General features: G+C 69.8%; 104 protein-coding genes, 1 tRNA gene and 6 pseudogenes. 57 read left to right on the top strand and 54 right to left on the bottom strand.

The window, feature by feature from the left end; genetic code table 11:
• Positions 1–28: 28 nt before the first annotated feature.
• Positions 29–469, bottom strand: coding sequence for a hypothetical protein (locus ACZ562_RS05660; protein ID WP_471174355.1), 441 nt, complete (start codon positions 467–469; stop codon positions 29–31).
• 375 nt (positions 470–844) lie between these two features.
• Here ACZ562_RS05660 and ACZ562_RS05655 point away from each other — a divergent pair, with 375 nt between their 5' ends.
• Positions 845–2,038 carry a hypothetical protein gene (locus ACZ562_RS05655; protein ID WP_471174354.1) on the top strand — a complete coding sequence of 398 codons (1,194 nt, stop codon included), beginning with the start codon at positions 845–847 and terminating at the stop codon, positions 2,036–2,038.
• A 333-nt stretch (positions 2,039–2,371) separates the two neighbouring features.
• Here ACZ562_RS05655 and ACZ562_RS05650 read toward each other — a convergent pair whose 3' ends face one another.
• Positions 2,372–2,590: a hypothetical protein gene (locus ACZ562_RS05650; RefSeq protein ID WP_471174830.1), complete on the bottom strand. Its 219-nt coding sequence runs from the start codon at positions 2,588–2,590 to the stop codon at positions 2,372–2,374.
• Positions 2,591–2,707: 117 nt separating this feature from the next.
• Here ACZ562_RS05650 and ACZ562_RS05645 point away from each other — a divergent pair, with 117 nt between their 5' ends.
• The 3 genes from ACZ562_RS05645 to ACZ562_RS05635 all read left to right on the top strand — a co-directional run bounded on the left by ACZ562_RS05645 (position 2,708) and on the right by ACZ562_RS05635 (position 5,902).
• On the top strand, positions 2,708–4,051 hold the full coding sequence (locus ACZ562_RS05645; RefSeq protein WP_471174353.1) for a helix-turn-helix domain-containing protein: 1,344 nt from the start codon (positions 2,708–2,710) through the stop codon (positions 4,049–4,051).
• Positions 4,052–4,783: 732 nt separating this feature from the next.
• A complete protein-coding gene (locus ACZ562_RS05640; protein ID WP_471174352.1) occupies positions 4,784–5,602 on the top strand; it encodes a GAF and ANTAR domain-containing protein in 819 nt (272 codons plus the stop codon).
• A 24-nt stretch (positions 5,603–5,626) separates the two neighbouring features.
• Positions 5,627–5,902, top strand: coding sequence for a ribosomal protein L7/L12 (locus ACZ562_RS05635; RefSeq protein WP_471174351.1), 276 nt, complete (start codon positions 5,627–5,629; stop codon positions 5,900–5,902).
• Between the two features lie 3 nt (positions 5,903–5,905).
• Here ACZ562_RS05635 and ACZ562_RS05630 read toward each other — a convergent pair whose 3' ends face one another.
• Entirely contained in the window at positions 5,906–6,679 is a 774-nt protein-coding gene (locus ACZ562_RS05630; RefSeq protein WP_471174350.1) for a hypothetical protein, read from the bottom strand.
• 481 nt (positions 6,680–7,160) lie between these two features.
• Here ACZ562_RS05630 and ACZ562_RS05625 point away from each other — a divergent pair, with 481 nt between their 5' ends.
• Positions 7,161–8,123 (top strand): nucleoside hydrolase, encoded by a 963-nt coding sequence (locus tag ACZ562_RS05625; RefSeq protein ID WP_471174349.1) that lies wholly within the window; start codon positions 7,161–7,163, stop codon positions 8,121–8,123.
• Positions 8,124–8,134: 11 nt separating this feature from the next.
• Here ACZ562_RS05625 and ACZ562_RS05620 read toward each other — a convergent pair whose 3' ends face one another.
• The 3 genes from ACZ562_RS05620 to ACZ562_RS05610 form a co-directional block, all read right to left on the bottom strand.
• Positions 8,135–8,899 carry a DUF4142 domain-containing protein gene (locus ACZ562_RS05620; protein WP_471174348.1) on the bottom strand — a complete coding sequence of 255 codons (765 nt, stop codon included), beginning with the start codon at positions 8,897–8,899 and terminating at the stop codon, positions 8,135–8,137.
• Positions 8,900–9,052: 153 nt separating this feature from the next.
• Positions 9,053–10,177, bottom strand: coding sequence for a M24 family metallopeptidase (locus tag ACZ562_RS05615; protein ID WP_471174347.1), 1,125 nt, complete (start codon positions 10,175–10,177; stop codon positions 9,053–9,055).
• A 248-nt stretch (positions 10,178–10,425) separates the two neighbouring features.
• Positions 10,426–10,950: a hypothetical protein gene (locus ACZ562_RS05610; RefSeq protein ID WP_471174346.1), complete on the bottom strand. Its 525-nt coding sequence runs from the start codon at positions 10,948–10,950 to the stop codon at positions 10,426–10,428.
• A 247-nt stretch (positions 10,951–11,197) separates the two neighbouring features.
• Here ACZ562_RS05610 and ACZ562_RS05605 point away from each other — a divergent pair, with 247 nt between their 5' ends.
• A complete protein-coding gene (locus ACZ562_RS05605; protein WP_471174345.1) occupies positions 11,198–11,743 on the top strand; it encodes a DUF7144 family membrane protein in 546 nt (181 codons plus the stop codon).
• A 99-nt stretch (positions 11,744–11,842) separates the two neighbouring features.
• On the opposite strand, the gene ACZ562_RS05600 is transcribed toward ACZ562_RS05605, so the two are convergent.
• Both ACZ562_RS05600 and ACZ562_RS05595 read right to left on the bottom strand, forming a co-directional pair.
• Entirely contained in the window at positions 11,843–12,214 is a 372-nt protein-coding gene (locus tag ACZ562_RS05600; protein WP_471174344.1) for a DUF6479 family protein, read from the bottom strand.
• Positions 12,215–12,445: 231 nt separating this feature from the next.
• A complete protein-coding gene (locus ACZ562_RS05595; protein WP_471174343.1) occupies positions 12,446–12,655 on the bottom strand; it encodes a hypothetical protein in 210 nt (69 codons plus the stop codon).
• 195 nt (positions 12,656–12,850) lie between these two features.
• Between ACZ562_RS05595 and ACZ562_RS05590 the strand changes: the two are divergent.
• The 3 genes and pseudogenes from ACZ562_RS05590 (at position 12,851) to ACZ562_RS05580 (ending at position 15,256) form a co-directional block, all read left to right on the top strand.
• Positions 12,851–13,571 (top strand): annotated as a pseudogene (locus ACZ562_RS05590) (amino acid ABC transporter ATP-binding protein).
• Between the two features lie 12 nt (positions 13,572–13,583).
• Entirely contained in the window at positions 13,584–14,417 is an 834-nt protein-coding gene (locus ACZ562_RS05585) for a glutamate ABC transporter substrate-binding protein (protein ID WP_471174342.1), read from the top strand.
• Positions 14,418–14,656: 239 nt separating this feature from the next.
• Positions 14,657–15,256: a TIGR03086 family metal-binding protein gene (locus ACZ562_RS05580; protein ID WP_471174341.1), complete on the top strand. Its 600-nt coding sequence runs from the start codon at positions 14,657–14,659 to the stop codon at positions 15,254–15,256.
• 30 nt (positions 15,257–15,286) lie between these two features.
• On the opposite strand, the gene ACZ562_RS05575 is transcribed toward ACZ562_RS05580, so the two are convergent.
• Positions 15,287–15,685: a luciferase domain-containing protein gene (locus ACZ562_RS05575; protein ID WP_471174340.1), complete on the bottom strand. Its 399-nt coding sequence runs from the start codon at positions 15,683–15,685 to the stop codon at positions 15,287–15,289.
• 867 nt (positions 15,686–16,552) lie between these two features.
• Here ACZ562_RS05575 and ACZ562_RS05570 point away from each other — a divergent pair.
• The gene (locus ACZ562_RS05570) at positions 16,553–17,635 is read left to right on the top strand and encodes a class I SAM-dependent methyltransferase (RefSeq protein WP_471174339.1); all 1,083 of its coding nucleotides are present in this window, start codon (positions 16,553–16,555) and stop codon (positions 17,633–17,635) included.
• Positions 17,636–17,644: 9 nt separating this feature from the next.
• On the opposite strand, the gene ACZ562_RS05565 is transcribed toward ACZ562_RS05570, so the two are convergent.
• Positions 17,645–18,976: a hypothetical protein gene (locus ACZ562_RS05565; protein WP_471174338.1), complete on the bottom strand. Its 1,332-nt coding sequence runs from the start codon at positions 18,974–18,976 to the stop codon at positions 17,645–17,647.
• Between the two features lie 113 nt (positions 18,977–19,089).
• On the opposite strand from ACZ562_RS05565, the gene ACZ562_RS05560 reads away from it, so the two are divergent.
• Positions 19,090–20,334: a molybdopterin-dependent oxidoreductase gene (locus ACZ562_RS05560; protein WP_471174337.1), complete on the top strand. Its 1,245-nt coding sequence runs from the start codon at positions 19,090–19,092 to the stop codon at positions 20,332–20,334.
• 313 nt (positions 20,335–20,647) lie between these two features.
• Here the strand turns inward: ACZ562_RS05560 and ACZ562_RS05555 are convergent, their stop codons facing one another.
• The 3 genes and pseudogenes from ACZ562_RS05555 to ACZ562_RS05545 form a co-directional block, all read right to left on the bottom strand.
• Positions 20,648–21,421, bottom strand: a complete 774-nt coding sequence (locus tag ACZ562_RS05555; RefSeq protein ID WP_471174336.1) for a class I SAM-dependent methyltransferase — start codon at positions 21,419–21,421, stop codon at positions 20,648–20,650.
• Entirely contained in the window at positions 21,418–22,035 is a 618-nt protein-coding gene (locus ACZ562_RS05550) for a TIGR04282 family arsenosugar biosynthesis glycosyltransferase (RefSeq protein ID WP_471174335.1), read from the bottom strand. Before ACZ562_RS05550 ends, ACZ562_RS05555 begins: the two co-directional genes overlap by 4 nt.
• 188 nt (positions 22,036–22,223) lie before the next feature.
• Positions 22,224–22,889 (bottom strand): annotated as a pseudogene (locus ACZ562_RS05545) (glycosyltransferase family 2 protein); the annotation flags it as partial.
• 112 nt (positions 22,890–23,001) lie between these two features.
• Here ACZ562_RS05545 and ACZ562_RS05540 point away from each other — a divergent pair.
• Both ACZ562_RS05540 and ACZ562_RS05535 read left to right on the top strand, forming a co-directional pair.
• Complete coding sequence (locus ACZ562_RS05540; RefSeq protein WP_471174334.1) at positions 23,002–23,784, top strand: response regulator transcription factor; 783 nt, start codon at positions 23,002–23,004, stop codon at positions 23,782–23,784.
• Positions 23,785–23,786: 2 nt separating this feature from the next.
• On the top strand, positions 23,787–24,908 hold the full coding sequence (locus ACZ562_RS05535) for a sensor histidine kinase (protein WP_471174333.1): 1,122 nt from the start codon (positions 23,787–23,789) through the stop codon (positions 24,906–24,908).
• Between the two features lie 120 nt (positions 24,909–25,028).
• Here the strand turns inward: ACZ562_RS05535 and ACZ562_RS05530 are convergent, their stop codons facing one another.
• A complete protein-coding gene (locus tag ACZ562_RS05530) occupies positions 25,029–26,054 on the bottom strand; it encodes an NAD-dependent epimerase/dehydratase family protein (protein WP_471174332.1) in 1,026 nt (341 codons plus the stop codon).
• A 198-nt stretch (positions 26,055–26,252) separates the two neighbouring features.
• On the opposite strand from ACZ562_RS05530, the gene ACZ562_RS05525 reads away from it, so the two are divergent.
• Positions 26,253–26,972, top strand: coding sequence for a flavodoxin family protein (locus ACZ562_RS05525; RefSeq protein ID WP_471174331.1), 720 nt, complete (start codon positions 26,253–26,255; stop codon positions 26,970–26,972).
• A 147-nt stretch (positions 26,973–27,119) separates the two neighbouring features.
• Here ACZ562_RS05525 and ACZ562_RS05520 read toward each other — a convergent pair.
• Positions 27,120–27,372 (bottom strand): annotated as a pseudogene (locus ACZ562_RS05520) (helix-turn-helix domain-containing protein); the annotation flags it as partial.
• A 115-nt stretch (positions 27,373–27,487) separates the two neighbouring features.
• Positions 27,488–27,853 (bottom strand): hypothetical protein, encoded by a 366-nt coding sequence (locus ACZ562_RS05515; RefSeq protein WP_471174827.1) that lies wholly within the window; start codon positions 27,851–27,853, stop codon positions 27,488–27,490.
• A 230-nt stretch (positions 27,854–28,083) separates the two neighbouring features.
• Here ACZ562_RS05515 and ACZ562_RS05510 point away from each other — a divergent pair, with 230 nt between their 5' ends.
• From ACZ562_RS05510 to ACZ562_RS05485, 6 genes are all read left to right on the top strand, one after another.
• Positions 28,084–28,860 carry a calcium-binding protein gene (locus tag ACZ562_RS05510; RefSeq protein ID WP_471174330.1) on the top strand — a complete coding sequence of 259 codons (777 nt, stop codon included), beginning with the start codon at positions 28,084–28,086 and terminating at the stop codon, positions 28,858–28,860.
• Between the two features lie 380 nt (positions 28,861–29,240).
• Entirely contained in the window at positions 29,241–29,840 is a 600-nt protein-coding gene (locus ACZ562_RS05505) for a hypothetical protein (protein WP_471174329.1), read from the top strand.
• A gap of 176 nt (positions 29,841–30,016) precedes the next feature.
• Complete coding sequence (locus ACZ562_RS05500) at positions 30,017–30,361, top strand: MerR family transcriptional regulator (protein ID WP_471174790.1); 345 nt, start codon at positions 30,017–30,019, stop codon at positions 30,359–30,361.
• Between the two features lie 240 nt (positions 30,362–30,601).
• A complete protein-coding gene (locus ACZ562_RS05495; protein ID WP_010986199.1) occupies positions 30,602–30,805 on the top strand; it encodes a cold-shock protein in 204 nt (67 codons plus the stop codon).
• A gap of 161 nt (positions 30,806–30,966) precedes the next feature.
• On the top strand, positions 30,967–31,260 hold the full coding sequence (locus ACZ562_RS05490; protein ID WP_471174328.1) for an SCO5918 family protein: 294 nt from the start codon (positions 30,967–30,969) through the stop codon (positions 31,258–31,260).
• Positions 31,261–31,440: 180 nt separating this feature from the next.
• On the top strand, positions 31,441–32,217 hold the full coding sequence (locus ACZ562_RS05485; RefSeq protein WP_471174327.1) for an Fpg/Nei family DNA glycosylase: 777 nt from the start codon (positions 31,441–31,443) through the stop codon (positions 32,215–32,217).
• 124 nt (positions 32,218–32,341) lie between these two features.
• On the opposite strand, the gene ACZ562_RS05480 is transcribed toward ACZ562_RS05485, so the two are convergent.
• Both ACZ562_RS05480 and ACZ562_RS05475 read right to left on the bottom strand, forming a co-directional pair.
• Complete coding sequence (locus ACZ562_RS05480; protein WP_471174326.1) at positions 32,342–33,520, bottom strand: CU044_5270 family protein; 1,179 nt, start codon at positions 33,518–33,520, stop codon at positions 32,342–32,344.
• Positions 33,520–34,068, bottom strand: coding sequence for an RNA polymerase sigma factor (locus ACZ562_RS05475; RefSeq protein ID WP_471174325.1), 549 nt, complete (start codon positions 34,066–34,068; stop codon positions 33,520–33,522). The genes ACZ562_RS05480 and ACZ562_RS05475 overlap by 1 nt, the downstream gene beginning before the upstream one ends.
• A 242-nt stretch (positions 34,069–34,310) precedes the next feature.
• Between ACZ562_RS05475 and ACZ562_RS05470 the strand changes: the two genes are divergently transcribed.
• The 3 genes and pseudogenes from ACZ562_RS05470 to ACZ562_RS05460 all read left to right on the top strand — a co-directional run.
• Positions 34,311–34,727, top strand: coding sequence for an SRPBCC family protein (locus tag ACZ562_RS05470; RefSeq protein ID WP_471174324.1), 417 nt, complete (start codon positions 34,311–34,313; stop codon positions 34,725–34,727).
• Positions 34,727–35,155, top strand: coding sequence for a MarR family winged helix-turn-helix transcriptional regulator (locus ACZ562_RS05465; RefSeq protein WP_471174323.1), 429 nt, complete (start codon positions 34,727–34,729; stop codon positions 35,153–35,155). The genes ACZ562_RS05470 and ACZ562_RS05465 overlap by 1 nt, the downstream gene beginning before the upstream one ends.
• Positions 35,156–35,479: 324 nt before the next feature.
• Positions 35,480–36,655 (top strand): annotated as a pseudogene (locus ACZ562_RS05460) (acyltransferase family protein); the annotation flags it as partial.
• A gap of 395 nt (positions 36,656–37,050) precedes the next feature.
• Here the strand turns inward: ACZ562_RS05460 and ACZ562_RS05455 are convergent.
• Positions 37,051–38,427, bottom strand: a complete 1,377-nt coding sequence (locus ACZ562_RS05455; protein WP_471174788.1) for a helix-turn-helix domain-containing protein — start codon at positions 38,425–38,427, stop codon at positions 37,051–37,053.
• Between the two features lie 215 nt (positions 38,428–38,642).
• On the opposite strand from ACZ562_RS05455, the gene ACZ562_RS05450 reads away from it, so the two are divergent.
• Positions 38,643–39,368 (top strand): DUF4232 domain-containing protein, encoded by a 726-nt coding sequence (locus tag ACZ562_RS05450; RefSeq protein ID WP_471174322.1) that lies wholly within the window; start codon positions 38,643–38,645, stop codon positions 39,366–39,368.
• An 88-nt stretch (positions 39,369–39,456) separates the two neighbouring features.
• Here ACZ562_RS05450 and ACZ562_RS05445 read toward each other — a convergent pair whose 3' ends face one another.
• From ACZ562_RS05445 to ACZ562_RS05435, 3 genes are read right to left on the bottom strand one after another with little or no spacing between them, the layout of a single operon-like run.
• On the bottom strand, positions 39,457–39,879 hold the full coding sequence (locus ACZ562_RS05445) for a PIN domain-containing protein (RefSeq protein ID WP_471174321.1): 423 nt from the start codon (positions 39,877–39,879) through the stop codon (positions 39,457–39,459).
• Positions 39,876–40,001 (bottom strand): hypothetical protein, encoded by a 126-nt coding sequence (locus ACZ562_RS05440; protein WP_471174320.1) that lies wholly within the window; start codon positions 39,999–40,001, stop codon positions 39,876–39,878. Before ACZ562_RS05440 ends, ACZ562_RS05445 begins: the two co-directional genes overlap by 4 nt.
• Before the next feature lie 17 nt (positions 40,002–40,018).
• The gene (locus tag ACZ562_RS05435) at positions 40,019–41,278 is read right to left on the bottom strand and encodes an MFS transporter (protein WP_471174319.1); all 1,260 of its coding nucleotides are present in this window, start codon (positions 41,276–41,278) and stop codon (positions 40,019–40,021) included.
• A 243-nt stretch (positions 41,279–41,521) separates the two neighbouring features.
• On the opposite strand from ACZ562_RS05435, the gene ACZ562_RS05430 reads away from it, so the two are divergent.
• From ACZ562_RS05430 to ACZ562_RS05400, 7 genes are all read left to right on the top strand, one after another.
• The gene (locus ACZ562_RS05430; RefSeq protein ID WP_471174318.1) at positions 41,522–42,559 is read left to right on the top strand and encodes an ABC transporter substrate-binding protein; all 1,038 of its coding nucleotides are present in this window, start codon (positions 41,522–41,524) and stop codon (positions 42,557–42,559) included.
• Complete coding sequence (locus ACZ562_RS05425; RefSeq protein ID WP_471174317.1) at positions 42,549–43,682, top strand: FecCD family ABC transporter permease; 1,134 nt, start codon at positions 42,549–42,551, stop codon at positions 43,680–43,682. The genes ACZ562_RS05430 and ACZ562_RS05425 overlap by 11 nt, the downstream gene beginning before the upstream one ends.
• The gene (locus ACZ562_RS05420; protein WP_471174316.1) at positions 43,679–44,485 is read left to right on the top strand and encodes an ABC transporter ATP-binding protein; all 807 of its coding nucleotides are present in this window, start codon (positions 43,679–43,681) and stop codon (positions 44,483–44,485) included. The genes ACZ562_RS05425 and ACZ562_RS05420 overlap by 4 nt, the downstream gene beginning before the upstream one ends.
• Positions 44,482–45,336 (top strand): Rossmann-like domain-containing protein, encoded by an 855-nt coding sequence (locus tag ACZ562_RS05415; protein WP_471174315.1) that lies wholly within the window; start codon positions 44,482–44,484, stop codon positions 45,334–45,336. The genes ACZ562_RS05420 and ACZ562_RS05415 overlap by 4 nt, the downstream gene beginning before the upstream one ends.
• A complete protein-coding gene (locus tag ACZ562_RS05410) occupies positions 45,333–46,340 on the top strand; it encodes a GHMP family kinase ATP-binding protein (RefSeq protein WP_471174314.1) in 1,008 nt (335 codons plus the stop codon). The genes ACZ562_RS05415 and ACZ562_RS05410 overlap by 4 nt, the downstream gene beginning before the upstream one ends.
• The gene (locus ACZ562_RS05405) at positions 46,298–47,320 is read left to right on the top strand and encodes a pyridoxal-phosphate dependent enzyme (RefSeq protein WP_471174313.1); all 1,023 of its coding nucleotides are present in this window, start codon (positions 46,298–46,300) and stop codon (positions 47,318–47,320) included. Before ACZ562_RS05410 ends, ACZ562_RS05405 begins: the two co-directional genes overlap by 43 nt.
• Before the next feature lie 921 nt (positions 47,321–48,241).
• On the top strand, positions 48,242–48,460 hold the full coding sequence (locus ACZ562_RS05400) for a hypothetical protein (protein ID WP_471174312.1): 219 nt from the start codon (positions 48,242–48,244) through the stop codon (positions 48,458–48,460).
• 133 nt (positions 48,461–48,593) lie between these two features.
• On the opposite strand, the gene ACZ562_RS05395 is transcribed toward ACZ562_RS05400, so the two are convergent.
• Both ACZ562_RS05395 and ACZ562_RS05390 read right to left on the bottom strand, forming a co-directional pair.
• Complete coding sequence (locus ACZ562_RS05395; protein ID WP_471174311.1) at positions 48,594–48,827, bottom strand: hypothetical protein; 234 nt, start codon at positions 48,825–48,827, stop codon at positions 48,594–48,596.
• 69 nt (positions 48,828–48,896) lie between these two features.
• A complete protein-coding gene (locus ACZ562_RS05390; RefSeq protein WP_471174310.1) occupies positions 48,897–49,325 on the bottom strand; it encodes a hypothetical protein in 429 nt (142 codons plus the stop codon).
• A gap of 263 nt (positions 49,326–49,588) precedes the next feature.
• Here ACZ562_RS05390 and ACZ562_RS05385 point away from each other — a divergent pair.
• Together ACZ562_RS05385 and ACZ562_RS05380 are read left to right on the top strand one after the other, a co-directional pair.
• Positions 49,589–49,855 (top strand): annotated as a pseudogene (locus ACZ562_RS05385) (recombinase family protein); the annotation flags it as partial.
• 46 nt (positions 49,856–49,901) lie between these two features.
• Positions 49,902–50,195, top strand: a complete 294-nt coding sequence (locus tag ACZ562_RS05380) for a hypothetical protein (RefSeq protein WP_471174825.1) — start codon at positions 49,902–49,904, stop codon at positions 50,193–50,195.
• Here the strand turns inward: ACZ562_RS05380 and ACZ562_RS05375 are convergent.
• From ACZ562_RS05375 to ACZ562_RS05310, 14 genes are all read right to left on the bottom strand, one after another.
• A complete protein-coding gene (locus ACZ562_RS05375) occupies positions 50,118–50,630 on the bottom strand; it encodes an HNH endonuclease (protein WP_471174309.1) in 513 nt (170 codons plus the stop codon). The two genes, ACZ562_RS05380 and ACZ562_RS05375, sit on opposite strands and share 78 nt — an antisense overlap.
• A 1,507-nt stretch (positions 50,631–52,137) precedes the next feature.
• Positions 52,138–54,027 carry a UvrD-helicase domain-containing protein gene (locus tag ACZ562_RS05370; RefSeq protein ID WP_471174308.1) on the bottom strand — a complete coding sequence of 630 codons (1,890 nt, stop codon included), beginning with the start codon at positions 54,025–54,027 and terminating at the stop codon, positions 52,138–52,140.
• Positions 54,024–56,201 carry an ATP-dependent nuclease gene (locus tag ACZ562_RS05365; RefSeq protein ID WP_471174307.1) on the bottom strand — a complete coding sequence of 726 codons (2,178 nt, stop codon included), beginning with the start codon at positions 56,199–56,201 and terminating at the stop codon, positions 54,024–54,026. Before ACZ562_RS05365 ends, ACZ562_RS05370 begins: the two co-directional genes overlap by 4 nt.
• 783 nt (positions 56,202–56,984) lie before the next feature.
• Positions 56,985–58,364 (bottom strand): IS1380 family transposase, encoded by a 1,380-nt coding sequence (locus ACZ562_RS05360; protein ID WP_471174306.1) that lies wholly within the window; start codon positions 58,362–58,364, stop codon positions 56,985–56,987.
• 544 nt (positions 58,365–58,908) lie between these two features.
• Entirely contained in the window at positions 58,909–59,271 is a 363-nt protein-coding gene (locus tag ACZ562_RS05355; protein ID WP_471174305.1) for a glutamate ligase domain-containing protein, read from the bottom strand.
• Positions 59,271–59,795 (bottom strand): C39 family peptidase, encoded by a 525-nt coding sequence (locus ACZ562_RS05350; RefSeq protein ID WP_471174304.1) that lies wholly within the window; start codon positions 59,793–59,795, stop codon positions 59,271–59,273. Before ACZ562_RS05350 ends, ACZ562_RS05355 begins: the two co-directional genes overlap by 1 nt.
• A gap of 37 nt (positions 59,796–59,832) precedes the next feature.
• Positions 59,833–60,924 carry a D-alanine--D-alanine ligase family protein gene (locus ACZ562_RS05345; RefSeq protein ID WP_471174303.1) on the bottom strand — a complete coding sequence of 364 codons (1,092 nt, stop codon included), beginning with the start codon at positions 60,922–60,924 and terminating at the stop codon, positions 59,833–59,835.
• Entirely contained in the window at positions 60,921–61,721 is an 801-nt protein-coding gene (dapF, locus tag ACZ562_RS05340; RefSeq protein WP_471174302.1) for a diaminopimelate epimerase, read from the bottom strand. The genes ACZ562_RS05345 and dapF overlap by 4 nt, the downstream gene beginning before the upstream one ends.
• A 59-nt stretch (positions 61,722–61,780) precedes the next feature.
• Positions 61,781–61,969 carry a hypothetical protein gene (locus tag ACZ562_RS05335; RefSeq protein WP_471174301.1) on the bottom strand — a complete coding sequence of 63 codons (189 nt, stop codon included), beginning with the start codon at positions 61,967–61,969 and terminating at the stop codon, positions 61,781–61,783.
• 139 nt (positions 61,970–62,108) lie between these two features.
• Positions 62,109–62,651: an NUDIX hydrolase gene (locus ACZ562_RS05330; RefSeq protein ID WP_471174300.1), complete on the bottom strand. Its 543-nt coding sequence runs from the start codon at positions 62,649–62,651 to the stop codon at positions 62,109–62,111.
• Positions 62,648–63,034 (bottom strand): hypothetical protein, encoded by a 387-nt coding sequence (locus tag ACZ562_RS05325; RefSeq protein WP_471174299.1) that lies wholly within the window; start codon positions 63,032–63,034, stop codon positions 62,648–62,650. Before ACZ562_RS05325 ends, ACZ562_RS05330 begins: the two co-directional genes overlap by 4 nt.
• A 95-nt stretch (positions 63,035–63,129) precedes the next feature.
• Positions 63,130–63,975: a helix-turn-helix domain-containing protein gene (locus ACZ562_RS05320; protein ID WP_471174298.1), complete on the bottom strand. Its 846-nt coding sequence runs from the start codon at positions 63,973–63,975 to the stop codon at positions 63,130–63,132.
• A 27-nt stretch (positions 63,976–64,002) separates the two neighbouring features.
• The gene (locus tag ACZ562_RS05315) at positions 64,003–64,515 is read right to left on the bottom strand and encodes a DUF6879 family protein (RefSeq protein ID WP_471174297.1); all 513 of its coding nucleotides are present in this window, start codon (positions 64,513–64,515) and stop codon (positions 64,003–64,005) included.
• Positions 64,493–64,723 (bottom strand): hypothetical protein, encoded by a 231-nt coding sequence (locus ACZ562_RS05310; RefSeq protein WP_443304782.1) that lies wholly within the window; start codon positions 64,721–64,723, stop codon positions 64,493–64,495. Before ACZ562_RS05310 ends, ACZ562_RS05315 begins: the two co-directional genes overlap by 23 nt.
• A gap of 353 nt (positions 64,724–65,076) precedes the next feature.
• Here ACZ562_RS05310 and ACZ562_RS05305 point away from each other — a divergent pair.
• Positions 65,077–65,767: pseudogene (locus ACZ562_RS05305) on the top strand (SPDY domain-containing protein).
• 202 nt (positions 65,768–65,969) lie between these two features.
• On the opposite strand, the gene ACZ562_RS05300 reads toward ACZ562_RS05305, so the two are convergent.
• From ACZ562_RS05300 to ACZ562_RS05265, 8 genes are all read right to left on the bottom strand, one after another.
• Positions 65,970–66,365: a hypothetical protein gene (locus ACZ562_RS05300; protein WP_471174296.1), complete on the bottom strand. Its 396-nt coding sequence runs from the start codon at positions 66,363–66,365 to the stop codon at positions 65,970–65,972.
• A gap of 26 nt (positions 66,366–66,391) precedes the next feature.
• Positions 66,392–67,966, bottom strand: coding sequence for a hypothetical protein (locus ACZ562_RS05295; protein ID WP_471174295.1), 1,575 nt, complete (start codon positions 67,964–67,966; stop codon positions 66,392–66,394).
• A 240-nt stretch (positions 67,967–68,206) separates the two neighbouring features.
• The gene (locus tag ACZ562_RS05290; protein WP_471174294.1) at positions 68,207–68,497 is read right to left on the bottom strand and encodes a hypothetical protein; all 291 of its coding nucleotides are present in this window, start codon (positions 68,495–68,497) and stop codon (positions 68,207–68,209) included.
• A gap of 422 nt (positions 68,498–68,919) precedes the next feature.
• Complete coding sequence (locus ACZ562_RS05285) at positions 68,920–70,644, bottom strand: relaxase/mobilization nuclease domain-containing protein (RefSeq protein WP_471174293.1); 1,725 nt, start codon at positions 70,642–70,644, stop codon at positions 68,920–68,922.
• Positions 70,641–71,270 (bottom strand): mobilization protein, encoded by a 630-nt coding sequence (locus tag ACZ562_RS05280; RefSeq protein WP_471174292.1) that lies wholly within the window; start codon positions 71,268–71,270, stop codon positions 70,641–70,643. Before ACZ562_RS05280 ends, ACZ562_RS05285 begins: the two co-directional genes overlap by 4 nt.
• A gap of 124 nt (positions 71,271–71,394) precedes the next feature.
• A complete protein-coding gene (locus tag ACZ562_RS05275) occupies positions 71,395–72,336 on the bottom strand; it encodes a DUF2637 domain-containing protein (RefSeq protein WP_471174786.1) in 942 nt (313 codons plus the stop codon).
• 353 nt (positions 72,337–72,689) lie between these two features.
• Positions 72,690–73,379 carry a zinc finger domain-containing protein gene (locus tag ACZ562_RS05270; protein WP_471174784.1) on the bottom strand — a complete coding sequence of 230 codons (690 nt, stop codon included), beginning with the start codon at positions 73,377–73,379 and terminating at the stop codon, positions 72,690–72,692.
• Between the two features lie 9 nt (positions 73,380–73,388).
• A complete protein-coding gene (locus tag ACZ562_RS05265; RefSeq protein WP_471174291.1) occupies positions 73,389–74,207 on the bottom strand; it encodes a helix-turn-helix domain-containing protein in 819 nt (272 codons plus the stop codon).
• A gap of 477 nt (positions 74,208–74,684) precedes the next feature.
• Here ACZ562_RS05265 and ACZ562_RS05260 point away from each other — a divergent pair, with 477 nt between their 5' ends.
• The 5 genes from ACZ562_RS05260 to ACZ562_RS05240 all read left to right on the top strand — a co-directional run bounded on the left by ACZ562_RS05260 (position 74,685) and on the right by ACZ562_RS05240 (position 78,482).
• A complete protein-coding gene (locus ACZ562_RS05260; RefSeq protein WP_471174290.1) occupies positions 74,685–74,942 on the top strand; it encodes a helix-turn-helix domain-containing protein in 258 nt (85 codons plus the stop codon).
• Between the two features lie 140 nt (positions 74,943–75,082).
• A complete protein-coding gene (locus tag ACZ562_RS05255) occupies positions 75,083–75,295 on the top strand; it encodes a helix-turn-helix domain-containing protein (protein ID WP_443304769.1) in 213 nt (70 codons plus the stop codon).
• A complete protein-coding gene (locus ACZ562_RS05250; RefSeq protein ID WP_471174289.1) occupies positions 75,295–76,446 on the top strand; it encodes a tyrosine-type recombinase/integrase in 1,152 nt (383 codons plus the stop codon). The genes ACZ562_RS05255 and ACZ562_RS05250 overlap by 1 nt, the downstream gene beginning before the upstream one ends.
• Positions 76,447–76,644: 198 nt before the next feature.
• Complete coding sequence (locus tag ACZ562_RS05245) at positions 76,645–77,295, top strand: hypothetical protein (protein ID WP_471174288.1); 651 nt, start codon at positions 76,645–76,647, stop codon at positions 77,293–77,295.
• Between the two features lie 35 nt (positions 77,296–77,330).
• Complete coding sequence (locus ACZ562_RS05240; RefSeq protein ID WP_471174287.1) at positions 77,331–78,482, top strand: helix-turn-helix domain-containing protein; 1,152 nt, start codon at positions 77,331–77,333, stop codon at positions 78,480–78,482.
• A 6-nt stretch (positions 78,483–78,488) separates the two neighbouring features.
• On the opposite strand, the gene ACZ562_RS05235 is transcribed toward ACZ562_RS05240, so the two are convergent.
• Positions 78,489–80,327 carry an SIR2 family protein gene (locus ACZ562_RS05235; protein ID WP_471174286.1) on the bottom strand — a complete coding sequence of 613 codons (1,839 nt, stop codon included), beginning with the start codon at positions 80,325–80,327 and terminating at the stop codon, positions 78,489–78,491.
• 474 nt (positions 80,328–80,801) lie between these two features.
• Positions 80,802–80,875, bottom strand: a tRNA-Gly gene (locus tag ACZ562_RS05230).
• Positions 80,876–81,379: 504 nt separating this feature from the next.
• Between ACZ562_RS05230 and dcd the strand changes: the two genes are divergently transcribed.
• Together dcd and ACZ562_RS05220 are read left to right on the top strand one after the other, a co-directional pair.
• Positions 81,380–81,955, top strand: coding sequence for a dCTP deaminase (gene dcd, locus ACZ562_RS05225; RefSeq protein WP_060906645.1), 576 nt, complete (start codon positions 81,380–81,382; stop codon positions 81,953–81,955).
• 17 nt (positions 81,956–81,972) lie between these two features.
• Positions 81,973–82,461 (top strand): phosphoribosyltransferase, encoded by a 489-nt coding sequence (locus tag ACZ562_RS05220; protein WP_471174285.1) that lies wholly within the window; start codon positions 81,973–81,975, stop codon positions 82,459–82,461.
• A gap of 69 nt (positions 82,462–82,530) precedes the next feature.
• Here ACZ562_RS05220 and ACZ562_RS05215 read toward each other — a convergent pair whose 3' ends face one another.
• The 3 genes from ACZ562_RS05215 to ACZ562_RS05205 form a co-directional block, all read right to left on the bottom strand.
• A complete protein-coding gene (locus ACZ562_RS05215; protein ID WP_471174284.1) occupies positions 82,531–83,526 on the bottom strand; it encodes a Yip1 family protein in 996 nt (331 codons plus the stop codon).
• A gap of 299 nt (positions 83,527–83,825) precedes the next feature.
• Complete coding sequence (locus ACZ562_RS05210; RefSeq protein ID WP_471174283.1) at positions 83,826–85,265, bottom strand: FG-GAP and VCBS repeat-containing protein; 1,440 nt, start codon at positions 85,263–85,265, stop codon at positions 83,826–83,828.
• A gap of 433 nt (positions 85,266–85,698) precedes the next feature.
• Complete coding sequence (locus ACZ562_RS05205) at positions 85,699–87,201, bottom strand: VCBS repeat-containing protein (RefSeq protein ID WP_471174282.1); 1,503 nt, start codon at positions 87,199–87,201, stop codon at positions 85,699–85,701.
• Positions 87,202–87,526: 325 nt separating this feature from the next.
• Between ACZ562_RS05205 and ACZ562_RS05200 the strand changes: the two genes are divergently transcribed.
• From ACZ562_RS05200 to ACZ562_RS05180, 5 genes are read left to right on the top strand one after another with little or no spacing between them, the layout of a single operon-like run.
• Complete coding sequence (locus ACZ562_RS05200; RefSeq protein WP_471174281.1) at positions 87,527–87,898, top strand: response regulator; 372 nt, start codon at positions 87,527–87,529, stop codon at positions 87,896–87,898.
• Positions 87,899–88,273, top strand: a complete 375-nt coding sequence (locus ACZ562_RS05195) for a response regulator transcription factor (protein WP_471174280.1) — start codon at positions 87,899–87,901, stop codon at positions 88,271–88,273.
• The gene (locus ACZ562_RS05190) at positions 88,270–89,367 is read left to right on the top strand and encodes a HEAT repeat domain-containing protein (protein WP_471174279.1); all 1,098 of its coding nucleotides are present in this window, start codon (positions 88,270–88,272) and stop codon (positions 89,365–89,367) included. The genes ACZ562_RS05195 and ACZ562_RS05190 overlap by 4 nt, the downstream gene beginning before the upstream one ends.
• Before the next feature lie 5 nt (positions 89,368–89,372).
• Positions 89,373–90,851, top strand: coding sequence for a glycosyltransferase family 2 protein (locus ACZ562_RS05185; RefSeq protein WP_471174782.1), 1,479 nt, complete (start codon positions 89,373–89,375; stop codon positions 90,849–90,851).
• Positions 90,848–93,163, top strand: a complete 2,316-nt coding sequence (locus tag ACZ562_RS05180) for an ATP-binding protein (protein ID WP_471174278.1) — start codon at positions 90,848–90,850, stop codon at positions 93,161–93,163. The genes ACZ562_RS05185 and ACZ562_RS05180 overlap by 4 nt, the downstream gene beginning before the upstream one ends.
• A 12-nt stretch (positions 93,164–93,175) precedes the next feature.
• On the opposite strand, the gene ACZ562_RS05175 is transcribed toward ACZ562_RS05180, so the two are convergent.
• Both ACZ562_RS05175 and ACZ562_RS05170 read right to left on the bottom strand, forming a co-directional pair.
• Positions 93,176–94,102 (bottom strand): glycoside hydrolase family 16 protein, encoded by a 927-nt coding sequence (locus ACZ562_RS05175; RefSeq protein WP_471174277.1) that lies wholly within the window; start codon positions 94,100–94,102, stop codon positions 93,176–93,178.
• 193 nt (positions 94,103–94,295) lie between these two features.
• The gene (locus ACZ562_RS05170) at positions 94,296–96,587 is read right to left on the bottom strand and encodes a (Fe-S)-binding protein (RefSeq protein ID WP_471174276.1); all 2,292 of its coding nucleotides are present in this window, start codon (positions 96,585–96,587) and stop codon (positions 94,296–94,298) included.
• 224 nt (positions 96,588–96,811) lie between these two features.
• Here ACZ562_RS05170 and ACZ562_RS05165 point away from each other — a divergent pair, with 224 nt between their 5' ends.
• The 5 genes from ACZ562_RS05165 to ACZ562_RS05145 all read left to right on the top strand — a co-directional run bounded on the left by ACZ562_RS05165 (position 96,812) and on the right by ACZ562_RS05145 (position 102,164).
• Positions 96,812–97,843, top strand: a complete 1,032-nt coding sequence (locus ACZ562_RS05165; protein ID WP_471174275.1) for an MraY family glycosyltransferase — start codon at positions 96,812–96,814, stop codon at positions 97,841–97,843.
• A gap of 117 nt (positions 97,844–97,960) precedes the next feature.
• Positions 97,961–99,823: a molecular chaperone DnaK gene (gene dnaK, locus ACZ562_RS05160; protein ID WP_471174274.1), complete on the top strand. Its 1,863-nt coding sequence runs from the start codon at positions 97,961–97,963 to the stop codon at positions 99,821–99,823.
• Complete coding sequence (gene grpE, locus ACZ562_RS05155; RefSeq protein WP_471174273.1) at positions 99,820–100,494, top strand: nucleotide exchange factor GrpE; 675 nt, start codon at positions 99,820–99,822, stop codon at positions 100,492–100,494. Before dnaK ends, grpE begins: the two co-directional genes overlap by 4 nt.
• Positions 100,495–100,527: 33 nt before the next feature.
• Positions 100,528–101,706: a molecular chaperone DnaJ gene (gene dnaJ, locus ACZ562_RS05150; protein WP_471174272.1), complete on the top strand. Its 1,179-nt coding sequence runs from the start codon at positions 100,528–100,530 to the stop codon at positions 101,704–101,706.
• 5 nt (positions 101,707–101,711) lie between these two features.
• Positions 101,712–102,164, top strand: coding sequence for a heat shock protein transcriptional repressor HspR (locus ACZ562_RS05145; RefSeq protein ID WP_471174271.1), 453 nt, complete (start codon positions 101,712–101,714; stop codon positions 102,162–102,164).
• Between the two features lie 144 nt (positions 102,165–102,308).
• Here ACZ562_RS05145 and ACZ562_RS05140 read toward each other — a convergent pair whose 3' ends face one another.
• The gene (locus ACZ562_RS05140; RefSeq protein WP_471174270.1) at positions 102,309–103,517 is read right to left on the bottom strand and encodes a L,D-transpeptidase; all 1,209 of its coding nucleotides are present in this window, start codon (positions 103,515–103,517) and stop codon (positions 102,309–102,311) included.
• Positions 103,518–103,748: 231 nt separating this feature from the next.
• Between ACZ562_RS05140 and ACZ562_RS05135 the strand changes: the two genes are divergently transcribed.
• The 6 genes from ACZ562_RS05135 (at position 103,749) to ACZ562_RS05110 (ending at position 111,148) form a co-directional block, all read left to right on the top strand.
• A complete protein-coding gene (locus ACZ562_RS05135; protein ID WP_471174269.1) occupies positions 103,749–104,945 on the top strand; it encodes a lipid II:glycine glycyltransferase FemX in 1,197 nt (398 codons plus the stop codon).
• A gap of 263 nt (positions 104,946–105,208) precedes the next feature.
• Positions 105,209–106,747, top strand: a complete 1,539-nt coding sequence (gene murJ / locus ACZ562_RS05130) for a murein biosynthesis integral membrane protein MurJ (RefSeq protein WP_471174780.1) — start codon at positions 105,209–105,211, stop codon at positions 106,745–106,747.
• Between the two features lie 38 nt (positions 106,748–106,785).
• Positions 106,786–107,469: a response regulator gene (locus tag ACZ562_RS05125; protein ID WP_471174268.1), complete on the top strand. Its 684-nt coding sequence runs from the start codon at positions 106,786–106,788 to the stop codon at positions 107,467–107,469.
• Between the two features lie 236 nt (positions 107,470–107,705).
• A complete protein-coding gene (locus ACZ562_RS05120; protein ID WP_471174778.1) occupies positions 107,706–109,136 on the top strand; it encodes an ATP-binding protein in 1,431 nt (476 codons plus the stop codon).
• Positions 109,133–109,738: a hypothetical protein gene (locus ACZ562_RS05115; RefSeq protein ID WP_471174267.1), complete on the top strand. Its 606-nt coding sequence runs from the start codon at positions 109,133–109,135 to the stop codon at positions 109,736–109,738. Before ACZ562_RS05120 ends, ACZ562_RS05115 begins: the two co-directional genes overlap by 4 nt.
• A 303-nt stretch (positions 109,739–110,041) precedes the next feature.
• On the top strand, positions 110,042–111,148 hold the full coding sequence (locus tag ACZ562_RS05110; RefSeq protein ID WP_471174776.1) for a sugar ABC transporter substrate-binding protein: 1,107 nt from the start codon (positions 110,042–110,044) through the stop codon (positions 111,146–111,148).
• Positions 111,149–111,337 lie beyond the last annotated feature (189 nt).

Raw genomic sequence — 111,337 nt, 5'->3', positions numbered from 1 at the left:
CCCACACGCTGCCGCACCGGCCGCGCGGTCAGCGGATGCGGTTTCCCACCGCGTCCTCGCGCGTGTAGTAGCGGTAGAAGAACACGCCGAAGATGGCCACCGCGACCACCAGCCCGAGAGCCGCGGACCTGAGCACGCTCTCGCCGGTCTGGCTGTACAGGAAGCCGACGGCCGCGCCGGCGAAGGCGGACTTCACCAGCGAGTGGAGTTCGCGCTTGAGCAGCGGGGCCCACGTCGCCACGGCCAGGCAGAGCACGATGAACGCGATCGCCGTGACGAAGCCGAACAGGACGTTCCAGCCGGTGATGGGGCCGCCGCCGCGCCGGTTGGCCGCGGCCCAGTAGCCGTAGATGAGCCCGAGCACGACGGGTATCGCGACCCTCGCGATCCTGTGGACCCGCTCGTCGAAGATGTCGGGCGTGCGGGTCGGCCTGGTCACCCCGCGGGTCGCGGGTGCCGCATGAGCCATGAGAGCACTCCTCTCTCCTCGCCCCCGCCTACCAGAGCACACCTGGGAACAGGCCCTGGCAAGTCGGCGGGAACGCCCCGTTCCCGCCCGGGTGCGCGCCGCCCCCGCCCGCGATCCGCTGGGGCTCATGAAGCCCACCCGCGCAGCCGGACGCCGGTGGCGTTCCAAGGGCCTGAGGGGCTGAGGGGCTGAGGGCGGTGACGGCACGCTCCGGCACTGCGCCGGACACCTGGGCGACGACACCACGATCTTCGCGTACGACAGGAGGAGACCGGCGACGCGGTGCCCGGACGATTGTGGTCCTGACACCACCCTTTGCAGCCGCACCGGTTACGGTGCTGCCATACCTGATCGACGGGGGAAGGGGAGGGACCGATGCCCGGAACCGTGCTGCTGCTCGCCGCCTCACCGGCGGGCAAGGGGTGCCTGGTGGACGCGGCGTCCGTGCTTCCCGTCCTCGCGGCGGTCCCGCCCGCGGTGCTGTCCGGCACCGACACCGCGAACGTCGTCGAACTCGCCGACCCGCTGGAGCCGCAGGCCGTCCTGACCCGGCTGCGCGCGGCCGCGGCTGCCCCCGGACCCCTCACCGTGTTCGTCACCGGCCAGCTCCAGCTCGACCGCCGCCAGCACCTGCCCCACCTGGCGCTGGCCCGCACGACACCGGCCTCGGTCCGCTACACCGGCCTCCCTTGGCAGTGGATCCGGGAGGAACTGCGGCTGCGCGCCCCGGGCACCACGAACCTGCTCCTCGACCTGCACGCGGACCCGGAGACCTGGGAGTGGCTGCGCGCGCATCCGCTTGACTCGGGCCGCAACAGCGCGGTGTACGGGCGGATCGCGCCGCCGCCGGGCCGGCGTACGGTGGCCGCCCCCGCGTACATGAAGGCGGTCGCGACGATTCTGCGGAGCGGGTGGCGTCCGCCGGTGGAGCAGCTGCATCAGCAGGCGGTGGCGCGGCTGGGCAGCGAGGCTTGTGCGGACCTGGTGTTGTCGGCGGCCGGCGTCGGCGTGACCGTCCCTGGGGCCTCCGCCCCCAGACCCCCGTATCGGCCTGATCGGCCTCGTCCTCAAACTCCCCCGCTCTCGGCTTCGCCGGAGCGGGGGGACCCCCATGACGGGCTGAGTGATGCCGAGCGGCGCTTGGACGGTGACCCGCACGCTGTCATCTCCGCCTTGGTGGCCGCGGACCGGCACGCCGAGGCGGACGCGCTCGCCTCCCGGCACGAACAGGCCGCCGCCCATGGCCGCGGCCCCGGCTCCGAAGAGGCTCTGCACTGGACCGAAGTCCGGGCGGATCTCGCGATGTTCGCCGGGGACCCGGCCCGCAGCTGCCGCACCTGGCTGGCGGTGGCCGCCGCCCGGCTGTCTGCCGGCCAGGCACCGGACGCCCCCGGAGTGGAGGCGGCCGTGGACCGGGCCCACCACCAGTGGGGCCGGATCGCCGACCCGGCACTCGCACGTGAACTGGGGCGCGCGCTGGCCGAGTTGCGCGCCCGCGTGCCAGGGCGCCGGCAGGGCGCCCTGGACCACGTCCACCGGCAGCTGCGTCAGCTCCAGACGCAGAGCTGACGCGGGTCCGCCGTCAGCCGGTGACGTACGCCGGTCGGTGAGGTACGTCAGTTGGTGAAGTACGTCAGTTGGTGAAGCAGAAGTACTTCCAGGCCCCGTGCGTCGTCGAGTTCACGTTGTCGCCCGAGGTGGTGTCGTAGTACGAGGAGCGGACGCGGAAGCGCCAGCCGGTGTCGTGGTCGCCGGGGTGGGCGCCCCCGGCGCGACCGACGTGCGGAATCCGTGCGCCGCGTGTGGCGGGTGAGTGAAGATTAGGTCATGTCACTGACAACGACGCCGGCACCCCGACACGAGCGACCGCCCGCCCGGTGCGGGCAGAGGGAGGGGGAGGGGTCACGCGCGCGGCGTGCGTACGGCGGCCGCCGGCGAAGGGGAAGCCGATGGAGACCGGACGGCATCGGTCTGCCAGATCTGCTCCCCCTGCCGGGCCGGTCGCTCCTCCGTCGCCCTCGCCGGGCCCGCGTTCGCCGCCAGGACCAGGGCCGTGACGGCCACGACCGCGGCGGCGAAGCCCCTGGTGTAACGCCCGATGGTGCTGGTGCGTTCGAGCACGGCAACCTCGCAGTAACGGCAGCTACAACAGCGACGGTGTGTTAAGCACGTTTAACACGCCGTTTAACCTAGGGGCTATCGAACCCGAACGGCAAGAGCCCCAGGAGGAGTTGGCCCATGTCCGACCGTGACGACCCGGTGACCATCGGGCGCCGGGTGCAGCGGTTGCGGGTCGAACGGCGCTTGACACAGAAACAGTTGGCCGAACCCGCGTACACGCCCGCGTACATCTCCACACTGGAGTCCGGCCGGGTGCGGCCCTCCGACGACGCGCTGCGGCACCTCGCCGAGCGGCTGGGGGTGGCTTTCGAGGAGCTGGCGACCGGGCGGCCCGCCCACTTCGTCACCGAACTGCGGCTGCGCCTCACCGAGGCCCAGCGCACGCTCGCCACCGGTGAGGCCGAGGAGGCGGCGGAGCAGTACACCGCGCTGCTCGCCGAGGCGGAGGCGCACGCGCTCGTCGAGGTGCAGGCCACCGCGCTGCTCGGGCTCGGTGAGTGCGGACTGGACACGGGCGGGCTCGCGGCGGCCCGGCAGTACTTCGAGCGGGCCGAGCGGGCGCTCGCCGAGGCGCCGTTACCGGCCCGCGTCCCGGCCCTGCGCGGGCGTGCCGTCTCGCACTACCTGGCCGGTGAACTCCGCTACGCCGTCTACCTGTTGGAGTCCACGCTCGACGAGCTCAACCGCGGCGGCCTGCACGATCCCGACGCGCTGCTCCTGCTCTACGCCAGCGTCATCGGACCGTACATGGACATGGGCGCGCAGGCCCGGGCGGCGCAGGCCGCCGAGCTCGCCCTCGCGCTCGCGCCGCAGTCCGGTGACCCGGCGCTCGTCGCCCGCATGCACCGGTCCGTCGCCCGGACGCTGCTCGCGGAGGGCAGGGTGGCCGAGGCCGACGCCTCGCTCGCCAGGGCGGCCGAGCTGTACCGGCAGCTGCAGATCCGTACCGAGCTCGCCAACTGCCACTGGATGCGGGGGTACGTGTACGCGCAGAACGGTGAACTGGTGCGGGCGGAAGCCGCGTTGAGGGAAGCCCTGGCCATGCTGTCCGCCAAGCGGGCCGTCCTCTACTTCAGTCAGGTCGCCGTCGAGCTGGCCGACGTCCTGCACCGGCGCGGCAGGTCCGACGAGGCCGCCCAGTTGCTGCGCCAGGTGCTCAGCGACCTCAGCCCCGACCGCGGCGCCCTGCACTCCGCCGCCGCGCACCGACTCCTCGGCATCATCGCCGAGGCCGCCCGGGACACGGAGGCCGCCGAGGAGCACTACGTACGGGCGCTGAGCCTGCTCGAGCGGGCGGGCGCCGCCGGCGACCTGGCCGACCTGTGCCGGATGCTGGGGGACCTGCTGCGCCGTACCGGCCGGACGGAGGCGGCACTGGACGCGTACCGGACGGGGCTCGGACACCGTACGGCACCCGGAACGACCACGCTCGGGCCGGCGCCCGCGAAGCCTCCTCTCTGACGAATCCGGGCCGGCGCGCCCAGCGGCCCCGGCCGGCGTCCCCACGAGCCGACTGACGGGACGAGCCGGGACGAGCGTCGTGGGGCGGGCGAGGTCGCGGCCGGCCCCGCCTCGCCCGGCTGCTCGCCCCCGCCGCCCCGGCCCTGCGGTGTTCCCTTCGCCCGCGCTCGGTTGCTGCAGCGCGGAGCGCGAGGCCGCACCTCGCGCGCGGCGCTCGGGGCCGGCTCCTTCCGGGCGCTGCCGGCCGGGGAGCCCCTGGAGCTGGGATGGCCGAGTTCGGCTCCCGGGCGATCTACGACAGCGGGCGGTCGCTGAGGAGCCGTACGCTCCGTATGACCGGGTTCGTCACGCACGGTGACGGCGGCGCCCGGTACGTCACCCTGCTCCTTGTGACCCGCTGCGCCGCCCACGCCACGATGGGCAAGGTCGAGGCGAGGGGGCCGGCGCGCCGCCCGTCGACACCCGGGTCGCCGTCACCGGAACCTGGCACCCCGAGGGGGCTCCGCACCGACGCCGCCTGGCCGCAGGCGCTCGGACGCCCCCTCCGGGCGGCCGGTGAAGCAGCCGCCGGCTCCGTACGAGTCGCGGTGGGCGTGTCCCGAGCAGGCGCGGTTTCGCCGGGTGGGCCATGGGTAGTCGGGCGTCGTCCGGGGGCGGCGATCCCGAGCCGTGCCGAAGCCTGCCGGCCCGTCCCGGGCCCGGACGACCAGGCCGGCCCGAGCGAAGGAGGCGGTGGGCGTGCGGCCCAGGGACGACCGCCACGGCAGCCAGGGTGCCGGCCCGGGGCCGACCGGCGACGACCCGCGGAGGTCCGGCCGGTACATCGACGAGGAACCGGCCGACGCGCTCGCGGCCGAGGTGATCGCGCGGCGTGTGCGGGACGTCGGTCCCGGTGAGCTCCCGGGGCGGCTGTGCGCGGTGGCCGTGGAGTTGCTGCCGGTGAGCGGCGCGAGCGTGTCGCTGCACAGTGACGGGCTGCCGGTCCAGCTGGGGGCGAGCAGCGCGCAGGCCGCATACGTGACGGAGATCCAGGCCACGCTCGGTGACGGGCCCTGCCAGTGCGCGGCGCGAAGCCGTACGCCCGTGCTCGCCTGCGATCTGACGGGCGGCCGGGACGCCTCGCGCTGGCCGGTGTTCGCCCAGGAGGCGACGGCCGCCGGGGTGCGGGCGACGTACTCGATGCCACTGGGCAGCGACGAGGTGTGCGTGGGCACACTCGACCTCTACCGCGGGACCCCCGGCGAGCTCACCGGCCGCCAGCTGCGCACCGCGCAGATCATGGCCGGGGTCATGACGGTGGCCCTGACGGCGTTGCCTCACGACGACGAGAACGGCATGCGCGGAGAGGAACTCTGGCTGGCCGGTCTCGCCGCGGACCACGACGAGATCTACCAGGCCACCGGAATGATCATGGCTCAGCTCGGCATCGGCGCGGACGAGGCTCTGGTCCGGATGCGGGCCCACGCGTTCACCCACGGGCGAACGGCCCTCGACGTCGCCCGCGACGTGGTGACGCACCTGGTGCGTTTCGACCGGGACCCATCCGACTGACCTTGGACCCTATGCTCTTGGACCATGGAAATACTGGGGGCGTTCCTGGGCGTGGCGGTGCTCTTGGGTATCGGCGGCCTCGAGAGCAGAATCTCGCGTGCCAACCGCCGGGTTGAGCGCGTCGAACGCAAACTCGACCTGATCCTCGACCACTTGGGACTGGGTCTGCGGTACCCGCGGATGGACGAGGTGGCCGCGCTCGCGCGGGACGGCAGGAAGATCGAGGCGATCAAGGTGTACCGGGAGGTCACCGGGGCCGGTTTGAAGGAGGCCAAGAAGGCCGTCGACAAGCTGAGTTGACGGTCAGACCTCCACCCGGCCCTGCCTTCGGACCTCCTCCAGGCGCTCGGCCCCGAGTTGTACGACCGCCTGCGTGACGTCCGACGACACATAGCCGAGGCCGCCGTTGGTGAGGGCGATCGTGTCCTCGCCGACGCGGACCGCGGCGACGTCCACGGTGAGCTCCGTGGGCTCGCCGTCGGCGCTCTCGCCGGCCAGTGTGATCCGCAGGCCCTGCCGGGCGTCTCCCACGGACGGCAGCGGCGTCTCGCCGACCTCGACGGCCTGCACATAGCCCCCGGTGGCCGTGGCCGTGAACTGCCCGCACTTCTCTGGCAGCGTCTTCAGCCAGGCCAGCGTGCGGTCCACGGCCGCCGGGCCGGCGGTGAGGATCTGGTAGCGCAGCTGGGCCTCGTCCATGCCGTCGTCGAGGCCGGTCGCCGCGCGGGTCCGGGCGGCCCCGCCGAAGAGTTCCTCGGAGTAGACCGCGTCGAGCAGCCGTCGGCAGTCGGGGCTGTCCGAGGTCGCCTTGAGCAGGGAGTCCCGCCAGGTCGCGGCACCCTGCGTCGGCGCCCACGGGTCTCCGAGGTCGGCCGGGGTGATCAGGGCGGCCTGCGCCTGCGCCTCGGTCAGCGCGGCGGCGGCGGCCGGGGAGGCGTGAGGCCCGGACGGTTCGGCCGTGGGGGAGGCGGCGGGCGCGTGCCCGGCGAACGTGCCGAGCGAGCAGCCGGAGGCGGCCAGCAGTGCGGTGAGGGAGAGCGCCGAGGCGAGGACGGTGCGGGCCGGGGACGGGGTCAAGGGGGCCTCCCTGAAGAGACTGCTCAAGATCGAGTAGGTCCTCCAACGGCACCACCGGGCGGCGCGGTCCACCAGCGAGACGGGCCGTCCGGGTTACCGGCGCCCATGCCGACGGACGGAAATCCGGTCGCGAGTCCGTCCGTGCCGCTGTTGCGGTCCCCGCATGCAGCGCGCCCGTCCGTCCGCGACGACGCCGGAGAGTGTCGCGGCGCGCTGATATCTGACCCAGTCCGAAGCCCCGGGGTGAGTGCCCCGGGTTTCGCCGTTCCCGGTTCCTCGCCCCGTCATGTTTTTCGCGGTCCTGCGAGAGGGCCGCCGGCCTCCGCGCCCGGGGAGCCTGCCCGCCGCGGACCTCCCGCGGCGCATCGCGGCCGTTGCCGAGGCACGCGGAACCGAACTCTGGCCTGGTGCATAGGGTCGCCTGTGCAGCGCGTCGCTCTCACAGCGTGTGGAGAGCGCGGGTAGAGAGAGGAAGTCCGCCGTGAACGGTCAGCCCATCCCGGTGATCATCGACTGCGACACCGGTGTCGACGACGCACTGGCCCTGCTGTTCGCCGTCCGCCACCCCGCTCTCGACCTGCGCGCGGTGACCTGCGTGGCGGGCAACACCGACGTGGACGGGGTCGTCCGCAACACCCTGACCGTGCTGGAGCAGGCGGGTGCTCCGGGCGTCCCGGTCGCCCGGGGTGCGGAGCGCCCGCTGGTCGAGCCCGTGCGCACGGCCCGGCACGTGCACGGGCAGGACGGCATGGGCGACCTCGGTCTGCCCGCACCGACCCGCACGCCGGTCGCCGTGGACGCGGTGACGCTGCTGCGGCGCGAGATCCTCGCCTCCCCGAGTCCGGTCACGCTGATCCCCACCGCGCCGTTGACGAACATCGCGCTGCTGCTCAGGACCCACCCGGAGGTGGTGCGGAACATCGAGCGGATCGTGTTCATGGGCGGCGCGGTGGCGACCGGAAACGCCACGCCGGTCGCCGAGTTCAACGTGTGGCACGACCCGGAGGCGGCCGCGATCCTGCTCACGGCCGGGGTGCCGATCACGATGTACGGCCTCGACGTGTTCAAGCGGGTCCTCGTCCCGGCCGCGGACGTGCAGAGGCTGCGCGCGAGCGCGGAACCGCGCCTTCGGATGGCCGGCGAACTGCTCGCGCACCGGGACCCGGCCACCTCGGGGGACCCCACCCCGAGCGGCGGTCTGGGCGACGCCGGCGCGGTCTGCGCGGTCGTCGATCCGGAAGGGCTGACCACCGAACGCCTGCCGGTGGACGTCGCCCTGGCCCCGGGCCCGACCCGTGGCCAGACGGTCGTCGACCGCCGCCCGCGTCCCGGCGAGTCCGAGATCCACGGAGGAGGGCGTGAACAGACCCTTGTGGATGTGGGGTTGGACGTGGACGTGGAGCGGTACGTGAAGCTGTGGCTGGCGACGGTGGAGGGTCTGTGAGGAGCGGCCGCTCACCCCGCCGAAGGGGACGGGGTCGCCCCACCGGCCGCCGCGCCGTCGATGTCCACAGGGGTGGACGTGGCGGTCGGCGGCGGCGTGAGGACCACCATCGGCTGGCCAGCCGCCGGGGGCGGCGGAGTCAGTTCCGCCTTGGGCAGCTTCGGCGGGGTGGTCTGCTGGAACAGTGTCTGGTCGAAGTCGACCAGGCCGGTCTTCTCCATCACGGTGATGTGGTCGAGCACGGTGTTGTTGGCCTGGTCGGCCAGGGCACGCACCAGGGTGTTCTTGGTGGTTGAGCGGATCTTCGCGACCGTGTTGAAGATGGAACCGTGCGTCTGGCGAAGGATGTTGGCGAAGTCGACGTCGAACTGCTTGCCCTGGGACGCGCTCAGGGTGTTGACGAACCCCACCTGCTGAGGGCTGGCCACGTTGGGCAGTGTGATGTTCAGCATCGGCGCGATCTTGCGGCAGGTGGTGTCCAGGGCCGCGTGCCCGTCGATCAGATGCTCGCTGGCGGTTTTGACGGCCTTGCTCTGCCCCTTCTGCAGCCCGATCTGGCCCACGGGGTACTCCCACAGCCCGGCCGCGCGCACCTTGACCACGAAGTCCCGGTCCGATTCCGTGAGCGGTCCCCACTGGGTCTGGGCGATGATCCGGTCGGGGGAGCTCGTGGCGGTGTCGACGCCGAGCATCGACGGATAGACCAGCGCGACGAGAGTCAGGCTGAGGGCACCGCCAACGAAGAGAGTTCCCGTCGCGTTCCGCGAAAAGCGCACCGTGCCTCCTGCCCGGTCGGGGAGCCCGCCGGCAGGCGGGTCGGACGCACAGAAGTACGGACGCGGGGCCACCGGAAACCTTTTGATTTGGTAAAGAGTCAGCTGAGGGGTGCCTGTGCGAGGGGGAGAGCGAGCCCCGGCCGGGGCCGGGCCTCAGGTCACGATCGCCATCTCGTGCGGGGTGTTGTTGAGGCGGCGCCCCGCGTCCTCCGCGCACGTCACGATGTCCTCGATGCGCACCCCGAAGCGGTCCGGGAGGTAGATGCCGGGTTCGATGGAGAAGCACATGCCGGGCACCAGGGGCTGTTCCTCGCCCTCCACCAGGTACGGCGGTTCGTGCGTGGTGACTCCGATGCCGTGGCCGGTGCGGTGGACGAAGTACGCGGCGTACCCGGCGTCGCCGATCACCGTGCGGGCCACCCGGTCGATCTCCTGGCAGGTCACACCCGGGCGGACGGCCTCGAAGGCCGCCTGCTGGGCCTCGCGCACGATGTCGTGGACGGCGCGCTCCTCCTCGGTCGGTTCGCCGACGTGGACCGTGCGGGTGGTGCCGGAGCCGTAGCCGTCGCGCAGGCCGCCGAAGTCCAGGACCACCATGTCGCCGTCCCGGATGGTGCGCTCGCCCGCCTCGTGGTGCGGGTCGGCGCCGTTGGGCCCGGAGCCGACCACGGTGAAGTCGACCTGGCTGTGGCCGTGTTCGCGCAGCAGCCGGCCGAGGTCGGCGGCCACGTCCCGCTCGCGGCGCCCGGCGAACCGTACGGCGAGGATCTCCTCGTACACCGCGTCCGCCGCCGCGCCCGCGGCCGCCAGCCTCGCCACCTCGTGCTCGTCCTTGACCGCGCGCAGCATCGGCAGCGCGACGGTCAGCGGCCGGTACGTGGTCAGCGGCAGCGCCTCCTGCAGACCCAGCAGGTGCACCGCCCAGGTGGAGTCGGCGACGCCGTAGTGTCCGTGCGGGCGGAGCAGGCCCGCCGCGGCGGCGTACGGGTCCTGGCCGTCCCTCCAGATGGAGATGCGCAGGGCGTCCGCGCCCGGGGCGGCCTCCGCGTCCGGGCGTTCCAGCGCCGGTACCAGCAGGCGGGGTTCGGAGTCGGGGGCCAGGACCAGCAGGGTGAGGCGCTCGGTGATCGCCGTGGGCCGGTAGCCGCACAGCCGGACCATGTCGGGGCCGGGCGTGACCAGCAGCCCGGCGAGCCCGGCGGCGGCCGCGTCGCGGGCGGCGCGGGTCATACGGGCCGCGTAGTCCTGCTCGGTGAAGGCCGCGGGTGTGTCGGTCATGGTCCCGCCTCGTCTCGTCGCGTCAGGGCCCGGTCGTCCCGTGGCCCCGTCGGGTCGCCGTCCGCCGGTCGTCGCCCCCGCCCGCGTCGCCCTGTGCGCTCCGTCCGCCGGCGTGCGGTCTCCGGCCGCCCTGTCCGTTGCAGGGGGCGGGGTGCCCGTCCATACGCGACGCGGCTGTCCGGGTGGGGCGGGCGCTGTCGCCGGCCGGGTTCTTCGTGCGGCCGGACCGGCGGAAGGCCGATGCCGGGTCAGTACCGCACTGCCCGCTTGACCTCCGCCTTCACCGTGCCGGTCAGGTCGCGGTTGCTGCGGGCGGTGGCCTTGCCCGAGCCCTTCGCCGGTACGTCGGAGACGGTGACGACGACCACGTCGAGGACCTTGCCGCCTTGGTCGGTGAAGTCGATCTGGACCAGGAAGGACTTCGCCGAGTCGGTGGTGTTGTCGGCGGTGATCGGGACCGTCGTACGTCCGTCGCCGCCGGTGGCCGGGGCGCCGAGCGTGACGGCGTCCTTCGCGTCGACGCCGCCCTTGATGTCGTCGAACCTGCGGCCCGCCTCCGCGGTCGCCGACGCGATCGCCTCCCCGGCCTCGGACGCGAGCGAGGACGCGGCGGCCGTCGCCTCTCCGCCCACCGACCGGACCGCGGACTCGGCCTTGCTCACCACGCTCGACGGGCTCTCGTCGTCGGAACAGCCGGCCAGCGCGACGGCCGCGGTCGCCACGGCCGCCGTCAGTGCCGCGACCGTCGTCCGGCGCGGACGGTAACCGGTCATCTCGCCTCCAGGGTTCGTCTTCGTCCGGGGTGCTCCCCTTCCCGGTGTCCGGGAGGTGGTTCCCGGTGTCCGGGGGTGGATCCCCGGTCCCAGTGAAGATCGGCAGCCGTACGGCCGCATGCCGGGCGTCACCCGAACGGCCGCGCCCCCGTGGTGGCGGTACGCGACCGGCCGGATCGTCGAAGCACCGACGACACGCGGACGGACGGGGTACGCGGCCGCCCGCCCCGGGAGAATGAGGTACGGCATGACCCAGCAGCCGCACGCTACGCAGCCGCCGACCGGCGAAGGAAAGACGCCACCGGCCTGGAGCGAGAGCGAGGGCCGACGGCAGGCCGGCCAGGAGACCGAGGCCGACCGCTACGGCCCGGCGCCGGACACCGGCTGGGCCACGGGAGGCATCGTCTTCGCCGGTGTCCTGCTGCTGATGAACGGCATCCTGGCGATCTTCCAGGGCATCTCCGCGATCGCCGAGGACGATGTGTACGCCCGCATCGGCGACTACGTCTACGAGATCAACCTCACCGGCTGGGGTGTGATCCTCCTCGTTCTGGGAGTCGTGGCCGCCGCCGCCGGCGGGGGCATCCTCAGAGGCGCCGGCTGGGCCCGCGTCACCGGCATCTTCATGGCCTCCCTGAGCATGATCATCCAGTTCCTGTTCCTGCCGTACGCGCCCGTCTGGTCGGTCATCATGATCGCTGTCGACATCTTCGTGATCTGGGCGCTGTCGACACACCGGCCGGGAGGCATGCCGCCGAGCCCTCCGTCTCCGGGACGGGCCCACAGGGCCTGAGGCCGGCCAGGCCCTGTCGCACAGAGAGACCGCTCCACCAGCGGCGGCCGTGGGTCGGTGTCCCGGACGCGACCGACGCCGGGCACGCCTGCGGACGGGTTACGTGTGCCCGAGGCCGCCGCTGCCGAAGGATCCGCTGGATCCGGGCAGCCAGCGCCGTCGGTGCTGGTCCTTTCCTCGCCTGGTTCCGGCATGGCGGAGCTGGTACGGCATGAGCCGTTCCGACTCGTCCGCCGCGATCGGGACTTCTTCCGCTTCCCGCATCTCCCGGATCTCGTGGACCGCGCCGGTCGCGGGCAGCCTGGGCTGCTCCTCCGGCTCGGGACGCGGCAGTTCCTCGTCCCGGACCTTCATGCCCAGACTCACGGCCCAGATCAGTGCACCGGTGATGATCAGGCCACCGAGAAAGGCGCCTCCCACGTTGAGCACATCGCTCGCCGTGGCCGCCAGTTCAAGCGTCGCGGTACTCATGTTCCGATTATCGCCCGATTGAGTGGAATGGCGAGCATTCGCCGGATCCGTTTTTCGGGGCCCCGGACGAGCCCGGCCGCAAGGCAAATCGGTCGCTCCCGCTGCGGGAAGGCGGAACGGCCGGGGCCCGGGGGTGCCGTCAGGGAGGCAGACAAGCAGTACACCTGCAGGGCGGCCGCCCCCGCACCCACGCGGGAGGCGGCCGCCTCGGTTCGTTTGCCCCGGAGCGGCTCACGCCTTGGACCGGGGGGCCTTCTCGGCCTCGCTCCGTCCGGCGGGGCCGGAGGCGACCACCGTGGCCGCGGTGGCGGTCCGGCCGGGGATGGGGGAGGCGACGGCGAAGGCGAGCAGGGCCGCTCCGGCGCCGATGACCATGACGGTCTTGCAGCCGTTCTCCGAGGGCGGGACCTGGGCCCGCCACCCTAGTGCCGCGTCAGCCAAGGTTCGCCCCGTCGCGGCGTCCGGCACGCCCTCTCGCCGCACCGGCCGAAAGCCCAAGTACGTCCAGTACGAGGACTTCCGGCCGGCACGCCGAGAGCACGCACCGGACGCCGCTCCTTGACGGGCAAACCTTGGCTGACGCGGCACTAGTCGACCATGGACAGCAGGTCCTTGCTCAGATTCCGCTCAAATGTAATGACGATGGTCATGCAGGTCGTTACTCTCCTCCGCAACCGAGTAGGACAGAGTCATGGTGCGATGACCGAAGGATCGGTGGCCGGCGTGACGATCGCTCGCGGCGAGGTCGTCGTGGTGATCGGGCCCTCCGGGTCCGGGGAGTCCCCCCTGTGCCGCACGTCAACGGCCTGGAGGCGATTACTCCGGCACGATCGCGACGACGGCAGGGCCCTGCCCGAGGAGGGCAAGGCGCTGGCCCGGCCGCGTGCCGGCGTCGGAGGGTCTTCGCCTCCTTCAACCTGTTCGCGCACAGGACCGTGCTCGAGAACGTGATGCGGGGCCAGATCGATGCTGGGCCGGATCAAGGTCCGCGAGACTGACAGGACGAAGCAGGAAGAAGGCGGAGGAGAAGGCCCGCGCCCTGGCCGACCGGGTCGGCGCGGGACCCAGGCCGACGAGTACCCCGCCGGCTGTCCGGCGGTCAGCAGCAGCGCGTCGCCATCGCGCGGGCGCCGGCCATGGACCCTTGAGGTCATGTTCTTCGACGAGCCGACGTCGGCTCTCGACCCGGAGATGAGCAACAGGTCCTGGAGGTCATGCGGCAGCTCGCCCGCGACGGCATGACCATGATCGCCGTCACCCATGGGATGGGCTTCGCCCGGCTGCAAACCGCGTGGTGTTCATGGCCGAGGGCCGCATCGTCGAAGATCCAGCAACACGCCATCTCCTGAACACGTGAAGGAAGTTCACCATGAAGCTCCGCAAGGTCTCGGCCGCGGCCGCGGCTACGCTCGTCCTCTCCCTGACCGCTACGGCCTGTGGAGCGGGTGACGGCAAGGACGACGCCGGCAGCGGCGGCACCATCAAGATCGGCATCAAGTACGACCAGCCCGGCCTCGGCCTGAAGGAGCCCAACGGCTCCTTCGTCGGCTTCGACGTGGACGTCGCCACCTACATAGCCAAGGAGCTCGGCTACCACCCGGACCAGATCGAGTTCGTCGAGACCAAGAGCGCCGACCGTGAGAACGCCCTCTCGCGCGGCGACGTGAGGTTCATCGCGGCCACCTACTCGATCACCGACGAGCGCAAGCAGAAGGTCGACTTCGCCGGCCCGTACCTGCTGGCCCACCAGGATGTGCTGGTGAGATCGGACTCGGACATCAGCGAGGGAACCGACCTCAACGGCAAGAACCTGTGCTCGGTGACGGGCTCGACCTCGGCCCAGAACGTCAAGAACAAGATCGCTCCGAAGGCCCACCTCAAGGAGTACAGCTCCTACTTGGAGTGCATCGAGGGCCTGCAGAGCGGCGCCGTGGACGCGGTGACCACCGACGACTCGATCCTCGCCGGTTTCGCCGCCCAGGAGCAGTACAAGGGCCGGTTCAAGCTGGCCGGCCTCCAGCTGAGCAACGAGAACTACGGCATCGGCGTGAAGAAGGGCGACACCCGAACCGTCGACGAGATCAACAAGGCGCTTGAGAAAATGGTCAGTGACGGCGCCTGGGGCGGGGCTGTGATACGCCATTTCGGCCGGGCCCACTACCACTTCGAGCTTGCCCCGAAGATCGGCGACATCAAGAGCTGAGGCAACGGTCGGCGGCTCTCCGCCGGCCTGCACCCGGCCCGCACCGAGCGCCTGCACCGAGTACCTGCCCGACGGCAAGGCCGCGATCCGGCGGCGACGGACCCGAACCGGAGGTGTGGCCCGCTGCACCTCCGTGAGCAGCCGTTCGAGGGTGAGGGCGGCCCGATGTCGCGTTTCTTCAAGCGCCGTCACCGGCGTCCTGCCTACCGTGGCCTCACGAGCAGCGGGGAAGTGATGACATGGAGCTGAGATCCGTGATGGCCCGGGCCTCGGAAGCGGCCGTGGGCATCGTGCGCGCCGTCGGACCGCACGAGTTCGACGAGCCCACTCCGTGCCGGGAGATGACGGTCGGGGCACTCGTGAACCACCTGATCTTCCAGACCGGTGTACGGGGGTACGCCGCGGGACTCAAGCAGTCGCCGCAGGATCTGCCGGAGCAGGTGCCGGAAGGCCATGACTTCACCGCGGAGCCGGGCTGGGCCGAGGCGTACGCCGCCCGCTCGGCGGACGTCGCCGCCATCTGGAGCGAGCCGCGGGCATGGGAGGGCGAGACGTCGATGACCGGCGGCGAACGGACGATGCCCGCCCCCTTCATCGGCGGGATCGTCCTGGGGGAGTGGCTGCTGCACGGCTGGGACCTGGCGGTGGCCACCGGACGGACGCTGCACCTGGACGGCGAACTCGCCGCGGCACTGTACGAGGACGTCGCCGGCAGGGCGGAGATGGCCAGAAAGTACGGGGTGTACGGCCCCGAAGTCGCCGTTCCTCCCACCGCACCGCTGTTCCACCGCACGCTCGGCCTGGCGGGCCGCGACCCGTCGTGGCGGCGCCCGGTCTGACGCAGCGTCCCCCCGGGACGGGCGGCCTCCTCAGCCGCGGTCGTCCGCGTGGTCGCGCGGCATCACCGTGACGCGGCGGAAGTTGCACGCGGCGAGGGGCGGACCCTCATCGGGCCCCTGCGCCAGGTGCGCCTTGAGGGCGACGCTGACCAGGCTCATCAGCAGGTCGACGTCCGTGTCGCAGTCGAGGTGGATGGTGACCCACCGGGACCCCGGCACCACCCGCACCGCGGTCGACCCGAGGAGGTCGGCGTGGAAGCGCTCGATGGCCGGAACGGTGAGGTGCAGGTCGACGTCCCGACCGGAGTGGAAGTGGACGATCTCACTGTGGACGGAGCGAAGAGCCCGCCCGGCCCCGCAACTGGACTGGCCCGCACTGAGGTCGGGCCAGACTTCCAGTCGCTCCAGGGCGCGCTCGGCCAGAGTCATGGGACCCATAGTCACCTGCTCACCGCCCGGCAACCAGGGGTTGAGTGAAATGTAACCTGGGGTGTTCGGCCCGTCGCGATGCCGTGGGACCCGTGGCGGGCGGGCTCCGCGAAGTGAGCCGGCCGCGGCAGGCCGTCGTCGGAGCTCGCTCGACGGAGCCGACCGGTTCCTCACCTGTCTCGTCCGGGCTGACGACCATGGCTTCTCCCACCGGTCGCCCGTCCCGTCGGTGGCGTCTCCGTGCCCCGTCCGGAAGCCGCCGGGCGTCCCCCACGAAGCCTGGCCCGACCCGCCCGGTGATCCGGCTGCCGTCGTGGCCCTGTCCGTCACGCTCGCCGGATGCGGGGGGACGGGGCCGGCGTGCGGCCGGCCCGCGACGCCCGGTCGCCGGCCCTGGCGTCCGCCCACGCCGGTACGACACGGACCCGACCCCCTCAGACTCCCGCGGGCACCGCCACGTCCGCCGCGCCCCTGCCCGGCCGGCTGCCCGGACCGGGTCCGAAGACGCCGGCCGAAGTCCCCCGACGCACGCCAGGTCCTCCTGGTCACCGGTGAGGGAAAGGACTCCTCGTCGTCGCACGCGGTGCTGTACCGGCGCACGGGCAACGGCTGGGAGGCGGGGGCGACTTGGCCCGCCCGCAACGCCCGTGAGGGCTGGACCGGCGACCACCGCGCCGGCGATCTCCGCGAGCCCGTCGGAGCCCGTCCGCGTGATCATGCCACCGGGACCCCGGCCGAGGGCCGGCCGTCGCGGGAGCCGCTGTTCTTGTTCCGTAAGGACCCACGCCCCCTGTCGGGAATATCGTGGCATGACGGGCGCCTGCGAAGGTCGCCGGCGCCTCTCGGCCAACCAGTGGAGGAGCGGTCATGACGAGTCCCGAAGCGCAGCGGGCGGCAGTGGATCCGGCCGAGGCGGAGGCGTTCGCCGGTGAGGTCGCCGACGTACTGAACAAGGCGGCACTGGCCCTGCTGGTCGGCGTCGGCCACCAGTGCGGCCTGTTCGACACCCTGGCCGGCCTTCCCCCGTCGACCAGCGCCGACATCGCCAAGGCGGCGGACCTGGACGAGAGGTACGTGCGCGAGTGGCTCGGCGGCATGGTCGTCGGCGGATTCGTCGACTACGAGCCGGAGGGACGGACCTACACGCTGCCGCCGGCCCACGCCGCGTCCCTGACCACCGCGGCAGGGCCGGACAACCTCGCCGGCATGATGCCCTACATCGCCCTCATGGGCGAGGTCGAGCAGCAGGTCGTGCGCTGCTTCCGGGACGGCGGCGGGGTACCGCACTCGGCCTATCCGCGGTTCCAGGCGCTGCAGGCCGAGGAGAGCGCCCGGGTCTACGACGTGGCCCTGGTGGACGTCATGGTGCCGCTCGTGCCGGGACTTACCGAGCGTCTGAGGGACGGCATCGACGTCCTCGACGTGGGCACGGGGCAGGGGCATGCGCCCCTCGTGCTCGCGAAGGCCTTTCCGGGCAGTCGCTTCCACGGTCTGGACCGGTCGGAGGACGGGATCGCCGCCGCACGCGCCGCGGCGGCTGGCGCCGGGCTCGAAAACGTCCAGTACATCCTGGCGGACTCGACGGAGATCGACGGCGAGTACGACCTCGTCACCGCCTTCGACGTGATCCACGACCTGGCGCGGCCGGCCGAGACGCTCGCGGCGGTCGCACGCGCCCTGCGTGACGGAGGCACGTTCCTCATGGGCGACATCGCCGCGTCCAGCAGGCTGGAGAAGAACATCGGGCACCCCTTCGGGCCCGCGCTCTACGGGTTCTCCGTCTTCTACTGCATGACCACCTCCCTGAGCACCGGCGGGTCCGGCCTGGGCACGGTGTGGGGCCAGGAGACGGCACTGCGGATGCTCGAAGAGGCCGGGTTCAAGGACGTCGACGTCAAGTCCGTGGAGGGCGACCCGATCAACGTCTACTACGTCGCGACCAAGGGTTGATCCTGCGGCTCACCACCCGGTGCGCAGCAGATGGTTGAGGAGCAGTGCGAGCACAGCCTGGGCGGCCAGCCAGGCGCGGGGGCGGGTGAGGAACGCGCAGCACGGCAGGAGCCACAGCGCGAAGGGGAGCCAGATGCGTTCCGTCTCGGCCTTGCTCATGCCGGACAGGTCGGCGGTCAGGAGAGCGAGGAGGGCGGCGGCCACGAGGAGGGCGAGCCGGGCCTCGTCGCGCGGCTCGGTGCGCCGCCGGAACGCCACGGCACCCGTCCGCCGCAGCCCCGCCGCCGTCGCCAGACCCGTGATCAGCACCGCGCACGCCAGATTTGCCCACACCCAGTAGCCGTACGGGCGCACCCCGCCCGCGCCCTCGTGGTAGCGCGTGACGAGCAGCCGGTACGCCTCCCACCAGTCGAACCCGGCGAGCGTGAACGCCGTCGGCACGACGGCCAGACCGGCGAGCAGAAGCACGAGCAGCACGGGGCGGTCCCGGACGCGGCGCCGGCCGAGCCACAGCACCGCCGCGCCGACGAGCGCCATGAGCGTGAGGCCGTAGGAGAGGTAGCAGGTGAGCCCGGACAGCAGTCCGGACGCCGCCGCCCAGCGCACCGACCGCCCGGTGACGGCCAGTGCCAGCAGCGCCACCGCCCAGGCGGCGACCGCCGCGAAGTACGCGTCGGCCGACGTGCCCGTCCACACCGCCGCCGGGGCCAGGACCAGGAACGGCGCCGCCCGACGCGCGAGCCCCTCGCCCGCCAGTGCCCGCACCGCAACCAGCACGGCCACGCATGCCGTCGCGCCGACGGCGACGCACCACACCCCGGCCCAGCCCCCGCCCCGCAGCCCGGCCCGGTCGAGCAGGACGAAGGTGAGCGTGGCGGCCGGGGGGTGCCCGGCGACATGGGCGGGCCAGTTGTCGGGGGAGTCGAGAAGGATGTGGTGGGTGAAGTCCCGCAGGGTGGCCGGGATGTCGTCGAAGCGGCCGACGGCCCGGAGGTACTCGTGGCGGGAGGTGAGACGGCCCGCGACGCCCCGCTGCCAGCCGTCGACGAGGGCGAGGGAGAGGATCCAGGCCGTGGCCGTCCCCCACACCGCCGCCAGCAGGGCCCGCCAGGACAGACGGGCCGCGAGGACGGGACCGTACGTCACCACGGCCGCCGCCACCAGCAGGGCGGCCGGGGTGCCGGGGCCGGTGTGCGGTCCCCAGGTGCCCAGCAGCGGCGGCCAGTTCACGAACAGGGTGTGGTGGGTGTTCTGGATGTGGCGGCCGACGAGCACGGCCACGGTGACGAGCAGGGCGGCGGCCAGGGCGGCGCACAGGTCGCGGATCAGGGCGCGGGTCACACCGGCACGCTAGGCCGGGCGGCGGGCCACGGACCTCCGTCCGGGCCGGACGTCAGCGTTTCGTCATGGGTCGCGCTCCCCTCACCGGGGGTGTCCCGGCCTACGGTCGAGGCATGCGCGATGCCGACGCTCCTGTGCTTCCCACCTCACCCCGTTTCTGGCGCAGCCCCCTGCGAGGCCCCCGGTTCACCGCGGTGCTCGGCCTCGTCCTGCTCGCCGGCATCACCGTGCTGTTCGTGACGGGCCTGGTCTCGTACGCCGCCTACAACCCGGACCTGTCGCCGGTGAACGACAAGACACCGGACAAGGGCGTCCTCGGGTTCTATCTCTTCGCCTGGCCGACGAATCCGCACTGGCTGTACCGGCTCAACCAGGGCGTCCACGTCACCCTCGGCATCACCCTGATCCCCGTCCTGCTGGCCAAACTGTGGTCGGTCGTCCCGAGGCTCTTCACCCTGCCGCCGGCGCGCTCGCTCGCCCACGCGCTGGAGCGGATCTCGCTGCTGCTGCTGGTCGGCGGCGGGCTGTTCGAGTTCGTGACCGGCGTCCTCAACGTCCAGCTCGACTACGTCTTCCCCGGCTCCTTCTACCCCCTGCACTTCTACGGCGCCTGGGTGTTCTTCGCCGCGTTCCTCGCCCATGCCGCCCTGAAGACTCCGGCGGCCGTACGCAACCTGCGCCGCATCCGGGACAAGGAGGAACCGGACGACCTCGTCTCCCCGGACCCGGACCCCCCGACCGTCTCCCGGCGCGGTGCCCTGTGGTTCGTCGGGGGCGGCTCGCTGCTGCTGTTCGCGACGACGGCCGGCCAGAGCTTCGACGGCCCGCTGCGGCGCACGGCCCTGCTCGCCCCGCACGGCGGAGCCGACCCCGGCGGCGGCCCGAACGGCTTCCAGATCAACAAGACCGCGGCGTACGCCGGGATCGACGCGGCGGAGACGGGCGAGGACGCCTGGCGCCTCGTCGTCACGGGACGTGCGGGCACCGTCCGCCTCAGCCGTACCGAGCTGGCACAACTCCCCATGCACAGTTCGTCGTTGCCGATCGCCTGCGTCGAGGGCTGGTCGACGTCCGACCAGTGGTGGCGCGGAGTGCGGCTGCGGGACCTCGCCGCGCTCGTCGGATACGACGGCGACCCCCCGGACGTGTTCGTCGAGTCCCTCCAGCGGCACGGCGCCTTCCGCCGGGCCGCCCTGCGCGCCAATCAGGTCGCCGACCCGCGCTCCCTGCTCGCCCTGTATGTCAACGGCGAGGACCTGTCCCCCGACCACGGCCACCCGGCGCGCGTCATCGTGCCCGCCGCCCCCGGCGTGCTGAACACCAAGTGGGTGGCCCGGATGACGTTCGGAGACCTGTGATGCGACGACGGCTCGTCCTCGGCAGCCCCCTGCAACTCCTGCTGCTCGGCTGCTCGTTCGCGCTCGCCGGATACGCGGGCGTACGGCTCCTCGCGGGCGACTGGTTCGGTGTGGCCCTGTGGTTCGTGGGGGCGGCGCTGCTGCACGACCTCGTCCTGCTGCCCCTGTACGCGCTGGCGGACCGGGCGGCCGTACGAGGGCTCGGCGCGGCCGGCCACCGCGAGTGGGCGGTGTACGTGCGCGTGCCGGCCGCCCTCTCCGGCCTGCTCCTGCTCGTCTGGTTCCCGCTGATCACCGGGATGGTGGCCCGGCGCTACCGGTTGGGCACCGCACTGTCGCCGGACGGCTTCCTCACCCGCTGGCTGCTGATCACCGCGGTGCTCTTCGGTGGCTCGGCGCTGCTGCTGACGGTGCGGCTGCGCAGGGCGAGGAAGCAGCGCCCGCCGGTCGTCCACTGACCGACGGCCCTCCACCTCGCCCGGGCCGCGTACCGCAGCAGGGCCGGAGTGCCGAGCCGCGCCCAGGGAAAGGAGCCGCCGGACCCGCAGCTGCCGATGTCGTCGACGACGTCGACGACCTGCACCTCGACGCGTTCGTCGACATCCACCGGCGCGGTCTCGGCGATCAGCAGGCCGCCGGGGCGCAGCAGCCCGGCCGCACGGTCCAGCAGAGCGCGAGGATCACCGCCGATACCGACGTTGCCGTCCATGAGCAGCACGGTTCCCCAGCGGCCCTCGCCGGGCAGCGGCTCGAAGACCGAGCGCCGCAGCGCCTGGCCCCCGAGCCGCACGGTGTGATCGACGGCGGTCTCGCTGACGTCGATGCCGAGAACGGGCCGGCCCCGGGCGGAGAGTTCCGCCACCAGCCGCCCCGGTCCGCAGCCGACGTCCAGCACGGTGCCCTCGCACCGGTCCAGCACGTCCAGGTCGACCCGGTCGGCCCGCGCGCACCAGCGTTCCACCTCCAGCGGCAGGAGCCAGCCGTCGGCGCGGCGCAGGAACAGCGGGCCACGGCCGGCGCGCAGGGCGACGGCGTACGGGTCGGCGGCGGCCCAGGTGGCGGGAGGGGTGGCGGGCGGAGTGCTCATCGGCGCGCCGCCGCCGTGCACCGGGCCAGCCGGGCGGCGAAACCGCCGTGCGGGGCCAGCGCGGCGACGGCATGGGCGTCGGCGGCCGTGTCGACGTCCCGCAGCCGGGGCAGGTCGCGCACCAGCAGGCCCGCGGCGACGAGCCGCTGACGCTGCACGGCCCCCGTCGCCGGCGTCGACATGGGCACACCCCGCAGCAGAGCGGGATCGGGCCGGGCCAGCCCGAGGGCCCAGAAGCCGCCGTCCTCGGCAGGTCCGAAGTAAGCGTCGCCGTCCGCGAAGTCGACGGAGAGCAGCTCCGGCGTCACCTGGGGAGTGTCCATGCCGATCAGCAGGGCGGGCCCGGCGCAGTGGGCGAAGGCGTGCGCCAGGCGTGCGTCCAGACCGCCCCCGCACTGCGGTACGACGTCGAAGCCGGGCGGGAGCCAGGGGCCCGGGGCGCCCTCCAGCACGAGGAGGCGGCGGGAAGCGGGCGCGGCCCCCACGGCCCGAAGCGTGTCGGCCAGCGCCGCTTCCGCCAGTGCCGCCGCCTCCCATGGGGTGAACGGCGGGGTGAGCCTGGTCTTGACCCGGCCCGGCCGCGGCTCCTTGGCGATGACGAGCAACGTGGTCACCGTTCGCTCCCTTCGCGGGCGGTGGCGTCGCTGCGGTCACCGGCGGTGGCTTCGCTGAGGACGTCGGCGGTGGCTTCGCTGTGGTCACGGGCGGGGGGTGTGCCGAGGTTGTTGGCGGTGGTCTCGTCGAGGTCGCGGGTGGGGGGCTCGTGGCAGCCATGGGCGGTGGCTTCGGCGAGGACGTTGGTGGGGGCTTCGTTCAGGACGCGGCTCATGTCCCGTACCGCCTGCCAGGTGCCGCGCCAGGTGCCCGTCACCTTCGAGGCGCCGGCCCGGGGCAGGTAGGGGACGTCGTGCTCGGTGATCCGCCAGCCCGCGTCGGCGGCGCGGACCACCATCTGCAGCGGGTAGCCGCTGCGCCGGTCGGTGAGGCCGAGCGCGAGCAACGGCTCGCGGCGGGCGGCCCGCAGGGGGCCGAGATCGTGCAGACGCAGCCCGGTGCGGCGGCGCAGCAGCCGGGCGAGCGCGAGGTTGCCGGCGCGGGCGTGCGCGGGCCACGCGCCCCGGCCACGCGGCCGCCGACGGCCGAGCACCAGGTCGGCGCCGCCCGTGCGGATCTCCTGGACGAACGGCTCCAGCAAGCCCGGATCGAGGGAGGCGTCGCAGTCGCAGAAGCACACGACGTCGGCGGTGGCCGCGGTCAGCCCGGCGTGGCAGGCCGCACCGAAACCCCGGCGCGGCTCGTGCACGACGGTCGCGCCGAGCGCGCGGGCGATCCCCGCCGACCCGTCGGTGGAGCCGTTGTCCACGACGAGAGCGCGCCAGCGTTCCGGGATCCGGGCCAGCACCCAGGGAAGAGCCCCGGCTTCGTTCAGGCAGGGGAGGACGACATCTACATCCACGTCGAGGGTCACGGTCTTCACCCTACGAACGCGAATCGGGCATACCGGGCCCCGGCTCCTTACGAAACGCGGACGTCGGGGGCCAGGACGGCGCCCGGGGCCGGCACGGTGCGAGGCTGAAGACATGCAGCAGCCGTACGAGTCCCCGCAGGCGGAACCCGCCGCCGGGCCCCGGCCCGACGGGACCGGGCGTGTTCTGGTCGTCGACGACGATCCCACGGTCGCGGAGGTCGTCGCCGGATACCTGGTCCGGGCCGGCTACACCGTGGACCGGGCCGACGACGGCCCCACGGCCCTGACCCGGGCCGCCGCGCACCGGCCCGACCTGGTGGTGCTGGACCTGATGCTGCCCGGCATGGACGGCCTGGAGGTGTGCCGCAGGTTGCGCGACCGCGGTCCGGTGCCGGTCATCATGCTCACGGCCCGCGGCGACGAGGACGACCGCATCCTCGGCCTGGAGGTGGGCGCCGACGACTACGTCACCAAGCCGTTCAGCCCGCGCGAGCTCGTCCTGCGGGTGGAGTCGGTGCTGCGCCGCACCCTCCCCCACTCCCGGCTTCGCTCGAGCGGGGGCGCCCCCGCCACCGGCACCCGCTCCCTGAGCGCGGCCGGTCTGACCGTCGACACCGTCGCCCGCCGCGCCACCAAGAACGGCACCGAACTCGCCCTCACCCTCCGCGAGTTCGACCTCCTCGCCTTCTTCCTGCGGCACCCGGGACGGGCGTACGGCCGCGAGGACCTGATGCACGAGGTGTGGGGCTGGGACTTCGGCGACCTGTCCACCGTCACCGTCCACGTCCGCCGACTGCGCGGCAAGGTCGAGGACGACCCGGCCCGGCCCCGTCTGATCCAGACGGTGTGGGGCGTGGGCTACCGCTTCGAACCCGGCGGCGGGGAGGTCGACTGACCGTGCGCGACACCCTTCTCATCGCTCTGTACGCCTTCCTCGGCGCGGGCGCGGCGGGGCTGCTGGGGGCCGGGGCCCTGTGGCTGCTGCGCCGCCGCTCGCTCACCTCCTCGCTCACCGTGGTGGCCGCGGTCGCCGTGACCGCGATGCTCGCGGGCACGCTGGCCGTGGCGCAGGCGATGTTCCTGTCCGGTCACGACCTGAGCGTTGTCACCACGGTCGTCGCGATGGCCGCCGTGGTCTCCCTGGCCACGGCCCTCCTCCTCGGCCGCTGGGTGGTCGCCCGCAGCCGGGAACTCGCGCGCGCCGCCCGCTCGTTCGGCGACGGCGGCGCCTTCACGGCTCCCGACGGCCCGGCGACCGCCGAACTCGAGGCGTTGAGCCGCGAGTTGGCGGCGACCAGTGCCAAGCTCGCCGAATCCCGTGACCGCGAGCGCGCGTTGGAGACCTCACGGCGCGAGCTGGTCGCCTGGATCTCGCACGACCTGCGCACCCCGCTGGCCGGCCTGCGCGCCATGTCCGAGGCACTGGAGGACGGGGTGGCCACCGACCCCGGCCGGTACCTCCGGCAGATCCGCACCGAGGTGGAACGCCTCAACGACATGGTCGGCGACCTGTTCGAACTCTCCCGCATCCACGCCGGCACCCTGCCCCTGACCTACACCCGGATCTCGCTGTACGACCTGATCGGCGACGCCCTCGCGGGCGCGGACCCGCTCGCCCGCGAGCACGGCGTACGGCTGGTCGGCGACCGGGTGGAGGCGGTCCCGGTGGAGGTCGACGGCAGGGAGATGAGCAGGGTCCTCGGGAACCTCCTGGTCAACGCGATCCGGCGGACTCCCGCCGACGGCACGGTGGCGGTCGCCGCCGAGCGCTCGCCGGACGGTGTGGTGGTGTCGGTGACGGACGGCTGCGGCGGCATTCCCGAGGAGGATCTGCCGCGCGTCTTCGACACCGGCTGGCGCGGCACCCACGCCCGTACGCCCCCCGCCGGTGCGGGCCTGGGCCTCGCCATCGTGCGCGGGATCGTGGAGGCGCACCAGGGGCGGGCCACCGTGCACAACATCCCCGGGGGCTGCCGCTTCGAGGTGACGCTGCCGACGTCCGGCCCGTCCGGCGTCTGAGGACGAGGCGTTCAGGCCGAAGCGGGGGTCTGGGGGCGGCGCCCCCGGGAGGACGGGAACGTGCAGCAGCCCCCGGAGGACGGGAACGGCCAGGGGCGGCGGGGGCGCCTTCCCCGGCGGTCAGCCCGCCCGCAGCTCCGCGGCCGCGAACTCCCGCGGCTCCGCCCCCGCGAACTCCCGCATCCCCTCCTCGAATCCCACCTCCGCCTGCCACCCCAACTCGGCCCGCACCCGCGACGAGTCCGCGGTGACGTGCCGGACGTCGCCCAGCCGGTACTCACCGGTGACGACGGACTCGGGCCCGCCGTACGCGGCGGCAAGCGCCCGCGCCATCTCGCCGACGGTGTGCGGCTCACCGCTGCCGACGTTGTACGCCGTGAGGACACCCGAGCGGGACTCGGCCACCAGCGCGGCCACGTTGGCGGCGGCCACGTCCCGCACATGCACGAAGTCCCGCCGCTGCCGCCCGTCCTCGAAGACCCGCGGAGCCTCGCCCCGCGCGAGCGCGGAGCGGAAGAACGACGCCACACCGGCGTACGGGGTGTCGCGGGGCATCCGGGGCCCGTACACGTTGTGGTAGCGCAGCGACACCGCCGACCCGCCCGTCGACCGGGCCCAGGCGGCGGCGAGGTGTTCCTGCGCGAGTTTTGTCGCGGCGTACACGTTCCGCGGGTCGGCCGCAGCGTCCTCGCCGACCAGCCCGGGGCAGAGCTCCTCCCCGCACACCGGGCACGCGGGCTCGAACCGTCCCGCGTCCAGATCGGCGACGGCCCGAGGCCCGGGCCGCACCACACCGTGCCGGGGACACTCGTACCGTCCCTCCCCGTACACGACCATCGACCCGGCCAGCACGAGTCGCCGTACGCCCGCCGCGGCCATCGCGGCAAGCAGGACGGCGGTGCCGAAGTCGTTGCGGGAGACGTACTCCGGCGCGTCGAAGACCCCGTCGCCGAGCCCGACCATCGCCGCCTGGTGGCAGACGGCGTCGACCTGGCCGAGGGCACGGGCGACCGCGGCGGGGTCGCGCACGTCGGCGCCGGGATCCGCCCGGACGTCGTACACGACCGGCTCGTGCCCGCGCTCCCGCAGGGCGTCGACGACATGCGACCCGATGAACCCGGCACCGCCGGTGACCAGTACACGCATACGACCACGCTAGGTCCGCGGCGGCGCCGGGCCCCGTGACCCGCCGGGCACGTCACCACTTCGTAAGAGCCTGTGTCACATCCCCGGCCGGGCGCCCGCCGCCCGGACGCTGATCCGGCCAGGGATGTGACACAGGCTCCAGGACGTCGAAGCGCGTCGGACCGGGACAAACCGCCGCCCGCGCGAGACGCTCCCGTCATGGACGCCTCTTCTTCCTACCGCTTCGACGACCTCACCGCCCTCTTCGTCAACTGCACCCTCAAACCGTCCCCGCAGCTCAGCCACACGCAGGGCCTGATCGACAAGAGCCGGGCCGTCATGGACGGCGCGGGGGTGACCACGGACGTGATCCGTGCCGTCGACCACGACATCGCCCCCGGCGTCCAGCCGGACATGACCGAGCACGGTTTCGCCACGGACGCCTGGCCGGCGCTCTACGAGAAGGTGATGGCCGCCGACATCCTGGTGCTGGCCGGACCGATCTGGCTGGGAGACAACAGCTCGGTCACCAAGCAGGTCATCGAGCGCCTGTACAGCTGCTCCAGCCTGCTCAACCCCCAGGGACAGTACGCCTACTACGGACGGGTCGGAGGGTGTCTGATCACCGGCAACGAGGACGGTGTCAAGCACTGTGCCATGAACGTCCTCTACAGCCTGCAGCACCTCGGCTACACCGTCCCGCCGCAGGCGGACGCGGGCTGGATCGGCGCGGCCGGGCCCGGACCCTCGTACCTGGACCCCGGTTCGGGCGGCCCGGAGAACGACTTCACCAACCGCAACACCTCCTTCATGACCTGGAACCTGATGCACCTGGCAGCCATGCTCAAACGCGCCGGGGGCATCCCGGCCCACGGCAACCAGCGCTCGGAGTGGGACGCCGGCTGCCGCCCGGGGGCGGACAACCCCGAGCATCGCTAGGCCCTGTCGTCGTCGTGAGGTTCGGCGGCAACCAGGTGCCGCAGCCGAACCCGTCGCACGGATGCCGCCCCCGACCGGCACCCGGCCCCACAGCAGGCCGGCCTTCGGCCCGGGCCTCAGTCGTGGAGTCGCCCGGCCGGCGGTGTGTCAAGGGCGGGTCGGGAGCCAGCCCTGCTGAACGGCGCGTACGCCGGCATCGAAACGGCTGCGTGCGTCAAGGCGGTCCATCAGTTCGGAGGCGATCCGGCGGGCGGTGCGACACCCCGAGCCGCTTGGCGATCGCCTCGTCGGTGTGGCCCTCGGCCAGCAGGCGCAGCGCGGTGGCCTGCTGGCCGGTGAGCCCGTTCGGGTCGGTGGGGACGACCTCGCCGAGCGGCTGGGCGGCCTCACAGGTGGTCTCGACGACGCAAGCGTCCCTGGCCCGTTGCGTCCTGACGGGGCGTCGGCGTGCGCCGGTGGCGCCGGGCGTGGCCCAGCAGCGCCAGGCCGGTGGTGCCGGGCGTGGCCGAGCAGCGCTATCGCGTGGTACCGGCGAGTCGCTCGGCGTGCTGGGCCTCGTCGTCCCGGACGGGACTGGGCCGTGCGCTGCGGAACTGCCACCGTGTCGTGATGCCGTCCGGGCCGTCGAGGCAGGCGTGGGCCAGGGCGGCCTCGATCCGGCTGCGGACCTCGGCCTCGGCCGCGGGGCCGGTCGCGAACAGCACCCGCAGCCGTACCTCGTCGCCGGAACGCTCGGCGGTGGTGTGGTGTGGTGCCAGCGGGCACGGAGGCTCGTGGTCCCAGTGCCCGCACAGCGCGACCGTGATGGCGGCGCCGGGCGCCCGCAGGTCGGCGTCGGGTTCCATGAGGACGACCGCGTCATGGGCGAATACTTGGCGCACCCGCCCAGTATGGACACCGGATGGACACTGCCAGTGCCCGCTCGCCGCCGGGTCGTTGTTCGCTTCCTCTCGGCTTCTCCCTGGCTTTGCCTGGATATCCAGGGATGTCAGCAGAATACGGAGATCGCCGTCTGCTTGTGACCGGTCGGTTCGCTCATTACGGTGGGCCCCTTCATCCGCCCGCCGTGGGTCCGTCCGGCAGGCGCGTCTTCACCCTGCAAGGGAGATCCATGCGCAAGCGCGCAACCTTCGCCGTACTCACCGCCGTTACCGCGCTGGGCGGATTCACCGGCCCGGCCGCGTACGCGGACGAGGTCGTCGGCGATATCCAGATAACCGACGTCTCCGTCAACGGCGGCAAGGACATCGTGGTCGGCACCGCTGACAAGACGGTCACCGTTTCGGTGACCGCCACCGATCCGTCGGGCATCTGGGACGCGGACTTCTCCCTGTGGCGTGGGACCGACCCCGACAACCCCGACGGCTACATCACGCCGAACGAGGACACCACCCCCGCGGACTGCGTGGCCTCCGGCTCCACCACCTCCACCTGCTCGAAGACCTTCACCTTCGAACCGGACCTGTGGCTCACCAACGCCGACGCAGGAACCTGGAAGGTCCGCGTCGAGGCGTGGGCCGACGACGACAGCCGGATCCTGCGGGACGCCTACACCACGACCCGTCTGCAGCGGTACTCCAAACTGACCGCGAACGCCGGCCCGGAGCCGGTCGCCAAGGGCAAGACCCTCACGGTCACCGGCAGACTCAGCCGGGCCAACTGGGACACGCTCGACTACCGCGGCTACCCCAACCAGCCCGTCAAGCTGCAGTTCCGCACAGCGGGCACAACCGCCTACACCACCGTCAAGACCGTCCACACCTCCAGCACCGGCGGCCTGACGACCACGGTCACCGCATCCGAGGACGGCTACTGGCGCTGGTACTTCGCCGGCACCTCCACCACGCCGGCCGTCAAGGCCACCGGCGACTTCGTGGACGTTCAGTAGCCACGAGCCCGGACCGGCGGCCCTCCTGCCCGCACCCGTTCGGACGCCGACCCGCGGGGCGACGGCGAGGTGCGCCGCGACGATGCGGATCTCGGCGAGTTCGCCCGTGGGCGGGTGCCCTGCGGAGCGGACGGTGCCTGCGCGGGCGGGCGTAGGCTGAAAGGACCGAGGGTTCTTCGCGCGTCGGCCCCCACGCCGGTGCCGTTCTCGGCGAACGACGACGCCGGGCCGGACCAGTCCGTGCCCGGGGCAGGGCTCGTCCCATGACTGTGAACGTGCCGGACCGCACGGCGCCCGCGGACCCGGGTCGGAAGCTCCTCCCGGATCTGAGGCGTCCGCGGACGCCGGCGCCGTCGAGGCGTCTGCAGGGCCCGTCGCCCTTGACGGGCGAACGCCTCCGCCCGCTGACGCGCCGCCAGGTCGAGGACCGGACGCCGGAGATCGGCGATCTGTACGCGCAGACCTCCGGCGGCGAGCCGTGGGCTTGGAACCGGGCCCGCTCCGCCTTCCTGCGGCGGCTCGCGGCCGACCTGCGGCGACCGGGGTTCGCCCTGCTGATCGCGGAGACCACCGTTTCCTCGGGCACCACGGTGCTGACGGGATGCGCCCACGGCTTCCCCGTGCGCGGCGACGGGCCCTGGTGGCAGGGCCTCGACGGATACCTTCCGGAGAGCCTGCTCCGTGTCGCCGCGTCCGGGAGACTCTTCGCGATCTCCGAGATTCTCGTCGGGCGCCGTGTGCGCACACGGGACCAGCAGCGCGACTGGAACCTGGCCCGGCGCCTGCAGAAACGGCTGCTGACCGACCACGCCGCCGCGCTCGGCGTCATGCTGGTGAACCGCGGCGACGCCGAGATGCTCGAGGCGCTGCGGTCCTGGGGGTGGCGGCACGTCGCGGCAGACGCGGCAGACGCGGCGGACGCGGCTGACGCGAGGGGGGCGTCACCGTTCGCCCCCTGCCGAGTCCTGGTCCTCGGGTGACGGGGAGCTGATCGGCAGCCGATCGGCAGCCGATCGGCAGCTGACCGGCAGCTGAAAGGACCGCGGGTATCTAGGCCCGCGACGGCAGGAATTCCGCAACGGCGACTAGAGTTCCCGTACGGGGAGCAGTTCCCCTGATGCGGACCGCGACCTCGGTGGTCCGCGGGAAGGCGGACATGCCCTCGCAAGACCGGCCGTACTCCGCCGACCGGCTCGACGACGACCATCACCCGGCGTACACCATGGGCCGGGCCGCCGAGGTGATCGGTGCCACGCCGGGTTTCCTCCGGGCCCTCGGCGAGGCGGGACTGATCGCGCCGACGAGGTCGGGGGGCGGCCACCGCAGATACTCGCGCCATCAGCTGCGGCTTGCCGCCCGCGCCCGCGAGATGGTCGACCAAGGGACCCCGATCGAGGCCGTCTGCCGGATCATCGGCCTCGAGGACCGGCTGGAGGAGGCCCTGGACGCGAACGCGGAACTGCGCCGTCCGCAAGAGCGGGCCGACAGGGATGGCGAGTGAAAACCTGACAGCGCCGGAGCAGAAATTCGGCCGGTGTTGGAAGAGGCTTTTCCGCGTGTCCTGTCGGCGAGTTTCCGGGCCGCATTTCTCCTCTTCCTTGTGGTCGATACCTTCCGTGCTAGGGTGGACGCGAATTGCAGTTGTGGTTGCCGTTTTTCGGGATTCCCGGGCAGGTGATCATCGCAGCGATGAGGGAGCCCGCGAGGTGCGGGTCTCCAGCACTGCCTCAGGAGAATTGACATGGCCACCGGTACTGTTAAGTGGTTCAACGCTGAAAAGGGCTTCGGCTTCATCGAGCAGGACGGCGGCGGCGCCGACGTCTTCGCCCACTACTCGAACATCGCCACCCAGGGCTTCCGCGAGCTGCAGGAAGGCCAGAAGGTGACCTTCGACGTCACGCAGGGCCAGAAGGGCCCGCAGGCGGAGAACATCGTTCCCGCCTGATGTAGCGCTGATTTCGTACGCGCATACGCGAAACGGGGCCCGCACCTTGAGTGCGGGCCCTTTTCCGTTACCCGGACCCGGATCGTTCGATTTTTCCGGACCCGGATCCTCCGAGGACACCCGCCGCCATTCCACCCGACCCTGACTCTTGGTGAGGCACCATGCGCTGCGTGATCGCCCGTTACCCCTTCAACCTCTTCAAGCCAGAGGTGGAGGCATCGATGGAGGGTGTCGCACCCGAGCCCGTCACGGCGGTCTGCGTGGACATCGGCGGCCGCGTGTATCCGGTCAAGCAGGTGGGTGAGGTGATCACAGGCCAGGACCGCCGTGACTTCACCGTCGGGGAGATGACCAGGGCCCTGACGCGTCTCGGCTTCACCTGTCACGCCGCGCCCCCGCAGCTGCCGTCCGGCTCGGGCCCGGCGTACGGACCGCCCGCCCAGTGGGGCGGCTGACTCCGGTGGCCGGCTGAGTACGACGGACAAGCAGCGGCCCAGGTGTCCTACCTGGGACTCGCGCAGCGCCCGCCTCCTGTGCGGCTGCACCGTGGCTCGCGCAGGAGCCATCATGGCTTGGGGGAGGCTACGGCCCGCTCGCCGGGCGCGCGGATCTTCGCGTGAGGGAGGACGTGTCCCATGCCTGAGCTGCCGGACGTCGAGGGTTTCCGGCAGGTGCTCGAGTCCTGCGCGAAAGGCAGGGTCATCCAGCGCGTCGAGGTGCGCGACACGGGCGTCCTGCACGAGGTGAGCGTGCGGCGGCTGCGCGACGCGCTGGAAGGCCGCCGCTTCACCCGGCCGGAGCGGCACGGGAAGTGGCTGCTCGTCCGCACCGGCGGCCCCACCCTCATGCTGCACTTCGGCATGACCGGCCGGCTGCTCTGCAGCCATCCCGAGTCCGCGGTCGAGGCGCACGACCGCGTCCTGTTCACGGTGGCCCGCGACCGTCAGCTCCGCTACCGCGACCAGCGCAAGCTCCAGGGTCTCTGGCTGGCCGACGACGAGTCCGAGGTCGCACGGCTGCTGGACCGCCAGGGCCCCGACGCGCTGGCGGTGGACCGTGAGGAGTTCGAGGCCGCGCTCTCCTCGCGCCGCGGCAGCGTCAAGACCGTTCTCACCGACCAGACCGTCCTGGCCGGACTCGGCAATCTGCTGGCCGACGAGATTCTGTGGCGCGCGAGGCTGCGTCCCACCAGCAGGGCGAGCGATCTCACCGAGGCCGACCGACGGCACCTGTACACGCACATGCGCCGCACCCTGCGCTCCGCGGTCTCCGCCGGCTGCGTCCCGCCGCGGGACTCCTGGCTCACCGGTCACCGCGACGACCCCGTACCCGCCTGCCCGCGCTGCGGCAACTCCCTGCGCCGGTCCCGTATGGCAGGCCGCGGCACGGTGTGGTGCCCGCGGTGCCAGTAGCGAGCCGGCTGGGCGTGCGCGGCGGGACGACGAACCGCGGCCCCGCACAGGTGAAAGAGCCCTGTGCCACCGATCTCTCGGCGGCACAGGGCTCGCACAGGGCACCGTTATCCCAGCGGCCCGGTCAACGCTCGGCTCCCCCTGTGGGCAGGTCGGGCAGCTCCTCCGTGGGCCACTTCTCGGGCCCTTGGTCCGTCGAGACCGTGCGTACGACGGCCAAGGAGCTCTGGATGGTGCCCGGCTTGAAGCCCTTGGTCCACTTTCCGTCCGCCTTCACCACCACCGTCTCCCAGGCCAGTCCCGCGGAGGTGGACTCGTCGAAGACCAGCCGGTTCTCGACCAGCCCGCCGTCCTTTCCGGCCCTGATCCGCAGCGCCACGGCCGTGCCCGACCGGCCCTGCGCGTCCTTGACTCGGTCGATGACGGTGAGCCCCTTCAGCCCGCTGAGCATGCGGAAGGTGGCTGCCCGTACTTCGGGCGTGACCGGCAGATCCAGGATCAGGCGCTGAGCGGCGGAGAACAGCCACTCCTCCTTGGACTGCCCCTGCGCCGTCTCGCGGTCGTATCCCTTGAGCAGTTCGGCCTTGAGCCGCCGCGGGCCGGACGGCAGGGAGCGCAACTCCTCCAGGGACGCCTCGCGCCCGATGTCGTACGGCTTGTCGGTCTCCGGCGACGTGATGTCCGGGTGCCGGTTCGTGTCGGGGTCGGGCGCGCGCATCCGCAGGTCGGCCTTCCCGAAGGGAGCCCAGATGGTGATGCGCTTCGGCGACCCCGCTCGCTTCCACGCCGCCACGTCGGCCGGGCCGGTCGGCGTGAGACCGAGGTCGTAACCGGTGGAGCAGTGCCGGCCCGTCTCGTTGTCGGTCCATTGCGTGCTGCGGCTTCCGCCCTTGATGGTGTACGGGTCCTTCGCCACGGCCGCGGCCGTCAGGTGCCGTTCGAGGGTTTCGACCTTCCAGTAGCGGCCGGACAGGTCCGGCTGCCGGCTCGCCTGCTCGGCGGCGGCCAGCAGCAGGCGCGAAGCGTCGCTCGCCCGGGCCGGCACCCCGGGATCTCCGTCGCCGCCCGGGTGGATGGCCGTCGTGGCCACCACCAGAGCAGCGGCGGCAGCCGCGCCCACCAGTCCCAGCCTCCAGCCCGGCCTGGTGAATCGCCACGCCGCCCGCGACAGCGACCGTCGTCGGCGGGGCTGTGCCAGCGCGTGGGCCAGCTCCCTGCTCCGTGTGCTCTCGTCCACCAGCAGACCGGGGTCCAGGTGTACGGGCCGGGCGGCCGCGAGCAGCCGCATCACATCCTTGTCCATCAGGCTTCCTCTCCCACTGCCTTTACGGCGATCGACACCCGGGCGGCCGCGGGCGGCACGTGCCGGGTGATGTCAAGTGCCTGCGCGAGCCGTCTGCGCGCCCGGTGGAGCCGGACGCGCATCGTGGTCGCGGAGCAGCCGACCACCCTGGCGGCCTCCTGGGCGCGCAGCCCGTGCCAGGCGGTGAGGACGAGCGCCTCGCGGTCGTCCTCACCGAGTGAGGCCAGAGCACGCAGCACGAGGTTGCGGTCGGCCACCTCGTCGGCGAGGTCCTGCGCGGGGGGCTCGGCCCAGCCCTGCAACTCGGCCGTCAGCGCCTCTCGCCGGGCCTGCGCACGGGCACTGTCGCGCAGCACGTTGCGGGCCACGCCGAGCAGCCAGGGCAGCGGCGGCTCGGGAATGTCGGCGAACCTGCGCCATGCGATGACGAAGGTCTCGCTCACCACCTCGTCGGCGACCTGCCGGCCCGCGCGGCTTACGGCGTATGCCCATACGTGCTGTCGACAGGCGTCGTACAGCGCCGTGAAGCGCTCCGCTTCCTCGGCCACCGCCTGCACCTCCGTTGTCCCGGGTGTTGCTGTCGACAGGTAGTGGTCCGAGGAAGGTCCGGCGTTACAGCCGATCTCGAACGAGATCGCGTCCCGGAGTGCACCTGATGGCGCACCCCATCTTCACCGGAGACGTCTGACCCGGGTGGACAGATAGTCTTCGTGCAGATAGTCTCTGCATAGATAGTCTTTTCGAAGAGACTTCTCGAAGAGGATCTTCACCTGACCGGGAGGCCCCACCAATGTGGACGTACGAGCACAGCATCGAGACCAGCGCCGCGCCCGAGGAGGTCTGGCGCCTGTGGGCTGACGTCGAGAACTGGGGAGTCTGGAACGCCGACATCGCGAGTATCCAGATCAACGGCCCGTTCGAGGCCGGTACGGAGATCGTGATGAACCCGGACGGGCAGGACCCGGTGCACCTCCTCGTCGCCGAGGTCAGCGTCAACGAACTGTTCGTGGACGAGGCCCGGTTCGACGGACTGCTCCTGCGCACCGTCCACCGGCTCGGCCAGGGCGAGCAACTGCGCACTCGGGTGACCTACCAGATGGAGATCACCGGCACCGGCGCCGACGAGCTCGGCCCGCAGATCGGTCCGGCCGTCACCGCGGACTGGCCGCAGACCATGGCCGCCCTGGTCAAGCTGGCCCAGGACTGATGGCCCTCAGCCCCGGCGACAGCCCCGGCTTCCTGCTCTGGCACGCCACCCTGCGCTGGCAGCGCGACATCGCCGCGGCCCTCGGCCCCCTGGACCTCACCCACGTCCAGTTCGTTCTGCTCGCCTGCACCTGGTGGCTGAACACACACGGCGAACAGCCCAACCAGCTGGCCCTCGCCCGCCAGGCCGGCACCGACGTCAAAATGACCTCGCAGGTCCTGCGCGCCCTGGAAGCCAAGGGTCTGATCGAGCGCGAGGTCGACCCCGCCGACACCCGGGCCAAACGACTGCGCGTCACCGGCGCCGGCGCCGAACTGGCCCCGCGCGCGATCACCGCCGTCGAGGAAGCCGACGCGCGCTTCTTCCAGCCGGTGGCACGCGACGACGCCGTGGCCCTGCTCAGCCGCCTGGCCAACCCCGAACCCTGAGGCCCCCGACACCGTCGGCCCGAATCCTCGGCCGACGGTGTTCGCGTGACACCGCCCGGCCTGCCCGACCCGCCCGACCCGAAGGGCGGTGAGGTCGATCGGGCCCGGCACCAGCGCGTACGGTGAGGAATGGATTGCTCACCCTGCGCACAGGGTTGCGTGGTGCAGTTGGGTGCTCGGGAGCGAAAGGGGTAAACCAGAGAGCGAAGAGCAAGTCGGGCGATGAGTATGGAACCCCCACTTCCCGTTTCCCCGCCGCTGGAGCGGCCGGCCTCCGCGCCGCCACGACCGCACCCGCCGGGGGCGCCGGCCGGTCCGTCGCGGTTGGGATGGCTGGACGCCTTGCGCGGCATCGCGGCCCTCGTCGTGGTGTTCGATCACGCGTCGTACACCTTCGCGGCGGAGTTCCGGCGGGAGCTGATACCGGAGTTCAACGCCGGCCGGTACGGCATCTTGGTGTTCTTCCTCGTGAGCGGCTACATCATTCCCGCGTCACTGGAGCGCCGGGGCTGCGTACGGACTTTCTGGATCGGACGGGTATTCCGTATGTACCCGATGTGGGCGGCTGTCGTCATTCCGGTCCTCGCCCTCAACCTGGTGGGCATCGCGGAGCTCCGCGATGACTTTGGCCGACAGAACGCTGCCGTGGTGGGAGTCGCCCATGTCACCTTGCTTCAAGAGCTGCTGGGGACGCCCAATCTCCTGCTGGTCCTGTGGACGCTCTCGTATGAGATGGCGTTCTATCTGCTGGTGGTTGCTCTTTTCACGGTCCGACTGCACAGGCGGTCCGCCGCCGTCGCCGTAACCCTGGCCGTGCTCGCCGCCGTGAGCGTGGCGGTGGGGGCCGTGCTGCCGGCCCGCGCACTCTCTGGCGCCGTGGGCACCGGCCCTCTGGTCATGCTCGCCTCGATGTCGATGCTGGTCGCCATCTGCTGTGCGAGCGCAAGGCCAGCCGCGGTAAGGGTGTTCGGGGGCGTGCTGGGCGGGTTGCTGGCACTCGTCCTGGTGGCTTTCAACGGCACGGTCCCCATGTGGGAGGGACTGGTGATCCTCGCCGTGATGTTCCTCGGCACCGCCGTCTACCGAGCCGAACACGGTCAGACGACTTGGCGGTGGGCGGCCTGCACGGCCGTCCTGGTGGTCGTCTGCGCCGTGGGCAGTGCGTACTGGTACGGCGACGGGGCGCACGCCACGCGGCGCGCCTGGATCTCGGCGTTCCTGCTGGCCGCGCTCACCTTCGGTGTCGGCCTGGCGGTACGCCGTCGGCGGATACCGCGCTGGCTGACCGGGCTGGGGACGATCAGTTATTCGATCTACCTGGTGCATCCGGTGCTGCTGGCGGTGATCCACGGCACGCTCGGCCGGTGGCGGCGGGACGATCTCGTGCTCGAGGCGGCGTTCTTCGTCGTGCTACTGCCGCTGTGCGTGTTGACCTACCGATGCATCGAAGCGCCGAGCCAGGCGTGGGGCCGGAAACTGGCCCGTCACCTTCAGCCGCCGTCACCAGCGCCTTTGTCAGGCGAGTGCCGAAAGTCTCCTTGGAGCAGGTCACAACGCCCCGAACCGATGAAGGTCCGCACGCTCTCGCCTGCCGCCGCGGCCACCGCGCGGTTTCCTTCTTCTGCCCTCAGCCCCTACCGCCCCGCCTGCGGGTTCGCCGCCCGCGATGACAGAGTGGCGGTCCCGCCTTGGGGCGCGCGCGCTCCACCGTGCGCGCGCCTTGAACCGGTGACTCGACTCGACTCGACCCACCCGGAACATGGAGCGGCGAACGAAGCGATCATGTCCGTAGGGCTCCTGGTCATGTCCCCGCTGTGCCGACTTCCGGCCGTGAGACGGCAGCGCCTGGCCGGTGACGGCGGCGATGCGCTCGAAGCCCCGTGCCTGCCGGGCACTCAACCGGGAATGTCGGGGTTCCACTCGTCCCGCCCCCACTCGGAGGAACCGAGCGGATAGGTGTACGCGGGCCGTCCCACGTTCCCGCTCGTGCGGAAGGGCTTGCCGTTGTCGTCGATGCGTACGGTGCCCTGCTGGTCACCGCTGGACCACTCCAGCTCCAGGTACCAACTCACGTTGTGCGCCCGCGCGTCCGCGAAGATGTAGAAGACCTCGGGATCGGACTCACTCACCTTGTACGGGAAGTCGCCTTGACCGGCCTCGGGGGAGATCGTGGGCCGTCCGGCATCGAGGTCCACCCCGAACGCCGTCGTCTCCACGCCGCCACCGCACCCGACGCCCATCGCGAAGTCGTTCCAGGCGAGCGGCGCGCTCTTCTCCACCACCCGCACATGCAGGTCATCCAGGACGACGGTGGCTTTCCCGGTGCCCTGCACGGTCAGCGCGAGCATCTGCTGCCCGCCGGCGACCCCGCCGAGCGCGTTGACCCACCCGCGCGCGTCCGGCTCAGTCGGCGGTGGCGGCACCTGCTCGGGTTTCCGGTCGATCAGGTAGTGCGGGCTGCACGGGTCCTCCCACTTGTACGGATTGACGTCGACTATGGGCGCGGTGGCCCCGTCCTCGACACCGCCGCCCCGGGCCGCCCCGGCCACACCGCTCCGTGAGGCGGAAACGGAGGCGGGAGCCGTGGGACCGCCGCTGCGCGAGGCGGACGGCGAGGCCGACCTGCCCTTCGCGTCGGCCGACTCGGAGACGCCGGGGCTTTCGTCGACGGAGTCGACGGACTGGGAGGCAGCGCTCACGGACCGCTTCCCGCCCTGGTCGTCTTCGCCCTCGCCGGGCACAAGATTCACCACGAGCGCGGCCGACACGAGGGCGGCGGCCACGGTGGCCCCGGCGAGAACGAAAGTACGCCGCCGCGCCACGGGAGCCTCCGTCAGGGGCCGCCGCTCGACCTCGGGAACGGCCTCGGCGACCGCTTCGGACTCTGCCGTCCCGGACTCTGCCGTCCCGGACTCTGCCGTCCCGGACTCTGCCGTCCCGGCCCCGGCCCCGGCCTCCGCTGCCCCGGTCCCGGCCTGCGCCGTTGTCCGCGCCCCCGGTTCTTCCCCGGCGGCGGCCCCGCCCGCCTTCTGCCCCCGACGGGCATCCGCGAGAACCCACCGCCGATGCAGTTCCACCAGTTCCTCGGGCGTCGCCTTGCACACCCGCGCGAACCGTTCCACGGGCGCGTAGTCCGTCGGTACGGCGTCCCCGTTGACGTATCGGTGAAGCGTGGACGCACTCGTGTGCAGCCGCTTCCCGAGCACCCCGTAACTGAGCCCGGACCGCTCCTTCAACCGGCCCAACAGCTCCGAGAACTCGTCCCCCGCCACCATTCCTCCCTCACCCCACGTCCCGGACCCCCGTTCCAGGGGGCGGTCATTCCCCCAGGTCAGAGGCGTCGCAGGCGTTCCAGCGTCCCGGATACGCCGGCAGTCGTGGCCGTCGGGACGGATCACCGCACAAGCTTGGGCCATCCAAGCACGCCGCTCCCGGCACCCGGTCGAGCGGCCCATGCCAACACCCGTACCGCATCAGGGGGATTCACATGTCCACACGCACCCACCGCAGCCGCACCCACCGCAGCCGCACGCTCGTCGCCGCCGCGCTCACGGCCGCCACGCTGACGTTGACCGCATGCAACAGCGGAGAGGGCGTCCACGACGAGGGGGCATCGTCAGGATCCGCGTCCACGTCGGCGCCCACGGCCTCCACCACGTCCTCTCCCAAGGCGAGCGGCGGAACCTCCACCGGGGCGGGACAGACCGACCTGGCGGGCGGGACCTCCGAGGGCTCGACAGGCGGCGCGGCCGGTTCGAGCGGCACAACGGGTTCCACGGGCTCCCAGAACTCGGCATCCGCCTCGGCCCCCTGCTCCGGCGGCTCCACCCGGACGACCGCCACCAAGATCTCCCGCCCCCTGAACCACCTTCTCCTCACCGTCACCAACACCGGCTCGAAGAACTGCGACCTCACCGGCTATCCGGCGGTCAAATTCGACGAGGCCCAGTCCGTCCCGCCGGCCTTCGAGGACTCCAAGCCGCAGGCGGTGGTCACGCTGGCCCCTGGCGAGTCGGGTTATGCGAGCGTCCTTCTCTCGGCCGCGGACGGCAGCGGCTCCAACGGCTACACGGCCAAGTCCCTCACGGTCTACTTCGACAAGGGCGCGAGCGTCGCCGCCCACCCGTCACTCCCCGCGAAGGGCCTGTACGTCGACGACTCGATCGGAGTCTCGTACTGGCAGTCGACCATGGCCGACGCCCTGGCCTGGTGATGCCCCGGCTCACTGACGCCACGCTTCGAAAGGCCAGGGCCACGGCCGCGACGAGGGCGCCCGACAGGCCTCCTGGCACGGCCCTTGCTCACTTGCCCGCTTCTGGGCCGTACCACTGGAGCGCCTGGCCGGTGACGGCGGCGATGCACTCGAAGTCCCGGTCACGATGGAGGAGAGTCAGCCCCTGCAACTCGGCTGTGGCGGCCACCACGAGGTCGACTCCCCCGGCGCTGCGGTGTTGTCCGCCCTGGGTGAGGGTCTCCTGGACCTGCCAGGCGCGGTCGTAGACGCGATCGTCGACCGGTACCCGGCCGAAGAGCAGGCACACGTCCTCAATGCCCTGTGAACGGTCGGCAGCGGAGCGCGCGCTGTAGAAGAATTCCAGCTCGGTGGTGGGGCAGGTGGCGATGAGCCCGGCTGCCGCCGCCTGGTCCCATCCGAACTGCTCGGCATCGCCGCGCAGGAGGCGGGCAAGCGCGCTGGTGTCGATCAGGAATTGCGCGGCGTTCACCGGCGGTAGTTCCCCTTGTCCTCGAAGAGGTCCAGGTCGAAGGCGCCCTCCTCCGCTGCTGCCCGCAGGGCTGGCAGCGCGGCACCTGGTCTCGACCCGTCCCCGAGGCCCCGGCCGGGCATGACCGGGGCCTCACTGTTCAGTTGGCTGCGCCAGGCGTACGTGCGAACTGACGGGCGGTGGGTACCAGAGCCGCGGCGGCCGGTACGAGGAAGCAGGCCAGGGCGCATACGGCGAGTACGGGAGTGACGCCGAAGGTGCCGATGGCCGGGGCGATGAGCGCCAGCCCGACCGGGGCGAGTCCGTAGGACATGAGGAAGTCCAGCGAGGAGACCCGGGCCAGCTTGTCCGGTGCGACCTCGCGCTGAGTAGCCGTGAACCAGGGCACGTTGAACAGCTCGATCCCGATCCCGGCGACGGCGTAGGCGGCGATCACCACGGTGGGGTGCATGGGCAGCATGAGGCTGAGCGGAGCGAAGCCGTACGCGGCGAGCCCGGCGAGCGCAGCCCAGCCCTGCGCGCGGGGGCGCCAGCGGGCGATGACCAGGGCTCCGCCGAGCGCGCCCACGGTGTAAGCGGTCATCGCCACGGCCAGTACCCATTCCGTGCCGTACCGGTCGCGGCTGATCAAGGGCAGGGCGACGCTGGTGGCGGAGTAGCCCAGCGCGATGACCGCGGTCAGCGCGGCGAGCCCGGCGACGAACCAGGGGTGGCGGCGGGCCTCGCCTATGCCTTCCAGGAATTCCGTACGGAACGAGGCTCGTCGGCCCGGCTCGACGGACACGGGCGCGCGCCCGGCGCCCCGGCCGGGTATGAGCGCGGCGACCAGCCAGAGCAGGCCGATTCCCAGCAGCAGGATCCAGATGTCGAGGAATGCCGCCAGCAGCGCGGTCAGCGCGGGCCCGGCCAGGGTCGAGGTCCTGACCGCCAGGGTTGTCGCGGCGTTGGCCTGCTGCCTGCGCTCGGGCTCGACGATCTCGGCGGTGAGCGCCTGGAAGGCGGGGCGGCAGGCGCCTTGGCCTGCGCCGGCCAAGGCAGCGGCAGCGGTCATCAGGAGAAGGGAGCGGCCCAGGCCGGCGGCGAGCAGCGGGGCCGCGATCGCGGCCGCCAGGGCCGACCACAGGACGACCGCCCGGCGCGAGTGGCGGTCGGCGAGCACTCCACCGACCGCGACGGCCCCGAGGAAGCCCGCGGTGCGTGTGGCGAGGACCAGGCCGAGACCGGCCGGGCTGAGGTCCCGGTGAAGCACCGCCAGGCCCAGGACGAAGGGCAGTGCCCAGGTCGCGAGCCCGGAGGCGGTGGTGCCCGACCACAGGCGCAGGAACGCGGTATCGAGCAGCACGGAACGTGCGGGCGGCGGTTGGGTCTTGGCGGCGGCGGGCGCGGGTGAAGTCGCCACGGTGTGGTGCTCCTCAATCGTGGGTGAGCGCGGCTCGACCCAAGGGCGGCGGCCTCAACGGCCGCCGCTGTCAGGGCTGTTGACGCGGAGTGTCGGCAGGTTCCGGGGCGCGGCGCCAAACATCGGCACCCCCGGGGTAGCTTAATGAAAATGAATACCATTACAGTACTCGAGTGCGGCACTCCTTCCCGGTGCACGACAACGCGCACGCCCACGCCCACGCCATCCCAGACCGGAGAACCCATGCGCCACCCCGCTCGCCTCGGCATCGCCCTGGTCGTCGTTCTCGCGACCGCGACCACGGGCTGCTCGACGGCCACCGGCGGCTCCTCCTCGGCCGACAAGCCCGCCCGCGAGGCAGCGGCCAAGCCGACGACCTTCACCAGCTGCGGACAGAAGCTGTCGTTCGACAAACCGCCCGAGCGGGCCGTCGCGCTGGACCAGACCTCGACCGAGACCCTGCTGGAGCTCGGCCTCCAGGAGAGGATGGCCGGGACGGCCAACCTGAAGACGAAGATCCCCCCGCAGTACCAGGCCGCCTACGCCAAGGTCCCCGTCCTCGCCCCCAAGATCGCCACCAGCGAGCAGGTACGCGCCGCCACCCCCGACTTCGTCGTGGCGGGTTCCACGGACCTGTTCACCAAGGACCGGGCCGGCACCCGCGAGGAACTGGGCACGCTCAAGGTCCCCACCTTCGTCAGCGCAGTGGACTGCCCGCAGCAGAACGCGAGCGGCGAGACCTCCTTCGAACTGCTCTTCTCCGACTACGAGAACCTGGGCAAGGTCTTCGGCGCCGAGAAGCGCGCGACCAAGCTCGCCCAGGAGCAGCGCGCCGTCGTAGTCAAGGCCGGGGAGACCGCGTCCAAGGTCGCCAAGGGGCAGGACCAGCCGACGGTCGTCTACCTCTACTCCGTCTTCAACGGCATGCCGTACGTGGCGGGCAAGAGCAGCCTGCCGAGCGAAATGAGCCGAATCGTCGGCGCGAAGAACGCTTTCGACGACGTGAACGAGGACTGGCCGGAGGTCTCCTGGGAGGAAGTCGCCGAGCGCAACCCCGACTTCATCGTGATCGGCGACCTCTCCGAGCGCGGCCTGCCCGGCGACAGCGCCGCCGAGAAGCGCGAAACGATGGCCAAGCACCCGGTGATCTCCAAGCTGGCGGCGGTGCGCGACAACAAGATCATCGAGGTCCCGGGCATCGAGTTGGACCCGTCCGTGCGCTCCGTGCACGCGCTCAGCCTGCTGGCGGTCGGCATGAAGGACCTCGGGTATGCCCGCTGACCCGGGCGCCTGTCCGGGACCGGTGGATCTGCTCCATCCTGCGGCCCGCCGGGCGGGGGTGACAGCGCCCGTCCTCGCGCTGCCGCCCTCCCCCGGACCCCGGGCGGGCCGGTCCGCGCCGGCCCGCGCGGGCCTGTTCCTCATCGCGGCTGCCGTGCTGGTCGCATCCGTGGCGGCGTCGGTACGGATCGGCACCACGGACGTGGGATGGACCGATCTCGCCAGGGTGCTCGGCACCCATCTCGGCCTGGGCGCCGAGCCGTTGCCGCCGCTGGCGGACTCTCTCATCTGGGATCTGCGGCTCCCGCGTGTGCTGATGGCGGCCCTGGTCGGCGCGTCACTCGCAGTGTGTGGAACGGTGCTGCAGGCGGTCACCCGCAACGCGCTCGCCGACCCCTACCTCCTCGGTGTCTCCTCGGGGGCGTCGACCGGCGCGGTCACGGTCGTCGTGCTCGGGGTGGGCGCGGGCACGCTCGGACTCACCGGTGGCGCCCTGATCGGCGCGCTGCTGTCCTTCGGCCTGCTCCTCGTGCTGCTGCGCCGGACCGGTCTGGACTCGGTCCGGATCGTCCTCACGGGCGTGGTCGTGGGTCAGCTCTTCACGGCGCTGACTTCACTGACCCTGATGGCCTCGGCGGACGCGGACACCACGCGTGCGGTCACCCACTGGCTGCTCGGCTCGATGGCCCCGGCGCGCTGGGAGGCCGTCGTGGTCTGCGCGATCGTCACGCCGGTCGGGCTGGCAGCTGCCTGGCTCTGCTCGAATGCCCTCGACGGGCTCGCGTTCGGTGCCGACACCGCCGCGTCCCTGGGGATCGGCGTGCGCCGGACCCGGCTGCTGGTGCTCGTGGTGACGGCCGTGCTGACCTCGGTCGCGGTGGCAACGGTCGGCGCCATCGGGTTCGTCGGGCTGATCGTCCCCCATGGGGTGCGTTTCCTCATCGGGCCGTTGCACCGGGTGCTCCTGCCCTACGCGGCGCTCGCGGGCGCGGTGTTCCTGGTGTGGACGGACGCGCTGGCGCGAGTCGCCTTTGCACCCCGGGAGGTGCCGGTCGGCGTGATCACCGCCCTGCTCGGCGTACCGCTCTTCCTCCTGGTCCTGCGCAAGAGGGGGGAACTGTGAGAATCACCGCCGAAGCACTGAGCTGGTCGGTGTCGGGCACGCCCGTCGTCCGCGACGTCAGTCTGGACATCGCGCCGGGCGAGACAGTGGGGCTGCTCGGCCCCAACGGCTCGGGCAAGTCCTCGCTGCTGCGCTGCCTGGCGGGGCTGCGGGTCCCGGACAAGGGCACCGTCCGGTACGACGGCGAACCGATACAGGACTGGGGCGCGCGCCGGATCGCGCGGCAGGTCGCCTTCGTCGAGCAGGACGCGGGCGCCGACAGCGATCTGCGGGTCACCGACGTCGTCGGTCTTGGCCGGACCCCCTTCCGGGACCGCTGGCGCGGCCCGACTTCAGCCGACCGGGCCGTCATCGTCGCCGCGCTGCACCGCGTCGGGCTCACCGCACTCGCCGGCCGGTCCTGGAAATCACTGTCGGGCGGCGAACGGCAGCGCGCCCATATCGCCCGCGCCCTTGCCCAGCAGCCGTACTGCCTGCTGTTGGACGAGCCGACCAACCACCTTGACGTGAAGCATCAGCTGGAACTCATGGAGCTGCTGACCGGTACCAGCCAGACGGTCCTGGTCGCACTGCACGACCTGTCCCTCGCCGCGCGCTACTGCGACCGGCTGCTGCTCATGCACCTCGGGCGCCTGGTCGCCTCCGGCGCCCCCGACGACGTACTCACCGCCGAGCGGCTCGCCGAGGTCTTCGAGGTCGACGCCGAGCTCGCCACCGACGCCCTGGGCAACCTCGCCGTCGCCTACCGCCGGCCCGTTCACGCCTCTCCCAGACAACTCACCCTGCAGCAAGGAACCTTGTGACAACGACGCCACACACCGCCAACACCGCAGCCGCTCGGACGGTCGACGCGCTGACAGCCGCCGTACTCGCGGGAGAGTACGGCCCGCGCCCCTGCGAACTCGTCGCCACCAGCGTCTTCTGGATCCACCACGGCACCCGGCTGGCCGGCGGCAACACCACCTACCTCAACCAATACGTACTCGTACGCCTCGGTGGTTCCTTCGGCGGCTGCGCCTTCGAAGCCGGCGATATCGCCCCGGTCATCTGCCGCGACTCCTCCGGCATCCCCCTCGACGTCCTGCTGCGTGAGGCGCCCCGCCCTCTGAGGATCGCCGCTCTCGATGCCTACCTTGCCGAGGCGCATCCGCACCGGGCCGCTGCGGATGCGGCGGAGGCCGAACCGGTCACTCTCCCGGCCGGTCCGCCGGAGGTCCGCGCGAAGGCCCGAGACGCAGCCATCGCCGGGCTGCTGGACATCGAGCAGGGCGCGAAGGTGGGTCTGATCGGCGTCGTCAACCCGTTGGTTGCGGCGATCCGGGAGCACGGCGGCGTACCTCTGCCCTGCGACTTCAATCTGCGGACCACCCAGTGGGGGGACCCGGTCACCGAAGACATGCACGAGGTTCTGGACCGGGCGGAGGCCATCGTCGCCACCGGAATGACCCTCAGCAACGGCTCGTTCGACACGATCCTCGACCGGTGCCGCGCCCGTGGCATCCCCCTGATCGTCTACGCCCAGACCGGCAGCGCCGTGGCCCGGGCTTTCCTCAGGGAGGGCGTGACCGCGCTGTGCGCGGAACCTTTTCCGTTCTCCCAGTTCAGCGCCGAACCGACGACACTGTTCCGCTACCGGACGGTGAGCGGCACGTGATCCCGGCCGCCCGCCAGGCCGTACTCGGTGCCGGTGCCCTCCTCACCGGCACCGGGTACGCGCCCTGCCACCACGGCGAGATTCTGCAGGGCGTCTTCCTCGACGACGCGGGACGCAGGTGCGCCGGCCTGGTCACCCTCCCGATGAGCGGGCTGGGCAGCCACGCCGAGTTCATACGCCATCCCGGCACCTCTCCTGAAGAGCTCTCGGTCTTCCCCGAAAACCGTACGAAGGCCCGTCGTGCGGCGGCCCTCGCCGTGGAGGCATGCGCTCTGCGGCGCGGGGAAGCGCCGTGCGGTGGGGGGCTGCGGCTCACGGGCGACATCCCGCTGGGCCTCGGCATGGGCAGCTCCACCAGCGACGTCATCGCCGTCGTGCGCGCCGTTGCGGACTCCTACGGCCTGCGGCTGCCGCCCGACACGATCGCCCGCCTGGCGGTGCGGGCCGAGCTGGCCTGCGACCCGTTGATGCTCGACGGCCGGCCGGTGCTCTTCGCCCAGCGTGAGGGACGCGTCCTGGAAGTCCTGGGCCCGGCCCTGCCGGCGCTCGTCGTGGTGGGCTGCGTCCTCGGCGGCGGCACGTCCGTGGACACCCTGTCGCTGCCCGTCCGGGGCCACGACGACGAGGACGTACATGCCTACGAACGGCTGAGGGCGCTCCTGCGGCGGGCCGTCGCCACAGGAGACGCCGCGCTCCTCGGCGAGGTCGCCACCGCCAGCGCATGGCGCGGACAAAAGCTCCTGCACCACGCGGAGTTCGACGCACTCACGGACATCGCCAAAGCCATGGGGGCTGTGGGCGTGCAGATCGCCCACAGCGGGGCGGTCGCCGGACTGCTCCTCGACCCCGCCGCCCCCGGCCTCGGACACCGCGTGGGGACCTGCGTACGCGCTCTGGAGAGCAACGGCATTCCCGCCACCCGGACCTTCACGACCTTTCCCCACGACCAAGGAGTTCCCGAATGGACCAGCACATCGCGGAATCAATCGGCAGGCCGGATCTGATACGCCTCGACGACCGGCTGATCTGCCTGCGCTTTGAGACCATGAAGGTCGTCTCCGCCCTGGCCGCCGTCCGCCACCTGCTCGACACCGGGACCGCCCGCCGCGGGGACACCCTGCTGGACAGCTCCAGCGGCATCTACGCCTACGCCCTCGCTCTGGCCTGCCACCGCTACGGCATGCGCTGCCACATCGTCGGCTCCACGACCGTCGACCACACCCTGCGCACCCAGCTCGCCGTACTCGGCGCGACGCTCGAACAGATGGAACCGTGCAGCGACCTCAAACTCGACCAGAAGCACCGGGTCGAACGCATCCGCGAGATCCTCGCCGAGCACCCCAACTACCACTGGATGCGCCAATACCACGACGACATCCACTACCTCGGCTACCGTTCCATCGCCCGCCGCATCCGCGAGGCGACCCGTGACGAGGACCTGACCGTCGTCGGCGGGGTGGGGTCCGGGGCCTCCACCGGGGCACTGGCCCGCTACCTGCGGGAAGACTCGCCCGGCGTCGAACTCGTCGGCGTACAGCCGTACGGAAGCATCACCTTCGGCAGCGAGCATGTCGCCGACCCGGAGATCATCATCGCCGGAATCGGCAGCTCCATCCCCTTCGCCAACGTCAGCCACGAGCTGTACGACACCATCCACTGGATCGCCTTCGACGCGGCCCTCGCCGGCAGCGTGGACCTGCTACGACGCCACGCGGTCTTCGCCGGACTGTCCACCGGCGCCGGCTACCTCGCCGCCCGCTGGGAACGCGACCACTCCCCCCGCCGCACCGTCATCTTCATCGCCGCCGACACCGGCCACCGCTACGTGGACACCGTCTACGCCCGCCACCGCGAAGCCGTCCCTCTCACGGACCTCACGCCCACCCCGGCGACCACGCACGCCGAACTCGCCCTCCCCTGGTCCCGGATGCAGTGGAACCGCTCACCGGCACCCGCGTCAGCCACGACGCATTCCCCGGCCTGAACCGCCCTCGAGGTGCCCACCGCATCGCTTCAGCGGCGTCTCTCCCGACCACCGGCGAGCACGGTCCGGTGTAGGACCGGTGCACTTCGAGGTCCCGATGCCTCCCTGAAGCAAGCAGCGGCGCCCGCAGCGCCGGCCTGAGGGCCGCTCGTCGTCGTGGGCTTCGGCTCGCCGGCGCGCGGCACGGCCGCACACTTGAAGGGGTTCGTCGTGCGGAAGGCGCGGGCCGCTGCCGGGGAAAGGCAGCGCGAGAAGGAGCCCGACCAGCCTTCTGGCACGAATCTGGCACGCGACGACTGATCACCACGCACAGCAAAAAGGCCCGGGTCTCTGACCTGGGCCTTCATCATGGAGCGGGTGACGAGAATCGAACTCGCGCTCTCAGCTTGGGAAGCGACGGCGCTTGGGGGTCCGGATAGCCTCTGACCTGGGCATACGTACTCCGAGGTGACGCCCGGGAGAGCACGATCGCACCGTAGTTGACCGTGGTTTACCGGTCTTATGGGCACGCTATGGGCACGGAGCCGGATTAGAGGCGTGGAGAGCTCCTCCTGGCGACTAACGGACCACCGAGCTCTGGGAGCGAGCACTGGCTGGAAGGGCGCGGTTGCGGGAGCACACGGAGCAGGGCTCAGCGGCGGCCGAACAATTCGGGACGGAGGTGGCTCGGAGTGGCCCCTGCAACGCGGGCCTGCTCGGGGTGGACACCGCCGAGGCGATAGAGCGGGCCGACCTCGGGGAGAGGGCCTGCGAGGAGGTGTCGGTCATCCGACGGGAGGGCACGACGGGAGGGCACGGTGCGCGCCCTGGACCGTTGAGGAACATCGGCGTCAGATCGTGCGTCTGTACGTTCCGCGACGAACTACCTCAGCAGCTGGCTAGGATCACAGTCCACACAGGCCCCTGGGGAGGGACAACCAGATGGAACTGGTACCCGGCGAGTACGAGTTCACCTGCTACGAACGCGACGGCGACGGGTCTGTGCAAGGCATTCGGGGCACCGACGACGATGAACCCGAGCTCGTCTGGGATAGGTGCGACGACTGCCGCGGCGAAGGAACCTTCATCTACGACGAGAAGGAGGCGGCAGAAGCCATCGAGGCTGGCCGCACACCGCTGCGTACGCCCTCCGCTACGTAGCGCCTGGCGTACGTCCTCAACCTCCGTACCTGGGTCACCCGACCCATCCAACCGGCCGCGTCCGCGCGGAACGACCGCCGCGGCGGTTCCGCTCGGTAACGGCCGGCGGAACGGATCGGAGTTGCCGAGCCTGTCACCCGTCAGTGAACAAGCCGAGCTGCGCGGCGACCGGCGCGGCCTGGTCCTCGGGCTCTAACAGCACCGGCTGTTCCCCGCCCAGCGGGGCCATCCGCATGGAGCCGGTACAGGAGACCAGCGGCCAGGCCGGTGCGCGCCATTCGGGGTCGTGGCGGGCGAGCTTGCCGTTCGGGATGGGTATGGGCCGCTGGCACACGGGACAGGTGTGGCGCGGGTACGTCACGATCATGACGCCAGGATGCCCGCCACAGCCGACAGCGGCCCAGAGTGTGGGGAGGGCGTCCTGCTGACGGCTCCTTTACGCGTTGAGCGTTGGCGGTGCCACCGGGGTGACGCGTAGCCCGGTGCCGTGCGCTGCGGACCGCAACACGTCCGACCAGTCCGTACCGCTCAACCAACGCAGGCCCATTAGCTGAGCGGTCCACTCTGCGAGGTCGGCCCAGGTACGCAGTCCCTCAGCCTCGATCGTGTAGGAACCGGCCCCGACATCCGGGTCACACGCCTTGTGGTGGGCCTGCCAGCGAACCCGCTTGGGGCCGTTGTACACGTCCATGAAGCTCCGAATCTTGCGGCCGGGGACAAGCTCGGTCCCGGTCTCCTCCTCCCAGGTACGGAATGCGGTCTCGTATCGGTTGATCTCTCCGTAGTCGATCCAGACGTACCCCTCCTCGTCGTCAACGGGGAGTTTGCAGGCATCGCAGATGATGCTGAGTTCGCGCGCGCTCATGGGGGTGATCCTCCCTCCCGGGCGGCACCGGCCGCAGGTAGTTGGGCTGAGACGGTCGTGAGGGCGGACGCCCGATTTTCCCCGCCGCCCGGCGAGTTTTAAACACGGTCCATATTGCGACGCTCGGCGGGCGGTGGCCCGGTGTCCGTTTCACCCGACCTTCCGCTGTCGCAAAGCCCCACCTGCGGGGTGGACCTGGCTCCGCCTGCCGCACGAACTCCGGCGAGGTAGCGCCGAAGTACCACACCCCGCGATTCGGCAAAGTGCCATTCCCTGCCCGCTCCCTGGAGGTCCGCACCCCCAGCGACCGCCGACCGGGCACGCTGTGGACACCCGGGTTGCCTGAGGCCGCTCCCGCCGTCCCGGCCAGCCTGGACCTGGAGCCCATCCGGATCGGCTACGCACGCTGCTGCACCGTCTCCCAGGGGCTACAGGGGCAGTTGGACGAGCTGGCGAAGGCCAAGTGTCACAAGATGTTCTCCGAGAAGATCAGCACCCGCGTGAAGGACCGTCCCAAGCTGGCCGCCGCCCTGGAGCTGGCAGGAGGCCGCGCCAGAACAGCCGGTGATCCTCACCGTGACCGAGATGAAGCGGCTGGGCCGCGACGCCGACGGACCGACCACCCTGGCCCGCACCCTCCAGGAACACGCCGCCAGTTTGGGAAGGCTGAGTGGCCCCCTGCCCGGCATCTACGACCTCAACGGCACCGGTTCCATCCTGTTCGCGTTCGGAGATCACCGGTCTCAGCCGTCGAGGTGTCTCGCAGGAGAGGCTTCCGAAGGGCCCGATTCCTTAGCTGCTAAGGAATCGGGTGGCCACGGCAGGGTGGATGAATTCGTCTGGGCCGATTCCAATCGAGTCCTTGCTTGACTTGCGCCAGTTGCAGCCCTGGTGAGCCAGCTGCACGTTGCTCAGGATGTCGGCTCCGCCAGCGGCGATGGGCACTACATGGTCGATGGCGGCAGACAGCGGGTCTGGCCACTGTGCTGTCTGGTCCACCGGGAAGGAGCAGAGCCGGCACCGCCAACGATCGCGTTCGAATACGTCGAGTCGCTCGTATCGCTCGCGGCCATTGCCTCGGATCCTGGCCCGACGACGATTCGCCGCGTCTGCTTGCTGGCGGCGACGGAGGTCCGGATCTTCGGCCCAGCGTCTGCGACGCGCTTCGTTTTTCCATGCCGGGAGACAGGCATCACAGCGAACCGCCGAGAGCTGCTTGGCCGTGATGTCCGCTTCGCAGTCGCGGCAGAGGCGTGTCCCTACGTGCTTCGGATAGGGCTTCGAGTGGCGCCCGAAGTACTCCATGCACGCTTGACTGCACCACTTGCGGCGGGGGCCGCTGAATGGCTGTCCAAATGACCGGCCGCAGCCTGCCGCGCAGAAGGTGATCTCATTAGCTGCGGCATCCCGTGCACAGCTGCGGCACCCGATGTGGCGCCGTCCGCCTGTGATGTCGGAGACCTTGACGGTCGTGCCGGTGCCGCAATCCAGGCACTCGACAGCCACTGCGAGCGTGGCTCGGACGTATGGCTCATTGAGAACCAGACGGAGACCTGCCAAGGCTTTGAGAGCTTCGGACTTGGGGAGAGCGCGATCCCGCCCCGCCCGGAGGCGTCGGAAGCAGTGGATGCAGGAACCGCCTCGGATTGCATTGCTTAACAGCACAGCTGACATCTCGCCGCAGCTCAGGCAGGCGACCTTCACGGGCTGGTTGCTGCCCTGGAAAGCCTCCAGCGGTCGGTAGCCGCTGTTCGCAAACACTTCCGAGGCGCAATGAGCACACCAGCCGGGCCGCCCAGCCGCCGTGTATCTGATGCCACACTGAGTGCACTTGGGCCCCAAGGCGTCGCCGTACAGCTTCTGCAGGCGTCGGTGCCGAGGGCAAAATCCGAAAGCGGCTGCCGCCTTCGGACAGTCCGCAACAGCGCATCCACGCAACTGCCGAGGAACTGCTTGGTGCAGCGGGTCTCCGTGCTTGTGCCAGCGCGCGTAATGACTACGGCAGTACCCACGCGCGACGACCAGGCCGCCGCAGCCTTCGAGAGTGCACTGCTTGAAGTCGCCGGTCGAGAGTCGCTCCTGCCGCTTGAGTTCGGCGCGCTCTCCACCTGCCCGCTGGGCACACTGCTTGGAGCAGAACCTTTGCCACGGCATGGCCTGCGGAGTGAACATCTGTTGGCAGTGTGCACATGCCTTGGCGAGGCTGGCGAGGCTGGCGAGCTTGCGCTGAGTCTGGGCCCGGCGGGTCTCATTGCCTAGTTCACGGCGTCGCTCCGTAGCGCACTCCTCGGAGCAGGTTGTGCAGGCACGGTGCCGGGTGGAGGGGATTGGGCCTGCACACACCACGCAGACGAAGTGTTTCTGTGGTGGGCGGCGGGTACCCCTTTTGTTCGCAACGCCCTGTCGCTCGCGGCACTCCACCCCGCAGTACTTGGCCTGGGGAGCCCGGCCTGGCGGGATGTTGCCGCCACACCATGCGCAGGTTGATGCCATCCTCTGGTTCTCCATCCGGCTGCTGCACGGCCAGGTTGCCATGAGCGTCGCACGAGGCACTGACATTCAGACGATGAACCGGTCAGCGTCGGTGGATCCGCCAGGCTGGCACGGTGGGGCATGGATCGCCGTGGAAGACCTGGCTGGTGTGCCGGCGTGGTGGCGGCGGCGACAGGGCACGCGCCCGGCTCGGGCCGACAAGCGGACGGCCAGCGTGCGTGCGTGCCCCGCCTCTGGTCCACTGCCTCAGCCTTCTGGTGCGCTTGAGCCAGTCCACGGCCAGTGATCGTAACAACGGGCTGCCAATCACGTAGGTGCGTCAAAACAAAGCAAGGTCGGCCTTGGTGAGAACCTTCCCCTCACCCGTGATCCCGGATTGCTCGATGGCCAACTTGGCCGCAGCCGGGTCGCCCGCAAAAAGAACAACAACGAGTGAATCCACTGCGCGTGACACGCACACGTAGAGAAGCCGCCGCGTGCGTTCCAAGACTGATTCCTTCCCGACGGCCAAGTTCTGTATGTCGGTGTCCGAAAGCGCCTTGATCCCGAACAGCTTCTCGTAGGAGTAGAGGCCGTAGTTTCCTTCTTCGTCATCCAGCACCACGATGACCTTGGAAAACTCGGCACCCTTGGTCCCGTGCTGTGTGGAGTAAGGCGACTGTTGCCCGATGTATTTGAAGTAGGCGGGAACTTCGTCTACGTGGCAGGCCATGAAGGCATCCAGAGCCTCCACTGCCTCCGATGAGAGCACGATGTCTGCGTGCTCACCCTCTGGCTCCAGGTATGCGGAGAGCCGCGGGTCTGTAGCAACGAGACCTGCTTTGACAGCCAGCCTCAAGACAGTGCCCACAGAGCCCGGCCCGCCAGCTTCTACGGTCTTTCGGAGGCGTCCTACGGCCTCGCGCGCAAGCGTCATCCTCGTCCGGATGTCTGGGCCCGGCATGTCCATATTCAGCACCGTTCCGTTCTGACGGAGAAGGGTCATAACGGACGCGGAGTCAACAGTGTCAGCTGCACAGAGAGGAAGAATCACGTCTTCAAACGGCCGGAGCGGCCAGGCGTTGCCTTCGTCAAATGCCTCCTTCAAGCTCTTCGAGCCACTGTCATGGAATGCAGCGTAGAGCTGCTCGAAACCCATACGCCTGGCCACCATGCGGTGCACGATCATGAGGATCTTCGCGCCCGCTCCGTCATCGGTCGGTTTCGCAGCCCAACTACCTGCGTTGCTGTTCTGCTCCAGCCAGGCTCTTACGTGCTCCAGGTGCTCACTTCGCCGGTCATCAGCGGGCAGAACAAAGAAGAAGAACTCACCCTCCACTCGCCTTTCTGCCGGGCGACCGGGCATCTGGACCAAACCATCAGCCTTGGAGCGCACCTGATTGATCACTTCAAGCACCTTATTTGAACTGCGGAAGTTTTCGCGCTTCTCAATCTGGTCCCAGCCTGCTCCCGTGGAAATCGAGCCCACGCCGCGCTGGTAGATCTGCTGCATGGGGTCACCGAAGAAGCCCAGGCAGACTGCGCCTTGCGCCTTGGTGCTGACATGCTTGAGCGCCTCGACGACGTTTGGGAAAGTGTCCTGGCTCTCGTCAACGAAGATGTACGGGTACTTGCTGGCAACGATCCGCGCAAGGAGATTGCTGTTGAGAATCAGCTCGGGAACCATCGTGACGATGTCTTCATGGCCCAATAACCCCCTTGCATAGTCACTTCCGGTTCCATACGAATAACGCTCAACCCCGTTGAGCTGTTCCAGCTGGGTTTGGAGCTTCTCAAGGTCGGAAGTATCTTTTTCGATGGTCGTCTTCCGAGTCCGCGACGAGTAATTTTCCTGCTTCGCTCTGAGCTCCTGTATCTTTTTCTCTAGGCGGTGTCGGACCCACTTCTTAATATCCCTTTGGAAGGGTTTGGCTAGGGTCCACAGGAAGCTATGGATGGTAGCCACTACAACAAGCGGGCTATTGCCCACGTCCGCGTGGATCTCTTTGGCTGCTACCTCGGTATAGGTGATGCAGGCTACATTCTGCGTCCGGGACCTTAAGCGGGCACCGTGCTTAGTCACCACATGGTCAAGTGCTTTCACCAATGACGTCGTCTTGCCTGAGCCGGCGCCAGCCACCATGACAAAGCATCTGAGGTGATTTTCGTCCAGGAGACTGCGCAGCTCGATATCGGCGGGAGTATCTGGCGCAGAGATGCGCGAGCTCATTCGTCCACTCCAGTCTCTGGCGAGGGTACGGGCATGGCAGACGGCCCGGGTGGTAGCAACCGGTCTCGGAGCCAGCCCAACCCGTCGAGGATGTACTGGGGAGGCTTCCACGTATTGTCCCGCTCGGCGATGAGGCCCAGCGCGAACCTGGTCTTATCGAGGTTGCGTACGCGCGTGAAGATCGCGTCATGCAGTTCTTTAAGTGTCAGTCGGTCCGATGCCGGAATGGAGAGGCCGATGGCCTTTCGCGACTGCTCCTGAGTCCAAACCAGGTTTTCGAGAGCAAAAGCTTCCTCAAGTGTCCGTCCGGCGATCTCAGCCTCGTCTCCCTTCCATGAAGCGGGGCGACGGGTCTGGTAGGCGATCCGGATGTTACCGTCGCGATTATCAACATCCTTGACGATCTTTTCGTTGTCCGGAAGGACGAGCAATTCGTTGATTGAGGTGAGTTTCGGGAACCAGTGCTTCAGTGCCTCGTTGGAGGTGACAGCGGCGGGTTCAGTTGTTCTGCATGCCTTTCCTTTCTCGTCATCTTCTTTTTCCGTATCCCTGCCCTGGGGCGGTTTAACGCTATCCAGATCGGTGATGACGAGTGTTGTGATTTCTAGGAAGTCGAGCAGCTCTTCGAACTTATGGGCGAACGCGCCGCCGACTTCGAGGATCGTCAGGTGGCATTTCTGCAAGTCAGGCATATTGCGCTCGATGATGAGCGGCAGCAGTAGGCGCTCGACGTTCCCCTCAACCAGGACGGCAGCGTCGGCAAAGAAGAGGTCGCAGTGGGTGAGCTTGAGGTACTGCTGGAGGAAATCGCGCGTCGCTGCTTCTTCCTTGCGGTAGAAGAGCGAGAGGTTCTTGACGTCACTGCAATGTAGTGAGCCGGCCCCCTTGTCGCGGCAGAAGTATCGGATCGGTTGAAAGCTCCGTTCATACAAGATGTGCGACGAGTGCGTGGTAACGACTAGCTGCGTATGGAATCCTGGCTTGGCGTCTGGTAGCAATTCGAATACCTTGCGAATGAATACCTGCTGGAGCTGGGCATGCAGATGGGCTTCTGGCTCCTCAATCATGATGAGGTGTACAGGTGGGCGCTGGCCTTCCACGTCCTCCCAGGCATGGTGGAAGTCCAGGATCTCAACGGCCATGTAGATGAGGTTCTTGAAGCCGAGACCGTTGTACTGGTCAGGCAGGATCGGTGATGATTCTGCGAACGGCCCGCCGTTGATCGAGGGAAGCGCGTAGTGAACGCGGGCACTCGTGCTCAGGACGTTCTGCACGTTGAACGAGGCCCTGACCATCAGACTGGGGTTGGTAGCCCCTGGGTAGCCCAAGTGCTCAATGCTCTTGAGGATTGACTCGAAGGCTTGAGCGAAGTGCTCGTTGAGAGCAGATTCGGAGTCAGCGATTGCGCTCAGAGCATCTAGGTCGGCTTCAAATTTTTGCAGATTGCGCTGGTAGTACCTGCTTAGCCTTCGGGATAGGTCTTCGGCGCGACCGTGTGACTCTGCATCTGTGAGATGCCGCTGCGCATTGAGGAAGTCGACTTTGATGAGCGCGCTGACTATTGTGCTGGCGCCAGAAGAATTCGATCCCAGATGGAACGGCTCATACCCGGGGTTGGGGATCAACTCGGCGTCACACTGTCGGGCGTCGAGAACGTAGTAGTTGGTCTCGTATTCAGTCGTCAGTCGCTTTCTCAAGTAGTCAGTGAGGTTCTGAGGCCACGGCTTGTATGTGGCGTCAGATTTCTCCTCGGGGAGCTTCCCGTCTTTGCGCGCGCTCTGGTAGTTCGCTACTAATGAGGATGGGTTCCTCGGCTCGTAGACCATCCGCACGCCCACGGGTTCCCCACCCCAGTCAAGTCCTGGTAGTAGGTCGAGTACGCGGTGAACATTGTCGTCGTCAACCTCAAACCAGAGATCGAAGTAGATCTTGGGTAGGTCCGTCTCCGCATTGCTTGTGGCGGGATCGAAGCAATTGAATTTGTCCCAGCAGTCGACGGTGAAGTCGTAGATCTGGAATCGGACCTTGGGGTCCAGGAAGCGCTGGAAGACATGAGTCGCTGAGGTCTTACCGCTGTTGTTCGCCCCGACGAAAATCGTTGTCTCTTTGTCGAGGTCTACTCGAACATTCTTAAGGCGTCGGAAATTCTGAACTCGAAACGACTTAATGTGCACAGGACCCTCTGTGTTTTCATGTGGTTAGGGTGCGTCTTGCGGTACGCACCCTTTTGTTGATCGCAGTGGCCTCATCGAGCTGATTTGGAAGGGCCCATCAGGGGCCTGACGCCTGCGTTAGCAATGCCCGTCGGCATGCAATGACGGATTCCTACGCGGCTCGTCGGGGGCCCCGCCACGCGGATCGCCAACTGCCGCTCACGATGGTCGATCGCGTGTTCGATAAACTCGTCTAGCATCTTCCTCGCCAGTGGCGCGGTCCTTCTACGTTAGCTTCGTGATCTTCTTGCCGACGGGGCAATCAGGCTATCTGATTGCTGGTCAGTGTGACTGCCGATTCGCGGGGTTCAGCATTAAAGCGCGGTGGCATGGTTGCGCAGTGGTCTCCAGTTGGTGGTGCGACGCTGAATAGCGATCTTCTGGTTGGTTGGCTGGGTGAGCTGACCGAGTCCCGCAGCAACGGCGGGGAGTCCCGGGGCTGAGCGGCCAGCAGCAGTTTTGATCGACGTTTGGGATCTTCACCCGCTCCACCTTGACCCTGGTAGCGCTTCTTGGTTTACACATCGGAGTCGCGGGAGGGCTCGCGTGTGTGGTGGATAACCTCCGTGAGGATCAGAGGAGTTGGGCGAGCGTCGAGTGTCAGTGGGCGCCTGTAACGTCGTGTCAATGCCTGGATTGGGCAGCTCCCGTTTCTGTCTGGCTCACCTGGGGTGATCTTTTTGACGCACGTTCGTGGGCACTACCGCCGCAATGGCTCGTACGTCCGCCCTCACACTCGACGCTCTAGCAGTCGGGGTTTGGCAAGAGCGCGAGCCGTTCGAGTGCGGCGGTGATCTCGCCGGTCCAGGGCCAGTGCTTGGTGAGGCGGAGGATCCTGCGGCGGCCGGTGGTGATGAGTTGGGCGGCCACGGAGAACAGGCGGAATCGCAGGCGGCGGGGTTCCCAGAGCCGTGCCTTGCCGGTGAGGGCAAGCATGGGCATCCAGGCCAGCAGGTCGAGAGCGATCTGGACGATCTCCAGCCAGACCTTGTTCTGTGCTGTTGTGTGCAGGGGCAGGTTGCGCAGGCCGGTGGCCCGGGCGGCCCGGATCCGGTCCTCGGCCCGGGCCCGCAGCCGGTGACGCAGCTCGAGGGCGGCGATCGGCCGGTCAGGGGTGTTGGTCGCGAAGCACGTGATCCGCATGCCGTCCGCGTCCGTGATCCGCAACTGAGCGCCAGGATGGGGCCGTTCCTTTCGGACGATCAGTCGCATGCCCTTGGGCCAGCCGTCCAGGAGCTTGCCGGTGAGCTCGGCGACCCAGGCCCCGTCACGGGCCTGACCATCGGTCTCGACGGCCGGGGTCCAGGCTGAGGCGGGGACCTTCAGCACGTGTTCGTGGATCGCTTCGGTGACCGTCATGCCGACCGAGTAGGACAGCCATCGTCCTCGCCTGGAGAGCCAGGACACGAAGTCGTGGGTGCCGCCCGCGGAGTCCGTGCGGATCAGAGTCTGCCGCCCTCGCCGGTAATGCTTCGGTAGTTGTGCCAGGGCGAGTTGGGCGGTGGTGATGTGGTCGGCTGCCGTGTTGGAGCCCGCATTTCCCGGACGGAGGAGGGCGGCGACGGGCTCACCGGTTCCGCCCGGTCCGTGGTCGACGAACGCCGTCAGCGGGTGATGGCCGTAGGTCTTCTTCCAGGTCGCAGCCGCGTCCTCCTTGTCGGAGTGGGCGATCACGAGGACTCCGTCGAGATCGATGATGACCTGGCCCTCGGCGTCCGGGGGGTTCTCGCCGGCCAACGACCAGACCCAGCTGCGGACTTCGGAGCGTGCGGACCGGATGGCTTGCAGGGCTTTGTCGCCGGAGGCGGCGAGGGTGCCGATCAGGCGGGAGATGGTCGGGTCGGAGGCGACCGGGCCGAAAACGGCCGGCTCACACCGCAGCATCGCGACGTCCGCGAGGCAGTCCCCGCCCAGTGCGACCGCCAGGGCGACGTCCAGGAGGGCCTTGCCGGGATCGTGGACGGCCCGCGGTTTGCTCCACGGAGCCAGGGCCTGGGACATGGCCTGGTCAAGACCGGTCTTGTGGACCGTTTCGACGAGCAGGACCGAACCGGCCTGGGAGACGACCTGGCGGCCGTTGTCCTGGACACGGACACGGGGATAGGACCCGATAGAGTGCTTCACCTGGGAAGTGCCTCCGGCGGTGGCAGAACAAGGACCTCGACAATCCTTATTCTTGCTGGTCAGAGGCACTTTCCGCTTTCCTGACCGCCTGCCGGACAGCCCACCTCGTGATAGCGCGAGGCTAGGGGGTCGAACACTTCCACTTCTGCCCGATATGTCGCCACGTCCCGTCTTCGAACTGCCGCGCCCGGCCTGCGACGCACTTCGGGGAACTCGGCGACGCACGTTCGTGGGTACTACCGCAGCAACGGCTCTTACGTTCGTCCACAGGTTCGTCGGTTCAGTGCTCCGATTGTCGCTGCTGGTGGAGGGGGTGGACTGTTACTCGTGCTCGTTGTGCTGGCGCTCCTGAGCGGCGGCGGAACGGGCGCAGGGGACACCCCCAGTAGGCAACCGACAGTGCACATGAGCTCTCACGATGGGACTACGCCGTGACAGGTTCCCCTGCGAGGCGTGGTCCTGCATGAATGTGCAGGACCACGCCTTCTGCGGCTGACCGACGCGGTGGGTCTGGCCGACTATTCCCTAGGGGCTCGCAGGCGGCTCACAGGCCCGTGACGGCCTGCCCGGTGAGCGCTTGGGCGATCTGCCAGAGTTGACCGCCGCGGGACGCCTTGACGAGTACGACGTCACCGGGGCGGAGGATGGATTCGAGGTAGGCGGCGGCGGTGGCGTTGTCGCCTACCAGCGCAATGTCGGGGACCCCTGCCGCGCCTGCGGAGAGGGCCAATTGCTTGGCGAGGTCTCCGCCGACTGCCACGAGGAGATCAACGCCATTCTGGGCTGCCATGCGCCCAACCTCGTGGTGGGCTGCGACGGCCTTGTCTCCGAGCTCCAGCATCTCTCCGAGTACGGCGATCCTCCGGCCGCCTGCGGCCTCGGTCGTGTCGCCGTCTGCCTCGGTCATCAAGACTCTCCGTTGTGAATGAGGGGCGCGAAGGTGATCGCGCGGCCTGTGTAGGAAGCGGACACGCGGCTGAGCGTCACGCGATGGTGTGTCTGACCCCAGGCCGACGGGTCTCGGAAGTGGACCGTTGGGTCGGGGCCGTCCTCGTAGCCGCGAAGGATGACGAGATGGCCGCCGGCGCGGCCGTCATCGGGGAACTGCTCGGTCACGGACACGATGAGCGGAGCGTCGTCGAGCCGTCTCGTCAGGTCCTCGACCGGGACGGGCTCGGCGGCCGAGGGGACTCCGAGGTCGGTCGCCAGGCTCGCGATCCCCGCGTGGAGTGCTCCGCGCGGGGTCAGAACCTCGTGCTTGACCGCGAGCTTCAGCAGTTCCGTGACCGTGGGTGCCTCGCGCCCGTAGGCGAGAAGGATCATTCTCAGCGAGGCCAGTCCGCACGCCCGGTTGGACCACTCGATCCTGTCCCCGGGCGCCCAACCGCCGTGCAGATCCCACTCGGCGGGGTCGATGAGCTGACGGCACATGGGGACATCGTGGACGCGCGGCACAGCGGCAGGGCTCCTACGGCGAGACGGCAGCCTCCCGAGTCAGTGTGGTGCTGGAGAACGCGGGAGTGGGCAGAGGAACATCGTATGGCGGGCGGGCTAGCGCCTCGTGCAGCATCGCCAACACGACATCCGTGTGCGTGAGTCCGACCATCGCCGCCCCCACGGCGAAGTTGCTGTCACGGGACATGCCCGGCGTGCTATTGACCTCCAGCACGTACGGCTCGCCGTCCTCGGTGAGGATGAAGTCGATACGCGCTGAACCGCGCAGCCCGAGCCCGTCCCACAGCGTCCGGGCATCCTCGGTGATCTTGTCCAGCACATCGGGGTCCAGTTCGGCAACGCGCACGCTGACCGTGCCCCTGGAGTCCACGTCGAGCTTCGTGTCGGCGTCGTAGAAGTCGGCTTCGGTGGCGTCGGTGGACAGCGGCGGGAAGGCGACGACCGAGCCGCCGGGCAGCTCCAGCAGCCCCACAGTCATCGGCGTGCCAGCCACGTACTCCTCGACGAGCACAGTCGTGCCCTCGCCGCCGCTCGCGTCCGCCAGAGCGCTGGGCAGATCTGCCGGATTGCGTACGAGGCTCATGCCCACGCTGGATCCCCCGAAGGGCGGCTTCACCATCACCGGGCGCCCGTTCCAGGTCATCGGGCCGCCGGACCAGACGTGCCAGCCGGGCGTAGGGACACCCAGCGTCAGCATCACCCGCTTGCAGAGAACCTTGTCGGCAGCCACCGCGGACGCCCCAACCCCACTGCCGCAATAGGGCACGCGCAGGTAGTCGAGCAGGCCCTGCAGTCGGCCGTCCTCTCCGTACGGGCCGTGCAGGTTGGAGAGGGCCACGTCGTATTCGACCAGTTCCATGATGAAGTCGGGCTCGCACGGATTCAGCACCTTCCAGCGGGCGCCGATCTCTTCCAGTGCCTCGGCCAGGGCGGTGACAGAGCGCTGTTCGACGGGGCATTTCGAGTGGTAGAGCCTGTCCTCGGTGGACACGGGCCCGTAGATGAGGGCGACGCCGAGGCTGTGGCGGCTCTGACCCCACTCTCGAAGCTCCTCGACGGCCTTCTGCACCGCAAGGCCCGAGCTGGGGTTGAGGAAGAGAGTCATGCGAGTACTCCTTCGAAGGTGGTGGTGACCGGGCCGCCGACCCAGTGAGTTCGGTTCGGTCGGGCGTCATGGGGCCGTACCGTGAGCGGCTCGCCGGCGCGGTTGTGGACGGTGACGGCACGTCGGGCCACGAGTCCGCGCATGGTGGCGACGACGACGGCTGCGACTGCCCCGCTTCCGCACGACAGCGTTTCCGCCTCGACGCCGCGTTCGTAGGTGCGGATCTTCAGCGCCTGGTCGCCGGCGGGCTCAACGAAGTTGACGTTCGTCCCCAGTGGGGCGAGGTCGGCGTGGTGGCGGACGAGGCGCCCGACCATGGCCGTGTCGATGGCGTCGACGTCGTCCACGATGGCTACGACGTGTTCGGTGCCGGTGTGGGCGCTGTCGAACCAGGTTGGCCTGCCGTTGATGACGACCTGTAAGCGTCGTGGGAGGACTTCACCCACCTCGGCTGTGACCCACACGGAGTCGTCGGACACGACTGCCTCATGCACCACGCCAGCCATGTGAAGACTCATCTGCTGGAAGCCGTGATCGTGGTGAGCGGCCCAGGCGGAGCACCGCAGGGCGTTGCCACACATGGTGGCGATCGAGCCGTCGGCGTTGAAGCAGGTGACTTCGAGGACGGCAGGTCGGTTGCTGACCAGCGTGCTGATGACGAGGCCGTCCGCACCTACACCGGTACGCCTGGCACACAGACGTTCCGCCTTCTTGGGCCACTCGTTGTCGCCGTCCGGGCCGAGGTCGGAGAGCAGGACGAAGTCGTTTCCGGCGCCATGGATCTTGCGAAAGTGCATGGCAAAGCTCCTCGCATGCTTGAGGTGAGGGTGACGATGGGGTGCCCGAACAGGGCAGGTCAGCGGAAGTCGATGGGCCGGTATGTGATCCGGGCTTCTCGCATGATCAAGGGCTTCCGCCCGGCAAAGATCAGTACGCGGTGGGCTGCGGTGCCGGCCGACCGTATGTCCCGGACTCGGCGGTACACGCCGTCGAGGTAGACGAAGTCACCGATGCGGACATCGCTCGGCGGCCGGGTGCTTCCCATGGTTCCGCGAGGCGGAGGCGGTATGGAGGGCGCCTCCTTGGTCCTGCGCTCGTACATCAGTCCCTCCAGATTCCGAGCAGGAGGGAGCCGCCGATTGCGATGAGGCTTACTACGTAGGCGAGTTGTTGGCTTCGGGGACTCATCGCGCTCCGATCAGGTGCTGCTCCACACGATCGCGGACTGAGGGAATGCCTATCTCGGTGAAGGGCACCCAGGCCGCTGCGCCCGTCTCGATCATCGAAGGGAGGACCGCGCCCGAATGGGCCCGGAAGAGGTAACGGATGCCGACCCGGAGACGGGGGCCGTACCTGTGCTGCCCCGGCCGGGTCACGTCCACCAGGAAGGGGCCCTCGGCGCCGGGCTGCGTCCATACGTCCCGGATCCCGACCTCCTCGGCCAGCAGGCGTAGAGCCGCCTCACTGAGGGAGTCGTCCACATCCTCCGGCTCCGCCTCCGCGAGGGCATAGCCGTCCCTGTGCCTCAGGCACAGGACGCGGTTGCCTTCGTCTACGACGACGGCTCCCGTGACCACCAGGGGGCAGCGCTGGCCGTGGGTGCAGGCTCGGCGCCGCGAGTGATCGCGGGCCGCGTCGTAGATCGGCAGCAGCGCCATCCTGTCGGCGGGATGCTCGTGGATGTAGTGGGAGAGCTCCCGGATGATCTGGTCGTCCCTGACGCTCACGGGGCATCCAGCCCGTTCCGCTCGGCGTAGATCCACAGCAGTCGCTGGGTCAGGAGGGCGACATCGCGGAGGTAGAGGTACGTCCCGAAGGTGGGCGTCTCGGCGGTCGGTCGGTTTGTGAGGTCGACCAGCCTGGTCCCCTCGCGGAGCAGTTGCCGCACCTCGCTGTCGTCGGCGGCGCCCAGATCCTCGCGGAGCAGCCGGTTCAGTTGACCAGCGGTCGTCGGCAACTGCCTGTCCATTTCCGCGCGGGTCGTAGTGTCCATTCGCAGGCCGAGGACGGCATTCGTTCGCGAGGAGATCGCCTCTACGTCGATGAGGGTGTCGTCGCCCTCAGTGTCCTCGGCCGTCTCGAATGTCTTGCCCGTACTTGCCACAGTCATCTCTGGCCCCTCCGGAGCACGCTTTCAGCTGTGCCTATAAAGCTAGGAAGGGAGTTGGATGGGGCTCCATGAGTGTGCCGAAACTTGCCGGGCGTTCACCCTAGAGATTCGATGGCGGCAGTGATGAGTTCACGCGCGGCGGGGCCGTAGACGGCAAGTTCGGCCAGTTCGCTGAACGTCTTGGCATACATGGCAAGTTCGTGCTTCTGGACGACAGTGAGGTGAGCCGAGATCAATTCGACGTTCACCAATTCGTCGTCGTAGAGGAAGAATCCCTCGACCGGCCAGAGGCCCGAACGGTCGGCGTCCTGGGGAATGATGCCGACGCTCACGGACGGGAGGGCCATGACGCTGAGCAGGTAGCCGAGTTGGCCCGCCATCACGTCCGTGCCACCGATGCGATACCGCAGAACGCTTTCTTCCAAGAGGATGGCGAACTTGTGGTTCCCGTAGACGACCTGCTGCTTCTCCACACGCACTTTGACGGCCGCCGGCACATCGTCGATGAGCCCACGGCGGTCGCGAATAGAGGTCAGAAGGGCGGTGATGTACGACGCCGTCTGCACCGGACCGGGGATGAGCCAGGGCGAGTAAATACGAAAGCGCTCGGTGCGCTCCCAGAGGGGAACCACGGACTCCTGAGCCCACTTGAGCCCATGGCGCTCCATCTTGCGCCACTCGACATACATGCCCTCAATTCCGCGGGCAGTCGAGACGAGGTCCTCTGCTTCACTCTCCGCGCCGCAGGCCGAACACCAATCACGAAGGTCGCGCTCCGAGGGGGCGCGGGCGCCGCTCTCGAAGCGCGAAGCCTTCGACTCATGCCAACCCAGCCCCTGGGCCAGTGCTCGCTTGGTGAGTCCGGCTGCTTTCCGGATTTCGGCGAGGCGTTGTCCGAGCGCCTTGCGGGCTTCCTGGACGCTCGAAGACGGCGATGTCATGTCGGTACGCGGGTGCCGTTCGAGCTATCAGGCCAGGTCGAACTGCGCGTGAGGTGTAGCCCGATTCCACACGGCCTCGAAGGCCGATTCGCACAGCTTCGCCACCTCCGGGTCTTCCGTGAGTTCGACCTCCATGTTCTCGCCCTCGCCGTCGAAGTGGTTGACGAGGACGAGGCTGGAGTCGAACAGCCAGAAGTCGTTGCCCGGCAGCGCGATGTCGGTCGCGTTGCGTCGCGAGAGCCACCGCACGCCTTCGCCGGCAGCGATGTTGAGGCCGTCCGTCACGTCGTACTCGAAGCGGATGTACTCGCTGACCGGCGTCGAAACGACGCGGGCGCGTCGGACCTCGACGCCTCGCGAGGTCGCCTCCGTGACGATGGCGTGCCAGTCGGCCCAGCGCTCGGCGGGATCGAGGACCACGCCGGCCTTCCAGTCGATGAAGGCCGGGTCCGCCTTCATGTAGGCGTCGCGCATCTCCAGGTGGACCGCGGTCCTCTGGCAGTTGCGGAACAGCTCCTCAAACGTCGGGGGCCTCGTCATCCTGCTTCACCTCCAAGAAGAACTGCACCATGCGACGGGGGATCTCCACCACCGACTCGTGCCCGGGGATGTCCATTTGCCCGAGGCGCTCTGCGTCCTCCACCTTCCACCCCTGCACGAGGTAGCTGTCCTTCTCCTCGTCGAGGTAGATGGTGGGCGAGCCGCCACTGGGACTCTCCGGGTCCTTGCCGAGCTTGCGCAGGGCCATGATGTCCTCCTCGGAAGCCGGTAACGATCTCTGTGCCAGAGCTTGCCCGCGTCCGAGCCATCAAGCCAGGAACTTGCCCAAACTTGCCAGGACTTCGGTCAGACACCCGAGCAGGGAGACCTGCTCGACGGCTCACGGGTGTGGATGCGGTCCGCGTCGTCGGATCACCAGTTCGCCGGAGGCAGACAGGGAAGATCCCCAAAGTACTGGTGCACTGCGAACAAGCATGTCAACGTGGACGACCTTCCAAACCCCCAGGTCAACGACCTTCATTGACCTGTCCCCGAGCCTACGGAGCTGCCCTGCAATCGCACCACCCCAGCAATCTCTTCCGCCCCGAACCGCCGAACCTGGTGTACTGGGTCACCCCGCGCCACTTGGCCGGCGATGACGACGCGCTCGCCGAGCGGATCGGCGACACCCTGGCAAGCCTCGGCTGGCGCATGTGGCCCACAGCCCGCCACACCCTGCTGTACATCAGCCCCAACGGGCTGTGCGGCGCCGAGTGGATCCTCGCGGCCTACCCATTCGAGCTGGGCGGCCTGCCGGTGGCCTGGCAGCTGAGCGCCCGCTCCCATGCCACGTCCGTGATGCCAGAGTGGAATGCGTACTTCACTACTGGCGTCCCGTACGAGGCACTCGCTGATCTCCTCGTGGCGATGGACGCCCGTGAGGAGCCCGATACCGGCCTCGCGGGGCCCGAGAAGGTCCTTGCCGCTCTCACCGCCAGGGGCTGGATCCGCGACGTGGACCGCCCCCGCACCACCGCCACGGACCCCGGATTCTCGGCCTCCGTCTCCCTGGAGATGCTGCCGCCGCTCATCGAGGACGCCGACCCGCGCCCTGACTTGGCGGGCTGGCAGGCGTGGGGGGGGGGAACCCGTCCTGGGCGCTCCGTATCTGTGGTGCGCCGCCTTCAGCGCCAGCGTCCCCCACGACCTGGTCGCCGCGTTCGCCTCCTCGCTCGCTTCACCGGACCCGGTGCCGCGCCACACCGTGCCCAAGAGCGCCGAGGGCCGACTCACCGTTGTCCGCCGTAACTGACGACGCCCAGAGGATCCGTCGGCGGGCAGCTTGTCGCTGATCCCCCCGATCGGAGGCACATTCTCGTGCCCGCCAGAAGACAGAACGGAGGTGCGCGTCCAAACCGCCCCCTCACAGGCAGAGGCAAACCCTCGGTTGCTCAGAAGCACGCCAGCAGGACGGCTGTCGGTTCGAACTGCGTCACCCTGGTGATGAAGCAGCCTCAAGATCCGGGTAGCAGGGCTGTGACGGTGGACTGGACGAGCTGGGCTGCGGCGAGGACGCCGGGGATGCCTCCGCATCGTTCGACGAGGTTCTGCAGCATGTAGCGCAGAGTGCCGGGGTCCTGATCGGGTTCTTCGAGCCTCGGGGCGATCATGTCGAGGTCGCGCAGGGCGCCGTCCACCTCGGGGTATTGGCTGCGCAGTTCTTCCAGGCGCCGTCGCAGGTCGTCGATGCTGTCGCGGGCCTCTTCGACGGCTTCGTTGGTGATGTTGTTGGTCTGGGTGGCGTTCTGGGAAAACGGCGCGGCCTGGGCGGGGCCGGTCATGTTGCCGGTGTTGATGATGCCGAAGTTGGGGCCGTTCGGTACTGGGTCGGGCTGGCGGCGGGTGCGCATGCGGGGGCTCCTGGCGGGCTCTTGGGTCAGTTCGTCATGGAGGGGTTGACGGAGAACGGCGTGGCCTGCACGGCGCCGGTCATGGTGCCGCCGTTCATGACGCCGAAGTTGTAGATGGCGGTGGACTGTTGCCGGTAGGCGGCGATGTCGACGTTGTGGTCGCGCAGGAAGATTTCGGTGGAGTCGAAGACCCGGCGTTGCATCATCTGCACGTAGTAGCGGGCGTCATCGTGCATGTGCATGTCCTCCAACCAGCGGAGGCTGTAGACCTCGCGGAGACTGACCGGCCCGCTGCCCGGGTCGAGCTCGGGGCGCTTGCGGGCCTTGCGGCGTATGAGCCGGTCGAGTCCGACGTAGACGTCGCCGAGGGCGTTGAACGCGGTGCGGCCCAACCATTTCAGGCTGCGCGGATCTGCGGGCGCGAGCCCGGCGACCTTCGGGTTGAGCGGGCCCATGATGTGTGGGCGGACGGTGACGCGCAGGAAGCCGCCCTGGTAGGCGAAGTGGACGAGTATGGCGGCGACGAGGTCGCCGTTCCAGGCGGTGACCCGCGCCCAGATGTAGCGGCGGGCGACCTCCTCGGCGGGCTTGTCGCCGATGTTGTCCAAGGCGAGGGTGTGCAGGCTGCGCCAGGCGTCGTCGTCGATCTGCTCCCAGCGCTCGTGGTGGATGCCGGCGATCCCGATGACCTCTACGCGCAGTTTCGGATGATCACGGTGATGGGAGGGCGCCGGATCGTGCAGGCGGCGCGCGATGTGGGCGTGCAGCTGAGCAGCCGTGAAGTGCTTCAGCGGCTTTCGGGCCACCGGTTTGTTGTGCTTCGCCAGCGCGTCCAGGACGGCCTTGGCTACCTCGGCCATGTCGGGCTGAGCTGGCTTTTGTGCCGGTGAGCCGAGGCCCGGAAGCGGTACTGCGCTGTCGTCTTCGGCGTCCTGGCCCTCGGGGGCTGGCTCAACGTCGATGCCGATGACGGCCTCGTGCCACGCTTGAAGCCCCGCCCCGAGGAACCGGTGCCGATCGCCGTTTGCGCGACGTTCGTGGAGGTACGGCAGGGCGTGAGCCTGCACTGCGGTCGAAGGCGCGTGGAGTTCTCCGGCCAGCAGGGCGTTGAGCCGCAGCTGGGCCAGGTAGCGCTCGGCCAGGTAGACGCCCCACAACCCGGCCAGCAGGACGAGGATGGCCCAGCCGGCAGTCAAGGCGCCGGCGATGGCCTGCCAGACAACGACCGCGACCGCGGCCACGACAGCCACTCGGCGTCTTCGCATGTGCTGGATGGCACGATCGCACGCGTGCACCACCGGCTCCTGATGGAAGCCGTAGACAGGTATTGGCCGCGCCGACTTCTTGATCCGACGGCGCACCCAGACCGCGTAGTCCTCACCCAGCACCACCTCTGGCGGCTTCGGCTCCGACGAACCGGCAGCCTTCTCGGCCTCCTTGGCCGGGAAGAGCCATCTCAGACGCTTCCGCACGGCGGCCTTCAGGTTCTTCCACAGCTGCGCCAGTAAGTCACGGAGCACGGCCAGCCAGTCCGTACGGGCGAAGGCGACCGCGCTCAACCGGCGAGTGACGCCCTCGGTGTAGGCCCCGTGCCTGATCATCTCCCCGGCATTGGCCGCCGTCCCCAAGGGCACTGCGGGTGCCGAGAACACCGACTGGTGCTCCGCGTATGACAAGTTCCCACCCCCGTGTCTCCTGGCGGCCGGCCACGACGATCAGCGGCGGACGCAGAGGGGCATCGTCCTCGGGTACAGGAAGCACCGCCATACCGCAAACCCGCACAAGCTGCGCACGGAGGCGCCAGGGTCGAACATTGACCGAAAGGCGCCTCCGCAGCGGTGTTACCTGCGGTGTCCCTGCGGTGCGCCGCCTTGACCGGGAAGCCGAGCGGCGCCGAGGGACGAGGCCGGTGTGCTGTGGAGCGTGGGCCGAGCGGAAGGTGTTTCGACCGCGTCGGCGGGCAGGTCGGCGATGTTGCGCAGACGCCAGACGAGGGCGCCGCTGGCCGACCCCGCAGTGTCCAGTTCGCGGTGGGCGACGGCTTCGGTCAGCAGCTCCCGGGGGTTGTGGCCGGCGTGGTAGGCGTGGGTGTCTGTGGCGGCCAAGGCGGGCCAGCCCGGTTCGTTCCCCACCGCCTCGGCGATCTCGGGTGCGCTGGAACGCGGAGGACGGAGGCGGCCCACTCGCGTACGGGCTGGACCAGGCGCAGGCCCTGGGCGTGCGCTCGATCTGTTCTCTCAGGAAACGCGCCGCAGCTCCTGTTCGGAACGGCCGTGGTGTTCCGATTCGGAACGGCCGTGGTGTTCCGATTCGGAACGGGTTTGGTGTTCCGATTCGGAACGGGTTTGGTGTTCCGAGGCGGAACGGGTTTGGTGTTCCGAGGCGGAACGGGCTGTGTGCTCTCACCGCAACGGTTCCGGTGATCGTCTCCGGCTCCCTCTGGGCTCGTGGATGCCGACCTGGAGAAGACGTTCGTTGAGGCCCAGGTTCCCCCCCCCAAGGCCCTGGCCCCTCCGCCTTGACCTTGGCAGAGGGGCTCGGCGCATGTGCTGAATCAGCGCGCCCTGCGGGGTTGATCGCTTCGACTCGCCGAAGACGGAGTGGCGTGACCGTTGCCCGGAGCCGCGGTGGTGGTGCGTTGAGGCATCGCGGTGGCGTCGGCGGGGAGATCTGCCATCCGGCGCAGCCGCCACGTCAGCACCTCGGAGACCGAGTCCGCGGTCGCAAGCTCGCGCCGTCCAGCCGCTTCGGACAGGAGCCCCGCGGGGTCGTGTCCGGCGGCCTCGGCGTCGGCGAGCGTGGCGGCCAGCGCAAACCAGCCCGGCTCAGCCAGAGCCTGTTCCGCCAGCTCCGGCACTGCCTGGCGGAGGTGAGCAGCCTGTCTCTGGCGCAGTGGCTGGGACAGATTCCGGCCCCGCAGGTACAGCGCACCCAACGGGATGTCGGCGGCGGCCCGGTAGGCGGTACGCAGGTGCTCGGCGGCCTGGTGGGCGGCAGCGGCCTGCTGGGCGTGGCTCTTCTTTGCGTGCCAGTGGGCGACAGCGGTGACGAGAAAGAACAGCATGTCGATGGCCATAGCGGTGGTGGCGCCGTTTTCACCGCGGCCGAGAGCGGACCCGCTGTGGACAAGGTCGCGCGCGGCCTGGCGCAGGGCGCGGTCGTGCCCGCGTTCGGCCTTGATGTGAGAACGGGTGGCCCGCTCGAAGGCGAAGGCCGCTTCGCGAAGTTCGGCCCGGGTGTGGGCCGCGGAGGTCTTGGCGAGCGCGTCGAGGACCTCACAGGCCGCGGTGATCTGCGCGGCCACCTGGGCGTCCTCACCGTCATCGACAACCAGCAACGCCTGCCACACGGCGGAGGCAGTCCGCCGTCGAGCCATCGCCGGGCCACTGGATGTCGGGGCTTGGCCCTTCTCGTCTGGGGACGTGTCGGTGCTCCGGGAGGAGGCGTCGCCCGCCCAGCGTTCCCGGATGCGGGGCAGGGACAGGTCGGGTGCCAGCGTGGAGCCTGCGTAGAAGACCGGTTCCTTCTCCCGGTTGCGGTCGTCGGGGAGAGCGACCTTGTAGCCGAGCAGGTCGCCGGAGGGGGCGACGCGCTTGCGGATCAGTAGGCCGGCGGCGGCCAGCCGCTCGAAGAACTCCTCCTCGCTCGTCGCGCCCGCCGTTGCCCGGCGCACGGTCTCCCGCAGTTCCTCACGTGCTGGGCGGTCCCTGCCTTCGCGTTCGGCCTTGTGGCGCTCCGCGCTCGTTGGCCTCTTGGCCGCAGTGCCGTCGCCGACAGCTACGCGGTGCAGGTCGTAGTCGACCTCGATGCGGCGGGCTTCGTCCTGGGCGCGTCTGCCGGAGCGGTGGTGGTCGGGGCGGCGGCCGTCCTCGCGGACGAGGGTGGCGATGATGTGGATGTGGTCGTCGGCGTGACGGACCGCGGCCCAGCGGCAGCCCGCGCCGTCGCCGGGGTCGATGCCGGTGGCGGCGACCATGCGGCGCGCGATGTCGCCCCACTGCTCGTCGGAGAGGATCGGGTCGTCGGGGGCGGCGCGCACCGAGCAGTGCCAGACGTGCTTGTCGGGACGCTGGTCTGGGGCGAGGAGGGCGAGGGGCTGGTCGAGCAGGTGAGCGAGGTCCTTCTTCGTCGTGGACGGGTCGCGGCCGGGGTCGGGGGCCAAACCGTCGAAGGAGGCGACCAGGTGCGGGTCGACGTGTTCCTCGTGGGTGCCCTTGCCATACAGGTAGTGCAGGAGCCCGAGGCTGTTGCTGCCCTGCTTGTGGATCCGGGGGATCAAGCCGCCTGATCCTCCTGCCGGTTGGCGACCCTGTCCGCCGCCCGCTGGACCGCCTGTGCGGCGCGCTGCAGATCGGCGAGGGCGGCGGCGAACTCCGGAGCGTCGGCACCGGAGTTGAGGGCCTTGGCAGCCTGGTTGACGTTGCTGCCTGCCCAGCCGAGCTGACGGCGCACACCGAACAGGGCGGTCAGGATGTCGCGCTCGGTGGCGATGGCGGCGGCGGTCCGCGACTGGTCCCGGGCGGCGGCCAGACCGGAGTGGGCCAGGAACCCGGCCACGCTCATGTCGACGTGGTCGGCACCGGATTGGATGATGGCGAGTTCCAGGTCGTTGAGGCGGACGCTGTGGGCGGGGCGCTGCTTCTTGTCACGTGGACGCGCTTTCCCCTTCTTGGGCTTGGCCTTGCCCTTGCGGCCGGCCTTGCCTGGCTGCGGTCCGCCCTCGGCCGCAGCCTTCCCGTCCGGCGCCCCCTGGTGCCGGACGGGCCCCGCCACCCCCGGGGCGGGCTCGGGTTCGGACGCTCCCCCTGCGGGGGAGTGTCCGAACCTCCAACTTGCTCTGCCGTCTGGGGCGGGAGTGGTCATCTCCTGCTGAGGGGTGGAGGGTTCGTGGTGCGGGTCGTGCATGGGTAGTTCTCCGCGGGGTTGGTGGCGAGTGCTTCGCTGTGCGCGGCCCTCGTGTCCCCGCGCTTGGCTGCACGGGGACACGAGGTGAGCCGGAAGGGTGGGCCGATCAGGGCGAACACAGGCGTCAGGCTGCGTTGGCGGGAGCCGTGTCGAGTTGCCTCTGGGGCCGGGAGGAGGCTTCGTCGAGTCCGTCGAGAGGCTCGGTCTCGAAGCCTTCGTACGCGACGGGCTCGGCCGGGCTGGTGCGCTCGGCCTGCAGCTGGTCGCGCAGGGTGCGGGCCCGCTTCTGGCCGATCCGTAGTTCGCTGCGCAGACGCTCGGCGGTCAGCCGGTCGTCGCTCCAGCCGGCGGTCAGGAGCCGGGCCTCGTGGAGGACTTCGGCGTCGGTGCGGGTGCGGTCGGGGGTCGGCTTGGCGCTGGTGTGGAGCCGACCGGTCGCCCGACGCGGGGTGGCTCCGGCCGAGTCCACCTCGGCGGCCGTCCGGGGCGGTCGGGTAGCGGGGGCCGACTTGTCGGCTTCGGTCGGGCTTGTTGCGGACGCCTCGGCGACCTTCGTAGGGGGCAACTCGGTCGGCTGTTCGAGAACTGATTCGGCCTGGTCAGGAGCCGATCGTGCGGCCTGCTCGCTTGCCGACCCGTCAGGCTGCTGACCAACCGACTGGGCCGAGGCCGCCTCGGCAGGGTCAGCCGACTCGGGGCTGTGGTGCAGCACCTTCGCCACGAGGTCCGACCCGAAGTAGATCGACCCGACCGGGAGCGAGGTCGCCAGCAGTACGAGGGCCCAGTTCGCAGGGGCCCAGTCGGCCAGTCGGCCCCACCGGATCGACCCGGTGTGCAGGGCCGGAACGAGGCCGTGCACGTAGTTCAGCAGGAGGCTGGCGATTGTGTAGGTCGCCAGGACCCGCAGCGCGAACTTCCGGTCGTTACCGGTCAGCACGAGTGTGGCGACCAGCGCGAGGGCCATCAGCCCGTCGACAACGATCGGGTAGAGCAGGGCGGCGGTGGGGTCGGCGCCGATTGCCCGGGCCACGTCGGACAGGGCGTTCCATGAGACCCGGAAGGCCATGAGGACGACGGCCACCAGGCCGACGACGAGGGTGATGCGTGCACTGCGCTTCACGTGACGGCCCCTGGCGGGTGCGGGTGCTCGGCGGCCGTGGCGAGCGCGGAGCAGGGCGATGGGGGAGGGCAAGTCAGATATCTCCAGAGGTGGGGGGGACCGAGAGGAGAGAGCTTGGACTGGCCGCGATCGGGTGGGCGGCAGCCAGTCCTCCAGTGCAGCGAGGGGCCGGGTGCGTGATCGCGGCGTCGCGTGCACGGCGTGGTGGGACGTGGGCGCTGCCGATGGGCGGCGGTGGGAAGCGGGGATGCCGGAGGTGGCCGCTGGTCAGGCGTCGACGCCGATACGGCAGCTGCGGGTCACGCGGCTTGCTGCCGGGCTAGCTCCGCCACAGCGAGGTCCACGCGGGTGGGGTGCGGCCTCGTGCGGGGTGCGTTGCCTCGGGCGCTGCCGTCGAGCCCCAGGCGCCGGCTGCGGCAGGGCTCACCCGCGTCGGCATGACACCACCGGCACGGGACGCCGAGAGCGTCGGCATGTCCAGCAGCGACGGCGGCCTCGCGGGCAGCACGAGCTGGCCGGTAGCGGGCGAGTTCGGCGCGGATGGTCGGCGGGATGCACGATCCGACGGCGGCGAGGCGGGCTTCGACGTCGGGGTGCGGGCTGCCGCTGGCGATCTGTCGGTGCGTCCAAGGTTCAGCGGTGCCGGTGGCGACCGCCTGTCGGCTGGTGACCAGTTCGTTCCGCCAGGCTGCCCAGTCGTCCGGGTCGGCGGCCGGCGTGGGGTCGGTGTGGCGGTTGAGGCGGTCGCGCCGGTAGGCGTGCCACTTGCGGGCGACGTCCACGGGCAGGATCACGTACGGGGAAGCGAGGACGTGAGCTCGTGCCGCCTCGCGGACGTCCCAGCCATGGGCGGTGGCGAAGGGCACGTCGCCGAGCAGCTCGTGCCACTGGGCGATCTGGTCACGGGCCTCGCCCGTGCCGGGGCGGATGGTGCGGGGGTCGAGGCGGCCGATGTAGGCCAGGACGGCGGCGACTTCGTTTCGTTCCAGGGTGACTCCTTACGTTCCGGTCGGTTCGTCGAGGGCGGCGCGCAGGGCGGCCATGTGCGCCTCGGCGCGGGTCATGCCGGCCTGCGGTGCGGGGGTGCCGCCGGGCAGGGCGTAGAGGTTCGGGCGGTCAGGGGCGGGGGTGCGCTCCCGGGCGATCCATGCGCGCCAGTCGGCAGCCCAGGCGGTGGCGGAGCGCGGTGCCGACATCGCCCGGTACGAGCGCCACTTTTCGTCGGCAGCGTGCAGGGCATGCTCGCCGAGTCGGTCGAGGTGGCCGTGATGCCGCAGCCAGTCACGGGCGTCGTGGTCGATCTGCCACTCGGTGGCGGAGATGAGCGGGGCAGAGCTGCTGCTGCTCTTACCGTTCACCTTCGGTTCTCTTCTGTTCTGGGGGTCGGAATCTGCACCGCCCTCGGGTCGGAATCCGTACCCCCTGAGGGTCGGATTCCGTTCCCTGGGGGCTGATTCCGATCCCCCCTCGAAGCACTCGGCAGGGTCAGATTCCGACCCCCCGAGGGTCAGAATCTGATCCCCCTCCGTGGCCTGTTCGGCGAGGGATCGGGCGGCTACCGGGAGCTGGTAGTAGGTCTCTCCCCGTGGCCCTTTGCGGTCGGCGAGCTGCACCAGCTCGCCGCTGGCGATCAGCGTCCTCAAGGCGTCGCGCACGGCGGTGCGGGAGGCGTTGGCGCGTTTCATGAGGGTGGGCACGGACGCGTACGCGACGCAGTGCCGGTCGAGGCACCGGTCGGCGATCAAGGCGAGGACCATGCGGGCGGTGCCCTTGCTGAGGCTGTGGTCCCACACCCATTCGCGGGCGTCGTAGCTCATCGGGCGGCGGCTCCTAGGTCAGGGCGGGGAAGTGCGGTCGCCCTTGTAGGGCGGTGCACGGAGAGGGATCTGCTCCCAGCCTCGGTGAGGGGCACGGGGAGGGCTGGTGGCGTCGTATAGCCAAGACAGCCACATCGATGCCGCACAAGTCCAGCATTCCGCCGGGAAATCAGACAGCTGACGGCGAACGTGTTCTGCGAGGCATCCTCAAAATCATAAACCCGGATCGCCGGTTGCCGAAATAATGCACCGTCAGATAAAGCCAGAAGCATCACATCGAGAACCCGTTGACCCTTGCTGCGGACGCAAGTTACAACACAACACCCCACGTCAGAGCATCCTCAGAGTGTCGATCGAGGTGCCGGTTTTCGATACCTCTCGACCCTCATGAAGCCTCTCCGCGCCGAACTGCGGAGCGCAACATAGACGACGATCGCCGGTTAACCAAACCGGCGAATGGACGCTACAAATGGAGTCATGGCAGCACGCTCATTGGAAATAGGGCCCGCAGGGATACGGGCCGCCCGCACCATCGAAATCCTCCGTACCGAACGAGGCTTGTCGCAACGCCAGCTCGCCGGCCGCGTGACCGCCCTCGGCCACCCGATGTCCAACACCATGCTGTCCCGCATCGAACGCGCCCAGCGCCGATGCGACGTCGACGACCTCATCGCGATCGCCGAGGCGCTTGAGGTCTCAGCCCCTGTGCTCCTGCGCGGTCGCCCCACCGCCTGAAGCCCCACCCGCCACACCGAGGCTCGGCTTTCCCCTGTCACCGAAGAGTGAGGACCCACCGCCCTTGCACCGTCCCGCAATACCCCCTGCCCCTGCCCGTGCTCGTATCCAGCGCTCGGCCCCGAAGGAGGTGATCACCAATGGCTGACCGCCTCCTGACAGTGGCCGAGGCAGGCGAGATGCTCGGAACCGGCGAGCGCTTCATCCGCCGCCTGGTCGCCGAGCGCCGTATCCGCTACGTCAAGCTCGGCCGACCCGTCCGCATCCCCGAGAGCGCGGTCGCCGAGTACATCGACGCACGCACCGTCGAGCCGGTCCGCCGCACCCGTGCCCGCTACGGGAAGGCGGCCTGATGGCGGGGCGCAAACCCCAGCGGCGACGCGAGTTCGGCACGACACGCAAGCTCCCCTCCGGCCGGTGGCAGGCCCGCTACATAGGCCCCGACGGCCAGCGGTACACCGCACCGGAGACGTTCGAGACCAAGTCCGACGCCCAGGACTGGCTCAACCTCACCCGCGCCGACATCGAACGCAACCACTGGCGCGACCCGGACGCCGGCGCGGTCAACTTCGAGAAATACGCACTCCGTTGGAAGGAGGAGCGCGGCCTGGCCCCCACCACCGTCGACCGCTACGACGGCCTATTGCGCCTGCACATCCTGCCGACCTTCGGAGGCAAGGACCTGGACGAGATCACCCCTCCCTCCGTCCGCACATGGCGAGCCGAGCGCCTGAGGGCGACCGGTGCCACCACGGTCGCCAAGTCGTACCGCCTGCTGAAGGCCATCCTGCAGACGGCGGTGGACGACGACCTTCTGCGCAGCAACCCGTGCCGCATCAAGGGTGCTGGCAAGGAGGAGGCCGATGAGCGCCCCATCGCCACCGTCGAGCAGGTCTTCGACATCGCCGATGCCATGGGTCCGCGCTGGCGCCTCATGGTCTTGCTGGGCGCCTTTGCCTCCCTCCGCCCCGAGGAGCTGGCCGAGCTGCGCCGCCGCAGTGTCGATCTCGACGAATGCTCGCTGCGCATCACGCAGGCGTCCCCGGAGCTGACCAACGGCAAGCGCGTCACCGGCGACCCCAAGACCCGGGCGGGCAAGCGCACCATCTACCTGCCGGACTTCCTGAAGCCCGAGCTACGCCGGCACCTGCAATGGTTCGCGGAAAAGGAGCCGGATGGCCTTCTCTTCGTCGGCGAGAAGGGCGCCCCCTTCCGCCGTTCGACCTTCGGCCGCAAGTGGCGCAAGGCGCGCACCAAGGTCGGCATGCCGGACAACTTCCGCTTCTACGACCTCCGCCACACCGGCAACACCCTCGCCGCCGACACCGGCGCCAAGCTGAAGGACCTCATGGTCCGCGCCGGCCAGTCCTCCGAGCGCGCTCAGCTGATCTACCAGCACTCGACGGTGAAGCACCAGCGGAGGCTGGCGCAGGGGATCGACGCCGAGGTACGCGCACAGCTCCGTGAGGCAGCTGGCGACCGGCAGAGTGCCCACGAGGCGTAACACCCTGGTGTCCGTACGGGGCCCGTCCGGTCAAACCGGCCGGGCCCGTCCTCTGAGCTGCCAGTTTCGGAGAATGGGGCACCGGCTTAGGCTGCGCACCTCAACCTCTACGGCACTGACCAGGCTCATTTCTTGATTTCCAACCTCATTTGAGGGAAGATTTCCGGAAGTCGAGTGGGGTGTGTCTGGAGGTAGGGCATGACCGTGGTGCATGCGGAGGACCGCCAGGTCCGTGACCGGCTGGCTGAATTGGGTCTTTCGGTCCAGGGGATCGACGGCGCCCTGCGTCGGGCCGAATCGGAGCGCAACTTCTGCACGCCGCTGGATCCTGTCTCACTGCCCGGCAACATCTTCTGGGGTCGCACGATTCGATTCCTGCGGGAGACGTACATCCCGGAGGGTTGGACCAGCGCCAGCCCCAGCAACGTTCCACTGCTCGTCGCACCCTCCGGCGACTTCGCCATCGCGGCCTCCAGCGGCAGCTCGGAGACCGGATACTCAGCCCTCACGCCGTCCACCCGCTACCCGAAGGGCAACGCGGTGATGAAGCGGGTGGAGGCTAATCGGCAGCTCCTGCTGTTCGGTGAAACCGAGGTGGAGCCCGAGGCGCAGGAAGCCGGTAACGGCATCCCGACATGGTTCCTGCTCTACCACCACTCGAAGACCGATCAGGGGACGCGGCTGCACGCCGAGCTTTCGTTTCCGAACGCCCCGGGCAGCCGTGGCAAGATCAGCAGCTGGTACGAGCGGATCATCCTCCCCTGGATCGACTTCGAGGGCTTCACTCCGTTCGTCGACGATGCCGACGACCAGGGCGGCATCGACATCCCGATCGAGCGCCTGCCCTGACCGTCCCGCCCAGACCTCTCCACTTGGCTCCTCCTATGACCACCGCATCCCGGCTAGCCCTGGCGCGCAAGCGCCGAGGGCTGACCGTCACCCGACTCGCCCAGATGGCCGGCCTGACGCCACGCAGGCTGTCCGACTTCGAGAACGGACGGGCCACTCCAAGCCCTCCGTCGCTTGAGGCGATCGCAACAGCGCTGGAGTTCCCCCCCTCCTTCTTCAGCGCCGAGGAGGTCGCCGAGCTGACCGTCGACTCGGTCAGCTTCCGTGCCCTGAGCAAGATGACCGCCTCCCAACGGGACATCGCCCTCAGCTCCGGACGGTTGGCGCGCGCTCTGCAGGACTGGATGGGCGCGCACTTCCGCCTGCCTGCCCCCGACATCCCGTCGCTGACCTCGTTCAGTCGCCTGGGCTCGGACGAGGATCAGATTCCCCATCCCGGGGAGGCGGCCGGCACAGACGTCCCAGCGGAGGAAGCGGCCTCCCTGGTGCGCGCACGCTGGGGGCTCGGGAACGCACCGATCCCGAACGTGGTGCACCTGTTGGAGGCGCACGGCGTCCGCGTCTTCTCCCTCTCCAGGGACTGTCCTGAAGTCGACGCGTTCTCCTTCTGGGACCGGGGGATCCCGTTCGTTCTGCTGAGCACTGAGAAGACAGCGGAACGCGGGCGCTTCGACGCCGCCCACGAACTCGGACACCTCGTCCTGCACGGTGAGGAACAGATGCCACACGGCCCACAGGCCGAGGCGGAAGCGCACCGGTTCGCAGCTGCATTCCTCATGCCGCGGGCGGACGTCCTCGCCCACGCGCCGCATGGCGTGAGCACGAGTTGGATCCTCCAGGCCAAGCGCCGTTGGAGGGTCGCTGCCATGGCGCTCGCACACCGGCTGCACGAACTGGGCTTGACCACCGAATGGCAGTACCGCACCCACTGCGTGGAACTCGGGCGTCTCGGCTACCGCAAGTCGGAGCCTTACAGCGGAGTCGCCCGCGAGACCTCCCAGGTGCTGGGCAAGGTGTTCACCGCCCTGCGCAGCGAAGGCACCCGCCCCGCAGACGTGGCCCGCGACCTACACCTTCGGCCGGCTGACCTGAATGACTTGATCTTCGGCCTAGTTGTCACTGCGCAGGATGGAGGCGGGCAGCCGAGAGGTGCTGAGGGCCGGCCAAGGCTGTCTGTGGTGCGCTGAGCTTCCCTACCAGCGAGGGTTCTTGGACTTCCACTCGGCAAGGGCCGCGTAGGCATCCTTCGCGCGTTGGAGATCACCTTCGAATGCCCCACCTTGAAGCAGAGGCCAAGCAGGAGTCAGTTCCTGTTCGATGGCAGTGGCCAAGCCGTTGTTGCCGTAACCCCAGCTGGATTCGAGCAGGAACTCACCTGCCCACGGATAGGCCCTGAAGCCCGTTCCCAAATCGAGAGCCATCATGGACGCGAGGAATTCGAACCTGTTACAGGCGAACTCGTAAGCGGAGTCATCGGGTTCGATCGACCGTAGAGCCTCCCGTGCTTCCTGCCGGAGCAGGCGACTCTGCGGGTACAGGTAGCGAGTTCCCGTGTCCGCATTGAAAATGCCATTGATGAGCTCGCCGTTGAGGACCCTGCCAGGGTTCAGGTAGACAGCAGGTTTCTCAGGCTCTCTGTCTCCGAACACTGGCGTCCAGGGAGACTGCGTCAGTAGACCTGCGATGTTCTCCTCACGGCGAGCTAGGACGAAGGAAACCCCCATGGTCCAAGTGGCCAGTAGAGCTGGGTAGTGCCGCAGAGCTTCCAGCGCGTCATTGAACGAGCCGGAGAAGCTATTGCGGATCCGAGCCAACCGGTCCCGTGCACGGAGCCAGACGCCGTCGTGGCTACCGTCATCGTGGAAGGCGCCACTGGCAAGCAGATGCAGCAGAGTGTCGCTGTCTGCTCGATACTCTCCGACCCTGTCCCTGTAGTTCACGCCACCGAGCGGGCGACGCTCGAACGTGGAGTTATCGACGATCTCAGTGACGGCTTGGTCTACGAGATCGAAGACTTCGATTCGGCGGACAGGGTCGGGGAGCGAGCGCTTGAGACGTACGACAGCCATGTCCCGGCTGATGGGGGGCGCTGACATGTGGTCGAGCGCTTCGAGCCGCCGCAGCAAGTCGGTGAACAGTTCGTCCGCGGTCATGCCTTGGACGATCGCGGCTGAGTGCTGCGCCGTCAGCCCGTGGGCCGCGCTGCCCAAAGCCCCGTACTGGGACCAGAACATTGGGTACCGGCGCGAGCGCGTACCTTCCACGGCATGCACGAGTGCCTTGTCCCAGTCGGCGGACCAACCACACACGATCAGTCCGTACTCATCCAAGATCCGATCCAATAGCCGCTGCTGTGCTTCCGGGTAGGTGCCGAGCTCGTCCACGGTGTTGCGCTGGTCGAGGTCTGCGTAGTCGCCGTGCAGTTTGATGATCGTGACAGTGCTGTGTGCCAATGGCTTGATGGCCGTTGCCTGGTCTGGTCTGTGGACGACCTGCGGTGAGATTCCTACCTCTTGCAGCGCATGTTCCATGAGCCGGTCGAAGTTCGTGGTCAGGATGACCCGAATACTGCCGCGTTTGACGAGCTGTGCGATGGCGCGGTGTGCAGCAGTAGGCAGTTTGCCGTCGCCCTCCTCGTCGTCCTTGTCAGGATCGAAGTACCCAGCGAGCAGTGCCTGTCGTGCGGCGGAGGTCGGGGCGACGGCGGCCAGGAGTCCGGAGTAGCTCAGTGCCTCTCCGAACTTCTCCTGCCACCAGCTCTCAGGATTCTCGGCAGCAGACTGGGCTACGTCTGAGTCGTGAGGATCATGTGCCGCAGCGACCTTGCCGACGAGGTCTTGGACGATACCCCAGCCCGTCTTCACTCCTGAGGCAAGGGAGACGCCGGAACCCAGCAGGAGCGCGTACACGCCCGGACTGGCATGGACATTGAGTGACAGAGCCACTGCCGGATTCATGGCTGTTCCAGCGGGCAGTGGAAGCGGGGCGACGATCGCGCCGTCTGCTGACGTCATATCAGATGCCATGGTCATGTGCTCCTCGCTGCTGAGCAAGCGGCTCCCGAGGCGACGATGCCATCGCCTGCGCAGCACTATACGCGAATTTCGTCAGATAGACGATAACCTCCTTGTGGCGCCGACGCTGGCGGCGCGGGGGAGGTGCGCCTGTTTAGGGGTGCGCATTGCGTGAGGGTGGATTCTCGCGATCTGGCCGACGCGAATGCCAAGGTGAGTGGCCAGTCGCTCGTCGTCGTGCCCATGCTTAGGTTCGGGGCGTGAACTCGGCATTTGCGTAAGCGATTTACTCCCCCTTGTTGTGATCGTGATGCGGATCACTCGAAGTAGGTCTCGCGATTTGAGACGCCGCCGCTCCGTGGTGCTCTATCTTGCGCCGAAAAAGGTTCCGAAGGCCCTCTGGGCTCGACTTAGGGCACGTGGAGGGCATGCCGCCCCTGAATTGGTCTGGACAACAAAGAACCCCCGGGTCTCTGACCTGGGGGTTTCGCATGGAGCGGGTGACGAGAATCGAACTCGCGCTCTCAGCTTGGGAAGCTGATGTTCTACCATTAAACTACACCCGCGTAAGACGCCGGTCGGGCCGGTGTCCGAACGCCTGGTCACTGTACCTCATGTCGGGCCCCTGGCGCTGAAGCCGAGGGGCCCGAGCGCGTTGCGCGGGGGAGTGACGGGGCTGCGGGGGACGGGAGTTGGGCGTACGGTGGGGCGTGCGTGCGGGTCCGGGTGAGGCCGGAGTGCCGCCTGGAGAGTCCTTCCTTTGATCCCGTAATGTGGCATTTGTCGTCAGGCAAGCAGCAGCCAGACGCGGCTCTTGGGGAAGGGACTCTGGGACTTGATGGAACGCACCGTCGTCCGCTGTGCCGATGGGCACGTGTTCAGTACCGCTTCGTTCCCGATGCAGCAGGCCGAGCGGCTCGGCCCCGGCCGGCTCGTCCGGTGTCCACGGTGTGCCCGGCTCCGCAGTGTGGTGCCGGTCGCCTTGGAGAAGCGGTAGCGACATGGGAGCAGCGCAGGCGCGGGGGCCGTCCGATGGTGGTCGGTCCGCGCGCCTTGCGTATCCTCGGGGCGTGCTTCTCTCAGACAAGGACATCCGGGCCGAGATCGACGCCGGGCGGGTACGGATCGATCCCTACGACGAATCCATGGTGCAGCCGTCGAGTGTCGACGTGCGCCTCGACCGCTTCTTCCGGGTGTTCGAGAATCACCGGTACCCGCACATCGACCCTTCCGTCGAGCAGGCGGATCTCACCCGGCTCGTCGAGCCGGAGGGGGACGAGCCCTTCATTCTTCACCCCGGGGAGTTCGTCCTCGCCAGCACGTACGAGGTCATCAGCCTGCCCGACGATCTCGCCTCGCGGCTCGAGGGCAAGAGTTCCCTCGGGAGGCTCGGGCTCGTCACCCACTCCACCGCCGGGTTCATCGACCCCGGGTTCTCCGGGCATGTGACGCTCGAGCTGTCCAATCTCGCGACCCTGCCCATCAAGCTGTGGCCCGGCATGAAGATCGGACAGCTGTGCATGTTCCGGCTCAGCTCGCCGGCCGAGTTCCCGTACGGCAGTGAGCGGTACGGATCCCGCTACCAGGGGCAGCGGGGACCGACCGCCTCCCGGTCCTTCCTGAACTTCCATCGGACGCAGGTGTGAGTGCGGGGACGAGCGGCGTGCGGGAGAACCTGACCTACGAGGCGTTCGGCGTCGCCGTGCGGGAGCTCGCGCAGACGATCGCCGACGACGGGTACGAGCCCGACATCGTGCTCTCCATCGCCCGTGGCGGAGTCTTCGTCGCCGGCGGACTCGCCTACGCCCTCGACTGCAAGAACCTCCACCTCGTGAACGTGGAGTTCTACACCGGGGTGGGGACCACCCTGGAGATGCCCGTCATGCTCGCGCCCGTCCCCAACGTGATCGACTTCTCCGACAAGAAGGTCCTGATCACCGACGACGTCGCCGACACCGGCAAGACGCTCAAGCTGGTGCGGGACTTCTGCCTCGACACCGTCGCCGAGGTGCGGTCGGCTGTGATCTACGAGAAGTCGCAGAGCCTCGTCAAGTGCGAGTACGTCTGGAAGCGTACGGACGACTGGGTGAACTTCCCGTGGAGCGTGGAACCGCCTGTGATCAGGCGCGTCGGGCAGGTCCTCGACGCCTGACCCGCCGACGGCACATGAAAGGGGCTCCCGGTCCTCGTGGCCGGGAGCCCCTTGTCGTGTCCGGGTTTCTCAGAACGTTCCCAGCTTCACGATCGACAGCAGGGCGACCAGCTGGATCGCCGACGCGCCGAGGGCCTTCGGCCAGGGCAGGTCGTGGGAGCGGCTGATCATCATCGTCAGCAGGGCGCCGGCGGCGACCCAGGTGGCCCAGCCGAGGGCCTGGACGAAGGTCGCCTCGCCGCCGAAGAACATGGCGAAGACGAGGCGGGGGGCGTCCGTGAGGGACATGATCAGCATGGAGAGGCCGACCGTGGGCTGCCAGGCGCCGTCGCCGCCGAGCTGGCGGGCCAGGGTGTGGGTGACCACGCCCAGGATGAATGCGCTCACCACCATCGCCACGGCCGTCGTCAGGACGATCGGGACCGCGTTCGACAGGGTGGCGTTGATCGCGTCCTTGCGGGCGCCGTCGAAGCCGAAGACGGCGAGGAGGCCGTAGAGGAAGGTGACGATGAGGGCCGGGCCCCACATCGTGTAGTCGCGCATCTGGAGGAAGGTCTGGCCGGGGGCCGTCACGATGCCCTTCAGCAGGTCCTTCCAGTGCAGGCGGGGGCCGACCGGGCCTGCCGGGGGCGAGCCCGCGCGGTACGTTCCGCCCTGGTTGTAGGGGTCATCGCCCACCGAGAACGCCTGCGTGTGGCCCGGGTTGTTGGCGGCGTACGGGTCCGGGCCGCCGTGCTGGTGCGGGGCGCCGTCGCCGAAGTACTCCGGTTCGTCGCCGTAACCGCCGCCCTGGCCGCCCTGGCCGCCCGGGCCGGTGTTGCCCTGCGGCCACTGGCCGCCGCCGGCCTGCGGGTACGGCTGCGGCGCCGACGGGTAGCCGTACGACGGTCCCTGGGGCGTCTGCTGTCCGTACGGGGGTTGTTGGGGGCGCGTTTGCGGAGTGCCGTTGTTCCGGCCGCCGCGTCCGATCCTGAATCCAGCCACGCCCTCGAACGTACCTGGTCCCGAAGAGCGGTGTGCCGGGCCCGGGGTTTCGGGCCCGGCATTGGGGCCGAGCTGTGACATCCCTTACGGGAGAGCCCTGAGGAGCGTCCACTGTCGGCTCGGCCGAGGAAGACGCCTCCGAAGTCCGGCAGGGGGACGTCACCGGTCCCTGTGGCTGCGGCCGGGAGGTACTCGCGGAAGCAGACGGTCGTCCTTCTAGGGGGGTGCCGGAGACGCCGGGGGTGGTGGCCTGGTGAGCGTGGTCGTTCCGCCCGGGCCCGGCGCGGTGCCGGGCCGGACGGTGACCTTGCCGTGCCGTGCCGTGCCGTGCCGGGTTCCGGCCCTGCCCCGGCGACGTCGCCGTCCTCCGGTTGTCCGGGTCAGCCCGCGAGTACGTCGCCGAAGTACGCCTCGCCCGAAGGGCCGCCCAGCGTGGTGCCGTTGAAGGACTTCGAACCGGTGGCGGTGATGCCGGACGTGGTGGACTTGAAGAGCCAGACGGAGCCGGCGCCGTTGTTCTCGGCGAAGGCGGAGGCCACCAGTTCGGCGCGGCCGTTGCCGTCCACGTCCGTGAGCCTGACGGCCGAGCCGAAGTAGTCGTACGACTCCGCGCTGCCGGGGACGCCGGTCGTGTTCTGGGAGAAGGACTTGGCACCGGTGCCCGTCAGGCCGGCCGCCGAGCCGCGCAGGACCGTGACGGTGCCCGCGTTCTTCGCCGAGCCGAGCGTCTCGTACGGGGCGCCGATCGCGATGTCGGCGTAGCCGTCGCCGTTGGTGTCGCCGGCGGACAGGCTCCAGCCGAAGGCGTCGTTCTTCTCGGCGGTGCCCGGGACGCCCGACGTGTCCTGGCTGATCTTGACCGGGGTGCGGGTGGACACGCCGGTTGAGGCGCCGTAGGTGACCGTGACCGCGCCGCCGAGGCCGCCGTTCGGCTCAGTCGTCGACTTCTCCGTGAAGTTGCCGGTGACGATGTCGCCGTAGCCGTCCTTGTCGACGTCGGCGATGACGCCGTCGTAGCCGCCCGCGAGCTTCTTGCCGGCCTTGACGGTGGTGGTGGCGTCTCCGGTGTAGAGGACGCTGCGGGTGCGGTAGCCGCCGGTGCTGGTCTCCTCCTGGCCCATGACGAGGAGGTCGGTCCTGCCGTCGCCGTTGACCTCGCCCGCGACGAGCTTGTCGGGGTACATGGTGGTCTGCTCGATCGTGTCGATGCCGACGAGTGAAGCCGCCGCGCCCGTACGGGAGATGGGGCCGCGGAAGATGTTGAGGGACGGCGAGGCGTTGTTGCCGGCGGCCAGGTCGGTGTGGCCGTCGCCGTCGAAGTCGCCGGCCGCCAGGGACCAGCCCAGCTCGTTGATGTACTGCGGCAGGGGCGAGGAGATGTCGGTGCCGGACTTGATGCCGCTCTCGCCGCCCCACAGCACGGTCAGCGTGCCGTAGGAGTCGGTGGTGCCGATCCTCTCGCCGTGCACGCCGACGACGATGTCCGTGTAGCCGTCGCCGTCGAGGTCGCCGGTGGTCAGGCGGTCGCCGAAGTAGTCGCCGGACTCGGGTGTGCCGGGGATGCCGTCCGTGGCCTGGCTGATGATCTGGCGCTTGCCGGTGTCGAGGCCGCTCGCGGTGCCGTAGACCACGGCGACGTAGCCGGCTCCGGTCTTGTCGGAGACCTTGGCGATGGGGGCGGCGATGGCGACGTCGCGGTAGCCGTCGCCGTTGAAGTCGCCGGACAGGCCGGACGGCGCGGCGGACGCGGTGGTGACGGGCAGGGCGGAGAGCAGGCCGGTGGTGAGGGTCGCGGCCAGCAGCAGGGTGCGCTTGCGCATACGGGGTCCGTTCAGAGGTCGTGGAGGTGGAAGGAGGGGAGCCGGTCACCGTCAGCCGCGCGGTGTGGCGCCGTGGTGGGGGCTGCCGGTCGCCGGGACGCCCGGCGTCGACGGGCCGGGGGCTGGGGCGTCCGCGGGCGTGGGACCGGTCGCGGTGCCGCGGGGAGATCCCGGATCGGCGAGGGTGTCGACGGTTCGTCACTGGGCGATGTCCCGGCCGAGGCCGGCGCCGTCCTTGAGGCCGACGTCCTTGGCCATCAGGGACAGGCCGGTGGTGGGGGCCGCGGCCGGCAGGATGGTGCGCGTGCGCAGGCCGCGGCTTGGTGGAGGGGTGAGGCCGGGCCCGTCGTGCGGGCCCGGCCTTGTGGGTCGAACGGCGGCTTACGAGGGCTTACGACGGGTCACGTCGGCTTGCGGCCGCTCGTACGGCGGCTCAGTCGGCGAAGTTCGCGCCGAAGTACGGCGTGCCGGTCGTCACGACGCCCGTCCACTGCGGGGCGACGGAGGCGGAGCCGGTCGCGGTGATCTTCGTGCCGTTGGAGGGCAGGAAGACGACCATGCCGTCGCCGCCGTTCTCGGCGGAGCCCGCGACGAGGTCGGCCTTGCCGTCGCCGGTGACGTCGTCGAGCTTGACGTCCAGGCCGAACCTGTCGTCGTCCTCGCCCGTGCCGGGCACGTCCGCGGTGTCCTGGGAGAAGGACTGGGCGCCGGACGTGGTGTTCAGGCCGCTCGCCGAGCCGTAGAGGACCGTGACGGCGCCGGTGTCGGTGTCGTCGCCGATGTTCTCGCCGGCGACGCCGATCGCGAGGTCGAGGAACCCGTCGCCGTCGACGTCGCCGAGGTCGAGCTCGTAGCCGAAGAAGTCGTTGCCTTCGGCGGTGCCGGGGACGTTGCCGGTGTCCTGGGTGATGCCGGTCGCGTCGGTGGTGAGCGGGCCGCCGTCGGAGCCCTGGGTGACCCAGACCTTGCCGCCCTTGCCGGAGTCGGGGATCGGGGTGCCGTCCTGCGTGGTGGTGTTCCAGTAGGCGCCGCTGACGATGTCCCCGTAGCCGTCGGCGTCGATGTCGCCGATCGCGGTGATCACGCCGGGCTTGAGGGTTTCGGCGTACGAGACGTTCAGGCCGCTCGCGGTGCCGGGGATGTAGTAGTTGCGGTTCCAGCCGTAGTCGCTGTCGGTCTCGAAGCCGTCGACCACGAGGTCGGTCTCCTGGCCGCCGTTGATGTTGCCGGCGGTCAGGTTCATCGGGCCGCCCGCGTCGGTGCCCATGATCGGGGGCTTGACCGTGTACTTGCCGCCGGGGGTGCCGGACGAGCTGAAGCCGCCCTTGAGGACGTAGACGGTCGCCGTGTTGCTGCCGACGGCCAGGTCGGCCTTGCCGTCGCCGTCGAAGTCGCCGGCGGCGAGGTTCTTGCCCCAGAAGTCGTGCGCGGAAGGGGCCGGGTCGGCGACGACGGAACCTCCGTAAAGGCCGGCGGCCGAGCCCCACACGATCATGACGAGGCCGGCGTCGGTGTCGGTGCCGGTGTCCTCGCCCGGAGCGCTGACGGCGAGGTCGTCGTAGCCGTCGCCGTTGAAGTCGGCGTAGGCGGTGTCCGAGCCGAAGGCGTCGCCGGCCTCGGCGGCGCCGGGGATGCCGGTGGAGTTCTGGCTGAGGGTCGTGCTGGGGGAGCCGGGCACATCGCCGGACCCGTCGCCGTCCGTCAGGCCGGTGGCGGTCCCGTACAGCGCGACGATCTGGCCGGCGCTCTTCCTGGCGTTCACGTAGGCGCCGGAGGCGGAGAAGGCGACGTCGCCGATGCCGTCGCCGTCGAAGTCGGCCTGCGGGACCGAGGTGGAGTCGGCGGCCGTCGCCGTCGCGGCCGAGAAGGTGAGGAGACCGCCCGTCAGCGCGGCCGTGGCGGCCGACGCGAGGGCGAGTCGCAAGGGGGCGTGCATGCGGGTTCTCCTGCGGCATGCGGGGATGCCCGGGGGAGGCATCCGCAGTCGATGGGGGTGTGAGCGCCGTCCGTGGACGCCGGGAGTTGTCCCGGGGTCCACGGGTCGCTCGCGATCAGGAGACCTGTGCCGACCCGTAAGGGTTGTACATGAGTTCGGTAATTCTCGGGGCTGACGTGGGCAGGGGGACGGCGACCGTCGTGTCCGCGGGCTGTCGCACCTCGCGGTCGCCGTCTCCACTGGGGTGGATGTTACATATGTGGTGAAAGTCGGCTATTGATCCTATTTTGGTGACTATCAGTCCGACCTCGTGGACAGGACGGTCATGTCACCACCCCGCGTACTCGTGATCGAGGACGACCCGGACGTGAGCGCCCTGCTTGCGCGGCACTTCCGTGAACTGGGCTGCCCGGTGGCCGCCGCGTACACGGGCGAGGAGGGACTCGATCTCGCCTTCGCCGACCCGCCGGACATCGCGGTCGTCGACATGATGCTGCCCGGCATCGACGGGCGGGAGGTCATCCGCCGCATGCGGGCGGACGAGCGTACGACAGGTTGTCACCTGGTCGTTTCCTCGGTTCTCGACCCGGAGGACACGAGAGACCTGGCGGACGATCTGCTGGCGAAACCGTTCCGGCAGTCGTCGGTGGCGCGGCTCGTGAACTCCTACCGGAGTTCCGTGTCCCAGGAGGAGTAAATGGCGCGTGTCCTAGTAGCCGACGACGACGCGGACATCCGGGACCTGGTGGCCTTCAAGCTGACCCAGAGCGGACACGAGGTCACCGCCGTGGAGGACGGCATGGCCGCTCTCAAGGCCGCGCGTGAACAGCCGGTGGACCTGGCGCTGCTCGACATCCGGATGCCGGGGATGTCCGGACTGGACGTCTGCCGGGAGCTGCGCGCGGCGCCCGAGACCGCCACCCTGCCCGTCATCATGATCACCGCCCGCTCCCAGGAAGGGGACGTCGAGGTGGGCTTCGCGGCGGGCGCCGACGACTACATCATCAAGCCGTTCAGCCCGCGGGAGCTGTCCAGCCGGGTCACCGCGGTGCTCAGCCGGGCGGACCGGTGATCCCGGCCGGCCTCGTGCGCGGTGCGCTGCTGTGCCTGCCGGCCGTCATTCTCGCGCTGAGCCTGCTGATCATCGCCAACCGCTTCGTCCGCCGGATCCAGCAGCGCAGACGCGAACGGCGCGCGGAACCGGTGCGCGGTCTGCTGCTGCAGCTCCTGTGCGCGGAGGAGGACGAGCAGAGCGAGCTGCTGCACCGGCTGGCGGCGGTCGACAAGCGCACCTGGGCCGCCCTGGAACCGTCCCTGACGGCGCTGCTGGAAAAGGTCGCCGGCGCCGCCCGCACGGCACTGGTCCACCTGTACGAGCTGCGCGGGGCCCCCAAGGACGCCATCGCCGACCTGAGGAGCCGCAGTGCCGCCCGGCGGGGGCGCGCCGCACAGGTACTCGGCCAGCTCTCGTACCGCGCCGCGGAGCCGTCACTGTGCCTTCTGCTGACCGACCGCGACCCGGAGGTCCGCCTGGCCGCCGCACGGGCGCTGGGCCGCAGCGGGGGTCCGGCGGCCGTGCCGGACCTCCTGGAGTCCCTCACGGGATCGCGGACCGTACCGCCCGGAGCGGTCATCAGGGCGCTGGTCTCGCTGGGGCCGCAGGCGCAGCGGAGTGTCGCGGAGGGGCTGGACCACGCCGAGCCCCTCGCCAGGGCCGTGGCCATCGAGGTGCTCGGCGCGACCGGTGTGGTCTCCCGTACGTCCGAGATCGCCCGCGCACTGCGCGAGGACCCCTCCACCGAGGTACGGATCAAGGCGGCTCGCGCGCTGGGCCGACTGGGCATGCCCGACGGCCTGGAGCCGCTGCTCGACGCGGTCGAGCCCGGTCAGCCGGTCCCCCTGCGGATCGTCGGCACCGGGGCGCTGGGCCATCTGGGGGCCGTCTCCGCGACGGACCGTCTGGCGGAGCTGCTCGGCGACCCCAACCGGCATGTGGCGGCGACCGCGGCCCACTCGCTGCTGCGGCTCGGTCCGACCGGTCAGGCCGCGCTCCACGCGGCGGCGGCCGGCGCAGGCGGCGGACCGGCCGCCGCCCAGGCCAGGGCCGCGCTCGCCGAAGCCGCCGTCGGGGGCCGCCACGACATCCGCGTGGAGGTGGCGCTGTGAGCACGATGGCCGCCGGGCCGTGGGATTCGCTGCTGGGCGCGGCGCACACGCTGGTCTCCGTCTGCGACACCGTGATCATCAGCTACTTCGTCTTCATCAACACCGGCAATCTGATCCTGATCTTCATCGCTCTCGGGGAGTTCGTCAGACGGATGCGCCGGGCGCCCTTCGCGGGCTACGACGACGCCGCCACCAGCCCGTTCACTCCGCCCGTTTCGGTGATCATGCCCGCGCACAACGAGGCGGCCGGTATCGCCGAGGCGGTGCGGGCGATGCTGCTGCTGCGCTATCCGCTGTTCGAGATCATCGTCGTCGACGACGGCTCCACCGACGGCACCGTGGACGCCCTGCGCGACGCCTTCGACCTCGCCGAGGTGGAGTACGTGGTCCCCGACGACGTACCCGTGCGCGGCGCCGTCACCTCGGTCCACATGCCCCGGGGCGGCCCCGTGCCCCTGGTGGTGGCCCGCAAGGTCAACGGCGGCAAGGCCGACGCGCTCAACGTCGGGATCAACCTGGCGCGCTATCCGCTGGTGTGCATGGTGGACGCCGACTCGATCCTCGACTCCCAGGCCCTGCTCGCGGTGGCCAAACCCTTCGCCGACGACCCGATGCGGGTGATCGCCACCGGCGGTGTCGTCGGCCTCGCCAACGGCTGCACCGTCGTGGCCGGCCGCGTCGTCGAGCCGCATGTGCCCAGGGACACGCTCGGACGGGTCCAGGTCGTCGAGTACCTGCGCGCCTTCTTCCTAGGCCGGACCGGCTGGTCCAAGATCGGCGGTCTGCTGATCATCGCCGGCGCCTTCGGCCTGTTCCGCCGGGACGCGGTCGTCGCGGCAGGCGGTATGGACCCGGACTGCATCGGCGAGGACGCCGAACTGGTCATCCGTCTCCACGCCCACATGCGCGACCAGGGCCGTGACTACCGCATCGCCTTCGTCACCGAGCCCATCTCCTGGAGCGAGGCGCCCTCGGAGCTGAAGGTCCTGGCCCGCCAGCGACGGCGCTGGCACCGCGGGCTGACGGAGATCCTGCTCAAGCACCGCCGCATGATCGCCAACCCCCGTTACGGCCGCATCGGACTGCTGGCACTGCCCTTCTACGTCGTCTTCGAACTGCTGGCCCCGCTGGTGGAGCTCGCGGGCCTGGTCCTGGTGCCCCTGGGCGTGCTGATCGGCGCGGTGAACGTGGACTTCCTGTGGCGCTTCATGCTCGCCGCCTACGCCTACGCGCTGGTGGTGAGCCTGCTGTCGGTCGCCGTGGAGGAGTACGCCTTCCACCGGTTCACACGGTGGCGGGACGTGTGGGGCTCGCTGGTCGGGGTGGCCGCCGAGAACATCGGCTACCGCCAGCTGACGGCCTGGTGGCGGCTGTGCGGCATGTGGGACGCGGTGCGCCGGACGCCGCAGGTGTGGGGGGCGATGACCCGCAGCGGATTCGGGCCCGACGACCGGGTCAAGGAAGGCGGAGGTGATCGTGCGTGAGCGGCATCAACGGCCGGGGCGCCGGCTCCGTGGGACGTCGGCTCGGGTACGCGTTCGGGCTGCTGACCTTCCTGATCGCACTGTGCGGCGCCGCTTCGTTGCTGGGCGCGGACAGGCTGGACTACGAGCACGACCAGATCATCGACCGGGTGCAGCCGGCCAAGGACGACGGTCTGCGCCTGCGCGCGGCGGGCGTCAGCGCGCAGCGATCGGTGCGCGGCTATCTGATCACCGGTGACCGGGCCGAGCTCGCCGCCTTCCGTCTGGCCAGAGACCGCATCCCGTCGATCGTCGAAGACCTCCGAGGGCACAACGTCGCGGACGACGGCCTTCTCGCGGCGCAGCAGCAGGAGCTCACGGCGTACTTCCGCGTCGCGGCCCAGCAGACGCGCGCCGCTCCGAGAAGCGAGCGGGCCGCCGCGCTCACCCGGCAGGCCACCCGGCGGTTCAAGGCGTTCGAGCGGACCAACGACCGGATGGGCATCCAGCTGGCCGCGGAAGAAGAGCGTATGCAGGACCACGCCGACACGGTGATCCGGTACGGCGTGGCCGGGCTCGGCGCTCTGGTGATCGTGGCTCTGGCGGTGGCCGTGTACACGGCGGTGCGCAGCACCCGGACCCTGACGCGCCCGCTCAAGAACGTCGAACGGACGCTCTACCGGCTCACTGCGGGCGAGACTTCGGCGCGTGCCGAGGAAACGGGGCCTGAGGAGATCAGGGCGGTGGCCCGGTCGGTGAACACGCTCGCCGACGAGGGCGACCGGCTGCGGGCGGTCGAGGCCGAACGCAGACGGCTGTCGGGGGTCGCGCGGGAGAACGGCATCCGGATCCGGGAGAACCTCGACGTCGACCGGTTGCTCGACGCGGCGTGCGCGGGGATCGGCGAGAGCCTGGACGCGGACTACGTCTTCATCACGCTCGCCGAGGACGACGGCTCCGCTTTCCCCGTGGCCCGTGCCTGGGGTGCGCAAAAGGGCCTGCTCAGCGCCGAAGAGCAGCAGTCGCTGCCTGGAGCGCCCGCCGAGATGGTCCGCGACCACTATCGGCGGGGAACGACGTGGACGATCCCCGACCTGCCCCGGTACCTGTCCGAGACCACGCCGGTACCGGGTGGTCCGGGCAGCTGGGGCGAGAGGGGCATTCCGGCGAGGAACCGCGTCGCGGCGACGGAGCTGGGCCTGGTCTCCGCGCTGATCACCCCCATGGGGGTGGGGGAGGAGCCGATCGGCACCGTGTGCCTGGCCCGTACCAGCGCGGACCGCCCCTGGCGCCCGGTGGAGGTCGAGACCGCGGAGTCCATGGCCAGTGGCATCGGCCGGGCCCTGCACACGTCCCTGCTCTACGCGCAGGAGACACAGCTGGTGGACAAGCTGCGCGCCCTGGACAAGGCCAAGAGCGACTTCCTGTCCACCGTTTCCCATGAGCTGCGCACCCCGCTGACCAGCATCGTGGGCTACATCGAGCTGCTGAAGGACGAGGACACCGGGCCGCTGGCCCCGCCCCAGGTGCACATGCTGGACATCGTCGACCGCAACGCGAACCGGCTGCGGGCGCTGATCGAGGACCTGCTCACCCTCTCCAGGATCGAGTCGGGGGCGTTCACGTCCCGTAAGGCCCCCGTCGACCTGCGCCAACTGGTGTCCTCGGCGACGGACGCGATCAGGCCGGCCGCCGAGGCCGCCTCCGTCTCGCTGGAGACGGAGTGCCCCGACCGGCCGCTGATCCTGGAGGCGGACGGCGAACAGCTCGACCGTGTGCTGATGAACCTGCTGTCCAACGCGGTCAAGTTCACCCCGGAGGGCGGGAAGGTGAGCGTCCGTGCCGACCGGCAGGACGGCGTGGTGCTCCTGAGCGTCAGTGACACCGGTATCGGCATCCCGGCCAGGGAGCAGGAGAAGCTCTTCACGCGGTTCTTCCGCGCATCCAACGCCACCGACGCGGCCATCCCGGGCACCGGTCTGGGGCTGACGATCGTACGCACGATCGTGGCGAACCATGGCGGTGAGACGCAGGTGCACTCAGAGGAGGGCAGAGGCACCACGATCACCGCGAGGCTGCCGCTCGCCGACAACGGCCACGCGGCCGACTCCGGCCACGCGGCGGACTCCGGCCATGCGGCGGACTCTGGCCATGCGGCGGACTCTGGCCATGCGGCGGACTCCGGCCATGCGGCGGACTCCGGCCATGCGGCGGACTCTGGCCATGCGGCGGACTCCGGCCATGCGGCGGACTCCGGCCATGCGGCGGACTCTGGCCACGCGGCGGACTCCGGCCATGCGGCGGACTCCGGCCACGCGGCCGACTCCGCCTGACGGAGAGGCCGTTCAGACGGTGTCCTGGAACCGCACCCCCTGGGTCCGGTAGCCGGCGACGGCACCCTGCACCTGGGACGGCGTCAGCACCTGGTCCTTGGCGTAGTACACGTAGTCGACCCTCTCCTCGTACGCACGCGACCTCCTGCCGTTCCGTCCCAGCAGGTCGATGAACCAGTGGTTGAAGCGGATGTCCATCGACGACTCGGGCACGTACGGCTCCGAGTGCGAGGCGAAGAGCCTGCCGTCGACGTAGTAGTCGACCCGCGTGGTGCCGACCGTGATGACCAGGTTGTGCCAGCCGGCGAAGCTCGCGCGCTCCTGGGTGGTGACGGCGTCATTCACCCAGGGGTCCTCCCGGTAGGTCTCCCACGAGGTGGCGAGCAGGGCGCTGCCCGGGATGCTCCAGCCGCCGTTGGGCAGGTACTCGAAGTCGAGTTCGCTGTAGTTCGGGTCCATCGGGAAGTTCAGCGGCGAGAGGGTGAAGAACGTCTGCACCACGTGGTCGCCGTCCGGCCCGGACACGGGGGCGTCGCTGAACCGGACGCGGGCGGCGTAGGTGCCGTACCGGAACTTGCGCTGGTGGTGGATCTCGGTCTGCTCGGTACCGGCCCTTGTGCCGTCGGTGCCGGAGCGCAGGGTCATGACGGAGTTGCCGGCCTCGGTGGCGAAGGTGATGTTCTGCGGCCTCCAGTTGGCGCCCCACACGCCCGGCCCGCCCTGACCCGACCTCAGGGTCCAGCCGTGCTGGGGGAGCAGCGGATCCGTGGAGCCGGTGTAGTTGAAGTCGTCGAACAGCGCCGGGCCGGGGACCGGCTGGTGTCCGGCGGCGGCACTGGCCCGTCCGGGAAGGGCGGCGAGAACGGCGCAGAGCAGTCCGGTCACAGCGAGCGCGAGAGCGCTCCTGCTCTTCCGGAGGTCCGGGGCGGGTCTGGTCATCGGTCGGGGGCCTTTCGCGCTCGCGGGCTCCTGTGCCCGTCTTCTGACGGCGACTCAGTTTGCGCGGGCGGCAACTCCCGGTCGCCGTGCGACATACGGCTCCGGCCGCCCCAACCACCCGAATGGCGAGAACGCCGCCTCCCCGCCCAGGGCGGGAAGACGGCGTTCTCCGTCGTGCGTTCGCGTATGCGGTCTACTTCACCGGCTCGGGCTCCGGCTCGCTCTCCGCCTCCGACGCGCCCGCCGGGGGCTCGTCGTCGACCGGGGTCCTGACCGACTCCAGCAGGAGCTGGGCGACGTCCACGACCTGGACGGACTCCTTGGCCTTGCCCTCGTTTTTCTTGCCGTTGACCGAGTCGGTCAGCATGACGAGGCAGAACGGGCAGGCGGTGGAGACGATGTCGGGGTTCAACGACAGGGCTTCGTCGACGCGCTCGTTGTTGATGCGCTTGCCGATCCGCTCCTCCATCCACATCCGCGCACCACCGGCGCCACAGCAGAAGCCGCGCTCCTTGTGGCGGTGCATCTCCTCGTTCCTGAGGCCCGGCACGTTGGCGATGATCTCGCGCGGAGGCGTGTAGATCTTGTTGTGGCGGCCCAGGTAGCAGGGGTCGTGGTAGGTGATGATGCCCTCGACCGGGGTGACCGGGACCAGCTTGCCCTCGTCCACCAGGTGCTGGAGCAGCTGGGTGTGGTGGATGACCTCGTAGTCGCCGCCGAGCTGCGGGTACTCGTTGCCGATCGTGTTGAGGCAGTGCGGGCAGGTGGCGACGATCTTCTTCGCGGACTTCGGCTTCTTCGTCGACTCGTCCACCTCGCCCTCCTCGTCGAGGGACTCGCCGAAGGCCATGTTCAGCGCGGCCACGTTCTCCATGCCGAGCTCCTGGAACAGGGGCTCGTTGCCGAGACGGCGGGCCGAGTCACCGGTGCACTTCTCGTCGCCGCCCATGATCGCGAACTTGACGCCCGCGATGTGCAGCAGCTCGGCGAAGGCCTTGGTGGTCTTCTTGGCGCGGTCCTCGAGGGCGCCGGCGCAGCCGACCCAGTACAGGTACTCGACCTCGGTCAGGTCCTCGATGTCCTTGCCGACGACCGGCACCTCGAAGTCGACTTCCTTCGTCCACTCCAGGCGCTGCTTCTTGGCCAGGCCCCAGGGGTTGCCCTTCTTCTCCAGGTTCTTGAGCATCGTGCCCGCCTCGGACGGGAAGGAGCTCTCGATCATCACCTGGTAGCGGCGCATGTCGACGATGTGGTCGACGTGCTCGATGTCCACCGGGCACTGCTCGACGCAGGCGCCGCAGGTGGTGCAGGACCACAGGACGTCGGGGTCGATGACGCCGTTCTCCTCGGCGGTGCCGATGAGCGGGCGCTCGGCCTCGGCGAGAGCCGCGGCGGGAACGTCCTTCAGCTGCTCCTCGGACGCCTTCTCCTCGCCCTCCATCGTCTTGCCGCCGCCGGCGAGCAGGTAGGGCGCCTTGGCGTGGGCGTGGTCCCGCAGCGACATGATCAGCAGCTTCGGGGAGAGCGGCTTGCCCGTGTTCCAGGCCGGGCACTGCGACTGGCAGCGGCCGCACTCGGTGCAGGTGGAGAAGTCCAGCAGGCCCTTCCAGGAGAACTGCTCGACCTGGGAGACACCGAAGACGTCGTCGTCGCCCGGGTCGGTGAAGTCGATCGGCTTGCCGCCCGAGGTCATCGGCTGGAGGCCGCCGAGGGCCGTCTCACCGGTCGCGTCGCGCTTGAACCAGATGTTCGGGAAGGCCAGGAAGCGATGCCAGGCCACCCCCATGTTCGTGTTGAGCGAGACCGTGATCATCCAGATCATGGTCGTGCTCAGCTTGATCATCGCGAAGAGGTAGACGAGGTTCTGCAGCGCGGTGAGGCTCAGCCCCTTGAAGGCAAGGATCAGTGGGTACGAGGCGAAGTACGCGGCCTCGTAGTGGTCCACGTGGTGCAGCGCGCCCTCGAGACCGCGCAGGGCGTAGATGGCCAGGCCGATGGTGAGGATGACGTACTCGACGAAGTACGCCTGGCCCATCTTCGAGCCCGCGAACCGCGACTTGCGGCCGGGCCGCGACGGCAGGTTCAGCAGGCGGATGACCATCAGAGTGACGATGCCGAGGGTGGTCATCGCGGCGATGAACTCGATGTACAGCTCGTACGGCAGGAAGCCGCCGATCACCGGGAGCGTCCAGTCGGCCTCGAAGAGCTGGCCGTACGCCGTGATGATGGTGGGCGGCAGCGTCAGGAAGCCGATCGCCACGAACCAGTGGGCGACACCGATGATGCCCCACCGGTTCATCCGGGTGTGGCCGAGGAACTCCTTCACCAGCGTCACGCTGCGCTGGTAGGGGTTGTCGGTCCGGGTGCCGGCGGGCACGGGCTGGCCGAGCTTGAAGTACCGGACGAAGTGGCCGATGGCGCGTGCGAGCAGCGCGACGCCGACCACGGTCAGGACCAGCGACACGATGATCGCGGCGAGTTGCATTTGGGGGCTCCTCGGGCCTGCGAGGCTTCTTCGAGCGAAATTACTAAGCGGTAACTTATGCAGTCCTCTGAGACTACCCGCAATCCTGTGCCGCACTGTAGTCAGCCGTGTGGTGATCTGTGCTACTGAGGCAGGCCTCAGTAGCGTGGCGGGGCAGGGTGGACGGCGCGCGGATCATTCGGTCAATTCACCACATATCATCACATTTGGATTAACTTGGGTGCGTGCTCTACGGGATCATCGCCGCCGCCACCGCCCTCCTGCTCGCCGCCGTGCTCAGCGCGCTGCTGCGGGCCCCCGCCCTGCGCCTCGGCGTGGTCGACCGGCGGCGGCAGCGGCCGGTTCCGCTGGTGGGGGGTGCGGCCGTGGTGCTCGCCACCTGGGTGGTGGTGGCGGCCGGGAGATGGACCGGCGTCGCGCCGCTCGGCGACGGGACGGGCCGGCTGCTCGCCGCCGGGGCCGCCGTCGCCGTGCTGGGGCTGATCGCCGACGTGCGGCGGGTGAAGGCCCGGTTCCTGCTCGGTGGCACGGCCGTCGCGGCGGCCTGCGTGGTGCCGTACGACGAGACCGGGCTGCCCGCGGGGCTGCTCGCGGTGGTCTGGATCGTCGTCGTGGCCATCGGTTTCAAGGCGCTCGACCACGCCGACGGGCTGGCGGGCACGGTCGGGGTCGTGACCGCCTTCGGCGCCGGGGCCTGCGCGGCGGCCGAGGTGATGGACGGGCTCGCGGTGCTGCTGAGCGTGCTGGCCGCCGCGCTGACCGGGTTTCTCATGCACAACTGGCATCCAGCGCGGATCGCCCTCGGGGCGTGCGGGTCACTGTTCGTCGGCTTCGTGCTCGCCTCGGCGGCCGTGCTCACCCGCGCCGGGTACGGGCCGGCGTCCAGCGCGGGCGTGCTGTTCGCGCTCACCGCCGTGGCGAGCGCCGACGTCGTCCTCGTCCTGGTGTCGCGGCGGCTGGCCGGGCGGCCCCTGCTGCGCAGCGGCCCCGATCACCTCGCCCACCGACTGCGGCGGCTCGGTCTCACCGCGCGGGGCGCGACGATCCTGCTCGGCGTCGGCGCGTTCTCCGGGGTACTCGTCGGGGTCCTCGGGCACGTCGGCTGGATCGCGCAGACCGGCCCGCTCTGGGTGGCGGTGGTCGCGCCGGCCGTCGTGCTCGCGCTGCTGCGGATCAAGGTGTACGGGCCCCGCAGGCAGTCTGTTCACCCTCTGCGGCCACCTCCTCATACCGCATCTGTGCAGGTCAGAGGGTAGTTGCGTGTAAGGAAAGGATAAGAGTTGAGTCGCCCTGACTCAGCTCTGTTGACCGCGCGGTGGCCGTCATGCACACTTGAGTCCGTTCCACTCAAGTCATTGCTGGAGGAATCAACCATGGCACGTGCGGTCGGCATCGACCTGGGCACGACTAACTCCGTCGTCAGCGTTCTGGAGGGCGGCGAGCCCACCGTGATCACCAACGCCGAGGGCGCCAGGACCACGCCGTCCGTCGTCGCCTTCGCCAAGAACGGTGAGGTGCTCGTCGGAGAGGTGGCCAAGCGCCAGGCCGTGACCAACGTGGACCGGACCATCCGGTCCGTGAAGCGTCACATGGGCACCGACTGGAAGATCGAGCTCGACGGGAAGCCCTTCAACCCGCAGCAGATCTCCGCCTTCATCCTGCAGAAGCTGAAGCGGGACGCCGAGTCCTACCTGGGCGAGAAGGTCACGGACGCGGTCATCACCGTCCCGGCCTACTTCAACGACTCCGAGCGCCAGGCCACCAAGGAGGCCGGCGAGATCGCGGGCCTCAACGTCCTGCGCATCGTCAACGAGCCGACCGCGGCCGCCCTGGCCTACGGCCTCGACAAGGACGACCAGACGATCCTCGTCTTCGACCTCGGTGGCGGCACCTTCGACGTGTCCCTCCTGGAGATCGGCGACGGCGTCGTCGAGGTCAAGGCCACCAACGGCGACAACCACCTCGGTGGTGACGACTGGGACCAGCGCGTCGTCGACTACCTGGTGCAGCAGTTCAAGGCCGGCCACGGCGTGGACCTCGCCAAGGACAAGATGGCCCTCCAGCGCCTGCGTGAGGCCGCTGAGAAGGCGAAGATCGAGCTGTCCTCGTCCACCGAGACCTCGATCAACCTGCCCTACATCACCGCGTCCGCCGAGGGCCCGCTGCACCTGGACGAGAAGCTCACCCGGGCTCAGTTCCAGCAGCTGACCGCGGACCTGCTGGAGCGCTGCAAGACGCCGTTCCACAACGTGATCAAGGACGCGGGCATCCAGCTCGGCGAGATCGACCACGTCGTCCTCGTCGGCGGCTCCACCCGTATGCCCGCCGTCGCCGAGCTCGTCAAGGAGCTGACCGGCGGCAAGGAGGCCAACAAGGGCGTGAACCCGGACGAGGTCGTCGCCATCGGCGCCTCGCTCCAGGCCGGTGTCCTCAAGGGTGAGGTCAAGGACGTCCTGCTCCTCGACGTGACCCCGCTGTCCCTCGGCATCGAGACCAAGGGCGGCATCATGACCAAGCTGATCGAGCGGAACACGACGATCCCGACCAAGCGGTCCGAGATCTTCACCACCGCCGAGGACAACCAGCCGTCCGTGCAGATCCAGGTCTACCAGGGCGAGCGCGAGATCGCGGCGTACAACAAGAAGCTCGGCATGTTCGAGCTGACCGGTCTGCCGCCGGCCCCGCGCGGTGTCCCGCAGATCGAGGTCTCCTTCGACATCGACGCCAACGGCATCATGCACGTCACGGCCAAGGACCTCGGCACGGGCAAGGAGCAGAAGATGACCGTCACCGGCGGCTCCTCGCTGCCGAAGGACGAGGTCGACCGGATGCGCCAGGAGGCCGAGCAGTACGCGGAGGAGGACCACCGCCGCCGCGAGGCCGCCGAGACCCGCAACCAGGGCGAGCAGCTCGTCTACCAGACGGAGAAGTTCCTCAAGGACAACGAGGACAAGGTCCCCGGCGAGGTCAAGACCGAGGTCGAGGCCGCCGTCGAGGAGCTGAAGGCCGCGCTCAAGGGCGAGTCCGCCGAAGGCGACAACACCGCCGCGATCCGCACGGCCACCGAGAAGGTCGCCGCGGTCTCCCAGAAGGTGGGCCAGGCCATGTACGCCGACGCCCAGGCCGCGCAGGGTGCCGCGGGCGGTGCCGACGCCGGTGCCGAGGCCCCGAAGGCCGACGACGACGTCGTGGACGCCGAGATCGTCGACGACGAGCGCAAGGACGGTGCCGCGTGACGGAGGAGACCCCGGGCTTCGAGGAGAAGCCCGACGTCCCCTCCGGCGCCACCCCCGACGACGCCGAGCCGCAGGCCGCCTCCCCCTCCGCGGGGGAGGGGGCGGCCCCGGCCGGGGACGCAGAAGCACAGACTGCGGGCCTGACGGCCCAACTCGACCAGGCGCGCTCGGCGCTCGGCGAGCGCACGGCGGACCTCCAGCGGCTCCAGGCGGAGTTCCAGAACTACCGCCGCCGCGTCGAACGCGACCGGATCACGGTCAGGGAGATCGCCATCGCGAACCTCCTGACCGAGCTCCTGCCCGTGCTCGACGACATCGGCCGCGCCCGGGACCACGGCGAACTCGTCGGCGGATTCAAGTCCGTCGCGGAGTCGCTGGAGACCGTCGCGGCGAAGATGGGTCTGCAGCAGTTCGGCAAGGAGGGCGAGCCCTTCGACCCGACGATCCACGAGGCCCTGATGCACAGCTACGCACCGGACGTCACGGAGACGACGTGCGTGGCGATTCTGCAGCCCGGGTATCGGATCGGCGAGCGCACCATCCGCCCCGCGCGGGTGGCCGTGGCCGAACCCCAGCCGGGGGCGCAGACCGTCAAGGCGGACTCCTCGGACTCCGCGGAGACGTCCGCCGCCGCCGACGACAAGGAGAGCGGTGGCCCGGACGAGGGCTGAGCTTGAACCGACGAGGAAGGAGGGACGTCGAGGATGAGCACCAAGGACTTCATCGAGAAGGACTACTACAAGGTCCTCGGCGTCCCCAAGGACGCCACCGAGGCCGAGATCAAGAAGGCGTACCGGAAGCTCGCCCGCGAGAACCATCCGGACGCCAACAAGGGGAACGCCAGGGCCGAGGAGCGCTTCAAGGAGATCTCCGAGGCGAACGACGTCCTCGGTGACCCCAAGAAGCGCAAGGAGTACGACGAGGCACGCGCCCTCTTCGGCAACGGCGGCTTCCGCCCGGGGCCGGGCGCGGGCGGCGGCTCGTTCAACTTCGACCTGGGCGACCTCTTCGGAGGCGGCGCCCAGGGCGGCGGGCAGCCGGGCGGCTTCGGCGGCGGACTCGGTGACGTCTTCGGGGGCCTGTTCAACCGTGGCAGCTCCGGCACCACACGTGTGCAGCCCAGGCGCGGTCAGGACATCGACACCGAGGTCACCCTCAGCTTCACCGAGGCGATCGAGGGAGCGACGGTCCCGCTGCGGATGACCTCGCAGCAGCCCTGCAAGGCCTGTTCGGGCACCGGCGACAGGAACGGCAACCCGCGCGTGTGCCCGACCTGTGTCGGCACGGGCCAGGTGGCCAGGGGCTCCGGCGGCGGCTTCTCACTGACGGACCCGTGCCCGGACTGCAAGGGCCGCGGCCTGATCGCGGAGGACCCCTGCGAGGTCTGCAGCGGCAGCGGCCGCGCCAAGTCGTCCCGGACCATGCAGGTCCGCATCCCGGCAGGGGTGAGCGACGGGCAGCGCATCCGGCTGAGGGGCAAGGGCGCACCCGGCGAGCGGGGCGGCCCGGCCGGCGACCTGTACGTCGTCGTGCACGTGGACGCGCATCCGGTCTTCGGGCGCAAGGGCGACAACCTGACCGTCACCGTCCCGGTGACGTTCGCGGAGGCGGCCCTCGGCGGTGAGGTGAGGGTGCCCACCCTGGGCGGACCGCCGGTCACCCTGAAGCTGCCGCCGGGCACGCCCAACGGCCGCACCATGCGCGCCCGCGGCAAGGGCGCGGTCCGCAAGGACGGCACCCGCGGCGACCTGCTGGTCACCGTGGAGGTGAGTGTTCCGGCGGACCTGTCGGGGAAGGCTCGTGACGCGCTTGAGGCGTATCGCGAGGCGACCGCGGGCGAGGACCCAAGGGCCGAGCTGTTCCAGGCCGCGAAGGGAGCTTGATCGAGATGGACGGCCGTCGACGCAACCCGTATGAACTGACCGAGGAGACCCCGGTCTACGTCATCTCGGTGGCGGCCCAGCTCTCCGGCCTGCACCCGCAGACGCTGCGCCAGTACGACCGCCTGGGCCTGGTCTCCCCCGACCGCACCGCAGGCCGGGGCCGCCGCTACTCGGCCCGCGACATCGAACTGCTCCGCCAGGTGCAGCAGTTGTCGCAGGACGAGGGCATCAACCTGGCCGGCATCAAGCGCATCATCGAACTCGAGAACCAGGTCGCCGCACTCCAGTCCCGCCTGGCAGAACTCCAAGCCGCCCTGGACGGCGCGGCGGCCGCGATGCAGCAGCGCGAGGCCGCGGTCCACGCCTCCTACCGGCGGGACCTGGTCCCGTACCAGGAGGTCCAGCAGACCAGCGCGTTGGTGGTGTGGCGGCCGAAGCGGCAGCAGTCGGCGGACTGAAGAGAACACACGCGAAGGGGACCGGAGATTCAGCTGAACCTCCGGTCCCCTTTCACATTCGGTGCCGACCCGATGACCGCACGCAGGGCGGCCCGGCGCCGTACGGAATCGACTCACCGTGATCAACGGCTCTGTTCGGTCCGGTCAGCGCAGGGCGCTCTTCTCCCGCCATTCGGTCCACGACAGGTTCCATTCGCCGAATCCGTTCTCCGGAGCAACTGCGCCCTTGGTGTCCTCTCCCGTGATCTCGAACGGGTCGCCCGGCCGCACCTGTCCGTAGAACCAGGCCGCGTCCGCGTCGCTCATCCCTATACAGCCCGAACTGCGGTTGGCGTTGCCGAAGTAGGCGGCGTTCCACGGTGCGGCGTGCGCGTACATGCCTGACCAGGTCAGCCGCATCGAGTAGTCGACCATCTTGTCGTAGGCGTCGCCGAGGCCCACGGTCTCCGAATTCATTCTGACGGTGCCCTCCTTGGCCATCAGCACCGTGGTTCCGCGCCAGGAGCGTTTGTCGCCGCCGGGCGTGCCGCCCGAGACGGGGATGCTGCGGACGGTCCTGCCGTCGCGTATCAGCGCGAGCTGATGTCTGTCGAGGTCGACCTTGACGATCTGCTGTGCGCCGATGGTGAAGCTTGTCGTGTAGTCGCGTACGAACCAGCCGCCATCGGTGCCTGAGTCGGTGCCGTTGAGCTCGGCGTCGAGCGTGACCCTGGTTCCGGGTTTCCAGTAGGTCCTGGGCCGCCAGTCCACCCTGTCCTTGCCGGACCAGTCGCGCATCCAGCCCCAGGAGCCCTCGGTGCCGTTCGAGGTCTTGATCTTGAGCTGTTTCTCGACCTCCGCCTTGTTCCTGACGGGGTGATCGAAGACCAGTGAGATCGGCTGGGCGATGCCGACGGTGGTGCCGGCACCCGGTCGCCAGTCGACCTTGTTGACCTTGTCCGCCTGTGCCGTCGAGAAGGAGGTCTTCGTTCTGTCGGCGGTGCCGCCCTCCGTTCGGGTCGTCACCGTGACCGCGTAGGCCGAGCCGGGTGCGGCCCTGCGGTCCGAGATCCACGTCCTGCCGTCGGGAGCGATCTCGCCGGCGAGTCTGCGCCCCGTGCCGTCGGTGACCGTCACCGAGGTGAGACTGCCGCCCGCCGCAGTGACCTTGACGGGCTCGCCCGGTGTGGCGTGCCCTCCCTTGGGGGTGACAGTGACGGTTACGGGGCGGTCGCCGGCGCTCCTCGCCTCCTTGGCGTCCGCCGGAGCGGGAGAAGGGCTCGAAGAGCAGGCGGCGAGAGGTGCCAGCAGGGCCGCTGCTACGGCAGCCCGAGCCCGTCCCCTGGCATGGGCGCGTGCAGGTGTGCGGTGCAACAGAACCTCCGTGACGGAAGAGAACGAGGGGCCCGCATCGAAGGGCCGAAGAGGGGATGTCGTGACTGTAGAGCCGTAAAACCCCAGGTGAGCGCCTCCGGAGCAATGTGACGGCGACTGGTGAGGAACGGTCATGGTCCGGTCACATTCGCCGCGCGGGACGGTCATGGGCCGCTGTGAGCATCCTCGGTGTCCCCGCGACGGTCGGGGGGAGAAAGAGAGGCTCAGACTGTGTCAGCGCTGCTCGTGCCGCCCACCCGAGGTCACCGGGAACGGAACCGGACCATCGGCCTGAGACCCGTCACCGCCGGGGCCTACCGCGCCTTCCTCGCATCCCCCGCCGGCGCCGCGCTCGGCGCCGGCTTTCTGCAGTGCCCGTCGTGGGCGGACGTCAAGGAGGGCTGGCACTCCCGGTTGCTCGGCTGGGGACAGGATCCGGAAGCCGGTGGGCTGACCGGTGTCGCCCTGGTCCTGCTGCGCCAGTTCCCCGGCACCCGCAAGTACTTCGCCTACCTTCCCGAAGGGCCCGTCGCCGACTGGACGGACCCGGACATCGACGGCTGGCTCACCCCGCTGACGGAACATCTCCGGCGCGCCGGCGCCTTCGCCGTACGCATCGGCCCGTCGCCCGCGTACCGCCGCTGGGACGCCGCCCTGCTCAAGTCGCTCACCGGCCCGGGCAGACGCCTGGGCGACGTCCTTGCCAGCGAGGTCGATCCGCTCGGCACCGCGGTCGCCGAGCGGTTGCGTGCCCGCGGCTGGCGCCGATGCGGTGGTGACGGCACCGGAGAGGACGGGGATGCCCAGCCCCGCCATGTCTTCCAGGTGCCGCTCGCCGGACGCACGGGCGAGGACCTGTGGTCCGGGCTCAACCAGGAGTGGCGGCGCAATGTCCGCCGTGCCCAGAAGGAAGGCGTGGAGGTGGTCGTGGGCAGCGCGGCCGAACTCCCCGAGTTCTACCGGCTGCTGCGCATCACCGAGGAGCGCGACGGCTTCCGGCTCGGACGCTCGCTCGCGTACTTCGAGCGTCAGTACGCGGCTCTCAACTCCGAGGAGCCGGGCCGGATGAAGCTGTACCTCGCCCGTCACCGCGGGGAGATCCTGGCCGCCCACACAATGATCACGGTGGGCCACCGGATCTGGTACCAGACGGGCGCCTCCGCCGACCACCGCCGCGAGGTCCGGCCCTCCAACGCCCTGCAGTGGCGGATGCTGCTGGACGCCCACGCGCTCGGGGCCGACGTATACGACATGCGCGGGATACCCTCCACGCTCGACCCCGGCGAGCGGGCCCACGGACTGCTGCGGTGGAAGCTCGGCACCGGCGGACAGGCCGTCGAGACTCTCGGGGAATGGGAACGGCCCTTGGACGGCACCGCCAACCACACCCTCTACCGCGCCTTCCAGGCGTACTTGAACCGCCGATGACTCCGACGGCGAGAACGGACGGGGAGCGCGGCAGCTCCGGTGCGAGCGAAGACGAGGGTGCCGCTCGCGGAGGAGAGGGCGGCGTCACCGTGCCCGTCGTTCCGCACAGCGGGCATGTCGCCGAGACCGGCACGCGCACGCCGCTTCCCACCGAGGCGGACGAGAAGCGGCCCGCCCCCAGCGCTGTCGCCCGGGGCGGGTGCACCGAACACGAGCCCGGAGCCCGGGCGGAGGGGGTCTCCGCTGCGCGCGGCAGTGTCGTCATGGCGGCCGGATCCATCGTGTCCCGTTGCACGGGGTTCGCCCGATCCGCCGTGGTCGCCGCGGCGCTCGGCACCGTCGGGCAGACCGCCGACGGCTACGCGGTGGGCAACTCCCTGCCCGCCATCGTCTACACGCTGCTCCTGGGCGGTGCGCTGAACGCGGTCTTCGTACCCGAGCTGGTCAAGGCCGCGAAGGAACACCGGGACGGCGGCCGCGCGTACACGGACCGGCTCGTCACCGCGTGCGTCGTCGCCCTGCTGGCGATGACCGCGGCCGCCGTCTGGGCGGCACCCGTGATCGTGGACGCGTACAGCGACTACACCGGCGGTCAGGCCGCCATGACGATCACGTTCGCGCGCTGTTGCCTGCCGCAGATCTTCTTCCTCGGACTGTTCACGCTGCTCGGGCAGGTGCTCAACGCACGCGGCCGGTTCGGCGCGATGATGTGGGCCCCGATCCTCAACAACGTCGTCGTCATGACCGTCTTCGGTCTCTATCTGGCCCTTGCCGCGGGCGGCGGAAACACGCTCACCGCGACCGAGACGGCACTGCTCGGCTGGGGCACGACGGCCGGTGTCGCCGTCCAGGCACTCGCCCTCGTTCCCGCCCTGCGCGCGGCCCGCTTCCGCTGGCGGCCCCGCTTCGACTGGCGGGGCAGCGGACTGACCCGCCCGCTGCGGTCGGCCGGCTGGCTGGTGCTGCTGGTCCTCGCCAACCAGGCCGCCTACTGGGTCACGACCCGGCTGGCCACCACCGCGGGCGTGGACGGGGGGCCGGGCTACAGCGCATACAACAACGCCTATGCGCTGTGGCTCATACCGCACGGCATCGTCACCGTGTCCTTGGTCACCGCGCTGACGCCCCGGATGGCGGCGGCAGCCGCAGACGCGGACACGGCGGCCGTACAGCGCGACGTCTCCCATGCCCTGCGCACCTCCTGTGCCGTTGTCATACCCTCCGCCTGCGTTCTGTTCGTCCTGGCCGAGCCGGTCACGGCCCTCGCCTTCGGATACGGCAGGACCAGCGCCGAAGACACGGCCGCCATGGCCGGGATCCTCATGGCCTTCGCGCCCGGACTCATCGCCATGTCCGGCCAGTACGTCATCTCCCGCACCTTCTACGCGCTCTCCGACGCCCGTACCCCCTTCCTGCTCAACCTGGTGATCGTCGCCCTCAACGCCGGCCTGTCCCTGGCCGTGGCCCAACTGCTGCCGGCCCGTTGGGCGGTGACGGGGATGGCCGCGGCGTACTCGCTGGCGCTGTTCGCGGGCTGGGCCGTGACAAGCCGGGTGCTGAGCCGTCGGCTGGCCGTCGCCCGGCCGCTGCGATCGTCCGCCGTCGAGGCCCACGTACGCCTGCTGCTGGCCGCCGTGCCCGCAACCGTGCTGGGACATCTGGCGGCCTCCTGCGGCGCACCTGCAGGGGCCCTGGCCGCCACCTCTGCCGGAGCGGCTGTCATCCTGCTTACCTTCGCCCTGCTCGCCCGTCCGCTGCGGCTCACCGAGCTCGGCACGCTGCTGTCCGGTGTACGCCGCTGAGTTACCCGGCCCTGACCACCACCCGAGGGAGACTGCTCATGCCCCGCGTGCTCCTCATCGAGGACGACCCTTCCGTACGGGAAGGGGTCGAACTCGGTCTGCGCCGCCGTGGCCACGAGGTACGGTCGGCCGCGACCGGCGAGGCCGGACTCGCCGCGCTGAGCGAATTCCACCCCGAACTGCTGTTACTGGACCTGATGCTGCCCGGGCTGAACGGCGTGCAGGTCTGCCGGCGGGTCCGCGAGAGCAGCCAGCTGCCGATCATCATGCTCACCGCGCGCGGTGACGACTTCGACGTGGTCGTGGGCCTGGAGGCAGGCGCCGACGACTACATCGTGAAGCCCGCCCGCACCGAGGTGATCGAAGCCCGGATCCGCGCGGTGCTGCGCCGCATCGAAGGTACCGGCCAGAACCGGCCTGCCACCGAGATGCACGGCGAGCTCGCCATCGACCGGGTCGGCCTGACCGTCGGCAAAGCCGGCAAGCGACTCGCGCTCGCTCCTTCCGAGCTCAAACTCCTGCTGTTCCTCTCCGACGCTCCGGAGCAAGTGTTCAGCAGGCAGCAACTGCTGGAATACGTCTGGGAGCACAGCTACCACGCCGACGCACGCCTGGTCGACGCATGCGTCCGACGCCTCCGCAACAAGATCGAGGACGAGCCCGGCGCTCCGCGCTACGTCCAGACCCTGCGGGGCTTCGGCTACCGCTTCGGGCCACTGTGAACACCGTGCCGAACTCCGGCAGCGGCGAACACCGCCGCCCGGTCGACGGCGGCACCGAGAAGGGCGGCGACCTGGCGGCCCCCGCGGATCCGGCCGGAAGCGGTGGGGCGGATCGTCCCGGCGCTCGGCGTGGGCGCCGTCCCGCGGAGGCGCGCGACGCGGCACCGGCCGATGGGCGTGCGCCGGACGGGCGGCGTACGCGGCCGACGCGCCGGTCGCGGACCGCGGCGTTCGGGGTGCGCACGCGGCTGGTACTGGCGTTCCTGCTGGTCGCCGCCGTCAGTGCCGGCACCACCGCGGCGCTGACCTACCGCGAGGCCCGCAACGCTCTGCTGAAAACCGCCCAGGACACCGCGGTCGCGTCGTTCCGCGAACAGTTCCAGCACACCGGCTTCGGGCTGCCCCTGGAGTCCGAGGGCCTGGAGGCATACCTGCGCGACATCGCCCGCATGGGCAAGCCCCACCCCTGGGTGGTCTTCGTCGAATACGGTTCGATCCGCGCGTCCTCCGGCACCAGCCCCGTCTCCACCGTCATCACACCCGAACTGCGCCGTGCGGCCCGGGCCAACCCCAACGGCAGCTTCGAGCGGGTCGTCAAGGACGGTGTCCCCTATCTGACCATCGCCATGCCCACCGTCTTCAAGACCGGCCCCAGCGGCGTGCTGCCCAGTGGGCTCGTCTTCTACGCCGTGATGCGGATGAACGACGAAGAGGTCAACGTCGATGCCCTCCTCACCGCCGCCCGTGACGGCGCCCTGCCCGGCCTCGCCATCGCCCTGATACCCGGCCTGATCGCCGCGCGCAGCGTCCTGCGTCCTGTGCGCGAACTGCGCCAGGCCGCCCAGAGCATGGGCAGCGGCAGGCTGGATACACGCATCCGGGTACGAGGCAGCGACGAGTTGGCCGAACTGGCCCACACCTTCAACGAGTCCGCGGGCCAGCTTGAGCACTCCGTGCAAGAGCTGCGCCAGGCGGAGGCACGCGCCCGCCGCTTCGCATCCGACGTCTCGCACGAACTGCGCACGCCTCTGGCCGGAATGCTCGCCGTCACCGAACTCCTCGATGAGGACGCGGACGGACTGGACCCCGACACCGCCCAGGCTGTCCGGCTGATCAGCACCGAGACCGGAAAGCTCGCCGTGCTCGTCGAGGACCTGATGGAGATCTCCCGCTTCGACGCACGCGCGGCCGAACTGAACACCTACGAGGTCGACGCGGCCGAGGCCGTCGGCAAGACCCTGCAGAACCGGCACTGGACCGATGGCCGGGTCCGCGCCGAACTGCCCGACGGCCTCCGCGCCCGGCTCGACCCGCGCCGCTTCGACGTCGTCGTCGCCAACCTCGTCGGCAACGCACTGCGACACGGCAGCGCACCCGTCACCGTACGCCTGCGCCGTGAGGCGCGTCCTCATGGTGTGTCCGTGCTGGTCACCGAAGTTGTGGACAGCGGACCCGGTATCCGGCCCGAGGTGCTTCCGCACATCTTCGACCGTTTCTACAAGGCCGACGCGGCCCGTACCCGCTCGGCGGGCAGCGGCCTGGGGCTGGCGATCACGCTGGAGAACGTGAGGCTGCACGGAGGTACGATTCGCGCGGGGAATGTGCCAGGTGGCGGTGCGGTCTTCACCGTTGAGATACCGCTGCGCGCGGAGGAGGCCGGCGAATGAGGCGTGCGCGGACCCGCCGGCCCGCAGTCGCTGCCGCCGCGTCGACGGCCGCCCTGCTGCTCGGTGGTTGCGGTATCCAGGAGACCGATGTCGTCGAGGCGGGCAGTCCCGCCACCGTCGATGCCCTCCTGGACCGCGACTACGACGTGCTGCTGTTTTTCGTCTCTCCCGACGGCGGCCTGAATCCGGTGATCCGGACGTACGAGTCCCCGAGCGATTACAACGAGGGTCCGACCGTCCCGTCGACGGACAAGGTGATCCTCACGCTGCTCAGCGGTCCGGGAAAGGCCGAGAAGAAAGCCGGGCTCGGCACCGCACTGCCGGCGGCGGTCCCCGGTGCGACCGTGCGGGTCGAACGCACTTCCGGCGGGAGTGTCACGACCGGTCTGCCCGTCGCACTCGGAGGACTGGACGAGATCGCCGTACGGCAGTTGATCTGCACCATCGCCTACAGCGAAGACGTCCACGGCCAAGTCACGGTGCGGATGACGGGGTCGGACGGCGCATCGGAGTCCGGCACGTGTGACCTTGACCCCGACACCGATACCGCACCGGCGGAGACCGGCGCGGCACGGTCGGAGCCGCCGGCCGGGACCGGTTGAGACCAACCGGCCGCGCAACCGGCCCTGATCGTCGGCGGCGGGCGAAACCGTCGACGATCAGGACGGGCGAGGACGGGCATGGGATGTACGGATCTTCTGCCCTTCAGGGGATCGACGTCGAATGGAGGGTAAAGGGCGTTTGAAGGCGATTGCTTCAACTCTTGACATGTAAAGCGGGGGCGTACGTTGTCATCTCGTTAAGTAGTATTGCTTGACCGCGGGGGCGGGGCCGCGTTGGCTTTTCAGTCATCTGGCCGCAACGATGCGTCCACATCAGGAAGGCACCCCGAAGTGAGCACCCCCATGCGTCGTATCGCCATAGCCGTGACCGCGTCCACGATGACCCTCTCGCTGGCCGCCTGCGGCGCACTGGGCGGGTCGGGGGACGGCGCGGACGCGAGCCCGGCCAAGGGCGACGACCTCACCGTGGGTGTGCTGCTGCCGGAGAAGACGAACACGCGGTACGCGGACTTCGACTACCCGATCATCAAGGCGAGGGTCGAATCCCTCACCGACGAGCAGGGCAAGGTCGAGTACGCCAACGCCGGCGCCGACGCGGACGAGCAGGCGAGCCAGATGCAGAAGATGATCGACGACAAGGTCGACGTCATCCTGCTCGACGCCGTCGACTCGCACGCCGTCGCGGGCATGGTGGGGAAGGCAAAGGAGGCGGGCATTCCGGTCATCGCCTACGACCGGCTGGCCGAGGGACCGATCGACGCGTACGTGTCCTTCGACAACGAACTCGTCGGCCAGGTGCAGGGCCGCACCCTCGTCGAGTCGCTGGGCGAGAGCGTCGACACCTCCGACAAGGTTGTCATGATCAACGGCTCGCCCACCGACCCGAACGCCAAGCAGTTCAAGACCGGTGCGCTCTCGGAGCTCGAGGGCAAGGTGACCATCGCCTCGTCCTACGACACCAAGGACTGGAACCCGGACGTCGCCCGGTCCGAGATGACCGAGGCGATCAACAAGATCGGCAAGGACAACATCGCCGCGGTCTACGCCGCCAACGACGGCATGGCCGGCGGCATCATCAAGGCATTCGAGGCCGCCGGTGTGACCGACCTGCCCCCGATCACCGGCCAGGACGCGGAACTCGTGGCCGTGCAGCGCATCGTCAGCGGCGAGCAGTACATGAGCGTCTACAAGTCGTACCCCGCGGAGGCCGAGGCGGCCGCGGAGATGGCGGTGGCCAAGGTCCAGGGCAAGGACATCAAGTTCGACTCCCTTACCCGCGACCGCGTCGACAGCCCCACGAACAAGGACATCCCGGCGCAGCTCGTGACCGTGGTCGCCCTGACGAAGGCCAACATCAAGCGCACCGTCATCGCGGACGGCATCCACACGGTGTCCGACATCTGCACCGCCAAGTACAAGGCCGACTGCGTGGCGCTCGGCCTGAAGTAACCGGTGACAGGCAGACCCTGGTGACCGCCGGCCCGGTCACCGGGGTCTGCCTGTGCCCGCACCACCCGTGTGAAGTCCCCCGCCACCTCCGGCGGTCCGAGGGTGGAATTCCGCCACGCCCGGGCGCCGAACCCGCCGTACACGCGCGCGTACCTGCCTCGTCGGCGCCGCTCGCGGCCAGCGGCGTGG

Source organism: Streptomyces sp. NPDC040410 (genome assembly GCF_055595715.1).
This window is presented reverse-complemented; position numbering and strand designations above follow the sequence as displayed.

What these genes read in the sequence shown, in the direction of transcription:
- ACZ562_RS05570 (WP_471174339.1), top strand. Translation starts at nt 16,553, where the DNA reads ATGACGAGTCCCGAAGCGCAGCGGGCGGCAGTGGATCCGGCCGAGGCG.
- ACZ562_RS05440 (WP_471174320.1), bottom strand. Translation starts at nt 40,001, where the DNA reads ATGCCCGGCCGGGGCCTCGGGGACGGGTCGAGACCAGGTGCCGCGCTG.
- ACZ562_RS05540 (WP_471174334.1), top strand. Translation starts at nt 23,002, where the DNA reads ATGCAGCAGCCGTACGAGTCCCCGCAGGCGGAACCCGCCGCCGGGCCC.
- ACZ562_RS05195 (WP_471174280.1), top strand. Translation starts at nt 87,899, where the DNA reads ATGGCGCGTGTCCTAGTAGCCGACGACGACGCGGACATCCGGGACCTG.
- ACZ562_RS05125 (WP_471174268.1), top strand. Translation starts at nt 106,786, where the DNA reads ATGCCCCGCGTGCTCCTCATCGAGGACGACCCTTCCGTACGGGAAGGG.
- ACZ562_RS05355 (WP_471174305.1), bottom strand. Translation starts at nt 59,271, where the DNA reads ATGACCGAGGCAGACGGCGACACGACCGAGGCCGCAGGCGGCCGGAGG.
- ACZ562_RS05185 (WP_471174782.1), top strand. Translation starts at nt 89,373, where the DNA reads ATGGCCGCCGGGCCGTGGGATTCGCTGCTGGGCGCGGCGCACACGCTG.
- ACZ562_RS05405 (WP_471174313.1), top strand. Translation starts at nt 46,298, where the DNA reads ATGGACCAGCACATCGCGGAATCAATCGGCAGGCCGGATCTGATACGC.
- ACZ562_RS05530 (WP_471174332.1), bottom strand. Translation starts at nt 26,054, where the DNA reads ATGCGTGTACTGGTCACCGGCGGTGCCGGGTTCATCGGGTCGCATGTC.
- ACZ562_RS05335 (WP_471174301.1), bottom strand. Translation starts at nt 61,969, where the DNA reads ATGGGAAGCACCCGGCCGCCGAGCGATGTCCGCATCGGTGACTTCGTC.
- ACZ562_RS05425 (WP_471174317.1), top strand. Translation starts at nt 42,549, where the DNA reads ATGCCCGCTGACCCGGGCGCCTGTCCGGGACCGGTGGATCTGCTCCAT.
- ACZ562_RS05490 (WP_471174328.1), top strand. Translation starts at nt 30,967, where the DNA reads ATGCGCTGCGTGATCGCCCGTTACCCCTTCAACCTCTTCAAGCCAGAG.
- murJ (WP_471174780.1), top strand. Translation starts at nt 105,209, where the DNA reads ATGGCGGCCGGATCCATCGTGTCCCGTTGCACGGGGTTCGCCCGATCC.
- ACZ562_RS05320 (WP_471174298.1), bottom strand. Translation starts at nt 63,975, where the DNA reads ATGACATCGCCGTCTTCGAGCGTCCAGGAAGCCCGCAAGGCGCTCGGA.
- ACZ562_RS05510 (WP_471174330.1), top strand. Translation starts at nt 28,084, where the DNA reads ATGCGCAAGCGCGCAACCTTCGCCGTACTCACCGCCGTTACCGCGCTG.
- ACZ562_RS05255 (WP_443304769.1), top strand. Translation starts at nt 75,083, where the DNA reads ATGGCTGACCGCCTCCTGACAGTGGCCGAGGCAGGCGAGATGCTCGGA.
- ACZ562_RS05200 (WP_471174281.1), top strand. Translation starts at nt 87,527, where the DNA reads ATGTCACCACCCCGCGTACTCGTGATCGAGGACGACCCGGACGTGAGC.
- ACZ562_RS05265 (WP_471174291.1), bottom strand. Translation starts at nt 74,207, where the DNA reads ATGAGCTACGACGCCCGCGAATGGGTGTGGGACCACAGCCTCAGCAAG.
- ACZ562_RS05495 (WP_010986199.1), top strand. Translation starts at nt 30,602, where the DNA reads ATGGCCACCGGTACTGTTAAGTGGTTCAACGCTGAAAAGGGCTTCGGC.
- ACZ562_RS05215 (WP_471174284.1), bottom strand. Translation starts at nt 83,526, where the DNA reads ATGTCACAGCTCGGCCCCAATGCCGGGCCCGAAACCCCGGGCCCGGCA.
- ACZ562_RS05600 (WP_471174344.1), bottom strand. Translation starts at nt 12,214, where the DNA reads ATGAGTACCGCGACGCTTGAACTGGCGGCCACGGCGAGCGATGTGCTC.
- ACZ562_RS05390 (WP_471174310.1), bottom strand. Translation starts at nt 49,325, where the DNA reads ATGAGCGCGCGCGAACTCAGCATCATCTGCGATGCCTGCAAACTCCCC.
- ACZ562_RS05295 (WP_471174295.1), bottom strand. Translation starts at nt 67,966, where the DNA reads ATGATCAGGCACGGGGCCTACACCGAGGGCGTCACTCGCCGGTTGAGC.
- ACZ562_RS05480 (WP_471174326.1), bottom strand. Translation starts at nt 33,520, where the DNA reads ATGGACAAGGATGTGATGCGGCTGCTCGCGGCCGCCCGGCCCGTACAC.
- ACZ562_RS05400 (WP_471174312.1), top strand. Translation starts at nt 48,242, where the DNA reads ATGGAACTGGTACCCGGCGAGTACGAGTTCACCTGCTACGAACGCGAC.
- ACZ562_RS05605 (WP_471174345.1), top strand. Translation starts at nt 11,198, where the DNA reads ATGACCCAGCAGCCGCACGCTACGCAGCCGCCGACCGGCGAAGGAAAG.
- ACZ562_RS05585 (WP_471174342.1), top strand. Translation starts at nt 13,584, where the DNA reads ATGAAGCTCCGCAAGGTCTCGGCCGCGGCCGCGGCTACGCTCGTCCTC.
- ACZ562_RS05465 (WP_471174323.1), top strand. Translation starts at nt 34,727, where the DNA reads ATGGCCCTCAGCCCCGGCGACAGCCCCGGCTTCCTGCTCTGGCACGCC.
- ACZ562_RS05175 (WP_471174277.1), bottom strand. Translation starts at nt 94,102, where the DNA reads ATGACCAGACCCGCCCCGGACCTCCGGAAGAGCAGGAGCGCTCTCGCG.
- ACZ562_RS05300 (WP_471174296.1), bottom strand. Translation starts at nt 66,365, where the DNA reads ATGCGCACCCGCCGCCAGCCCGACCCAGTACCGAACGGCCCCAACTTC.
- ACZ562_RS05395 (WP_471174311.1), bottom strand. Translation starts at nt 48,827, where the DNA reads ATGATCGTGACGTACCCGCGCCACACCTGTCCCGTGTGCCAGCGGCCC.
- ACZ562_RS05275 (WP_471174786.1), bottom strand. Translation starts at nt 72,336, where the DNA reads ATGGCCTTCCGGGTCTCATGGAACGCCCTGTCCGACGTGGCCCGGGCA.
- dnaJ (WP_471174272.1), top strand. Translation starts at nt 100,528, where the DNA reads ATGAGCACCAAGGACTTCATCGAGAAGGACTACTACAAGGTCCTCGGC.
- ACZ562_RS05635 (WP_471174351.1), top strand. Translation starts at nt 5,627, where the DNA reads ATGGAAATACTGGGGGCGTTCCTGGGCGTGGCGGTGCTCTTGGGTATC.
- ACZ562_RS05310 (WP_443304782.1), bottom strand. Translation starts at nt 64,723, where the DNA reads ATGGCCCTGCGCAAGCTCGGCAAGGACCCGGAGAGTCCCAGTGGCGGC.
- dnaK (WP_471174274.1), top strand. Translation starts at nt 97,961, where the DNA reads ATGGCACGTGCGGTCGGCATCGACCTGGGCACGACTAACTCCGTCGTC.
- ACZ562_RS05660 (WP_471174355.1), bottom strand. Translation starts at nt 469, where the DNA reads ATGGCTCATGCGGCACCCGCGACCCGCGGGGTGACCAGGCCGACCCGC.
- ACZ562_RS05235 (WP_471174286.1), bottom strand. Translation starts at nt 80,327, where the DNA reads ATGACCATGGCATCTGATATGACGTCAGCAGACGGCGCGATCGTCGCC.
- ACZ562_RS05110 (WP_471174776.1), top strand. Translation starts at nt 110,042, where the DNA reads ATGCGTCGTATCGCCATAGCCGTGACCGCGTCCACGATGACCCTCTCG.
- ACZ562_RS05250 (WP_471174289.1), top strand. Translation starts at nt 75,295, where the DNA reads ATGGCGGGGCGCAAACCCCAGCGGCGACGCGAGTTCGGCACGACACGC.
- ACZ562_RS05145 (WP_471174271.1), top strand. Translation starts at nt 101,712, where the DNA reads ATGGACGGCCGTCGACGCAACCCGTATGAACTGACCGAGGAGACCCCG.
- ACZ562_RS05655 (WP_471174354.1), top strand. Translation starts at nt 845, where the DNA reads ATGCCCGGAACCGTGCTGCTGCTCGCCGCCTCACCGGCGGGCAAGGGG.
- ACZ562_RS05450 (WP_471174322.1), top strand. Translation starts at nt 38,643, where the DNA reads ATGTCCACACGCACCCACCGCAGCCGCACCCACCGCAGCCGCACGCTC.
- ACZ562_RS05555 (WP_471174336.1), bottom strand. Translation starts at nt 21,421, where the DNA reads ATGAGCACTCCGCCCGCCACCCCTCCCGCCACCTGGGCCGCCGCCGAC.
- ACZ562_RS05345 (WP_471174303.1), bottom strand. Translation starts at nt 60,924, where the DNA reads ATGACTCTCTTCCTCAACCCCAGCTCGGGCCTTGCGGTGCAGAAGGCC.
- ACZ562_RS05315 (WP_471174297.1), bottom strand. Translation starts at nt 64,515, where the DNA reads ATGACGAGGCCCCCGACGTTTGAGGAGCTGTTCCGCAACTGCCAGAGG.
- ACZ562_RS05470 (WP_471174324.1), top strand. Translation starts at nt 34,311, where the DNA reads ATGTGGACGTACGAGCACAGCATCGAGACCAGCGCCGCGCCCGAGGAG.
- ACZ562_RS05170 (WP_471174276.1), bottom strand. Translation starts at nt 96,587, where the DNA reads ATGCAACTCGCCGCGATCATCGTGTCGCTGGTCCTGACCGTGGTCGGC.
- ACZ562_RS05500 (WP_471174790.1), top strand. Translation starts at nt 30,017, where the DNA reads ATGCCCTCGCAAGACCGGCCGTACTCCGCCGACCGGCTCGACGACGAC.
- ACZ562_RS05375 (WP_471174309.1), bottom strand. Translation starts at nt 50,630, where the DNA reads ATGGAGTACTTCGGGCGCCACTCGAAGCCCTATCCGAAGCACGTAGGG.
- ACZ562_RS05115 (WP_471174267.1), top strand. Translation starts at nt 109,133, where the DNA reads ATGAGGCGTGCGCGGACCCGCCGGCCCGCAGTCGCTGCCGCCGCGTCG.
- ACZ562_RS05485 (WP_471174327.1), top strand. Translation starts at nt 31,441, where the DNA reads ATGCCTGAGCTGCCGGACGTCGAGGGTTTCCGGCAGGTGCTCGAGTCC.
- ACZ562_RS05370 (WP_471174308.1), bottom strand. Translation starts at nt 54,027, where the DNA reads ATGAGCTCGCGCATCTCTGCGCCAGATACTCCCGCCGATATCGAGCTG.
- ACZ562_RS05560 (WP_471174337.1), top strand. Translation starts at nt 19,090, where the DNA reads ATGCGCGATGCCGACGCTCCTGTGCTTCCCACCTCACCCCGTTTCTGG.
- ACZ562_RS05575 (WP_471174340.1), bottom strand. Translation starts at nt 15,685, where the DNA reads ATGACTCTGGCCGAGCGCGCCCTGGAGCGACTGGAAGTCTGGCCCGAC.
- ACZ562_RS05245 (WP_471174288.1), top strand. Translation starts at nt 76,645, where the DNA reads ATGACCGTGGTGCATGCGGAGGACCGCCAGGTCCGTGACCGGCTGGCT.
- ACZ562_RS05325 (WP_471174299.1), bottom strand. Translation starts at nt 63,034, where the DNA reads ATGACTGTGGCAAGTACGGGCAAGACATTCGAGACGGCCGAGGACACT.
- ACZ562_RS05350 (WP_471174304.1), bottom strand. Translation starts at nt 59,795, where the DNA reads ATGTGCCGTCAGCTCATCGACCCCGCCGAGTGGGATCTGCACGGCGGT.
- ACZ562_RS05645 (WP_471174353.1), top strand. Translation starts at nt 2,708, where the DNA reads ATGTCCGACCGTGACGACCCGGTGACCATCGGGCGCCGGGTGCAGCGG.
- ACZ562_RS05580 (WP_471174341.1), top strand. Translation starts at nt 14,657, where the DNA reads ATGGAGCTGAGATCCGTGATGGCCCGGGCCTCGGAAGCGGCCGTGGGC.
- ACZ562_RS05615 (WP_471174347.1), bottom strand. Translation starts at nt 10,177, where the DNA reads ATGACCGACACACCCGCGGCCTTCACCGAGCAGGACTACGCGGCCCGT.
- ACZ562_RS05260 (WP_471174290.1), top strand. Translation starts at nt 74,685, where the DNA reads ATGGCAGCACGCTCATTGGAAATAGGGCCCGCAGGGATACGGGCCGCC.
- dapF (WP_471174302.1), bottom strand. Translation starts at nt 61,721, where the DNA reads ATGCACTTTCGCAAGATCCATGGCGCCGGAAACGACTTCGTCCTGCTC.
- ACZ562_RS05280 (WP_471174292.1), bottom strand. Translation starts at nt 71,270, where the DNA reads ATGCACGACCCGCACCACGAACCCTCCACCCCTCAGCAGGAGATGACC.
- ACZ562_RS05610 (WP_471174346.1), bottom strand. Translation starts at nt 10,950, where the DNA reads ATGACCGGTTACCGTCCGCGCCGGACGACGGTCGCGGCACTGACGGCG.
- ACZ562_RS05240 (WP_471174287.1), top strand. Translation starts at nt 77,331, where the DNA reads ATGACCACCGCATCCCGGCTAGCCCTGGCGCGCAAGCGCCGAGGGCTG.
- ACZ562_RS05430 (WP_471174318.1), top strand. Translation starts at nt 41,522, where the DNA reads ATGCGCCACCCCGCTCGCCTCGGCATCGCCCTGGTCGTCGTTCTCGCG.
- ACZ562_RS05525 (WP_471174331.1), top strand. Translation starts at nt 26,253, where the DNA reads ATGGACGCCTCTTCTTCCTACCGCTTCGACGACCTCACCGCCCTCTTC.
- ACZ562_RS05210 (WP_471174283.1), bottom strand. Translation starts at nt 85,265, where the DNA reads ATGCGCAAGCGCACCCTGCTGCTGGCCGCGACCCTCACCACCGGCCTG.
- ACZ562_RS05205 (WP_471174282.1), bottom strand. Translation starts at nt 87,201, where the DNA reads ATGCACGCCCCCTTGCGACTCGCCCTCGCGTCGGCCGCCACGGCCGCG.